Source organism: Chryseobacterium sp. HNCC26DJ240 (assembly GCF_057180485.1).
The window spans coordinates 1-115343 of sequence record NZ_JBXUGK010000008.1 but is presented as its reverse complement, the minus strand read 5'-3'; the positions used below and the strand labels follow the sequence as shown (position 1 = coordinate 115343).

103 protein-coding genes (1 of these 103 running past the window's edge) are annotated in these 115343 nt (G+C 35.1%); 50 read left to right on the top strand and 53 right to left on the bottom strand.

Annotated elements, in window-relative coordinates; translation table 11 throughout:
* The 14 genes from AC2A1G_RS16630 to AC2A1G_RS16565 all read right to left on the bottom strand — a co-directional run.
* Positions 1-59, bottom strand: partial view of a hypothetical protein gene (locus AC2A1G_RS16630; RefSeq protein WP_484048028.1) — the 5' end (the start) only. 616 nt of this gene lie to the left of the window's left edge; the window shows 59 of its 675 coding nt (coding positions 1-59); its start codon is at positions 57-59; the stop codon falls past the left edge of the window.
* A 10-nt stretch (positions 60-69) separates the two neighbouring features.
* A complete protein-coding gene (gene rfbD, locus AC2A1G_RS16625; RefSeq protein ID WP_484048027.1) occupies positions 70-930 on the bottom strand; it encodes a dTDP-4-dehydrorhamnose reductase in 861 nt (286 codons plus the stop codon).
* Between the two features lies 1 nt (position 931).
* Complete coding sequence (locus tag AC2A1G_RS16620) at positions 932-1417, bottom strand: acyl-CoA thioesterase (protein ID WP_484048026.1); 486 nt, start codon at positions 1415-1417, stop codon at positions 932-934.
* A gap of 66 nt (positions 1418-1483) precedes the next feature.
* Positions 1484-1987, bottom strand: a complete 504-nt coding sequence (locus AC2A1G_RS16615; protein ID WP_484048025.1) for an OmpH/Skp family outer membrane protein — start codon at positions 1985-1987, stop codon at positions 1484-1486.
* 74 nt (positions 1988-2061) lie between these two features.
* On the bottom strand, positions 2062-2601 hold the full coding sequence (locus AC2A1G_RS16610) for an OmpH/Skp family outer membrane protein (protein WP_484048024.1): 540 nt from the start codon (positions 2599-2601) through the stop codon (positions 2062-2064).
* Between the two features lie 2 nt (positions 2602-2603).
* Positions 2604-5141, bottom strand: coding sequence for an outer membrane protein assembly factor BamA (bamA, locus tag AC2A1G_RS16605; protein ID WP_484048023.1), 2538 nt, complete (start codon positions 5139-5141; stop codon positions 2604-2606).
* A 29-nt stretch (positions 5142-5170) separates the two neighbouring features.
* Positions 5171-5920: a polyprenyl diphosphate synthase gene (uppS, locus tag AC2A1G_RS16600; protein WP_484048022.1), complete on the bottom strand. Its 750-nt coding sequence runs from the start codon at positions 5918-5920 to the stop codon at positions 5171-5173.
* Positions 5921-5925: 5 nt separating this feature from the next.
* Positions 5926-6819 (bottom strand): DUF6089 family protein, encoded by an 894-nt coding sequence (locus AC2A1G_RS16595; RefSeq protein WP_484048021.1) that lies wholly within the window; start codon positions 6817-6819, stop codon positions 5926-5928.
* Positions 6820-7126: 307 nt separating this feature from the next.
* Positions 7127-9616, bottom strand: coding sequence for an exopolysaccharide transport family protein (locus tag AC2A1G_RS16590; RefSeq protein ID WP_484048020.1), 2490 nt, complete (start codon positions 9614-9616; stop codon positions 7127-7129).
* Between the two features lies 1 nt (position 9617).
* Entirely contained in the window at positions 9618-10451 is an 834-nt protein-coding gene (locus AC2A1G_RS16585) for a polysaccharide biosynthesis/export family protein (RefSeq protein WP_484048019.1), read from the bottom strand.
* A gap of 33 nt (positions 10452-10484) precedes the next feature.
* Positions 10485-11615: a glycosyltransferase family 4 protein gene (locus AC2A1G_RS16580; protein ID WP_484048018.1), complete on the bottom strand. Its 1131-nt coding sequence runs from the start codon at positions 11613-11615 to the stop codon at positions 10485-10487.
* A gap of 37 nt (positions 11616-11652) precedes the next feature.
* Complete coding sequence (locus tag AC2A1G_RS16575; RefSeq protein ID WP_484048017.1) at positions 11653-12660, bottom strand: glycosyltransferase family 2 protein; 1008 nt, start codon at positions 12658-12660, stop codon at positions 11653-11655.
* Between the two features lie 149 nt (positions 12661-12809).
* Complete coding sequence (locus AC2A1G_RS16570) at positions 12810-13880, bottom strand: formimidoylglutamase (protein ID WP_484048016.1); 1071 nt, start codon at positions 13878-13880, stop codon at positions 12810-12812.
* Between the two features lie 387 nt (positions 13881-14267).
* Positions 14268-15353 carry a glycoside hydrolase family protein gene (locus AC2A1G_RS16565; RefSeq protein WP_484048015.1) on the bottom strand — a complete coding sequence of 362 codons (1086 nt, stop codon included), beginning with the start codon at positions 15351-15353 and terminating at the stop codon, positions 14268-14270.
* Here AC2A1G_RS16565 and AC2A1G_RS16560 point away from each other — a divergent pair.
* Together AC2A1G_RS16560 and AC2A1G_RS16555 are read left to right on the top strand one after the other, a co-directional pair.
* Positions 15329-15505, top strand: coding sequence for a hypothetical protein (locus AC2A1G_RS16560; RefSeq protein ID WP_484048014.1), 177 nt, complete (start codon positions 15329-15331; stop codon positions 15503-15505). The genes AC2A1G_RS16565 and AC2A1G_RS16560 overlap by 25 nt on opposite strands.
* A 78-nt stretch (positions 15506-15583) precedes the next feature.
* Positions 15584-16198: a hypothetical protein gene (locus tag AC2A1G_RS16555; RefSeq protein WP_484048013.1), complete on the top strand. Its 615-nt coding sequence runs from the start codon at positions 15584-15586 to the stop codon at positions 16196-16198.
* A gap of 126 nt (positions 16199-16324) precedes the next feature.
* Here the strand turns inward: AC2A1G_RS16555 and topA are convergent, their stop codons facing one another.
* From topA to AC2A1G_RS16525, 6 genes are all read right to left on the bottom strand, one after another.
* A complete protein-coding gene (topA, locus tag AC2A1G_RS16550; RefSeq protein ID WP_484048012.1) occupies positions 16325-18898 on the bottom strand; it encodes a type I DNA topoisomerase in 2574 nt (857 codons plus the stop codon).
* Between the two features lie 45 nt (positions 18899-18943).
* The gene (locus AC2A1G_RS16545) at positions 18944-20089 is read right to left on the bottom strand and encodes a hypothetical protein (RefSeq protein ID WP_484048011.1); all 1146 of its coding nucleotides are present in this window, start codon (positions 20087-20089) and stop codon (positions 18944-18946) included.
* A gap of 252 nt (positions 20090-20341) precedes the next feature.
* A complete protein-coding gene (locus AC2A1G_RS16540; RefSeq protein WP_484048010.1) occupies positions 20342-23782 on the bottom strand; it encodes a T9SS type A sorting domain-containing protein in 3441 nt (1146 codons plus the stop codon).
* A 446-nt stretch (positions 23783-24228) separates the two neighbouring features.
* Positions 24229-25281, bottom strand: a complete 1053-nt coding sequence (locus AC2A1G_RS16535; RefSeq protein WP_484048009.1) for an acyltransferase family protein — start codon at positions 25279-25281, stop codon at positions 24229-24231.
* Positions 25282-25318: 37 nt separating this feature from the next.
* Positions 25319-26464, bottom strand: a complete 1146-nt coding sequence (locus AC2A1G_RS16530; RefSeq protein ID WP_484048008.1) for an EpsG family protein — start codon at positions 26462-26464, stop codon at positions 25319-25321.
* Positions 26465-27463: a hypothetical protein gene (locus AC2A1G_RS16525; protein WP_484048007.1), complete on the bottom strand. Its 999-nt coding sequence runs from the start codon at positions 27461-27463 to the stop codon at positions 26465-26467.
* Positions 27464-27610: 147 nt separating this feature from the next.
* Between AC2A1G_RS16525 and AC2A1G_RS16520 the strand changes: the two genes are divergently transcribed.
* The 24 genes from AC2A1G_RS16520 (at position 27611) to AC2A1G_RS16405 (ending at position 48941) form a co-directional block, all read left to right on the top strand.
* The gene (locus AC2A1G_RS16520) at positions 27611-31264 is read left to right on the top strand and encodes an MMPL family transporter (protein ID WP_484048006.1); all 3654 of its coding nucleotides are present in this window, start codon (positions 27611-27613) and stop codon (positions 31262-31264) included.
* A 42-nt stretch (positions 31265-31306) separates the two neighbouring features.
* Complete coding sequence (locus tag AC2A1G_RS16515) at positions 31307-32221, top strand: dialkylresorcinol condensing enzyme DarA (protein WP_484048005.1); 915 nt, start codon at positions 31307-31309, stop codon at positions 32219-32221.
* A 2-nt stretch (positions 32222-32223) separates the two neighbouring features.
* On the top strand, positions 32224-33363 hold the full coding sequence (gene darB, locus AC2A1G_RS16510) for a dialkylresorcinol biosynthesis protein DarB (protein ID WP_484048004.1): 1140 nt from the start codon (positions 32224-32226) through the stop codon (positions 33361-33363).
* Positions 33363-33794: a hotdog family protein gene (locus AC2A1G_RS16505; protein WP_484048003.1), complete on the top strand. Its 432-nt coding sequence runs from the start codon at positions 33363-33365 to the stop codon at positions 33792-33794. Before darB ends, AC2A1G_RS16505 begins: the two co-directional genes overlap by 1 nt.
* 58 nt (positions 33795-33852) lie before the next feature.
* Positions 33853-34293 (top strand): hotdog family protein, encoded by a 441-nt coding sequence (locus AC2A1G_RS16500; protein ID WP_484048002.1) that lies wholly within the window; start codon positions 33853-33855, stop codon positions 34291-34293.
* Positions 34294-35010: 717 nt separating this feature from the next.
* The gene (gene DarG, locus AC2A1G_RS16495) at positions 35011-35415 is read left to right on the top strand and encodes a flexirubin biosynthesis protein DarG (RefSeq protein WP_484048001.1); all 405 of its coding nucleotides are present in this window, start codon (positions 35011-35013) and stop codon (positions 35413-35415) included.
* A gap of 49 nt (positions 35416-35464) precedes the next feature.
* Positions 35465-36460 carry a BtrH-related acyltransferase DarH gene (gene darH, locus AC2A1G_RS16490; protein WP_484048000.1) on the top strand — a complete coding sequence of 332 codons (996 nt, stop codon included), beginning with the start codon at positions 35465-35467 and terminating at the stop codon, positions 36458-36460.
* Position 36461: 1 nt separating this feature from the next.
* On the top strand, positions 36462-37214 hold the full coding sequence (locus AC2A1G_RS16485) for an ABC transporter ATP-binding protein (RefSeq protein WP_484047999.1): 753 nt from the start codon (positions 36462-36464) through the stop codon (positions 37212-37214).
* The gene (locus AC2A1G_RS16480) at positions 37204-38466 is read left to right on the top strand and encodes an ABC transporter permease (RefSeq protein WP_484047998.1); all 1263 of its coding nucleotides are present in this window, start codon (positions 37204-37206) and stop codon (positions 38464-38466) included. Before AC2A1G_RS16485 ends, AC2A1G_RS16480 begins: the two co-directional genes overlap by 11 nt.
* Positions 38467-38496: 30 nt before the next feature.
* Complete coding sequence (locus tag AC2A1G_RS16475) at positions 38497-39012, top strand: DUF4304 domain-containing protein (protein ID WP_484047997.1); 516 nt, start codon at positions 38497-38499, stop codon at positions 39010-39012.
* Between the two features lie 67 nt (positions 39013-39079).
* Positions 39080-39499 (top strand): acyl-CoA thioesterase, encoded by a 420-nt coding sequence (locus AC2A1G_RS16470; RefSeq protein ID WP_484047996.1) that lies wholly within the window; start codon positions 39080-39082, stop codon positions 39497-39499.
* Between the two features lie 54 nt (positions 39500-39553).
* Entirely contained in the window at positions 39554-40690 is a 1137-nt protein-coding gene (locus tag AC2A1G_RS16465; RefSeq protein WP_484047995.1) for a beta-ketoacyl synthase N-terminal-like domain-containing protein, read from the top strand.
* A gap of 39 nt (positions 40691-40729) precedes the next feature.
* Positions 40730-40972, top strand: a complete 243-nt coding sequence (locus AC2A1G_RS16460) for a hypothetical protein (RefSeq protein ID WP_484047994.1) — start codon at positions 40730-40732, stop codon at positions 40970-40972.
* On the top strand, positions 40969-41508 hold the full coding sequence (locus tag AC2A1G_RS16455) for a 3-oxoacyl-ACP synthase (protein WP_484047993.1): 540 nt from the start codon (positions 40969-40971) through the stop codon (positions 41506-41508). The genes AC2A1G_RS16460 and AC2A1G_RS16455 overlap by 4 nt, the downstream gene beginning before the upstream one ends.
* 88 nt (positions 41509-41596) lie before the next feature.
* Positions 41597-41854: a phosphopantetheine-binding protein gene (locus tag AC2A1G_RS16450; RefSeq protein ID WP_034963026.1), complete on the top strand. Its 258-nt coding sequence runs from the start codon at positions 41597-41599 to the stop codon at positions 41852-41854.
* An 83-nt stretch (positions 41855-41937) separates the two neighbouring features.
* Positions 41938-43134 carry a beta-ketoacyl-[acyl-carrier-protein] synthase family protein gene (locus tag AC2A1G_RS16445; protein WP_484047992.1) on the top strand — a complete coding sequence of 399 codons (1197 nt, stop codon included), beginning with the start codon at positions 41938-41940 and terminating at the stop codon, positions 43132-43134.
* On the top strand, positions 43134-44195 hold the full coding sequence (locus AC2A1G_RS16440; protein ID WP_484047991.1) for a beta-ketoacyl synthase N-terminal-like domain-containing protein: 1062 nt from the start codon (positions 43134-43136) through the stop codon (positions 44193-44195). Before AC2A1G_RS16445 ends, AC2A1G_RS16440 begins: the two co-directional genes overlap by 1 nt.
* A 119-nt stretch (positions 44196-44314) precedes the next feature.
* Positions 44315-45064: a polysaccharide deacetylase family protein gene (locus tag AC2A1G_RS16435; RefSeq protein ID WP_484047990.1), complete on the top strand. Its 750-nt coding sequence runs from the start codon at positions 44315-44317 to the stop codon at positions 45062-45064.
* Positions 45064-45690 (top strand): flexirubin biosynthesis/transport protein LolA2, encoded by a 627-nt coding sequence (lolA2, locus tag AC2A1G_RS16430; protein WP_484047989.1) that lies wholly within the window; start codon positions 45064-45066, stop codon positions 45688-45690. The genes AC2A1G_RS16435 and lolA2 overlap by 1 nt, the downstream gene beginning before the upstream one ends.
* Positions 45656-46291 (top strand): flexirubin biosynthesis protein LolB2, encoded by a 636-nt coding sequence (gene lolB2, locus AC2A1G_RS16425; RefSeq protein WP_484047988.1) that lies wholly within the window; start codon positions 45656-45658, stop codon positions 46289-46291. The genes lolA2 and lolB2 overlap by 35 nt, the downstream gene beginning before the upstream one ends.
* Before the next feature lie 5 nt (positions 46292-46296).
* Positions 46297-46902 (top strand): outer membrane beta-barrel protein, encoded by a 606-nt coding sequence (locus AC2A1G_RS16420; RefSeq protein WP_484047987.1) that lies wholly within the window; start codon positions 46297-46299, stop codon positions 46900-46902.
* A 4-nt stretch (positions 46903-46906) separates the two neighbouring features.
* Entirely contained in the window at positions 46907-47281 is a 375-nt protein-coding gene (locus tag AC2A1G_RS16415; protein ID WP_484047986.1) for an ApeI family dehydratase, read from the top strand.
* Between the two features lies 1 nt (position 47282).
* Positions 47283-47768 carry a hypothetical protein gene (locus AC2A1G_RS16410; protein WP_484047985.1) on the top strand — a complete coding sequence of 162 codons (486 nt, stop codon included), beginning with the start codon at positions 47283-47285 and terminating at the stop codon, positions 47766-47768.
* A complete protein-coding gene (locus AC2A1G_RS16405; RefSeq protein ID WP_484047984.1) occupies positions 47769-48941 on the top strand; it encodes a DUF2062 domain-containing protein in 1173 nt (390 codons plus the stop codon).
* 301 nt (positions 48942-49242) lie between these two features.
* On the opposite strand, the gene AC2A1G_RS16400 is transcribed toward AC2A1G_RS16405, so the two are convergent.
* The 7 genes from AC2A1G_RS16400 to flxA form a co-directional block, all read right to left on the bottom strand.
* Complete coding sequence (locus AC2A1G_RS16400; RefSeq protein WP_484047983.1) at positions 49243-50892, bottom strand: C45 family autoproteolytic acyltransferase/hydrolase; 1650 nt, start codon at positions 50890-50892, stop codon at positions 49243-49245.
* Complete coding sequence (locus AC2A1G_RS16395; protein ID WP_484047982.1) at positions 50882-52417, bottom strand: phytoene desaturase family protein; 1536 nt, start codon at positions 52415-52417, stop codon at positions 50882-50884. The genes AC2A1G_RS16400 and AC2A1G_RS16395 overlap by 11 nt, the downstream gene beginning before the upstream one ends.
* Before the next feature lie 331 nt (positions 52418-52748).
* A complete protein-coding gene (locus AC2A1G_RS16390) occupies positions 52749-53633 on the bottom strand; it encodes an LpxL/LpxP family acyltransferase (RefSeq protein WP_484047981.1) in 885 nt (294 codons plus the stop codon).
* Between the two features lie 77 nt (positions 53634-53710).
* Entirely contained in the window at positions 53711-53962 is a 252-nt protein-coding gene (locus tag AC2A1G_RS16385) for an acyl carrier protein (RefSeq protein WP_484047980.1), read from the bottom strand.
* Between the two features lie 4 nt (positions 53963-53966).
* A complete protein-coding gene (locus tag AC2A1G_RS16380; RefSeq protein WP_484047979.1) occupies positions 53967-55187 on the bottom strand; it encodes a beta-ketoacyl-[acyl-carrier-protein] synthase family protein in 1221 nt (406 codons plus the stop codon).
* Between the two features lie 92 nt (positions 55188-55279).
* Positions 55280-56011 (bottom strand): flexirubin biosynthesis SDR family reductase FlxB, encoded by a 732-nt coding sequence (gene flxB / locus AC2A1G_RS16375; RefSeq protein ID WP_484047978.1) that lies wholly within the window; start codon positions 56009-56011, stop codon positions 55280-55282.
* Positions 56012-56165: 154 nt separating this feature from the next.
* Positions 56166-57680 carry a flexirubin biosynthesis tyrosine ammonia-lyase FlxA gene (gene flxA / locus AC2A1G_RS16370; protein WP_484047977.1) on the bottom strand — a complete coding sequence of 505 codons (1515 nt, stop codon included), beginning with the start codon at positions 57678-57680 and terminating at the stop codon, positions 56166-56168.
* 94 nt (positions 57681-57774) lie between these two features.
* Between flxA and AC2A1G_RS16365 the strand changes: the two genes are divergently transcribed.
* Positions 57775-59016 carry an NAD(P)/FAD-dependent oxidoreductase gene (locus AC2A1G_RS16365; protein WP_484047976.1) on the top strand — a complete coding sequence of 414 codons (1242 nt, stop codon included), beginning with the start codon at positions 57775-57777 and terminating at the stop codon, positions 59014-59016.
* A gap of 36 nt (positions 59017-59052) precedes the next feature.
* Here the strand turns inward: AC2A1G_RS16365 and AC2A1G_RS16360 are convergent, their stop codons facing one another.
* Positions 59053-59646 carry a hypothetical protein gene (locus AC2A1G_RS16360; RefSeq protein WP_484047975.1) on the bottom strand — a complete coding sequence of 198 codons (594 nt, stop codon included), beginning with the start codon at positions 59644-59646 and terminating at the stop codon, positions 59053-59055.
* Between the two features lie 88 nt (positions 59647-59734).
* Positions 59735-61027 carry a flexirubin biosynthesis putative acyl-CoA ligase FlxY gene (flxY, locus tag AC2A1G_RS16355; protein WP_484048221.1) on the bottom strand — a complete coding sequence of 431 codons (1293 nt, stop codon included), beginning with the start codon at positions 61025-61027 and terminating at the stop codon, positions 59735-59737.
* A 377-nt stretch (positions 61028-61404) separates the two neighbouring features.
* Between flxY and ileS the strand changes: the two genes are divergently transcribed.
* The 10 genes from ileS (at position 61405) to trpS (ending at position 71003) form a co-directional block, all read left to right on the top strand.
* Positions 61405-64860, top strand: coding sequence for an isoleucine--tRNA ligase (gene ileS / locus AC2A1G_RS16350; protein ID WP_484047974.1), 3456 nt, complete (start codon positions 61405-61407; stop codon positions 64858-64860).
* A gap of 59 nt (positions 64861-64919) precedes the next feature.
* Positions 64920-65300, top strand: a complete 381-nt coding sequence (locus AC2A1G_RS16345; RefSeq protein ID WP_484047973.1) for a TraR/DksA family transcriptional regulator — start codon at positions 64920-64922, stop codon at positions 65298-65300.
* A gap of 87 nt (positions 65301-65387) precedes the next feature.
* A complete protein-coding gene (locus tag AC2A1G_RS16340; protein ID WP_484047972.1) occupies positions 65388-65633 on the top strand; it encodes a DUF6576 domain-containing protein in 246 nt (81 codons plus the stop codon).
* Positions 65634-65693: 60 nt separating this feature from the next.
* Positions 65694-65891: a DUF2683 family protein gene (locus AC2A1G_RS16335; RefSeq protein ID WP_484047971.1), complete on the top strand. Its 198-nt coding sequence runs from the start codon at positions 65694-65696 to the stop codon at positions 65889-65891.
* Complete coding sequence (locus tag AC2A1G_RS16330) at positions 65891-66529, top strand: lipoprotein signal peptidase (protein ID WP_484047970.1); 639 nt, start codon at positions 65891-65893, stop codon at positions 66527-66529. Before AC2A1G_RS16335 ends, AC2A1G_RS16330 begins: the two co-directional genes overlap by 1 nt.
* A gap of 128 nt (positions 66530-66657) precedes the next feature.
* A complete protein-coding gene (locus AC2A1G_RS16325) occupies positions 66658-67302 on the top strand; it encodes a SanA/YdcF family protein (RefSeq protein ID WP_484047969.1) in 645 nt (214 codons plus the stop codon).
* Complete coding sequence (locus AC2A1G_RS16320; protein ID WP_484047968.1) at positions 67303-68301, top strand: hypothetical protein; 999 nt, start codon at positions 67303-67305, stop codon at positions 68299-68301. It begins immediately after the preceding gene.
* 48 nt (positions 68302-68349) lie between these two features.
* A complete protein-coding gene (locus AC2A1G_RS16315) occupies positions 68350-69060 on the top strand; it encodes a hypothetical protein (protein WP_484047967.1) in 711 nt (236 codons plus the stop codon).
* On the top strand, positions 69061-69921 hold the full coding sequence (locus AC2A1G_RS16310; RefSeq protein ID WP_484047966.1) for a hypothetical protein: 861 nt from the start codon (positions 69061-69063) through the stop codon (positions 69919-69921).
* Between the two features lie 113 nt (positions 69922-70034).
* The gene (gene trpS / locus AC2A1G_RS16305) at positions 70035-71003 is read left to right on the top strand and encodes a tryptophan--tRNA ligase (RefSeq protein ID WP_484047965.1); all 969 of its coding nucleotides are present in this window, start codon (positions 70035-70037) and stop codon (positions 71001-71003) included.
* Between the two features lie 57 nt (positions 71004-71060).
* On the opposite strand, the gene AC2A1G_RS16300 is transcribed toward trpS, so the two are convergent.
* The 5 genes from AC2A1G_RS16300 to AC2A1G_RS16280 form a co-directional block, all read right to left on the bottom strand.
* Entirely contained in the window at positions 71061-71756 is a 696-nt protein-coding gene (locus tag AC2A1G_RS16300; protein WP_484047964.1) for a YjjG family noncanonical pyrimidine nucleotidase, read from the bottom strand.
* A gap of 202 nt (positions 71757-71958) precedes the next feature.
* Positions 71959-72546, bottom strand: a complete 588-nt coding sequence (locus tag AC2A1G_RS16295; protein ID WP_484047963.1) for an RNA polymerase sigma factor — start codon at positions 72544-72546, stop codon at positions 71959-71961.
* Between the two features lie 190 nt (positions 72547-72736).
* A complete protein-coding gene (locus AC2A1G_RS16290) occupies positions 72737-73225 on the bottom strand; it encodes a hypothetical protein (protein WP_484048220.1) in 489 nt (162 codons plus the stop codon).
* Positions 73226-73306: 81 nt separating this feature from the next.
* Positions 73307-74587 carry a methionine adenosyltransferase gene (gene metK, locus AC2A1G_RS16285; RefSeq protein WP_484047962.1) on the bottom strand — a complete coding sequence of 427 codons (1281 nt, stop codon included), beginning with the start codon at positions 74585-74587 and terminating at the stop codon, positions 73307-73309.
* Between the two features lie 232 nt (positions 74588-74819).
* Positions 74820-75770 carry a LysR substrate-binding domain-containing protein gene (locus tag AC2A1G_RS16280; protein WP_484047961.1) on the bottom strand — a complete coding sequence of 317 codons (951 nt, stop codon included), beginning with the start codon at positions 75768-75770 and terminating at the stop codon, positions 74820-74822.
* A 109-nt stretch (positions 75771-75879) separates the two neighbouring features.
* Here AC2A1G_RS16280 and AC2A1G_RS16275 point away from each other — a divergent pair, with 109 nt between their 5' ends.
* The 5 genes from AC2A1G_RS16275 (at position 75880) to AC2A1G_RS16255 (ending at position 80153) form a co-directional block, all read left to right on the top strand.
* Positions 75880-77367: a catalase gene (locus tag AC2A1G_RS16275; RefSeq protein ID WP_484047960.1), complete on the top strand. Its 1488-nt coding sequence runs from the start codon at positions 75880-75882 to the stop codon at positions 77365-77367.
* A gap of 104 nt (positions 77368-77471) precedes the next feature.
* Positions 77472-78239, top strand: coding sequence for an enoyl-CoA hydratase-related protein (locus AC2A1G_RS16270; RefSeq protein WP_484047959.1), 768 nt, complete (start codon positions 77472-77474; stop codon positions 78237-78239).
* A gap of 30 nt (positions 78240-78269) precedes the next feature.
* The gene (locus AC2A1G_RS16265; RefSeq protein ID WP_484048219.1) at positions 78270-78698 is read left to right on the top strand and encodes a deoxycytidylate deaminase; all 429 of its coding nucleotides are present in this window, start codon (positions 78270-78272) and stop codon (positions 78696-78698) included.
* Between the two features lie 25 nt (positions 78699-78723).
* On the top strand, positions 78724-79638 hold the full coding sequence (xerD, locus tag AC2A1G_RS16260) for a site-specific tyrosine recombinase XerD (RefSeq protein ID WP_484047958.1): 915 nt from the start codon (positions 78724-78726) through the stop codon (positions 79636-79638).
* On the top strand, positions 79635-80153 hold the full coding sequence (locus AC2A1G_RS16255; protein WP_484047957.1) for an NUDIX hydrolase: 519 nt from the start codon (positions 79635-79637) through the stop codon (positions 80151-80153). Before xerD ends, AC2A1G_RS16255 begins: the two co-directional genes overlap by 4 nt.
* On the opposite strand, the gene AC2A1G_RS16250 is transcribed toward AC2A1G_RS16255, so the two are convergent.
* The 4 genes from AC2A1G_RS16250 to AC2A1G_RS16235 form a co-directional block, all read right to left on the bottom strand.
* Entirely contained in the window at positions 80150-80608 is a 459-nt protein-coding gene (locus AC2A1G_RS16250; protein ID WP_484047956.1) for a heme-binding domain-containing protein, read from the bottom strand. The two genes, AC2A1G_RS16255 and AC2A1G_RS16250, sit on opposite strands and share 4 nt — an antisense overlap.
* On the bottom strand, positions 80608-82365 hold the full coding sequence (locus AC2A1G_RS16245; RefSeq protein WP_484047955.1) for an Ig-like domain-containing domain: 1758 nt from the start codon (positions 82363-82365) through the stop codon (positions 80608-80610). The genes AC2A1G_RS16250 and AC2A1G_RS16245 overlap by 1 nt, the downstream gene beginning before the upstream one ends.
* Positions 82366-82390: 25 nt before the next feature.
* Positions 82391-83650: a serine hydrolase domain-containing protein gene (locus AC2A1G_RS16240; RefSeq protein WP_484047954.1), complete on the bottom strand. Its 1260-nt coding sequence runs from the start codon at positions 83648-83650 to the stop codon at positions 82391-82393.
* A 205-nt stretch (positions 83651-83855) separates the two neighbouring features.
* Entirely contained in the window at positions 83856-84419 is a 564-nt protein-coding gene (locus tag AC2A1G_RS16235) for a hypothetical protein (RefSeq protein WP_484047953.1), read from the bottom strand.
* Positions 84420-84791: 372 nt separating this feature from the next.
* Here AC2A1G_RS16235 and AC2A1G_RS16230 point away from each other — a divergent pair, with 372 nt between their 5' ends.
* The 4 genes from AC2A1G_RS16230 (at position 84792) to AC2A1G_RS16215 (ending at position 90191) form a co-directional block, all read left to right on the top strand.
* Positions 84792-86657, top strand: a complete 1866-nt coding sequence (locus tag AC2A1G_RS16230; RefSeq protein ID WP_484047952.1) for a T9SS type A sorting domain-containing protein — start codon at positions 84792-84794, stop codon at positions 86655-86657.
* Between the two features lie 34 nt (positions 86658-86691).
* Positions 86692-88557: a T9SS type A sorting domain-containing protein gene (locus AC2A1G_RS16225; RefSeq protein WP_484047951.1), complete on the top strand. Its 1866-nt coding sequence runs from the start codon at positions 86692-86694 to the stop codon at positions 88555-88557.
* A gap of 323 nt (positions 88558-88880) precedes the next feature.
* A complete protein-coding gene (locus tag AC2A1G_RS16220; RefSeq protein ID WP_484047950.1) occupies positions 88881-89294 on the top strand; it encodes a hypothetical protein in 414 nt (137 codons plus the stop codon).
* Between the two features lie 198 nt (positions 89295-89492).
* A complete protein-coding gene (locus AC2A1G_RS16215; RefSeq protein WP_484047949.1) occupies positions 89493-90191 on the top strand; it encodes an IS1 family transposase in 699 nt (232 codons plus the stop codon).
* Between the two features lie 5 nt (positions 90192-90196).
* On the opposite strand, the gene AC2A1G_RS16210 is transcribed toward AC2A1G_RS16215, so the two are convergent.
* The 10 genes from AC2A1G_RS16210 to AC2A1G_RS16165 all read right to left on the bottom strand — a co-directional run bounded on the left by AC2A1G_RS16210 (position 90197) and on the right by AC2A1G_RS16165 (position 100853).
* Positions 90197-91129 carry a 2-hydroxyacid dehydrogenase gene (locus tag AC2A1G_RS16210; protein ID WP_484047948.1) on the bottom strand — a complete coding sequence of 311 codons (933 nt, stop codon included), beginning with the start codon at positions 91127-91129 and terminating at the stop codon, positions 90197-90199.
* Positions 91130-91181: 52 nt separating this feature from the next.
* Complete coding sequence (locus AC2A1G_RS16205; protein WP_484047947.1) at positions 91182-91709, bottom strand: acyl-CoA thioesterase; 528 nt, start codon at positions 91707-91709, stop codon at positions 91182-91184.
* A complete protein-coding gene (locus tag AC2A1G_RS16200) occupies positions 91697-92476 on the bottom strand; it encodes an HU domain-containing protein (protein WP_484047946.1) in 780 nt (259 codons plus the stop codon). The genes AC2A1G_RS16205 and AC2A1G_RS16200 overlap by 13 nt, the downstream gene beginning before the upstream one ends.
* Positions 92477-92638: 162 nt before the next feature.
* Positions 92639-93934: an HlyD family secretion protein gene (locus AC2A1G_RS16195; protein ID WP_484047945.1), complete on the bottom strand. Its 1296-nt coding sequence runs from the start codon at positions 93932-93934 to the stop codon at positions 92639-92641.
* Entirely contained in the window at positions 93935-96127 is a 2193-nt protein-coding gene (locus AC2A1G_RS16190) for a peptidase domain-containing ABC transporter (protein ID WP_484047944.1), read from the bottom strand.
* Between the two features lie 21 nt (positions 96128-96148).
* Positions 96149-97210: an amidohydrolase family protein gene (locus AC2A1G_RS16185; RefSeq protein WP_484047943.1), complete on the bottom strand. Its 1062-nt coding sequence runs from the start codon at positions 97208-97210 to the stop codon at positions 96149-96151.
* 284 nt (positions 97211-97494) lie between these two features.
* Entirely contained in the window at positions 97495-98298 is an 804-nt protein-coding gene (locus AC2A1G_RS16180; protein WP_484047942.1) for a tetratricopeptide repeat protein, read from the bottom strand.
* Positions 98291-99406: a hypothetical protein gene (locus tag AC2A1G_RS16175; protein WP_484047941.1), complete on the bottom strand. Its 1116-nt coding sequence runs from the start codon at positions 99404-99406 to the stop codon at positions 98291-98293. Before AC2A1G_RS16175 ends, AC2A1G_RS16180 begins: the two co-directional genes overlap by 8 nt.
* Complete coding sequence (locus tag AC2A1G_RS16170) at positions 99399-100583, bottom strand: PDZ domain-containing protein (RefSeq protein ID WP_484047940.1); 1185 nt, start codon at positions 100581-100583, stop codon at positions 99399-99401. The genes AC2A1G_RS16175 and AC2A1G_RS16170 overlap by 8 nt, the downstream gene beginning before the upstream one ends.
* 72 nt (positions 100584-100655) lie before the next feature.
* Entirely contained in the window at positions 100656-100853 is a 198-nt protein-coding gene (locus AC2A1G_RS16165; protein ID WP_484047939.1) for a hypothetical protein, read from the bottom strand.
* Between the two features lie 156 nt (positions 100854-101009).
* Here AC2A1G_RS16165 and AC2A1G_RS16160 point away from each other — a divergent pair, with 156 nt between their 5' ends.
* On the top strand, positions 101010-101300 hold the full coding sequence (locus AC2A1G_RS16160) for a helix-turn-helix transcriptional regulator (RefSeq protein WP_484047938.1): 291 nt from the start codon (positions 101010-101012) through the stop codon (positions 101298-101300).
* Positions 101301-101448: 148 nt separating this feature from the next.
* On the opposite strand, the gene AC2A1G_RS16155 is transcribed toward AC2A1G_RS16160, so the two are convergent.
* Together AC2A1G_RS16155 and AC2A1G_RS16150 are read right to left on the bottom strand one after the other, a co-directional pair.
* Positions 101449-103548, bottom strand: coding sequence for a TonB-dependent receptor (locus tag AC2A1G_RS16155; RefSeq protein WP_484047937.1), 2100 nt, complete (start codon positions 103546-103548; stop codon positions 101449-101451).
* 252 nt (positions 103549-103800) lie between these two features.
* Positions 103801-104595, bottom strand: coding sequence for a WG repeat-containing protein (locus tag AC2A1G_RS16150; RefSeq protein ID WP_484047936.1), 795 nt, complete (start codon positions 104593-104595; stop codon positions 103801-103803).
* Between the two features lie 359 nt (positions 104596-104954).
* On the opposite strand from AC2A1G_RS16150, the gene AC2A1G_RS16145 reads away from it, so the two are divergent.
* Positions 104955-107735 carry a bifunctional aconitate hydratase 2/2-methylisocitrate dehydratase gene (locus AC2A1G_RS16145; protein ID WP_484047935.1) on the top strand — a complete coding sequence of 927 codons (2781 nt, stop codon included), beginning with the start codon at positions 104955-104957 and terminating at the stop codon, positions 107733-107735.
* Positions 107736-107890: 155 nt separating this feature from the next.
* On the opposite strand, the gene AC2A1G_RS16140 is transcribed toward AC2A1G_RS16145, so the two are convergent.
* Positions 107891-110041: a rhamnogalacturonan lyase family protein gene (locus AC2A1G_RS16140; RefSeq protein ID WP_484047934.1), complete on the bottom strand. Its 2151-nt coding sequence runs from the start codon at positions 110039-110041 to the stop codon at positions 107891-107893.
* Between the two features lie 593 nt (positions 110042-110634).
* Between AC2A1G_RS16140 and AC2A1G_RS16135 the strand changes: the two genes are divergently transcribed.
* Positions 110635-112902, top strand: a complete 2268-nt coding sequence (locus AC2A1G_RS16135; protein ID WP_484047933.1) for an aconitate hydratase — start codon at positions 110635-110637, stop codon at positions 112900-112902.
* A gap of 49 nt (positions 112903-112951) precedes the next feature.
* Here the strand turns inward: AC2A1G_RS16135 and AC2A1G_RS16130 are convergent, their stop codons facing one another.
* Both AC2A1G_RS16130 and AC2A1G_RS16125 read right to left on the bottom strand, forming a co-directional pair.
* On the bottom strand, positions 112952-113635 hold the full coding sequence (locus AC2A1G_RS16130) for a LytR/AlgR family response regulator transcription factor (protein ID WP_484047932.1): 684 nt from the start codon (positions 113633-113635) through the stop codon (positions 112952-112954).
* A complete protein-coding gene (locus AC2A1G_RS16125; protein ID WP_484047931.1) occupies positions 113622-114635 on the bottom strand; it encodes a sensor histidine kinase in 1014 nt (337 codons plus the stop codon). The genes AC2A1G_RS16130 and AC2A1G_RS16125 overlap by 14 nt, the downstream gene beginning before the upstream one ends.
* A gap of 170 nt (positions 114636-114805) precedes the next feature.
* Between AC2A1G_RS16125 and AC2A1G_RS16120 the strand changes: the two genes are divergently transcribed.
* Positions 114806-115343: DUF5694 domain-containing protein (locus AC2A1G_RS16120; protein ID WP_484047930.1), on the top strand; the 538-nt coding region annotated here is incomplete at its 3' end.

Sequence of the window (115343 nt, the reverse complement as noted above, 5' to 3'; positions counted from 1 at the left end):
TTTTGTGAAAAAACTATTTGTGAAATCAATACGAGAAGTATGATTTGAAATTTATTCATTTACTTAAAATTAATTTTGAAGAATTGCAACTGCTTCCTGCAGGCTGTTTTCCCAATGTTTAGGTTCGATTTGATACACTTTTTCAATCTTATCTAAATTCATAGTACTTCTTTTTGGTCTTTTTGCCGGCGTAGGATATTGCTCGGTCTTTAAAGGGTTCAGCTTAATGAAAGAACCTGAAAATTCAGCGATTTTTTTGGCAAACTCAAACCATGTTGTTTCCGGATAGTTTGAAAAATGGAAAATTCCGTAGGTTTTTGGTTCGGTATCAATGATTTTTAAAATGGCTTCTGCCAAATCGTTTGCATTAGTGGGTTGCCCAAACTGATCCCCCACAATTCCAAGCTCGTCTTTCTGCGAAAACAAGTTGAGCATTGTTTTCACAAAATTCTTATTAAACTCAGAGTAAAGCCATGAAGTTCTAAGGATAACTGTTTTTGGATTATTTTCCAAAGCCAACTCCTCACCTTCTCTTTTAGACGCACCGTAAACTCCAATCGGACTGGTAAAATCGTCTTCGGAATAATCTAAATTGGTTTCCCCATCAAAAACATAATCAGTTGAAACATGGATGAGTGTGGTTTTGTATTCTTTGCAAACTTCTGCTAAATTTCCTACCGCAACAGCATTTACTGCGAAAGCTTTTTCTTCTTCCTTTTCAGCCAAATCTACTGCGGTGTAAGCTGATGCGTTGATACAGAATTCTGGTTTATTGTCGTAGAAAAAATCGTCAATCTGATTTTTATCTGTGATATCTAAAGTTTGAGAATCTGTGAAAATAAACTCATACTTGCTCTCAAAATCGAAAGCGAGTTTCCTGATACAGTTTCCTAATTGCCCATTTCCGCCAATTACTGCGATTTTTTTCATGCTACGAATTTTTTGCGTTTTGTGATCTTAAAAATTTTACTCTCGACTGGAAATCTTTCTGCTCAAGATCAACAAAGAATTTACCGAAAGTCTCAATAATATCCTGAGGATGTGCCTCGGATCTTCTGGTTTTCATATTAAAATAAATAACGGTAACCCACATTACAGCGTGAATGGTATTTTCGTCTGGACTCTTCATTAGAATTTCAACTTTTGCCGTACGCTCGTTAATTTCTATGGTTTTACTGCTGATAACTACCTGCTGATTGTAACGGACTTCTCTCAAATAAGCAATTTCGTTCTGAACCGTAATCCATGTACAACCGGTTTTTTTTGTATATTCTTCATATGTAAAGCCGTAATAGGTTTCTACATGATCTTCTCTGGCATTAAACATATAATCCAGATACTTCACATTGTTTAAATGACCTATCGGATCACAGTCGCTGAATCTGACTTTTACCGTTGTTGAGACTTCTTTTTCCATGGTACAAAAATAAAAAAACCACCTTTAATAAAGAATAAAGGTGGTGATTATTATTTGGAATTAAAATTATTTAATTGCCAATTCTTTTTTTACAGCATCTGTGATGTCTGCACCATTTTTGTAAACCAATGAAGTAGAGTTACCGTCTAATACAAACTCGTAACCTCCTGCTTTAGATACTTTTTCGATAGCAGTGTTTAATTTTGCCTCGATTGGGTTGAAAGCTGCATCCTGCTTAGCCTGAAGATCTTTCTGAGCTTTTTGCTGCATTGCAGTGATTTCGTCCTGAAGTTTTTTCATTTCGTCACCTCTCAATTTGTTTTCAGCTTCAGTTTTAGTTTGAGCTTCTTTCATATAAAGATCATACTTAGTTTGAGCCGCTTCCATTTTTTTCTTGATTTCAGCTTCTTTAGTATCTGCAAAAGCTTTAAGATCTGTATCCGCTTTCTTTTTTTCCGGCATTGCATTAAGCACTCCGAATACATCTAAAGTAGCAACTTTTTGCGCTTTAGCCATTCCGAAAGAGGCCATCATCAATATCGCTGCAAATAATACACTTAATTTTTTCATAATAGGTAAATAGATAATTTTTGTTTTTTCTTTGATTGCAAAAATAGTAAAAAGTTAACAACTGCAATCTGAATTTATTTTTTGCTCTTTTTTTCTTTGTCTGTTCCTTTTAAAAGAATGTCTAAAACCTTATCCGTATAGTCATATCTCTTCTGAAGGAAAATAACATTGTTGTCTGTTTTATCAAGAACCATGCCCAGTCCGTTTTTTTCGGACATTCTCTGAATCGCCGCCCAGATCTGATCCTGAAAAGGCGTCATCAAATTAGCTCTCAGTTTACTGATTTCTCCTGTAGAGCCAAATCTTAAACTTGTTGTAGTCTTGATATTTTTTTCTAAATCTAAAACTTCTTTCTCACGAAGCCTCAATTGATCACCAATTAATAAAACTTTTTCATTTTCAAAAGCTGATCTTTTCTTTTCATATTCAGACTGTAGATTTTGCAAATCGTTTTGCCATGTGTCTATCTGAGAATTTAATCTTGCTTCAGCTTCTTTGTATTGTGGAAGCATTCCCAAGATATATTCTGTATCAACAACGCCTACTTTCTGAGCATTTACAAATGAAAATGCAGAGAAAACGAATAGAAAAATAAAAGCTTTTAAAGTTTGCATAATTATAAAGATTGATTCATTAAGAAGTGTGTCTTCCAACCTGCAGGTTCTGTTCCTAATACTGTTTTGTCGAAACCATATGCGAAGTCAAAACCAATTAAACCAAAGGCTCCCATGTAGACTCTTACCCCTACACCAACTGATCTTTTTAAGGTAAATGGATTATAGTTTGTCCATGAGTTCCAAACATTACCACCTTCAGCAAAAGTCAGTGCATAAATTTTCGCAGTTTGGCTCATTGAGATTGGATATCTTAACTCTAACGTAAATCTGTTGTAAATAGTACCTCCACCTGTTGGCGTAATATCATCTAATGTTCCACCATAAGTAGAAGCATTTTCATAACCTCTCAAAGGAATAAGCTCTCTACCATCAAATCTACCTCCGAAAAGACCGGTTCCACCAACGTAGAATCTCTCAAACGGTGGTGCACCCAATGCTTTGTCGTAGCCATCCATAAAGCCCATTTCCGCTGAAGATCTCAAGACAAGTTTGCCAAGAACTTCGTTGTAAACGTCTGCTTTAAATTTAATTTTATAGAACTCCATCCACTTGTACTTCTCCACAGGCGTCATTGAAGAATAATTCCTGTCTTTGAAAAGTGAATATGGCGGTGTAAATTTACCTGATAATTCAATATTTGAACCCGTTGTAGGGAAAATAGGATCTATACCTGCCGAGTTTCTGCTTAAACCAATATTTACACTTAAGTTATTTGCAGTACCATATAATTCTGTAGAAGTACCAAATTCAAAAGGATAATTGCTGAAATTATACTTTTGGAACTGAAGCCCCGTATATAATGAGAAATAATCATCCGGCCATCTTAAACGTCTGTTTAGACCTACTGATGCAGAGAAAATATTCAATCTCTGATCCGGACCATTGTATTGGCTATAGTTTACTCTTGAATTATTTAAACTTACAGAAAGTGCTGTTGGTCTTGTGCCAAACAACCATGGCTCTGTAAATGAAATCCCGTAGTTTTGGAAATACTGTCCTGCCTGAGCCTGAATAGACAATGTTTGCCCATCACCCTGAGGTACTGGTCTGAAGTCTTTGAATTTAAGGAAATTTCTCAAAGAGAAGTTATTAAATGTAAGACCTAAGGTACCTATAAAACTGTTACCACCGTAACCTGCCTGAAGCTGAACCTGTGAAGATCCCTTCTCAACTAATTTCCAGTTTAGATCAACTGTATTGTCCTGTTGATTTGGATTGATATCCTGACCGATCTGTTGAGGATCGAAGAATGACATTCCTGCCAAATCAAAATAAGTTCTTTTAATCTCAGATTTTTTGAAGAGTTCACCTGGTTTTGTCATTAATGAACGAAGAATTACGTGGTCATGAGTGGTTACATTTCCTTCCCAAGTCACACGGTTCCAGGTAGCCTGCTCACCTTCATTAATACGTATTTCAAGATTTACAGCATCTCCGTTTACCGATTTTTCTACAGGAGTTACGTTTGAGAATAGATAACCATTATTCATGTAGATAGACTTGATGTCAGAATCATCTTCTTTACCACCGTCTTCACCTACTTTTTTGTTGAAACCTACGGCATCGTAAATATCTCCTTTCTTGTATCCCAGCATTCGCTGAAGATATTCTGTAGGATAAACTGTATTTCCGGTAAAAGTAATATCACCGATGTAATATTTTTTACCTTCTGTAAGTTTTACGTTGATTTCGTAATTATTTTTTTTATTTCTCCAAACAGAATCTGAAACTATTTTAGCATCTCTGTATCCCAAAGAATTGTAGTAATTCACAAGACTCTGTTTGTCTTCCTGATACTTTTCTTCGATGAATTTGGATGACTTCAGAATACCTCCGATACCAAATCTTTTTTGTTTGGTTTCTTTGAAGGCTTTCTTTCTAAGTTTAGCATCGGTCACATTTTCGTTTCCTTCAAACTCTATGTGGCTGATCTTTACTCTTCTGCCTTTATCGACATTGATCGTCCAGTCTACCATGTTCGGGTCATTGGCATTCACTTTATCCTGAATACTGATGCTTGCGTCTGCAAAACCTTTCTTCACATAGTCTTTAGGAAGATTTGTTTTAAGACTTGAAACAAGGTTTTGGGTAATCTTCGTTCCTGGCTTCAGATTGTTATCTTTTGCCAGTTTTTCATTTTTGGATTTACCAATTCCTTTTCCTGTAAATTTAACTTCTCCAAGCTCCTTAAGATCCTGAAGATAAAATTTTAAAACTACAGTTTGTCCTTCAACACTCTCTACATACACTTCTACCTCAGAAAAAGACTGTGTGTCCCATAGCTTTTTGATCCCATTACTGATCTTTTGCCCGGGAATATCTACAATCTCTCCTTTTGACAGACCTGTAAATCTCAGAATCTGAGCAGGTGTGTATTTTTTTACCCCATCCACAACAATATCTTTAAGAGTATAAGCTCCCTGTTGATTATCTGCCAGTATGCTCGTGTTTACAGCGGTACTGTCTTGTGGTGTTACTTGTCCATAAAAATGTGCAGAAGCCGCAAACATAATGATGGGTAATAATCTAAACTTCATTTTATCGTAGTCTTTCTTTTCTAAAAAATTTACTGGATTTTGATTTGTTCTCCTGTGAGACCATATCTTCTTTCTTTGTTTTGATAATTTACAATACACTGAAAGAAAACATCTTTTGTAAAATCTGGCCAGAGAATATCGAGGAACTGTAGCTCTGCATATGCGATTTGCCAAAGCAGGAAGTTGCTGATGCGTACTTCACCGCTTGTTCTAATCAACAAATCTACAGGAGGGAAATTTTTTGTATATAAGTAATTTTCGAATAGTTGCTCGTTAATATCTTCAACTTCAATTTTTCCTTCTTTTACGTCGTTACCGATTTTTTTTACGGCATTCAGAATTTCTTCCTGAGAGCCGTAGCTGATTGCTAAAATCAGATTGCCTTTGGTATTATCTTTGGTAAGATCTACCACGTGCATCAATTGATCTCTTACCAAAGAAGAAAGCTTGTCTACATTACCAATTACATGCAGACGAAGACCTTTGGTGAAAATCTCCTCCGCTTCCAAAAGCAGTGTTTCGGTAAGAAGATTCATCAGAGTACTTACCTCCTCTTCGGGACGTTTCCAATTCTCTGAAGAGAACGTGTACAGCGTAAGGTAAGGAATATGAACTTCATTACATGCGTTAATTGCATTTCTTACAGCATCTATGGCATTTTTATGGCCAAAAGTTCTTTCTTCACCCCTGGATTTCGCCCATCTGCCGTTACCATCCATAATGATTGCAACGTGTTGGGGTAGTTTTTCGGGATCTATTTTATCTTTAATCAACGACATAATAATTAATCACAATAACAAGGAGGTCTTCCGAATGAGTAGGTAAGACCAAGGCTGAAAGTATTCAACCAATCTCTTGATTCACCATCACCTACATTTCTGGTTCTGATAAATTCTGCTTCTCTTTCTTTAGACACAATAAAATAGTTCCCTGTTTCAAGCAGTGAACCTCCCGTAGAAGGGCTCAAAATTTCAGCATTGTAGCTTGAGTTCACATCTGTTCTAAGAACTTTGCTGTGATCCAGCTGATCTGTTACTGCAAGTCTGAAAGTTGCTTCTGCAAAAATTGCCCATCCGTGGTTGAATTTATATTTTAAACCCACACCAAATGGTACAATAGGTGCTATTTTTTTTCCTAAAGAATAATCTACGGTAGTAACAAAATCAAGCTCATCAATAGGTGCCTGAGCAACGCCGTTGGCATCTCTTCTGTAATCATGTCTCACAGTAGCTTTTGGGGCATCAAACATAATTCCTCCAAAACCTGCAAAGATATATGGACTCAGCATACTGATTTGCTCGTTATTCACAGGGAAAAGATTGTATTCAAAAAGCAAACTTGCCTCATAAATATCATTCTTTCCAAAAGAATTACGGTTTCTTCTGTATTCTTCTTTTGCTGCTTTATCACTAAACTGCACTTGGTTGTAACCAACATCTAATCTTACAGTCTGATAAGGATTAAAATTAAATCTGTATAATAAACCACCATAAAAAGGAAAACCCCATTCAGAAGCTCTGTCTAAATCCAAAGGTTTTTGCAGGATATAATTTGTTTTGCCAATATCGCCAACAAGATTACTCATCCCCAATCGAATTCCCAATTCGTTTCTTTGAGCTTTCACTGATACCATTACACTAAAAATGGTAAGGAAGCTAAACAATAATTTTTTATTCATAAAAGAATACGGATTTATGGTTATTTTAAAATTTAATTTTTGCAAATATAAAACATTTTTATATTAATGATAATCTTAATGATTAGTTAAAAATAAACAAAAAAACATAATTAATATGTAACTAAACGGCAAAATGTTAAAAATATTCTTTTTATGCTATTTTGCACACGTTTTTTAAAATTTTGCAGGGTACTTAATTTTTTTTTAAAAACATTAAAAAAGACAAATCTGACCGAAACTTTTTTGCTGAAAACTAAGTGACATTATACTACAAAAAGAGAAAACCCTCAAAAAAGAGGGTTTACATTTATTTCTTGTTGAAAAACTCTCGTAATTTATTTCTTACTCTTATTAAGAATGGCTCTTTATAGTTTTTATCCTCATCAAAGTAGCCATAACCATAGCCATAACCGTAGCCATAACCATAGCCGTAGCCTTGCTTGGTATTGTAATCGTTGTACACAATTCCCAAATGCTTGATTTCGTTGTCGTGGTATTTTTCTGTAATCATTTTGAGCATATATTTCTCGGTATACTCATGTCTTACCACATATATATTGGCATCAGAATTCTTCATCAATTCGAATGAGTCTGCAACCAAACCTACCGGTGGTGAATCTATCACAATGAAATCATACATGGTACGGAGCTCATCTATGAACTGCATATTTTTTTCACTCATCAATAATTCAGAAGGATTCGGAGGGATAGGTCCTGATGTAGCTACATCCAAATTCGGAATTCTTGTTTTATTGATAATCTTGTCAATTCCCACTTCACCTGTGAGGTAATTTGAAATACCGTATTTATTATCAATGTTGAAATCATTGAAAATCTTCGGTTTTCTTAAATCCATTCCTAATAAAATGGTTTTCTTATCGCTCAATCCCAACACTGAGGAAAGGTTGATAGATACGTAGGTTTTTCCTTCACCACCCACAGATGACGTCACAAGAATCACTTTACTTTTGTCATTTTCACCGGAAAGGAATCGCATATTGGCTCTGATCCCTCTGAAGGATTCAGATACAGACGACTTTGGTTGCTCCAGAACGGTAAGCATAGTGTCTCCGTTTCCATTGTTTCCAATCACTCCTAATAGTGGGATTTTGGTAACGCTCAAAAGTTCTTTTATATTTCTGATTTTCGTATCTAAAAAGGCCCCGATTCCGATAAAAAACAAAGGTAGTAACAATAGCCCGCCCATAATCATCGATTTGGTTCCCTGCACATTTGGCCCGATAGGTCCCTGCCCAAGATTTTTTGCCGGGTCAATTACTGAAATATCAGATTTATTGGTAGCTAATCTCAGCTGGCTCTCATTCTGTCTTGATAAAATACTGTTGTAAGTAGCTTCAATCATGTTATAACCACGCTCTGCATCCAGATATTTTCTCTGCTTTTCAGGATAAGTATCAAGATCCAGATTTGCATTGCCGATTTGCTGATCTATCTTTGAGATTTCTGTTGTGTAAACTGTATGGTAATTTCTCAATGCACCGTTGGAATTCACTCTGGCCTCACTGATGAGTCTGTTGATTTCTTTCATCGGCTCAGAATTTGGTGTATAAATAGCCGACATTTCTCTCCTTTTGGCGTAGAGTGCTTTCATTTCAGAAACTGAAGCCTGGAAAAGCCCGTCTTCAAAACCTGCAGCCGTAGTGCTGATCATTTTCTCGAAATTCTGTCCGTCAACACTGTTTCTGATAGTATTAAGTGAAGTCAGCTTACTTAAAAGGTCTGCTTTTTTCGTTTCTAATTCCTTAATTTTTTCGAGAGATTTTTCGTCTCTGTTTTTAATATCGTAGAGTTTTTCTGAAGTTTTCAGATGATTCATGACTTGCGCACTGGAATCCAATTTCTTTCTGATGGCTTTCAGATTCTCTTCCAGATACTCTTTGGTGTTTTCATCCAAAATATTTTTATCTGCAAACCTTTTCTTTTGAAGTTCAGCAACAGATTTATTCAGGAAATTAACGGTACTGTTCAGATTATATCCTGTTTTGGTAATAATCATAATGGTATTGATTTCTTTATCGAAATCAACAGCCATGGTACCTACAATGCTGTTTACTGCATCATTTACAGTTGATAATTCAACGATAATATTATCAAGTTTTATCGATAAAGTCTTAGGATTGGGCACCAATCTGAATCTCAGGTTCGGAGTGGTATACCACTCGTTTACTTTTACTGTTTTGTTCCCTGGTCTTGCGTATCCATCAATGTTGTGATAGCCTTCAAATTCATAATTGTAAAGATTCGTAGATTCGCCCTCCTCCGGAAGCTGAACTTCGTATGCACCATTGGCTTTAGGAACTATAGTAATCGGATAATTTACCTGCTGCAGGTGCTTTCTGTCTATTTCTACAAATACAGGTGAATCATCTTTATCCAGATAGGTCGCTTTAATAACGCCTTTGGTTTTATAATTAACGAAAAGCCCCAGCTCTTTCACCAAAAACTCATTGTGAGTACGGGAAAGCAACATTTTCTTTAGATAAATCCCATCCTGATTCCCTCCTTGTCCCCAAATGAAGTTGATGGATTGATTTGGTGTAAAATAGCTTGCTGTATTGTTTGAAACACTTAAAGACAGATTTGATGCAAAAATGCTCTGCGCATAATATTTTCCGTAAACATAAGCAATTCCGTAGCCCATCATCAGCATTAATACAAACCAATACCAATTTCTGATCACTTTTCTTATAAAATGCTCTATATCAAAAACTGCAAAAGAACCCGTTTTTTCTTTAGGCTGAATCTTTTCTCCCTTATTTTCTCTTTCCGGAATCATATTATAGATTTTTGATAAGTAGATAAACTGATAAAGCCGTTGTAAACACCGAAACTCCGCTTATAATAGTCTGTACAGGGTCTTTTCCGAATCCGTTGAGACTTCTGCCTCTTGTGGTAAGATAAATTTCGTCACCATTTTGCACATAAAAGTATGGAGAATTCATCACATCCTGTCTCGTAAGATCCACTTTTGCTATTTTTATCCCTTCAGGAAGCTTTCTGTGTATTTCAATGTTTTTTCTGTCGATTGTTCTATTCAGACCTCCATTGATAGCAATAGCTTCTGTGAGGGTAAGTGTATTTTTCATCACCGTCTTCTCGCCCGTCATTCCTGTAGTTTCTACATCTCCGATAACGTAATAAGTAATTCCTGCAGTACTTAAACGGACTTCAGATTTACCTTCCTGAAAATTTTCGTTTACTTTCTCCTGAATTTCTTTAGAAATATCTTCAATAGTTCTTCCCTCTGCTTTTACGAAGCCAATTCCGAAAATATTGATATCACCATTAGAATCTACCTTCAGACCTCCGAAATAAACCTGTGCATTACCTCCGGTACCGCCACCTCCAGCCACAGTTATATTCACTGTGCTTCCCGGAGCATTTAACGCAGAATAGAATTGAGCCGCATCTCCTTTTGGAGTAGTTACTATATCAAGTTTTAATATATCATTTTTAGTAACTCTATAAACAGGGATATTATAGGGGATAAGTCCTTCTTCATTAATTACCAGACTTTCGCTGGGCTGCATATACTTTACATCTTTCGGTGCTATGCAAGATGAAAGAAAGAATGGTAAAAGTAGAAACAGGTAATAATTCAAATTTTTCATTACTGAATAAAATTAATTTGCAAAAATATAAATTTAAAGGTTAGGTTGTGTTTTTAGTTTTTGAACCTTCGTGACAATATCCGGGAGATAAGCTCCCAAAAAACCTAACGACAAGACAACAAATAACAAGAGATTCACATCAATGTGTCTGAAATAATAGGCAACAGCCACAATCATCAGGTAATAACACATAATATAAAAGCTTGATCTGCGATGGGTAAGATTCATCCTAATCAGTTTATGATGAATATGATTCTTATCTGCCTCAAAAGGAGACTTTTTATTAATAAATCTGATTATAATGACATTAAGAGTATCCACAATTGGTAAAATTAAAATCGCAACAGCAATTGCCGGAGCAGATTTTAAATGGTACCGAGGCATATTTGGAATTTTCTTATCAATAAAAATATCAATAAAACAAACTGCTGTAAATGCGAGCAAAAATCCCAAAAGCATAGAGCCTGTGTCACCCATAAAAATTTTTGTGGATCGGAAATGTGAAAGATTATAATACAAAAATGCCAATACAGATCCTATAATACATACCGACAGTATTACTAAAGGATAATTGAATTCCCCCAAACGGTAATAACTTATCCCGAACAAAGCACTGCACAGAACTGAATATCCTCCTGCTAAACCATCAATACCATCAATAAGATTGAAAGCGTTAATCAGAATAATAAAAGTAACCACTGTAAAAATTACACTGATGAAATAATTCAGTTCGTAAACGCCAAAAATCCCGAAAAGACTTCTTATACGTACATCTGATCCCATTACCAAAACCACAGAAACCAAAACCTGAGCAATCAGTTTTTTGTAAGCTCTCATCACCATAATATCATCCATCACGCCAACGTAGAGCAATATTATTAATGAAGCGAATAGAAATTTATACAAATCAAAAATTTCGTGGGCAAAAATAGAAGCACAGATTCCTATGGAATAGAAAATAGCAATACCTCCCAGATTAGGTATTTTTCTGAGATGAGAGCTTCGTTGCCCAGGCTCATCCATCAGGTTCTTTCTTCGGGAAATTTTAATGATTGTAGGAACTGATAAATAAGTAATGACGAATGAAAACACAAAAGCCAAGCCTACTTTCAGATAAAAAAAGGGAAGTCCTGTTTGCAATAAGAATAATTCAAAATTCTTCATTCCGGTTTGTGTACAGCTTCAAATCAGCATGAAATTTTCACAGTAATTTCTTTAAAACTCCGTAAAAACCGCTAAAGTAAAGCAGATAATAAATTTTTTTTTTCAACGGCAAAGATAACAGATAATTTCTATCAAAACGATTGTAAATCAATATATCTTTAAAATTAATATTCCGTTGTTGCATGAAAAGTCTCAGTTTTTCACTCATTATTTTAAACAAAACATCATCTTTCACAAAAGCCAAGTAGGCCAAAAAAGTATAAACTCCTTCCAGAATCTGAAAGTTTTTGAGTTCTTTTGACTTCGATGAATAAGCAGATTTTTGAAATTCGGCCTCTACAGCTTCCACAGCCTTCAAAATATCCAAACCTTTTTCGGTATGTGTTTTTGAGATAGAATTTGTTCTTTCCAGATATTGATAATGATAATTTTGAGTCTGAGCCAAAGTTTTGCATTCCAATAAAAGCTGAGGAATGAGTTGAATATCTTCAAAATGAGCTCCTTTTTTAAATCTTTTAGTCTGAAAAAGCTCTTTTTTAAACAATTTATTACAGGCAAAATAACTTAAATCTGAAAAAACTGAAAAGTTACTTTCTAAATCAATTCTTTCAGGCATATTCGGAATTTGTGTCAGCTTTTGAGTAATGTCTCCATGCTCATCTACTTTCTGAATGTTACAGACCACCATTTCAGCATCATTCTTTTGAGCCAGAGAAAGCATTTCTTCAAACATGGTTTCGGAAACATAATCATCACTGTCTACAAAACCTAAATAATCTCCGGAAGCATGGTCAATTCCAAAATTTCGAGCATCACTCAAACCATCGTTTTCTTTAGTGAAAGCTTTTATTTTTAAAGGAAATTTAGATGAGAAACTATCAATAATTTCTTGCGAACCATCGGTGCTTCCATCATTTACAACGATTATTTCAACATCCTGTAAAGTTTGATTCACCAAAGACAACAGGCATTTTTCCAGATATAATTCGACATTATAAACCGGAACAATTACCGAAACCGTGTTTGTTTTTGAATGATTTGTCATTATTTTGATTTCTATACCAGCATTTCGCAGCTTAAATCCCGAGGAATTTATTTTCTCTACAAAAATTCCGCAACTTCGCAGCTCAAATTGTTTTAGATTTTTACTTTATGCTACCGATATTACGCGACTTCGTCGCTTCGCATCAAGTTTTAAACTCTTGTAAATCTTGCATTCAGCCAGCCTTTTTTGGCGTCGTCAAAATCTTTTCTTGAACAAGGAATGCAGTTTTCAATATTTTCATCATCACCAAAATACCACAGACTGCTGAAAGTATCACGCTTGAAAGCGTACTGTCTGTCGTTGATCAGCACATAAAAAAGTTCGTACTGCCTTTCTTTCGGATGAGATTTCTGAATATTGATTCCTTCAATCAAATACCAAAGCATTTGTGCTAAGAGCTGATGGTTAAGCTGATTTTCAGTGTAAATATTATAATTAAAAATTCCTACAGATTTTAAATTTTCGCTTAAACCAATTTCTTTCATGTAAGCACAGATTTCTCTTCTGTTTAAACCATTGACCTGCGGATTTACCGAAAAAGCATCACTGAAACTTTCCACCGCATCGCAATTGACAGTTACCAAATCTGCTTTTCTGAAAAAAGGTTCTGTTTTTTCTGTAGAATTCATCATTTCAGCCAAACGTACGATGTCAAATTCTACTTCTTTGATGAGTTTTACAGAATCGCTTTCATTCAAATGTTTCTGATAGCCTAAGTGATGGTAATTTTTAATTGAGAAATTTTTTGAGCCGAAAATCTTGCCTAAAAAAGTGTGTTCGTTGATTTCCTCGCCTTGTTTTAAGGAAATTATATTGCTGATCTGAGTATAGTTGATGTTTTTCTGATGAAAATTCAAACCAGAAAAAAGAGAAAATGCAAAGTCATTTGATCCGCCAACAATCACCGGAATAGCTCTTTTTTGATGGCAAGCCGATAAAACTTCCTGCAAAATATAATGAGAATCTTCAATTGTTTTACCGGAAACAAGATCACCAAGATCTACAATCGGAATATCAAAATCCAGCTGAGAAAGCTGGTAAAATTCTTTTCTGATGGATGTAAAATCCTGTACTTCAGCCTCACCTTCTGTACCACGATAATCTGAAACAAAAAGCAAAACAATACTGTCTTCTTTTATTTCTTTGGTTATTCTGTTTCCTATTTGCCAGTTTTCTGTTCTGAAATTTCTGGGTGAGATAATAAAATCTTCAAAATTCATGCGTTTAGCTCCTTTAATAGCCTCAAAAATATTAAAATAAGATGAGTTCAGTGTAATAAAGTCTGTAAATAATTGGTTAAAACGCTATAGATGCAAAGATTTTTTGAAAAGCACTCTCTATATTTTTCCGGTCGCAAAGGCGCTTTGCTCAGCAAATGAAAGCTGAAAAAAAATTATAATACTGCCAAGTTAAAAAACCAACATTTCTAATGCATGTAGCATTGCGACCTTTGGCTGAGCGAAGCGCCTTTAAAATCCTTGCGTTAAAAAAAACATCAGCAAAGCAACTCGCTGATGGTTTACAGTAATAAATATTAAGTATAAGAATTTTTTGTTCATTCAACGCTGGCAGGGTTTTGAACCCTGCCAGCGTTCTTCCGTAGAAAATCAGGATAAAATCTCAAACACAAAAGTCGTAGAAGTTTCAAAACTTCCGCCTTGTGTGGCTCCAAACAAAAACTGAGGTCTTTTACCTTCTTTATCCATTAAAACCATTGGCCTTTCCAGTCTTCCGAATCTTTTCAGATGTTTTGGTGGTTCAGCTTCAGTAATGTATTTTTTTAGATCTAAATAAGCAACTTCAGGTTTCGTCCATTTGACACCATCTTTTGTGGTTAAATGCAAACCATATTCATGATTATAAAAACCCATATCTCTAGCAATCATATGGAATTTCCCACTCTGTTTCCAGACGAAAGCATCTTCCAGCTGCGCATTATCGGGTAGATTTGAAAAATCAATCACAGGATTTTCTGAAACTTTCACATAAGGACCTTCGGGTTTCAAGGCTTTTGCCAAACCATATTTTCGGTTTCCGCGGACGGTTCCTTTTTGGGTTTCGTATTCTTTGGTATTCCACGATTTGTAAAACAGCCAGTATTTTCCGTCGTTTCCTTTTACAAAAGCCGGATTTGTAGTACAATGGTCATCCCATGATCCTTCTTTTCCTGGAAGCAGCAATGGCTGGTCAGGTCTTTCCCATTCTCCAACGAGACTTTTTGAGGTTGCCAAGCCTATTCTTTTGGTATTGGTTTTTCCGTTGGAAGTCCCCATAAAAAACAAATAATACTGGTCATCAACCTTCTTAATTAAAGGATTATGACAAGTGGTAGCATCCCAAAACCCCTTCCCTCTTGGGCTGAGAACAACTTCTTTATGTTCAAATTTATCAAATGGAGAATCTGCTACTGCACGACATATTTCAGAACCGTTGAGCCAGCCGCCCATTCCTTTTTCTTTTTTCCATCGGGAATAAAAAAGATGCACTTTTCCATCTTCGCCCCAAATCGGAGACGAGCACCAAATGTAATAACCATCGAGTTCCAAAGAGCGACCGATAGGTTTTAAATTAAAATAAGGTTTGTCTTCTGAAGATAATAATTCTGTAAATGACGAACCGAAAAACACCGCCGCCATACCCAATCCTGAGATTTGTATAAATTCTTTACGTGAAAAGTTTCTCGGATCTTTCATATCATAAAATTCTCTACAGCCAAGGTAATGGGATTGACTGTGCAGAGCATCCTGCACTTTCGGGTTCTCGTGAAATGGAAATGGTTTGCGAATTTGCAATCAATAATCTTTTGAAAGTATTGAAATTACCGATAAGTTTAAAAGATGATTAGTTATAACTACCACTAAACTAATATAAAAATTTATAGATTATATTTGAACTATTAAAATATGAAAACCATTAAGTCTTTATGAAAAAAACAATATTATTTTTCTTTATAATTATACAGTGTTTGAATTCTGTTTATGCCCAACAAATTTTTAAGAGCAAGGAATATGGTTTTCAAATTCAAAAACCGCCAAAATGGATTGAAGCCGATAATACAGAACTTCTTAAAAATCTAGAGAAATTTGACTTGACAGAAGAAAATCTAGCAAAAGTCATCTCTGACAACAGAGGTTCTATCTTGTTAACTTCATTTCATAAGTATGACACCAAGACTCATCCAGGATTGATCCCAACCATTCAAGTAAATGTCAGATTAAAAGGAAAAAGCGATTTCAAACAATTTAAAAACTCAATGATAGAAAGTACAAAAAGTTTTAAAACATTATTTGAGGATTTTAAATTTATCAAAGAGGTTAATGAAATTAAAATATCTGGAATAAACAGTCTATATTTTATCAGTCAATTTACAATGAAAACACAAGATGGCCAAGATTTAAAAGTTCGCAGCAGAACCTATGCAATTCCATACAGAAACTATTTTTTTCAGGTAAATTTTACTGACGGACAAGTTGGAGAAGATTCTACAACTGAGTTTGATGAATTGTTAAAAACAATTAAAATAGGAAACTTAGATTAAGAAGCCACTACGCAAAATTCACCTACTTTGTGCCACAAATAAATAAGCTCCGAAGTCAGGAGACTTCGGAGAGCAATAAAAAAGCACAGACCAAAAATCTGTGCTTTCTATTTTATTAAAATCTAATTATTTTTTCGCTGCCGGCTTCTTCACCGCAGGTTTCTTAACAGCAGTCGTTGCCTTTTTCGCAGGAGCTTTCTTGGCTGCAGGCTTTTTCTTTTCTGCGAAAGCTTTTGGATCCTGTGCAGTAATCCATTTTTTAACCTCATCGATGGAGACTTCTTTCAAGTCGTCGGCTTCGTATTTGGTATCGTCTTTTTTCTTTGGAATTTTGTAGATATTTTTTCCGTGTTTTACAATCGGGCCCCATCTCGCGTTTTCGATGGAGATTTTTTCTGCTTCCCATTGCTGGATGTAGCGGTTGGCTTCTTTCTCTAATTTAGCTTCCACCAATTCGTTGATATCACTTTGAGAAAGATTTTCGAAGTTGTATCTCTTAGGAACGTTGATGAAAATACTTTGATATTTAATGAAAGGGCCAAATCTGCCTGTTCCTTTTGTAATCGGCTCGCCTTTATAGTTGGCGATAGGAGCATCTGCCAGTTTCTTTTCTGCGATGATTTCTTCCGCACGTTTTTGATCTACAGAAAGCGGATCTTCACCTTTCGGAATGCTGACGTAAGTCTCACCCCACTTCACGTAAGGCCCGAATCTTCCTACACCAATCGCAACAGACAAACCGTCCACTTCATTTAAATCAAATGGAAGTTTAAACAGCTCTAAAGCATCTTCTAAAGTAATTGTCGCAATGTTCTGTCCGGATAAAAGAGAGGCAAAAACCGGTTTTTCTTCATCATCCTGCTCCCCGATCTGAATCATAGGACCAAATCTTCCGATTCTTGTGGTTACATTCTTTCCTGTTTTTGGATCTACACCTAAAAGGCGTTCTCCGTTGGCACGGTCTGCGTTTTCTTCTACATCTTCAATTCTAGGATGGAATTTTGAGTAGAAATCGGTCATCATTTCTTTCCACTTCTGTCCGCCATTGGCAATCTCATCGAAACTCTCTTCTACTCTTGCAGTAAATCCGAAGTCGAGAATTTCGCTGAAATTATCGGTTAAGAAGTCGTTTACCACTTCTCCGATGTCTGTAGGAACGAATTTATTTTTGTCGCCCCCGAATTTTTCGTCGAGAACTTCTTTTTTAATTTTATCTTTTACTAAAGACATCTTCACCACTTCTCTTGTCTGTGGCTCGATTTCTCTTTTATCAACATATTCACGGTTCTGAATAGTCTGAATGGTAGGAGCATACGTAGATGGTCTACCGATACCCAATTCTTCAAGCTTTCTTACCAATCCTGCTTCCGTGTATCTTGCGCTTGGTCTTGTGAATTTTTCTGTTGCGGTAATTTTTTTATAGTCTAAAACTTCACCTACAGCGACTTTCGGTAATAGTTTTTCGTTGTTTTCTTCGTCATCGTCTTCTGTTTTTACAATACCGTAAGCTTTCAGGAAACCATCGAAAATGATAACTTCACCTTGCGCTTCAAAATGTTGAGGAAGTTTTGAATCACCGATTTCAATGACGGTTTTTTCAATTTTAGCGTTCGCCATTTGGGAAGCAAGTGTTCTCCTGTAAATTAACTGATACAGTTTGCTCAACTGAACATCGCCAATCGTTTTTACAGAGAAATCTGTAGGTCTGATGGCTTCGTGAGCTTCCTGTGCCGATGAAGATTTTGTGGTGTAATTTCTTGGAGAAGAATATTCAGCTCCGTATTCCGAGATGATTTGTTTCTTTGCTCCTTCAATTGCTTCCTGAGAAAGGTTTACCGAGTCGGTTCTCATATAGGTAATGAATCCTTCTTCGTACAGTCTCTGCGCAAGACGCATCGTATTAGTCACGTTATAGCCTAATCTTGAAGAAGCTTCCTGTTGTAATGTAGAGGTTGTAAATGGTGCAGATGCAGAACGGCTTCCCGGTTTTGTTTCTACATTAAGAACTTTAAATTCAACCGTTTTCGCAAGTTCTAAAAATTTCTCAGCCTCTTCCTCTTTATCGAAATCTTTTTTGAGTTTTGCGGCGATTTCCTGAGAGGTTTTGTTTAAAAAGATTCCATCTAATTTAAAACTTGCTTTTGGAGTAAATGCACGGATTTCTTTTTCTCTTTCAACCACCAAACGTACAGCTACCGATTGCACTCTTCCTGCAGACAATCCCGGTTTTACTTTTTTCCAAAGTACCGGAGACATCTCAAAACCTACGATTCTGTCGAGAACTCTTCGTGCCTGTTGAGCGTTTACTAAGTTCTGATCAATATCTCTAGGGTTTTCAATTGCCTTTAAAATAGCGTTTTTGGTAATCTCGTGAAAAACGATTCTTTTTCTGTTATCGGCTTTCAGTTTTAATTCTTCTGCCAAATGCCATGCGATAGCTTCACCTTCGCGGTCTTCATCGGAAGCGAGCCAAACCATTTCGGCTTTCTTTACAGCTGATTTTAATTCTGTAACCAATTTCTTTTTGTCGGCAGAAACTTCGTAATCCGGACTGAATGTGGCCAGATCTATTCCCATTCCTTTTTTAGGCAGATCACGGATGTGCCCGAAGCTGGACTTCACCTCAAAATCGCTACCTAAATATTTCTGAATAGTTTTTGCTTTGGCCGGAGACTCGACGATTACTAAATTTTTCGACATTCCTGAAATTTTTGCAAAAGTAAGCCTTTTTTTATTAAAGCAGATTTACAGCATTTTATTTAACAGTTCCACGGGCGAAATAAAGACTCTGTACAACAAACCTTCCCACGTAAAACCTCTCCCCGACATCTCAACTCTGTACATCAGAGAAAAAAGAATAAATGAAACTATAATTCCGTTTTTTAAATTTAAAACAAAACCTTTTGAAACCTCATCAGAATTGCGTTTTGGAAGAATTAATGCAAAAAGAACAATAAGAAAAATCATGTGAATATAAAGCCATCTACCCCAATCGATTGCCAGATAAAAAAGAGGCAGTGAAAACAGAAATGCAATAATCAATAAAATAGACAGAAACTTATGCCGTTTTTGATATTTTAAATAAAACCCAATGTGAACAAGGCTGATTATAAAACTTAAAAAATACAATCTGTATTCATCGAAGTGATCTGAAATGTATTTTCTTTCATCAAAATTCCAGAAAAATATTCCTTTGGTTAAAACTACACCACGTTCCTTTAATATTTCTATAGAGCTTCCTGCATTGATTTCTTTTCCAAAAAAGAATATTAACAATGCAGGAATCAGAATAGCTAAAATATACTTGATATATTTTTTTGGTTCAAATTTTCCATTTTTTAAATATAATCCGATTAAAAAGTAGGGCAAGAAAAAGAGAGTGATTTCATGGAAAAACATCGCAACAACTAATACTAAACAGATTAGATACTCTTTTAAATGACTGAGTTTATTTTGATCTAAAAGATTAATGAAAATGGCAAAGATGAAAAAAATGATAAATTCTTTCTTCCCAACATAATCGACACAATTAAAGATTCCAACAAAGCCGATGGATGAAAGTAAAAGTGAGAGATAGAGTAAATCCGGTTGTTTTCTCTGAATAATTTTAAAGTAAGTGTAAAAAAATCCACAGATGATAATGACCTGAAAAAAATAGACCGCAAGATTTAGTTTTAAACCTGTAAAATCCTGAATAAGAAAAAAGAAGCTTCCGGAAAGCCCTCTTCTCTTGAAACCGCCATCCTCATAGTTGATAAGCCAATCTCCAAGAATATAGCCATCTGAATTTCGGTTGTGAATAAAAGTAAAAACCAACGCAAAAACTGCGGTTGCCAGGATCAAGAGATTGATGTGCAATCTTACGGTAAAAAATTCTGCAAGTTTTTTCAAATGTGTAGTTTTTCCAAAATAAAAGAACCGAAATTGTAATTGAATCTGCTTTTCTTAAATTTGATTGTCAAAAATAGGAATTAAAGCGTATTCAAAAAACAATTTCGGTTCTGTTTTGTGATGATTTAATGTAAAATTGAGCAAAATTATTGCCCCAACCCTAAAGGGTGTAATTTTGCTCAATTTTCAAGATTTTTTTCTCCCTTCAGGGTTGGGGATAGAAAAATCATTTTAATATATAACCCAAAACTTTTACTTCTTCATAATTTTCACTACAACCTCTGCATCGTTGATTCTTACCAGATAAAAACCCTGTGTTAAATCTGAAATATTGGTTTGATTATTTTCAAATTTACCTTTTCTAACCATCTGTCCGGAAGCATTGTAAATCTGGAAATAATAGTCTTTTCTCACATCAGCTTTGATGTAAAGTATGTCCTGTACAGGATTTGGGAACAATGAGATTTGGTTTTTAACCTCTTTTTCCTCAATCTGCTTTTGCGTAAAGACATTGGTAGCCTGAAATGATCCCGCCTGAGTAACAGGAATCGCAGGAATAGGACCTGACTGCTCGCCAGAAGCGTCTGTTTTTACTTTTACACAACGGCAGTTCATCCCAAAATAAGGATCATTATTATCATGGAAAGCAATCATTCTGTTGGCACTTGAAGCAGCATCAAAAAGAATATTTACAGGTCTTCCGATGTAGTTTGAATTTAAAGCACCCGTCCATACTCCCGGATATTGATAGTTGTTTACATTAAAAGTACCTGAAGCCGTTTGATTTGCCGTCACACTTCTGAAACCTCTCGATCCTGAGTTCGGGAAATTGCCGACGTTGTACACAGGATTGTTGTAGATATATCCGATAGTAGTTGTTGTACTGTTTCTCACTCGTGTTCCCAGATAATCAGTGATTACGCTGTAACTTGTCGCTACTTTTTTATCTTTTTTGTACCATGGTGAAATTCCGAAATCTCTGTTGGTAGTAATGGATACGCCGGTTAAATCCGGAATTCTCCATCCTTCCGGACATGGATCGTACACAGATTTTTCTCCACCTCTTCCCCATCGGTCTGCAGCTAAATTGGGTTCATCAGAAAGCCAGTCTGTACCGTTGGTGTAATTCGGAACTGCAGAATTATACGGTGCAAAAGTGCTTGGAATCATATACACCAAAGGATTTTGTACAGAGTAAGTCAGAATTTTGGCTATTTTTTCAGAAACCGTATCGTTGGTCAGCAAGTTAGCATTGTTTGCATTTGAATAAGTATTGTACGGAATGATATAATTTCCTGAAAGATTATTGTAGTTCACATAGCTCAGAGCTGTGTAAGAAACAGTTCCGTTGGCAGCTACATTTCCTAAATAAATACTGTAAGAAGCTCTGTTATCTGTATGTTGAAACGGCGGGATAGGATCTTTTCTTCCCCACTGATACTGCATTCCCGTGGAAGCTCTGATTTGTGAAAGCTCTGCAACATTCGGTGTTAAAGGATTTGCAACAACAGGGAAGGCATCTGTAGCCCCGAGATTCCTATCCATAAACTCAGTTTTCAAAACATCTCCTTTCTGAACATAGTTTATGTAGTTCGGTGCATTAGAATTTGGTGTTTCTGTAGCGTAAGTGAACGAAGAAATAACACTGTCTGTTACCCAAATATGCCACGACCAGTAAACGGGATTTGTAATACTTCCGTTGTGAAGAGTAATTACAGCGTTTCCACTTTGGTTTGGATTGATATTAACCTGAATTTTGGTATTCGAAAGATCTGCCGTACTTGATGGAGACGGATTTGATAATGCAACGGAACCAATTAACGATGTATTGGTAGACCAAAGCACATTCGCTTTAAGACTGTTAAAACTTGTAGAATTTAAAATTGTTTTATTATTCAAAAGCTGGCTTTGCACAGAAAAGGCTTTAGAAACAGGAATTTCCACCAAGGTAGATGTTGTATTTTTTACAATCTGATACGTATTCGGATTTTTCAGACCATCGGAATAATCTGTCGCCTCATCATAAAATTCCGTGGGATAATTGTAGTTATGAACAATATAACCCGGATCCTGAATACATCTGCAGGCGTTAGCATCAGAGGTCTTCGCAGTAGATGTCGGCATATACCAGTATCGACCTTTCACAGTATTGTCTGCCGGATTTGGCGTATCATTTTGATATTTATCTGGAACCATAAACAATGCTCTAGCCGAAACTGCAGGCGTTGTGTCTGAAAGTCTGGTCATGGTAGAAGTCCATAACCCCACTTGGTGCTGATCAGTGTATTGACCTAACTGTGAATTAATTGCCAATTGACCTGTCCCCGGGAAAGTTCCCATATTGAAACCGCCAACTGAAGTCATATCAAATCCTATATTCGGATACACTTTAAAACCAGTCATAAACGAAGGAACGCCTGCGTCGGATGGCTTGATAATATGATTTCCTGCACTTTCGAATGCAGTTTTCCCAAGATTGGTACGAACTCCGAAAGGAGAAAAATCTATTCTCACATCATCTACGTACGTTGGTGAAGCTAAATTAGCTACGAGCATCGATGGCAATCTCCATCCATTCGGACAAGGATCGAAAGGAGATTTTCTTCTGTAAGGCTGAGCAGCAGTATCTGCATTGTAATCTGTACTGATAAATCCTTCAGCATTGTCTGACCAAAGATTCAGTTTAGGCAAATCCTGTCCCGGAATATCTGAAGACGTGCCGAACCAGTTGTACATTAGGTTGGCATTATTGTTATAATAAGCAGGACCTGAAAGATCGTCTTTGTAAACGTAAATCGGACTTAAAGGATTGTTGATTGAAAGAGCAATATTATCTTCCACTGTTGCTGTAGAAACCGGAGTGAAAAGTCTCAGATTATCAAAATTGATCGCATTGGTAAAGTTCTTTGCCCCTCTGTGACGCACTCTGCCGATACTTCCGGAAACTTCGTAGAAATCATCACCTCTTAAAACCAAAGGAGGAATAGGATCTTTTCTTCCCCACTGATACAACAATCCGCCACTTCTGTTCCATTCTCCTGCTGTGTTGGAAGATGAAATGGCACCTAAGTTTCTGTCCATCCATTTCCATTCTCCGGCAGGGATTACTTCGGTATCACCGGTTGCGGTTTCTCTTTTAACGTTATCAAAACTACGATACGTTGATCCGTCCGTAGGATCATCAGTCACCCAGATATGCCATGACCACGCAATCTTTCCATCTACTTTAAATGCAATAACGGCATTTCCTTTTTTGCCTTTATTTACAGGAACAACAATTTTTCCTTCTTCTTTATTCCCTGATAAACGAAGTCTGGCACCACCGCTTGTTTTTATCAAACCATGATTATCTTCCCAAAGCAGTTCGGCAGTTGTTTTACCATCATAGTTGAAATTGTCTTTATTTAAATATTTATAAAACGTCCATACTGCATACGCTTTTTTTACAGGAATATAAATTCCGTCGTTTGTGGTGGAAGGATCAAAAATATAACTGTTTGGGGCAAAAAGCCAGGGATAAGTGTAAACTCTGGAAGCATTCACGTTAGGATCCATCGGGATTTTTGCTGCATTGACCACGGTATTGTTTGCGCTCTCAGATTTTGCAAGATTCTGCTGTGCATCAGTTTTGCAAAAACTTAATAATACAAAACCTGCCGATAGGAGACTTTGAAAAATAGATTTTTGATTCATAATAATATTTAGATACAAATTTTAGTCAATAGTTATTGGATTCCAATTGATTATATCGAAATACACCATAATAAAGATTTATGCTTGAAAACATAAATACAAATTACGATTATAATTAGCAATAATTCAACGAAGGCAAAAATATGTATTTAAATTCATAATTTACAAAAACGCAAATTAATTTTTCATTATGAATCAAAGAAAAGTTTTGAAAGATTTAAAAATAAGCAACAAAAAGTTGTTGCAAGGCACTATGGTAAAGTTGCTATTAATAATGTTTTTGAAGCTAGAGAAAGCTATATAAATTTAAAATAAATAATTATCTAAAAAATTATGATTATAGATTGCATAATAATAGAAAATCTTAAAAGTCATCATTTATTCCACAATGTGTGTATGTGTGTAATTTAGCAAGTATATATAAATTACAAACAAATGCAAATATTTTATTTAATCATTTTATTAAATTGCCTTTGCAAAATTGGCTCTAAATATTTTGTTACTAAATAAGCTACAGGAATCACAAAGGCAAACGAAACAAGTGGTAAAATTGAATAAGGGATTTCAACGTAGCCATTAAGCTTCAACATGATTGCCACCATCATATTTTCGTGCAGTAAATAAAGCGGGTAACTTATAAAACCAACAAAAGTGAAAATCTTCATAGAAAAAAAATGCTCCATAGGTTTCCAAAAGAGCGATCCAACGAAAACAAGAACTAAAATTACCAGATATATATTTCTAACGAAATCCTGTAGTTTGTACATGTAAAACATTGCGCAAATAGTTGCAACAACAAAAGCAACAAGGTATTTCTTTTCTCTTTCTTTGTAATAAATATAAATCAGCGCACCCGAAACAAACCACCCAAAATACACAAAATTCCCTATGTAAGCTTTAAATTTCAACAAATATACTGGCAACAAATGATGAAATTCTAAAATCTGATAGATAACAGCAACAAGGTATATAACGAATATCCCGAGCAATGCAATATTTCTTTTAAACAGATAATATAAAATACCAAAAATCAGATAAAACTTTACTTCTATGTAAAGCGACCAAAATGAAGATTCTAATACGGGAAAATCTGTCTTGAAAATAATCTCCAACAATCCCTCATCCACAAATATCAATCCCGGAAGCAGAGATTTCAAATGTGGACTCCCTAAAGGTCTTTCAAGAAAAAATCCGGCAGTAATATAAATTATTACAGAACAGATAATCATGCTTGGAAAAAGCCTCACCCATCTTTTTTTAATAAATTTAATAAAACCTGATGTCTTTTCCATAGACATTAGGATCACAAAACCCGAAATCAAAAAAAACAACTGAACACCGAGGTCGCCATATTTTACTAAAACATTCTCTTTATACAAATCCCCAAAAGGGTAATGTCTGCTCCAAATATAATATCCATGAAAAAGGAAAACCAGGAAAATAGCAAGACCCCGCAAGCCATCTAAAACTAAAATTCTATTATTTTTCTGATCAGACATACGAGCTTCTAATGTTAAAATTAATACCGTACTATTCCTAAGGAAGGATGTGATTTTTATACAAATCTATCGTAAATCGTCCCGCAGTAATGTTTTTAAAACTAGAGAATACTACAAAATAAAACATTGCCAAACTGATAATAAATGCGTGTATCAGCTTTCTTGTGCCTTCATTAACCACATACATCGTATTCGGAACCAAAAGATATCCAAATGCAAAAAACGTCCCTGTCAGTCGGGATGAGAAAATAGGGTTGTTTCTGAAAATAAAATAAAAACAAATTCCAATTACAGTATAATTACGGTGATATTCGTAGTACGGGTATCTTTCTTTCATGGCTGTATCGAAAAAAAATAAAAACCCGGTACAAATTGCCATCATTGCTTCCGGCACACCAATTCCCCCGTTAATCCTTTCTCCGCCCATACCTTCATCAACATATCCATTAAAACCAGCAACAAGCGTATTGTCACCGGCCACATCACCTAAAAAACTACCAAAAATCCTGTAAACTTCAAAAGGAGAAGCAAAAATAGAGGCAATAATACATGTAAGCATTATCGTCTTGTTTATAGGAATACGTGCAACCCAATACATTGGAAGCAAGAGAAAACATACATTATGTATCCCTGCAGCAATATAAATCCACAATATATACATCCACACATTCCTCTCTTTAATGTACCGAAGTGCATAATAGCCAACAAAACAACCAAGATTTTGCCTAATCTGACCACTTTCCCCAATAAAAAATCCTGGAATAAAAATAAATAATAGAAAAGTAAAAGGATAATAGGTATTTTCCTCAACAAAACGTGTTTTGAAAAATGTTACCAGAGCTGCAATTACAAATGTCAACATATAAAATGGTGCATTAAATATATTGAGAAGCAGTTTATTAATTAAAACAAAAAGCCACTCCAGCTCCATTGGTTGCGGCCCCTCCAAAGATAGAGCAGCAAAAAAAATGCTTATATACTGCTTTGTATCACTGTAAACATAAATACCTTTGTAACTTCCAAAATCAGGCCCTACATTATCCCTAAAACCCGCTATAATAACGAGATACACAGCTAATCCATAAAGAGCTTTCTTATTACTTTTACCACTATAGACCTCATCAATGCTGAAAATCAACATATAAATTATAGCTATGATATAATAAGGGTGTAATAAACTCATTTATGCTTTCTGAAAATTTATATTTTGAGACGAAATAACCAATACTCCTAGCAAAAGCGGAAGAAAAAGTCTCGTTTCCCAAAACAGCCCCACAAAAGTAATCATTCCAAGGTAAGGAATAGAAAGTATCATAAAACTTTTGAAAACATTGCGTTCTGCAACACCACAAAGTTGGTAAATAAAGTATAAAAAGACCATCCCGAAAGCCAATCCCGCAACGTTAAACGGACTGGTAAAATTTTGAACCAAATAAAAACCTTCTGCAAGCGAAGCCTCCTGTGGAATCACCAAACGTAAACCAATGTAAGGAACAACAAACGCAGCAATGACCATCAGAATTTCTTTATAGAAAGCAAAATTTTTAACTTCAAAACTTCGGTAATCAAAAAATAAAGCTCCAAAAAAAGCGATATTCAGGCAAGCCGTCTCCCGCACAAATGTGGAAATAAAAACAATCCCGCATAAAATCAGCAAATCCGTGTTTTGTCTGAATTTTGCAAATTTTAAACTGAAAAATATTCCCGCAAGAAAAAAGAAAACCGCTATGGAATCACAATTTGTCGGCACATACTGCGCAATGACCATCAAAAAAACACCCAAAAGATGAAACAGCTTTCTCAATCTCGGGTCTGAAGCAAAAAGGTTGGGTTTAAAGTTTAAAATTTTATCTAAAATCAAAGACGACCCAAGAAAAAAGACAGCATTAATCAAAAAAACGCTGTGATAAAATACCGTTCCGCTTTTTAAAATGAAAGGTTTTAACGAAACTAAATTTGAATCGACGAAATAAGTAAGAAAATCAGTGACATGAACAGTCAGAAAATTGGGAATTACCCGATAAGCATATACAGAAGAAAACATAAAATCCGGAGCCTTCTCCATCGTTTTCAGCTTCACATAAGAAGATTCGAAACCGTAATAAGCCATGAAAAACAGCAATAGAGGAAGTAATGCTGTAAAGAGAACCGAACTTATTTTTCCATCGCTGTTTTGAAACATACCCAGTAGAATGTCATGTTTTCGCTATAGCCAATCACTAAAGCGTTGCAAAAGTAAATTATTTTAATGATTATCCGCAAAACTTAGCTTATAAAGTTTTGACCTTAAGCCTAAAAAATTAAATTTGCACTTTGATTCAAGAGGGCAATGCATCGTTTTTTCATTCAATTATATTATCTGATTTCTAAAAACAGAATTCTTTCCATCGCTGTGGCTTTGGGAATCTTGTTCGTTTGCGGATTTTTCGCTTCTAAAATTAATTTTGAGGAAGATATCAATCAGATTATTCCTAAAAACGAAAAATCGGATCTGACAGCGAAAGTTCTGAAACAACTCAACTTTTCAGACAAAATCATCGTCATTATCGAAAAAAAATCAAAGGACGAAAATTTTCAGCTTTCAGAAACTGCGGATGCTTTTTTAAATAAAATTGAGCCTCTTCAAAAATACATCGGTTCGGTTCAGGGGAAAGTAAACGATAATGAAATCTCCGAAACATTTGATTTTGTAAACCAGAATTTACCTTTGTTTTTAGATGAAAATGATTATTCTGAAATTGAAAGAAAACTCAATAAAGACAGCATTGCAAAGCAGGTTGAGAACAATTATATTTCTCTCGTTTCCCCAACAAGTTTGGTGACCAAAGAATTTATTAAAAAAGATCCGCTGGGAATTACTTTTCTTGGAATTAAAAAACTGAATGCGTTAAACATCAGCAAAGATTTTAAACTCGAAGACAATTATATCGTCACCAAAGACGGAAAAAATCTTCTGCTTTTCATCGATCCGAAAAACAAAAGTAACGACACCAAAAACAATGAAGTTTTCGTCAACAGTTTGAATAAAATTAAAGACGACATCAACAAAAATTTTAAAGGAAAAACAGAAATCAGCTATTTTGGCTCGCCTGTAATTGCAGTTGCCAACGCTCAACAAATCAAGAAAGACATTCAGAATACAGTGATTATTTCGATGACGGTTCTGTTGATTTTGCTTATTTATTATTTCCGGAATTTCTTTACACCACTCATTGTTTTTCTGCCGACAGTTTTCGCCGTTTTCATATCACTGATGATTTTATACTTTATTAAAGACAAAATATCGGCAATTTCACTAAGTGTCGGAGCAATTTTGATTGGAATTACAATTGATTACGCCCTTCATATTCTCACACATTATAAGCACAATAATAATATTGAAGAGCTTTACAAAGAAATCACCCAACCGATTATTCTCAGCAGTGCGACGACGGCAGTTTCATTTTTATGCCTTGTTTTTGTACGTTCTGAAGCGTTGAAAGATCTCGGGCTTTTTGCCGCGATTACGGTTTTTCTTTCTTCGTTTGCTGCATTAATTATTGTTCCTCAACTCTATCATCCGAAAGAAAAATCAGATAAAGTAAGCACCAATTTCATCGATAAGATTGGAAATTATCCTTACGAAAAGAACAAACCTTTGATTATTGGTTGTTCGATTATGATTGTTGCCTGTCTTTTCGGGTTCAGACACGTTGGTTTTAATGAAAATATCGGTGATTTAAATTATATACCTAAAGATTTAAAAATCAGTGAAGCCAAGCTGGAAAAACTGTCTGACATTACTTCAAAATCGATTTACACCATATCGTACGGAAATTCTGAGAGTGAAGCCTTGGCGAGAAATTCAAGATTGAGTAACTTTCTGGAAAAAGAAAAGCAGGAAGGTAAAATTTTAAGCTATAATTCGATCGGGAACGTTGTTTTGTCTGAAAAAGACCAGCAGAAAAAAGTTGAAAAATGGAATCAGTTTTGGGATCAGAATAAAAAAAATCAGACGATTTCTGAATTGGTCAAAAATGGAAATGAATTTGGATTTAATGCTTCAGCTTTTGATCAGTTTAATGAAAATTTAAATAAAACCTATTCCAGCTTAAGCTTAAAAGATTACGAAAAAATAAAAGCCCTTCAGATTTCCGAATTTCTGAGCAACGAAAACGGGTTTTTCACGGTTTCGAATGTGGTGAAAGTGGATGAGACGAAAAGAGATTCATTCATAAAAGATGTTGAAAAAAGCCACGAAGCTTTGGCCATCGACCGCCAGCAAATGAACGAGAATTTTTTAGGTTTATTGAAAAGAGATTTTAACACGCTGATTAATTACTCACTTTTGGCAATTATTTTAACAATCATTGTTTTCTTCAGAAACTTCGAATTGTCTTTGCTGACGATGTTTCCGATTGTTTTAACGGGTGTTGTCACTGCAGGAATTCTCTACTTTTTAGGTTTGGAATTAAATATTTTCAGCACCGTGGTCTGCACTTTGGTTTTTGGCGTCGGCGACGATTTCAGCATTTTCCTGACTAAAGCAATGCAGAAGGAACATACAACCGGAAAAAATGAACTTCCAACGTACAGAATTTCCATTATTTTGGCGGTTTTCACCACGATTTTATCCATTGGCTCTTTGATTTTTGCCAAACATCCGGCTTTACATTCTTTAGCTTTGGTTGCATTAATAGGAATGTTTTCAGTAATCGTCATCACGTCGACTTTATATCCGTTCTGGTTTAGATTTTTAATCATCAACAGAGCAAAAAAAGGTTTGTCGCCGATAACTTTAAGACTGTTCTTAAACTCAGTATTTTCCTTTATTTATTATGGTTTAGGTGGTTTGATTTTCTCTGCCATCGGAAGTATTTTCGTGAAAAGATCAAAAGGAAAAACTTTAGATTTCATTAAATTAATTTTAGCAAAATTTTTGACTTCCGTTTTATATTCAAATCCATTTGTAAAGAAAAAAGTCATCAGAAATCCGAAAGAAGATTTCAGCAAACCCGCAGTTATTATTGCGAATCACACTTCTTTTCTCGACACTTTGGCTTTGGGAATGGTGAATCATAAGATCATTTACCTCGTCAATGATTGGGTTTATAATTCTCCGGTTTTTGGTAAACTGGTAAAAGCCTTAGGTTTTTATCCCGTTTCTCAAGGTATCGAAAATGGCATGGATAAACTGAAAGAAAAAATCGAACAGGGATATTCGCTTGTTGTTTTTCCTGAATCTGAACGCTCTTACACAAATGACGTAAAACGTTTTCACAAAGGTGCTTTTTATATAGCCGAACAGTTCAATTTAGACATACTTCCGATTTACATTCACGGAAATTCTGAAGTGCAACCGAAAGGTGATTTCATCATTTATGACGGAAATATCACTGTAAAAGTAGGCGACAGAATTCACAAAGAAGATTTGAGTTTTGGAGAAGATTATTCTGAAAGAACAAAAAAAATCAATGCTTGTTTCCGAGACGAGTTTGCTAAACTGAGAAATGAAATTGAAGATGAAAATTATTTTAAAAAGAAATTGTTTCTCAGCTTTTTATATAAAGAAAACGAAGTTGTAAAGCCGGTAAAAGAAGATTTTAATCAAAACAAATCGGTGTATTTTGAATTGAATAAACACATTCCGAGTGATGCAACGATTTTTCACATCGCCGATGATTTTGGGCAAATAGACATTTTGTTAACCCTTCAGCAGGCCGGACGTAGAATTTTCAGTTTAATTAATGATTCAGAAAAAAGATCTGTGGCAAAAAACAGCTATCTTGTTCAAAAAAGGAAATTGAATTACATTGATAATCAGACACAAATCAATAAAAAGATTGATGTGCTTTTAATTTCTGACGAAAATTTCAATCTTACTGATATCAAAGATTTTCCGGAGACGATTATTCTGCTGAATATTAAAAATCAGACTTTTCAAAACGCAAATTATAAACAATTGTTTAATTCAGAATCAATAAAAATATTTAGGCACGAATAATAAATCTGAAAATCATATTTTTGTAAACCATAAAAAAGATTAATGCAAAAAAATATACTTGTCCTTTACTACACTCAAACCGGTCAGCTGGAAGATATTGTTAAAAATATTGCCCAACCGTTTGAGGATAAAAAAGACGAATATAAAGTGACTTACTACAACATTCAGCTGAAAAAAGATTTTCCTTTTCCTTGGCCGGGTGATGTTTTTTTCAACACCTTTCCGGAATCTTACCTTCAGATTCCGAGTGAAATTCTGCCTCCACCGGAAGCGGTTTTGAATACGAAATTTGACCTCATTCTTTTTGGATATCAGGTTTGGTATTTAACGCCGTCTATTCCGATCATATCATTTTTGAAAAGTGGTTACGCGGAAAATATATTGAAAGGCACGCCAGTTGTTACCATCTCCGGAACGCGAAATATGTGGATGCTTTCTCAGGAAAAACTAAAGGTTTATCTAAAAAATTTAGATGCAAAATTAGTCGGAAATATTGCATTGGTCGACAGAAGAGACAATTACACCAGTGTTTTGACGATTCTTCGCTGGATGACCACCGGACAAAAAGAAAAATCCGGAATTCTTCCTGCAGCGGGAGTTTCAGACGAAGAAATCAACGGAGCCGGAAAATACGGGAAGATTATTGAAAAGCATTTCAGCAATAATGATTTTACCAATTTACAGCCCGAACTCGTGAAAAACGGAGCCGTAGAAATACGTGCTTTCCTCGTGAGAGTGGAGAAAGTTGGCAATAAAATTTTTACGATTTGGTCTAACCTCATCATGAAGAAAAAAGAAAAGCGACCAATTCTTATCAAATTCTTTAAAGTGTATTTGATGGCAGCAATATGGATAATTTCACCTATTGTGTTGATTTTTCATATCTTGCTTGCTCCAATTTTATGGACGAAAAGACAAAAACAGAAAAAATATTTACAAGGAATTAATTTAAAATAGAAATGTACGACGTATTTATAACAAAAGCTTCAACATACCTGCCAAATGAACCGGTTTCTAATGATGAAATGGAAAGCTATTTAGGTCTGGTAAATGATAAGCCTTCTAAGGCAAGAGCTTTAATTCTAAGGAACAATAAGATCAAGACAAGATATTATGCTTTAGATAAAAACGGAAATTCTACCCATACCAACGCACAAATCACAGCGAAAGCCGTAGAAGGTCTTTTTGATGAAAATTTCACAAAAGAAAATATGCAGCTGCTCTCTTGCGGAACTTCTTCTGCAGATCAGGTGCAGCCTTCACATTCATCGATGGTGCATGGCGAGCTAAATATCGGAAAATCTATTGAAATAAATACCGCAACCGGACTATGTAATTCGGGAATGAATGCTTTGAACTACGGTTTCCTCAACGTAAAAGCCGGTATTAAAGACAATGCAGTCTGTGTAGGTTCTGAAAGAATGTCTGCATGGATGACCGCCGACAAATTTAATCACGAAGCCGAAAATCTGAAACTTCTGGAAGAAAGACCAATCATCGCTTTCAAAAGAGAGTTTTTGAGATGGATGCTTTCTGACGGAGCCGGAGCATTTTTACTGGAAAACAAACCGAGAGAAAACGAAACTTCATTAAGAATTGAATGGATTGATTTTTACTCTTACGCTCACGAAATTGAAGCATGTATGTATTCAGGCTGTGAAAAACAGGAAGACGGAAGCCTAAAATCATGGGCAGAATATCCTGCTGAGGAGTGGCTGAATCAATCAATCTTTGCTTTAAAACAGGATACAAAACTTTTAGATAAATATATTTTAGTGAAAGGCGCAGAAAGTTTAAGAGCATCTTTTACTAAACACGATCTTGATCCAGATTCTATTGATCATGTTTTAGCACATATTTCTTCAGGTTACTTTAAAGAAGGTTTAAAAGAAGAATTTGCCAATGTAGGACTTGATTTTCCTTGGGAAAAATGGTTCTATAATCTTTCTGAGATCGGAAATATTGGTGCGGGATCTATCTTCGTGGCAGTGGAGCAATTAATGAATTCCGGTAAACTGAAAAAAGGTGAGAGAATCATGCTCTGTATTCCTGAAAGCGGAAGATTTGCCTATTCTTGTGCTTTATTAACGGTTTGCTAATGGAAATTTCTCTACCAACCAACGATAAGAATTTTGTTGAAAGTTTAATTCCGCAGAAGTTTCCATTTGTAATGGTGAGCGGAATTTCAGAATATTCTGAGGAGCATCTGGTTTCAGGTTTTGAAATTAAAGAAGACAATATTTTCGTTCAAGACGGAATTTTTCAGGCTTCCGGTTTAATTGAACATCAGGCGCAAAGTGTTGCTCTTCATACAGGCTACAAATTTTATCTTTTAGGAAAAGAAGCTCCGACAGGTTATATCGGCGCCATCAAAACTTTTGAAGCTGAAACATTACCGAAATTAGGCGATCATTTGATTTCTGAAGTAAAAATCATCAATGAAATGATGGGCGTAACTTTGGTTGAAATTATCACTAAAATTGAAGGTAAAATCATTGCTAAATCTGAGATGAAAACAGTAGTAAAATAAAGAAAATCAATTTGTTTCCCCAACCCTAAAGGGAGCAAATTGATTTATATATACTCTTATGAATTTAAAAGAAGAAAACCTCATCAACATTCATCATTTTCTGCCTCATCGTGCACCAATGCTGATGACAGATTATATTCTGGAGCTTACTCCGGAAAAGGTGGTGACTTCTTTTGAGATTAAATCCGACAATATTTTTCTTCAAAACAATCATTTTGTGGAAGCGGGATTGATCGAACATTCTGCACAGACTTCTTCCTCAATTCTCGGACAGAGTTTTTTTAAAGGTTCTGATGTAGAAACTAAAGTGATTGGTTTTATTACCAATATCAAAAAAATTGAAATTTTTGATTTGCCAGCTGTTGGTGACACCATTATTTCCAAGGCGACTTTGATTTCTCAATACGAAAACATCTGTCAGATTTTCTGTGAAACTTTTCTGGGTGAAAAACTGCTGATTCGTACAGAGATTTCCCTGTTTATTCAGGAGGTTGAATAGTTTAATTCATGAAAAGCCTACTCATCCTACTAATTACGATAAGTTGTTTTGCTCTATTCTCATTTGCATATTATTCTTTTTTGGTCTACATCAACCCGGAAATAATACATTGGCGACAATTTGAATCTAATGGAACTCTAGTATATTCAAATTCAGGAAGTAGATTGTTTATGGCTAGCGCTCTGAAATCATTGGTTTTCAGCATCCCTTATTCTTTACTATTTATCCTCAAATTGAAGCTAAAGGATAATAAAATCTTCCGTGTCACGGTAATTACAATAATTTTAAATTCTTCAGTCATTTTGATTGCCTCACTTTTTATTTTGATTGCAATTCCGTGTGCAAATATTTATCTTAAACACTTTGATAAGCTTACCACAAACACAATTTCCAATCATTATCCTCATATTCTCACTGATATTATTCATTTCTCGTTAATTACAGGTCTAATCGTTTCTTTTATCATCGTTTTATTCAACTTGATTAAAATTTTAAAAAGATTTCTCAGCACTTAATTAAATATGGTGAAATACTCATATAATTCAGTTTAAGAGTCTTAGAAAATAATAAAAAAGTAATAAAAAAAATTCTAAAACCAAAAGTTCTATCTTTTGCAATTAGTAGATAACACGTTTCAAAAATTTAAACACCTCTCATTCTCTCCCATTTATATTTTCAGTATTTTAGCACCTTGATTACGCTAAACTGGTTTTCGCAATGAAAAAACAAGACATTCCACAGGACGAAAGTAATTTGCAGTCTGCAAATATGACAGAAATGTTATACGTGACTGATGAAAATAATAACTACACCACCGCGCAAAGCATCGGTTGGGAAGCCAAAAAAGCGGCTCTCGATGAATCTATGCAGCTCATCAATGAAAGAATTGAAGAAGCAAAACAAAACGTTGCGAATAATATAGTAAGCCCGATCGTCTATTTTATGGAATTTAATAAAATGGATCTGCACGTTTTGGCAGCTTACGTCGATAAATGGCAATGGACAGTGAAAAGACATTCCAAACCACACGTTTTCAAAAAACTCAGTGATTCTACTTTGAAAAAATATGCCGACGCCTTCGGAATTTCAGTAGATGAATTAAAAAATTTCGACGGTAAATAAACCTTTAAGGTTTCAGAAACTTTAAGGTTTAATAAAATCCAGACTCATCATGAAGATCAACTTTGAACACCATCAGACAGCCCACTGCGAAAACGGTGTTGCCTCCAACTTACTTTTAAATAAAGGATTAAAACTCAGCGAACCTATGATTTTCGGAATCGGTTCGGGATTATTTTTCGTGTATTTGCCATTTTTGAAAGTAAATTTTGCGCCGGGTTTCAGCTACCGTCCGATGCCGGGAGCTATTTTCAGCAAGGCTGCAAAACGATTGGGAATTAAAATCAAAAGAATAAAATTTTCAAATCCTAAAGAGGCTCAGGCTGCTTTAGAGAAAAATTTAGAACAGAATATCCCGACAGGTTTACAGGTAGGCGTTTTCAACCTGACTTATTTTCCTGAAGAATATAAATTCCACTTCAACGCACACAATCTTGTAGTTTACGGAAAAGAAGACGGAAAATTCCTTATCAGCGACCCTGTAATGGATTTCGCAACCACATTGACAGAAGCTGAGCTCGAAAAAGTTCGTTACGCAAAAGGTGCCCTCGCTCCGAAAGGTCACATGTACTTCCCTACACACATTCCGGAAAATGTACATCTGGAAGAAGCCATCAAAAAAGGAATCAAAGATACTTGCAAAAATATGCTGGCTCCAGTTCCATTAATTGGTGTAAAAGCAATGCGTTGGGTTGCAAAAAGTATCCCAAAATGGGCGGATAAAAAAGGAACAAAAGTGACCAACCATTATCTTGGACAACTCATTAGAATGCAGGAAGAAATCGGAACCGGCGGTGGCGGTTTCAGATTTATTTATGGTGCCTTTTTACAGGAAGCCGCTATGATTCTAAAAAATGACGAGTTGAAAGAATTATCTAAAGAAATTACCGCAATCGGCGACCTTTGGAGAGATTTTGCTGTGGACATTGCAAGAGTTTACAAAAACAGAAATTCGAAAAGCGACATATACAATCAGCTTTCAAAATCGATGTTGCATATTGCTGATTTGGAGGAGGCTTTTTATAAGAAACTGAGAAAAGCGATATAGTTTGGAGAATATCATCGAAATAAAAAACCTCTACAAGAAATACAAAAATTCGGAAGACTTTTCGGTTAATGATATTTCTTTGAACATCGATAAAAACGAAATCTACGGAATTCTCGGCCCCAACGGAGCGGGAAAAACCACGTTGATTTCTATGCTTTCAGGTTTGATTAAACCGACCTCAGGAAGTTTTACCATCAACGGATTGTCGCCGAAAAAAGACAATTCAAAAATCAAACAAATCATTGGCGTTGTACCTCAGGAATATGCGCTCTACCCTACTTTGACGGCAAAAGAAAACTTATTGTTCTTCGGAAGTCTGTATGGTTTAAAACATAAAAATCTTCACAAAGAAATCGACGAAGCTTTAGAATTGATGGGTTTAACAAAATTCGCCAATAAAAAAGTCGACCAGTTTTCTGGCGGAATGAAACGCCGTTGCAATCTGATTGCAGGAACACTACACAACCCGAAAGTATTGTTTTTGGACGAACCTACGGTTGGCGTTGATGTTCAATCCAAAAAAGCCATAATCGATTATCTTTTAGATTTAAATAAAAAAGGAACGTGCATTATTTACACCTCGCACCACTTATCTGAAGCAGAAGAATTCTGTACAAAAATCGCCATCATCGACCACGGAAAAATCCACGCGACGGGAACACCACAAGAATTGGTTGAAAAAGTTGCCAATGCCGAAAACCTTGAGGATGTTTTCATTTCATTAACCGGAAAAGAATTGAGAGATGTTGTATAAATTGTGGAGAAGTTTTGTCAAAGAAATTCAGTTACTGAAAAGAGATTCGGGAGGAATTGTCATTATTTTCCTGATGCCTTTGCTTTTGATTATCACGATTACTTTGATTCAGGATTCGACATTCAAAAATCTGGAAGGTTCAAAAATTCCGATTATTTTTATTGATAATGACAAATCTGAAGTTTCCAAAGTCATTAAAAAAGAACTGGAAACCAGCAAGACATTTGAGCTCGTTACCGATTACAACGAAAAATCAGCTGAAAAGGCCGTGTTTACGGGAGACTATCAAATGGCCATCGTCATTCCGGAAAATCTGACGAAAGATTTAAATTCAAATATTGATTCTAAAGTCCAGACCGTTGTAAGTTCGTTTGGTTTAGAAACCGATTCAACAGCGACAAAAATAGTAGCTTCAAAAGCGAAAGACATTCATCTTTATTTCGACCCTGCAACCAACGCAGGTTTCAAAAATTCTGTAATGAATGCCATCAACAAAATGGTTTTCGAAATCGAGAATAAAAAAATCTACAAAGCCTTCCAGGACCAACTCGGAACCACAGAAGACCTTGAAAATAAAAGCTTAATTACCTTCAAAGAAATCACCCCGAACAAAGGCAAGGAAGAACTGATGCCAAATTCAGTGCAGCACAACGTTCCGGCGTGGGCATTGTTTGCAATTTTCTTTATCGTTGTGCCTTTGTCTATAAATTTAGTCAAAGAAAAAAGTCAGGGAACGAGCTTGAGAGTCCGCGTGAGCCCGACGCCGTATTACATTCACATTTTAGGAAAAACATTCACGTATCTCATCATCTGCCTCATCCAGTTTTTGCTGATGGTTGCGGTAGGAATCTGGCTTTTCCCGCTGATGGATTTACCACAATTTGATGTTACAGGAAAAATGTTCCACCTTCTGATTGTCACTCTTTTTGCAGGATTGGCAGCAATTGGGTTTGGCGTTTTAATCGGAACAGTTTCAAAAACTCAGGAACAGTCGGCGCCGTTTGGAGCGACTTCCGTGGTAGTTTTGGCAGCGATTGGCGGAATTTGGGTTCCAGTTTTCCTGATGCCCGAATTTATGCAGAAAATTGCACAGTTTTCCCCGATGAATTGGGGACTGAACGCGTATTACGATATCATTTTAAGAAACAGCGGCATTGGCGAAATTGCCAAAGAACTGATTTTCTTATTTTTATTTTATATTGCGATGGTAACGATTTCTTTATTGTATGAAAGGAAACAGAATAGTGTGTAAAATACATAGAACAAACGCAAACGTAGGATTATGACAGCAAAAGATATTCAAACTAACTTCATAAAAACTTATTTAAAACCTACACTTAAAGTAAATGGCTATAACACTAGCGGAACAACTTGGTGGAAAAGTATGAACGAGTTTTTTATTGTGATTAATCTTCAAAATTCACAATTTAACAGTAAGGAAGAACTTAGTTTTTGCTTGAATATTGGCGTTGCGTTGACAGATAAACTAGCAGACAAAGAAAAAAAGAAAGCGACATATTTTGATGTTGTGACACCGCTTCGTGAAGACGCCTATTTACCTGAAGAAAGAAAACAAACTAAAAAAGCCAAAGTTAGTTGGCTTGGCTATAAAATTACAGACTCAACAAATATCACCGAATTTGTTGATGATTTTAAAATTGATTTAGAAGAAAACATTTTAAAGCAACTTGAAAAACTAAAGTCATTACAAGAATGTGTTTTATTTTATGAAAGATTTGATTTCTGGGGCGATAATTTAAAACGACAAATTGCAGAATGTGGATTGAAAATAAATTAACAAAAATGACATTCAATAAAAAAACATTTTTTAACATCCATATCAAATAATAAAAGCCGGTAGAAAAATGCAGTCTAAAAATTTAACCTGTACCGAAGAAATACGCGTCCGTTTCAATGAGACCGACCCGCTGGGAATCGTCTGGCACGGTCATTACATCGTATATTTTGAGGACGGAAGAGAAGCTTTCGGAAGACAGCACGGTTTGACCTATCTCGACATTCAGAAAGCTGGATTTACCACGCCGATTGTAAAAAATACGTGCGAACATTTTCTTCCTTTAAAATATGGAGAAACCTTTAATATCGTAACGACTTTCGTGAATTCTGTTTCAGCGAAACTGATTTATAAATACGAGATTTTCAATCAAAATAATCAATTGGTTTGCAGTGGAGAAACCATTCAGGTTTTTCTGGATTCTGAAAATAATTTATGCCTCTACAATCCCGATTTTTTTCAGGCTTGGAAAGATAAAAACGGCTTGTAGCTATTTGCATTTGGCTTTTAGCTAAAAATGTTTAATCAAACCAATCAGCAATTAATGAACAAAGAAATTTACATTACAGATTACAACTGCGTCACACCTTTGGGTTTTGACGTAGAATCAAACTGGAAAGCACTTCTGGAAGGAAAATCTGGAGTGGCTTTGCATAAAATTATCGATAATCACGAAACTTTTTTTGTTTCTAAAATTGATTCTGAAAAAAAACTGGATGAAGAATTTAATAAACACTTCGACAGTCAGAATTTCACGAGACTTGAAAAGATGTTTTTGTTAAGTCTGAAACCTTTGGTAGAAAGAAATCCAATTTCAGATGAAACGGCTTTTATCTTATCAACAACAAAAGGAAATATCAGTTTATTAAAAAACGAAAACACTGTACCAAATGGCGTTTATCTTTCAAAATTAGCTCAAAAACTGGCTGATTTTTTCGGATTTAAAACCAAACCGATTGTCGTTTCAAACGCCTGCGTTTCCGGAGTGATGGCAATTTCTGTGGCGAAAAATATGATTCAGGCAGGAAAATACAAAGACGCTTTCGTCGTTGCCGGAGACGAGATTTCTGAATTTGTAATTTCAGGTTTCAATTCTTTTCAGGCGATTGCTAACGAACCTTCCAAACCTTATGACAAAAACCGTAATGGAATTAATCTGGGCGAAGCGACCGCAGCAGCTTACATCACTTCTACTCCATCAGCGAACGAAAAATTTAAGTTTAAAGTTTTAGGCGACTCAGCGATTAATGATGCCAATCACATTTCCGGACCATCGAGAACCGGCGACGGACTGTTTGCCAGCGTTCAAAATGCAATGAAAGAGGCGAAAGTTTCAGCAGAACAAATCGATTTTATTTCCGCTCACGGAACGGCAACGCTTTACAACGACGAGATGGAAGCCATCGCTTTCAACCGAATGAATTTGCAAAATGTTCCCCTCAACAGTATGAAAGGTTATTACGGACATTGTCTGGGAGCGTCAGGACTTTTGGAAAGTATTATTTCTATGGAATCTGCTTTGAACAATACTTTAATTCCATCTAAAAACTTTGAAGAAATGGGTGTTTCCCAAGATTTGAATATTATTAAAGAAAATCAACCTGCAGAAATTAAATATATTTTGAAAACCGCTTCTGGTTTTGGTGGTTGTAATGCCGCGGTAGTTTTGGAAAAATGCTAACAATAATTTTGTATTTTTAAACAATTAAAGTTTTAGAAAATGGAATCTATTTTAGATATAAGAAAAAGAATTCACGAGTATATTGACATCGCTGACGAAAGAATCCTACGTATTTTTTCAGGTATCATTGATGCCAAAGAAAAGGAAAATGTTGATCCATCTATTTTAGATTATGTAGATCAGCAGATTGACGAAGAACGACAAAAACAATTAAATGGTGAATCTGATTCTCAATCTTGGGAGGAGGTTAAAGAAAGATTAATGCAGAAGTTTAATCAATGACGAAAACAGAAATCTGCACCATAGAAAATTCAAAAATATCCGTCAACGAACAAATTATTTTTGAATCCAAAACCGAAAATTTCTCAGACTTCGCAAAGGAAGCATATAAAACTTTAGAACTGAATTATCCTAAATTTCATAAAATGGATAACCTCAGCAAACTCGGTTTTCTCGCATCCGAAATGATTCTGAAAAACGACGACCACAGCAAAACAGCGTTGGTTTTTGCCAACAAATCCTCAAGCCTAGACACCGATTTCAAGTATCAGGAAAGCATTAATTCTCAGGAAAATTATTTCCCGAGTCCTGCTGTTTTTGTATACACTCTACCCAACATTTGCGTGGGCGAAATCAGCATTAGACATAAAATGCAGACCGAAAATGCTTTTTTCGTATTGGATGAATTTGATGAAGAATTTTTAAACGCATACGCGGCACAGATTCTGCAATCAGGAAAAGCTGAAAAAGTCTTGTGCGGCTGGGTCGAACTATATCAGGAAAGTTATAAAGCTTTTGTATATTTGCTAACTACGTAATTTAACAATATAACAGTATAACAATGTAACAATACTTCAGTGCCAATTGGTAAACTGATACATTGATACATTGGTAAATTTTTGAAAAATGGAAGATTTAAAATTAGAATTAAAAAACAAAATCATAGAAGTTCTTAATCTTGAGGACGTTGCAGTTGAAGAAATCAAAGATACAGACCCACTTTTCGGTGGCGGTCTTGGTTTGGATTCTATAGACGCGCTGGAATTAATCGTACTTCTAGACAAAGACTACGGAATCAAATTATCTGACCCGAAAAAAGGAAAAGAAATCTTTCAGTCTATCGAAGTGATGGCAAAATACATCGAAGAAAACAGAACAAAATAAAATTAATTTACCAATATAACAATGTAACAGTCTAGCAATAATTGGTAAACTGTTACATTGCTACATTGTTACATTTATAAAAGATGAGTCAAAAAATTGCCATTACAGGGATGGGCATTATTTCCTCCATTGGTAGCAATGTCGAGGAAAATTTTATTTCGTTGACGACCGGTAAACACGGTATTTCAGACATCGGACTGTTTGAAACACGCCACGCCGGAAGCATTAAAACGGGCGAGATAAAATTGTCTAATGAAGAGCTTGTGCAGAAACTTCAGCTGAATGAAGACAACAACGTCACAAGAACCGCTTTGCTGGGGATGGTGGCCGCAAAAGAAGCTGTAGAAAGCGCCGGAATTTCGCATATTAATGAATATAAAACCGGACTCATTTCCTCCACCAGCGTGGGCGGAATGGATATTACCGAAAAATATTTCTACACCTACGAAGATTTTCCTGAAAAGCAAAAATACATTGACGCTCACGATGCCGGAAATTCATCTTTGGCGATTGCAGAATTGTTGGGTCTTAAAGGAATGGTTTCTACCATTAGCACAGCCTGTTCGTCTGCTGCAAACGCGATTATGATGGGTGCAAAACTCATCAAAAACGGCGTTCTTGACCGTGTGATTGTCGGCGGAACAGATTCTCTTTCGAAGTTTACTTTGAATGGTTTTAATACGCTGATGATTCTGACGGATTCTTACAACACACCTTTTGACAACGACAGAAAAGGTCTCAATCTGGGCGAAGCAGCTGCTTTCCTCGTTTTGGAATCTGACGAAGTCGTTAAAAAAGAAAACAAAAAAGTCCTTGCCTACCTTTCAGGTTACGGAAACGCCAACGATGCGCATCATCAAACCGCTTCTTCGGAAAACGGACAAGGAGCATTTTTAGCAATGGAAAAAGCCCTGAAAGTTTCAGGTTTAGATAAAGAAAACATTGATTACATCAACGTTCACGGCACAGCGACCCCGAATAATGATTTATCTGAAGGTATTGCTATGATTCGGATTTTTGGCGAAAATCAGGTGCCGGAATTCAGTTCAACGAAAGCATTTACTGGTCACACTTTAGCTGCGGCGGCAGGAATTGAAGCGGTTTATTCGATTTTGGCGATGCAGAACAATGTGATTTTTCCGAATTTAAATTTCAAAACCAAAATGGAAGAATTCGATTTAACGCCCGTTACCGAACTGAAAGAAAAAAATATCAACCACGTACTTTCCAATTCATTTGGATTTGGCGGAAACTGTTCAACTTTAATTTTTTCTAAATAATGAGTGCAGTTTACATCAACAGTGCCGCCTGCATCTCGGTTCAGGACACTTTAAACGAAAATTTCTCGGATACTTTAAAACCTGAAAATTCAGTTCAGATTTTAAAAGCCATCGAGCCGAATTACAAAGAATTCATTCCGCCAGCGATGAGCCGAAGAATGTCTAAAACCGTAAAAATGAGTTCCGTAGCTTCCACAAAAGCGTTGAAGGAAGCAGGAATTGAAAAACCTGATGCCATCATCGTCGGAACCGGAATGGGTTGTTCTCAGGATTCGGAAAAGTTTCTGAAAAATGTTTTGGAAAACAATGAAGAGTTCTTGACGCCAACATTTTTTATTCAATCCACTCACAACACGGTTTCCGGACAAATCGCTTTGGGATTACAATGTCACGGCTATAATTTCACTTATGTCAACAGTTCATCTTCTTTAGAATTTTCAATGCTGGATGCGAAACTTCAGATTTTGGACGGAGAAGCAGATAATGTTTTGGTGGGTTCAACAGACGAACAAACCGACAGGACAATGGAATTATACAAATTGAATAATTCCATTAAAAAAGAAGAAAATTTACCAGTTGATTATTTAAATTCAACAACAGAAGGCGTGATTTGGGGTGAGGGTTCAAGCTTTTTTGTTTTGGGAAAAGATAGAACGGAAAATTCTTACGCTGAACTGAAAGATATTCAAATTATTAGTTCATTAGAATTAGACGAAACTCAAAAATTCATTGAGGATTTTTTAGCTAAAAATATTTTGAAAAGCGAAGATATTGATGCTGTTATTTTAGGTTTCAGTGGAGATTCAAAATCGGATAATTATTATCAAAAAGCATCAGCATTATTTCAAAATTCGTCGTTGTTATACTATAAACATTTGAGTGGAGAATTCAATACTGCTAGTGGTTTTTCGACATTCATGGCTTGTCATATTCTTAAAAATCAGAAAATTCCTAAAGTGATGATGATTAATGATGTGAAAAGAGATGAAATTAAAAACATCTTGCTTTACAATCATTTGGGAGGCATTGACCATAGTTTGGTTTTGCTAGAGAAAGCTTAGTAGTTGTAAGTGATATTTAAAAAGTAAGTTTGTCATTCCGTAGGAATCTAAACAAAGCCGTTGAGATTCCTACGGAATGACAAACAGACCATTAAAGTTTAAATTCAAAAACAATAAAGATGAAACATTATCCCTTTATTATATTTTATCTTTTCCTTAATGTATTTATTTACGCATTTCAGGGAACAATTTGGGTTTATATTTTCTGTTTCATCCTATTTTCTGTGGTTATAGTTTGGGGTTCTTTTGATATTCAATTAGGATATTTTGTAAAAAGTTTTACACACAAACGAACAAAAATTAAAGAAATCGCTTTGACTTTTGATGACGGACCGACTGAGTTTACGCCTAAATTTTTAGATTTATTAAAAGAAAACAACATCAAAGCCACATTTTTCTGCATCGGAAAACAGATTGAAAAATACCCTGAAACTTTCCAAAGAATAATTGCGGAAGGTCATTCGGTTGGTAATCATACCTATTCACATTCCAACAACACAGGATTTTTATCGAGTTCAAAAATGATTGAGGAAATTGAAAAATGTGATGAAGTGATGTTGAAAATTGGCAGTTTTAAAACCGATTTCTATCGTCCCCCATTCGGTGTAACCAATCCGAATATTGCCAAGGCAATTAAAAAAACTCATAAAAAAAGCATCGGCTGGAACGTTCGTTCATTGGACACAGTGATTCAAGACGAAAAGAAAATTTTCAGGAAAGTGACGAAAGGTTTGAAAAAAGGTAGCATCATTTTGCTTCACGACACTTCGGAAAAAACGCACCAAGTTTTGGTCGAATTATTGTTATTTTTGGAGCGTGAAAAGTATTCAACTTTTACAATAGATTCAATCTTTAAATCAGAAAAATAATGTTTAAAAATATAGCTCTCGGAGCATTTATAGTGATTTCGAGTTTTGTTTTTGCACAAAATACGGCAATGACGAGCGCAGAATCAAAGGCGTTCGTAACCAAAATTTCATCAGAAACCAAAGAAATCAAAACTTTGCAAAGCGATTTCGTTCAGACCAAAAAGATGGATTTTTTAGATAAAAACATTGTCACACAAGGAAGAATGTCTCTGAAATCACCAAATACACTGAGCTGGAAATACACGAAACCTTATCAATACAGCATTATTTTCAAAGACAATAAAATTTTTATTAACGACCAGGGGAAAAAATCTTCTGTGGATGCGAAAAGTAAAACTTTTGAAAAAATCAATAAACTGATTGTGGGCAGCTCAAACGGACAAATGTTTAGTGACCCTGAATTCGTTGTAAGATATTCTAAAAACAACAGCTCTAATATTGCTACCTTTATCCCAAAATCTGCTCAACTTTTAAAATATATTAAGCAAATCGAGTTGCAATTTCCAAAAAACCAAACGACAGTTTCTCAGGTCAATATGACGGAAGCTTCAGGAGATACTACGAATATTGTTTTCAAAAACACAAAAATCAATGCGCCGATTCCTGCTGCTGAGTTTTCTTTATAGTTCGCTTTTTTTACTGCTGATTTCGTGTAAAACGTATCAGCTTAAAGATGTAAAACCGATTTCAAGCAATGAAAAAACGGTTGAAAATCTTTACTTTTCATCAAAAGAAGATTATGTGTATAAATGTCAGATGGATATTTATAAAAATCACATCAGCGGAATTTTAATCATTAAAAAAATCTCTGAAACCACGCACAGAGTGGTAATGACCTCAGATTTTGGGAATAAAATGATTGATTTTGAAATTTCCGAAAATGATTTTAAACTCAATTATGTACTGGCAGATTTAGACAAAAAAATGGTTATTAATTTTCTGAAAAATGATTTTCAGGAATTGCTGAGACAGAAATACACTCTGACAGAGAGATTTGAAAACGATGAGTCAATTATTAACATTACAAAAACCGGAAAGAAAACCTACTATTTATTTTACGGGAAAGAAACTGAAATACTTACGCAAATCGTCTATACCAAAAACAAAAAAGAAAAAATCGATTTTACATTTGAGGCTAAAAAACCTACTTTTGCAGAAACGATTGAAATTAAACATAAAGATTTTAAAATCAATATTAAACTCTTTCAAATAACAGACACTGAATAACTATTATGAAAAAATTATCCCTCATTTTACTTATGCTGATTTCCACTTTTTCATTGGCGCAGGTAACTTTTAACCCCGGAATAAGAGCTGGAGTCAATTTTGCAAAATTCACAGAAACCGACAGAGGACTTTACAATTGGTTTGATGATGACTATAACATGTACAATGACCCTAATGAGAAAGAAGAAACAGCTTTCAGAACTGATTTCTATTTTGGTATTTTTGGAAACATCAGATTTGCAAAGTTTTATGCGCTTCAACCAGAAGTAAATTACTCAAGACAAGGGAGCAAGATTAAGCATGGGAAAGATAGTTTTGAGCCAAAAGTTTCGTACATGTCGCTTCAGCTTGTAAATAAATTTTACTTTGATAAATTCAATGTTCATGTAGGCCCTTCGCTGGATTTTGTTTTAGAAAACCAAGGTTTTGAGCCAACAAATAATGTAGATTTAGGTTTCCTTTTCGGGGCAGGTTTCGATATCACAAAAAATTTCGGAGTTGAAGCAAGAATCAAGAAAGGAATTATAGAAGTTGCATACAGCAGTGACGAAAACAGAACAAATGTCTTGGTACAGGCGGGAGTTTACTACACTTTTAATATGAAAAAATAACAGAATGCAGACGATTCTCACCAACTTTTACACTTTAGAAACTCACGACAAATCAGAAAACGGAAGTTTTAATGCCAAAATTAAATTAAATCAAGATCACAGTATTTTCAAAGGTCATTTCCCAGGAAACCCAGTCACTCCGGGCGTCTGTATGATGCAGATTGTAAAAGAATTAACGGAAGAATTCACTGGTAAAAAGCTGTTTCTAAAATCGGCTTCCAACGTGAAATTTATGGCTATTATCAACCCATTCGAAACACCCGATTTAGATTTAAATTTAATCATTACGGAGAGTGATACTGAATGTAAAGTAAAAAACACCACTTCATTTGGCGAGACTATTGCATTGAAAATGTCTGTTACTTATACCAAGATTTAATATGAAACTACTTTTTTCATTCATAACAGTATTATTTTTATTCTTTCAGAGCGGCGATCTGGATGCTTTGAGAAATGCTTATTCCAAAGCCAATGCATCGAACGATGGTGCAAAAAACTTCATCGAATTAGCAGACAAAAACTCTTCTTCTGATCCACTTATCAAAGGTTATAAAGCTGCGGCAGAAATCCTGGAGGCGAAAATAACAACAGAGAAAAACAAGAGAAAATCTTTCGTAAAATCTGGAGCTACGGAGCTTGAAAGCGTAATAAAATCTAACCCCAACAACGTAGAATTGCGATTGATCAGAATGAGCGTTCAGGAAAACATTCCGAAAATCGTTGGATATTCTAAGAATTTAAAAGAGGACAAAGCTTATATTTTGACCAATTATGCTAAACAAAATGCTGCCCTGAAAGTGTATATCAGAAAATTTGCGATGCAATCTAAAACAATGACCGCAACAGAAAAAAATTCATTGAAATAAATGACACTTTCTGAAGTACAGAATGCGATTGACGAGAGGAAAATCTGCATTTTAATACCAACTTACAACAACGAAAAGACATTACGAAGAGTCATTGATGGTGTTTTGGAGTACACTCAAAACATCATCGTCGTCAACGATGGATCTACAGATGCTACTTCAGAAATTCTAAAAACCTATCCTCAACTTACCATTATTGACTTGCCCGAAAATAAAGGCAAAGGAAACGGACTGAAAATCGGCTTCAGAAAAGCAAAAGAACTCGGTTATGCTCACGCTATCACCATAGATTCAGACGGACAGCATTATCCAAACGACATTCCTGTTTTTGTGAATGCTTTGCTCGAAGAAAACGACGATGTTTTACTGATTGGAAACCGAAATATGTCACAAGACGGCATCCCCAAAAAAAGCAGTTTTGGAAACCGTTTTTCCAACTTCTGGTTCTGGTTCGAGACCGGAATCAAGCTTGAAGACACCCAATCCGGTTATCGCTTATATCCTTTACATAAAATTCCAAAAAAATATTTCACGCCAAAATTTGAGTTTGAAATTGAAATTATCGTAAGAACTGCCTGGAAACACATTCCAGTAAAAAATGTCACCATAAAAGTACTGTACGACCCTGCAGAAAGGGTTTCGCACTTCAGACCGTTCAAAGATTTTACAAGGATCAGCATTTTGAATACCATATTGGTTTTGATTACTTTGCTCTACATCAAACCACGAAATTTCATCATTGATTTTAGAAAAAAAAGTCTTAAAAAATTCATCAAAGAAGATATTTTAGAGAGTGAAGGTTCAAATAGAATCAAAGCATTTTCCATTGCTCTTGGCGTTTTTATAGGATTTTTACCATTTGGAGGTTACCATACTTTGTTGGTAATTTCGCTCTCGGTGGTCTTTAAACTCAACAAAATTCTGGCATTTGTTGCATCAAATGTAAGTTTGCCACCTTTTATTCCCTTTATCATCGTTGCTTCCCTATATCTCGGTTCACCTTTTGTTGCAGGAAATGGCGATATTTTCAATCAGGAATGGAATTTCGATTTAGTCAAAAATAATGTTTTACAGTATGTGATTGGAAGTTTGATTTTGGCGACTTCAATGTCACTTATTTCGGGAGTTGTAACGTTTTTATTTTTGAATAAAGTGAGTCCCGAAGACAACTAAGATGAGAATTTGGGCAGCTGAACTTCGTTCGTAAACTTCGACAAAGCTGTGCTTTTTCTCATTTATGCTTTCCACTCCCAAACCTAACGAAGTGGTTCGACGAAGTCAATCTTTTTTGCTTCACTTTTTTGCTAATTGAAATATACCACAAGCAAAAAAAGATTTCCGTTCAAGTCGGGCTTCGGATTTCTCATCGTTTCAACATTCTGCGCAGCCACGAAGTGGCTGAATATGAATAGTCGCAGGTGAAACCCATGGAAACAACCAATAAAGCAATCGAACCACGAAGTGGTTCAACAAATCAATGCAATTTTTTAACTGTTTTCTTTAAAAATTCCGCAACATTCTCTCTGTCCGGAACCGTTGTAATCTCCTTCGTCAAAGCTTTTTCAAATTCAGTTTTTGCTTTAGAATATTCTTTCTGTTTAAAATAATATTTTCCAGCCTGATAATATGTCCACCAAAAATCCGGGTTTAAGGATTGGTATTGAGTAATAAACTCATCCGATAATACATTTTTCTCATCATCAAATTGAGCACTTTGCTTTTTAAACTCTTCATAATTTCTAAATTCTTCAGAATCTACAAAAGAATCTTTCTGAATATTAAAGTTTGAACTTGATAATTCCTGATTTTCTAATTTATTATCAGAAAAAATTTCATTCAAATCATAACAGACAAATTCCCCCAGCTGATACGGACTTGAAGAAACCCAAACCAATCTTTTTTCTGGCGAAAATATAACCGCATGATGTGCCAAAAGTTGATTGATTGCTTTTTCATTTCCATAACCGATACTTTTATCTTTTAAACCAGACTTATCTCTGAGAATTGAAGCCATTTTCTCGGGATTCAGTTTTGGATTTTCCTGCAATAATTCCTGCAGCTTTTCAAAACGATATTCTGAATGGCTTTCTACAATATGTTTTTGATTTCTTTCATCATCTTTATAAGCATCTGACTGAAAATGATTGGTACAAAAAACTTTGCTCGAATTAGCAACATCAAAGACACCGAAATTTTTCGGTGACACTTCAATGATCACGGCTTTTTTATCATTAGCACTTCCTACCATAATAGATTCTGAAACAAAAACTTTTCTTTTTTTGGCAATTTCAATCGCTTCGTCGATTGTTTTTGCATATTGCAAAACCTCTCTTGTAACCAAAGAAATTGGGGTTTTTGCCGTTAATGGAATTTTAGATTTCCCAGCGTTAATCGTTACTGCAATTCCTTCTTTATTCATCCCCGATACAACTCCAATCATCCCAGGCCAGCTTACCGACATATATGGAATTCCGCTTTCGGGTTCTACAAATTCAACTAGTTTATTTTTAGCGAAATCTTCTCCGACAGAAAAATCAAAATTTCTACCAATTAACAAATCTCCGTCTTCTGTATTTTCATTCCAGACAGCTAGAGAAGTGCAGCCAACCACCATCAAATCCTGCATGGCGTGACCAATATCGTGAGCACCGTGAAGGTACATCGCTCTTCTGAATTTCGGAGCTATAAAATCATATTTATATGATGAATATTGAGATAAACCATATAATTCTGCCTGAAAATCATTTCTTACATTCAGATACATTTTTCGGTTGTACCATTTCAAAAAACCACGTAAAAGAATTTGCTTAAACTTCGACGGAACGAACGTCTCAACTTTTGAAAAGAAAATTTCTTCCTGCTGTTGCATTAAATTTTGAGTCAAAGCACCATTGTTGTAGCCCAACTGCAAAGGGTTTCCTTTGATGTACAATTCCCAAAGTTGCTGCTTATTTTTGGTTAAATAATTCTGGTTAAATAAAAAAGTAGAATCATTTACTTTCTGAACTTTCGGAATTTCCAAAGCATATTGCTTAATTTCCGGAATGTGTTTTACAGACTTCCTCGTTCCGCATGAAAGAAGACTTAAAATATAAAATATATAAACTAAAATTCTATTTTTCATGAGTTTGATTTAAAACATGAGTCAAACGTTCGTCAATTAATTCCTTCCCCAAAATCTCAGCGCAAGTGTTGAATGCACCAATTGTACAGCCCAAAATCCCATGCATATTGACGGATTGTCCTGTCAAAAACAAATTTTCAATTTTCGTTCTTGGCGAAACCATTGTTTTTAAAGGATTTTCTGAGGTTTTAAGGTAACCGTACATACTTCCTTCAGAACTGCCGATGTAATCGCGGTATGACAGAGGCGAGGACGTGTAAATATTTTCTATACAGTCTCTAAGATTCGGGATTTTCTTTTCTAAAGCCTGAATCATTTTTTCAGCTTTTTCAAGTTTAAATTTTTCGTACAGTTCATCTCTTTTTTGTTGATTTGCAATTGTGTTGAACGTATTTTCCCATGTTTTCACTTCGCTAAAATCCATATAGGAAATTGCGGTTAAACTTTCTGCAAATTCGGGATGATGCTTCGAAGGTGTGGAAGACAACATATACGTTTCCGGCCAGTTTTCTTTTTTATATTGAAAAGCTTTCCAAACTAAATCTTTAGATGAAAAATGATAGACGTTATAATTGAAACTGGAAATCGTATCTGGTTTTAAAACCAAATACACACTAAAACATGATGAAACCGGCTCCCAGCTTAATATTCTGTTGAGAAAAGATTTTTTCAGTCGGTTTTCGCCAATCAGTTTTATGGCAAAACGGATTTCGATATTTGAAATGAACTGTCGGGCAAAATATTCTTTACCATCTTTAGTTTTAGCTGACTTTAGTACATTGTTTTCATCAAAATTAAACTCGGTCACTTCAGAATGTTTAAAGACATCTGCTCCGTATTCCCGCAATTTTTTGATGAGCAGTTTTGAAATCTGACTTCCGCCTTTCATGCATTTGTATGCACTTTGAATGTAAGAGTTAACCGTCAAAGCATGAACATAAAACGGTGTATTTTCAGAATCTCCGGCATACAGAAAGTTAGAACCAAGCAAAACCGACTGAAGTTTTTCGTTGGACGTGATAGATTCGATAAACCTTTTGGTATTGAGATGCAGAATTTCTTCGTTGTAATTGTTTTGTGATACCACACTGTACCTCGGAAAGTGATTGCAAATCCTTTGAATTTCTTCGCAGTAATTTTCCAGATTTTCTTTTTCTTCCGGAAAATATACTGAAAGCTGTTTTACAAAATTGTCGTAACCCTGAGCATGTGGATATTCAGTTTCATCATCTCCGAAAGTGATTTTATCATAACCATTCTCATCCATTTTCTGGAGTTGAAGGTCATCGATAATTTCTAAATAAGAGAAAAAAGAATGAAGATTCTGACCAAGTGAAAGTCCGCCTAGATAATGAACTCCGGTGTCGAAAATAAGTTTATCTCTTGAAAATGTCTGGAGATTTCCGCCATACTGGTTGTTTTTTTCGAGCACACAGACTTTTAAGCCTTCTTTGGCTAAAATAAGCGCTGAAACAAGTCCGCCAAGACCGCTGCCGATAACCAATATGTCGTAATTTTTCTTCAAATGCTTATTGGAGTTTTAAGAGGGAAAAGGTACAAAAGTTTATTAATTTGTTTGGTAGAAAAATGCTTATTTAAACGCAAAGACCGCAAAGATTTTTTTTGAAATCTTATTGCATATTTTCGTTCGCAAAGGCGTTTCACTCAAAAAAAGACAGAATATCAATTAAACCTGGTTCTTTTTACTTTTTCCTTGGCTCTTTAACATTGAATCGCCCGCAGTCCGACTTGAACGGAGCTCTTTTTGTGAGGAGGTACGACGAGCAAAAAAGCGGGAGTGGAAGGCGGAAAAGCTGCCCCAAATAAAAATCATCAGTTCAATATCAAATAATAGATCAATCTACATCGTCCCAAAAATCGAAATAATTGAACCACTGAAGCGGATATTTCTGAATCATGAATTCCAGATTTTGGGTGTAAGAGTTGAGAAGCCCTTGTGCATCACGTTTTTTGACCTGTTGAGCGACTCTGGCATACAAATGATAATGCAGATTTTTCTCTTTCATCACGTAAACGTAGACGACGGGAACGCCTAAACGTGAAGCGATAAGAAATGGACCTGCGGGAAATTTTGCAGATTTCCCGAGTAAATCAGCCTTCAGAAATTTTGAGCCTTCAAAGTAACGGTCTCCGGTAAAGCAAATCAATTCGTTTTTTGATAAGGCATCGTTGATGTCGAAAATGTGCGACATATCGTCTTTTACGTAGATAAATTTGATGTTGCTTTGTTTTACGGAAACGCTTTCGAGATATTCTTTAATGATGGTAACTTCCTGGTCTGTAGTAACTAAATTAATCTGACAATCGAAATCGATGTCGGCGAAAAAATGCTCGGCAATTTCAAAGTTTCCGATGTGGGCGCTGATGAGAACGCCGCCTTTTTTCTCGGCAAGAAGGTTACGGAGGTTTTCGATTCCGTCGAATTCGTAGGTGTATTTCTCCCGTAAACCAGCTGAGATTGCAGTTTTATCGATGAGAACGGTTCCGAAAGTGAAATAGCTTTTGAAAATTGAAATTTTTGACTTCCAATATCCGTAGCTTAACCTTTTTTGAAAGTAGTAAGAAATGTAATGATTGCTCCTTTTTTCGAAAATCGAATAGTAGGAAGCAACAAAATATAAAACAAAATACGAACTGCGAACCCCAAGATTCTTAATACACCAAACAAAGATTCTGTAACCTAAGATTGTGCCTTTAGACTTGCCTTTCCACTTGTTCATGATATTAATTTAACAATGTAGCAGTGTAACAGTGTAACAATTTTTGAGCATTGGTACATTGGTACATTGGTAAATTGTTATATTTTAGAAGAGATTTTGTTTTCGATAGTTGAATAGAAATCGTTGAAAGTAATGATATCTTTGAAATCTGCCTCGCCTAATTTCACACCAAAATTGGATTCGATGACCACCACCAAATCTATATAATCTAAACTGTCTAAGCCCAAAGTCTTCTTGAAATGGGCGTCATTGCTGATGTCATCAGCATCAACTTCAAATTCATTGATTAAAAAATCATTAGCAATGGCAACAATTTTTTCTCTTTCCATGTTTTTATACAAATTTTTTAACGATTAATGCGGAATTGGTTCCCCCGAATCCGAAAGAATTCGACAAAAATACGTCAATTTTTTGAGTTTTAGTTTCGGAGACTAAATTTATCCTTTTTGCGTCTTCATCGGGATTTTGAAGATTGATGTTTGGCGCTACAAAATCATTTTGCATCATCAAAATGGAGTAAATCACTTCACTTGCACCTGCCATCCAGCATTCGTGACCGGTCATTGATTTGGTAGAGCTTACAGGAATTTCGCTTCCGAAAATTTCGTGAATTGCTTTCGCTTCGTTAGCATCTCCAATTGGCGTAGAAGTAGCGTGAGCATTGATATAGTCGATATTTTCAGCTTCTAAACCTGATTGTTTCAAAGCTCTGTTCATTGCCAAAGCCGGACCGTCTACATTTGGGGTTGAAATATGTCCGCCGTTGGATGAAAATCCATATCCCACAATTTCCGCAATGATATTGGCGCCTCTTTTTTGGGCTGATTCTAAACTTTCAACAATCAAAGAAGCTGCTCCACCGCTTGGAATTAAGCCGTCACGGTCAGAATCAAAAGGCCTTGAAGCTTTCTGAGGTTCGTTTTCTCTTGTTGAAAAAACGCCCAGACCATCAAAACTCGCCATTGAATATTTATTGGTTTCCTGAGCACCACCGCAAACGATGATGTCCTGAAAACCGTTTTTTATCATCATATAAGCCAATCCCAAAGAATGAGAGCCGCTTGCACACGCTGCACTGATGGTTAAATTGATTCCTCTTAATTTAAAAATGGTAGAAAGATTCATTGTCACAGTGGAATTCATTGACTTGAAAATCGCTCCTGAACCCATTAATGTGGTATCTTTCTTTTCTCTGGCAATGTCGATAGATTCTACAACCGCCTTAGAAACGCTGTCGTTTCCATATAATATTCCGACCTCATTTTCGTCTAAAAATTCCTGGTCGATATTGGCTTGTTTTAAGGCATCAAGAGTTGCGATATAAGCATACTCGCTTTCTTCACCCATGCTTACACGTTGGCGTCTGTTGAGAAGATTTTTTAAATCTGGCTTGGGAACGACACCTGTAAGACCTGATCTAAAACCAAATTCTTTTCTGTTTTCGTCTAAAACAATCCCCGATTTACCTTGATACAGGGATTCTTTTACCTCTTCCAAAGAAGTGCCGATGCAGGAATAAATTCCCATTCCGGTAATGACTACCCTATTTTCCATTTTAAAATGTAACAAATTACCAATGTAACAGTGTAACAATTATAATTCCAGATTATTGGTACATTGCTAGACTGTTACATTGCTAGACTAATTTATGAATAAATTCCTCCGTTAATATTAATAATTTCTCCTGTGATGTATGAAGATTTTTTTGAAGCTAAAAATGCAACCAAATCTGCCACTTCTTCTGCTTCCCCGAAACGGTTGGCCGGAATCATCGCTTTCAGTTCGTCTTCATTGAAATCTTGCGTCATGTCGGTTTTGATGAAACCTGGTGCTACTGCGTTTACTGTAATATTTCTCTTTGCAACTTCCTGAGCGAGTGCTTTTGTAACGCCGACCAAAGCACCTTTTGCGGCTGAGTAATTGGTTTGCCCGGCTGTTCCTTTCACTCCGGAAACAGAAACCATATTAATGATTCTGCCGTATTTGTTTCTTAATAACTTCTGAATGAAGAAATTGGTCACGTTATAAAAGCCATTTAAACTCGTGTTAATCACAGAGTTCCAATCTTCGCTTGGCATCCACATGAATAATCCGTCTCTTGTAATTCCGGCGTTGTTGACGATGACCTCAACAATAGATTTTGGATTATTTTCCTGCCATTCATTTAAAACTTTTTGAGTTTCTTCGGCATTTCCTACATCGAATTTAAGAATTTCTCCGGTAGAACCCAGTTCTTCCACTTTAGCCAAAGTTTCCTTTGCTGCAGCTTCATTTGAAGTGTAGTTGATGAGAATATGATAATTTTTCTCTTCTGCCAGTTTTATACAGATTGCTCTTCCGATGCCTCGGGAACCACCTGTTATGATTGCACATTTCATGTTTTTGTCTTAGTCTGCTATTTTTTATTAATAGGATTTCATCCTATTCTTTGTTAAATCGTCCCTTTGGGACTTTGGAAATGTTTTAATTTTGTTCCATAGGTTTCACCTACGGTTACTGATATTAAACCCTTCGGGTTTTCTGATTTCCAAATTAGTTTTTCAGATATTCTTTTACTTTCTCTACAAAAGGATACATCACCAAATCTTCTTTGAAAGGCGGAACAATTGCCCGAACCTCATCGTATAATTTTTTCGTATTTGAGGAAATTTCGCTTTGACATTCTAAAAACTCTATCGCCTGAACAACCGTAATCAATTCGATTGCCAAAACCTCGAAAGCGTTATTAATAACCTTACTGCAAATCACCGCAGAATTGGTTCCCATACTTACGATATCCTGATTATCATTGTTATTCGGAATACTGTGAACATACATCGGATTCGACAGCATCTGACTTTCCGCTGTTGTGGAAGTTGCAGTAAACTGAACACCCTGCATTCCGAAATTCAATCCTAATTTTCCAAGATTTACAAATGGTGGGAAAATCTCGTTAATTTTTGCATTCAGAAGATAATTCAACTGTCTTTCTGCAAGCATCGTCAGTTTTGTGATAACGATTTTCAGCTTGTCCATTTCCAGAGAAATATAATCGCCGTGGAAGTTTCCACCGTGGTAAACATGCTGATCTTCAGGAATTATGATAGGATTATCATTGGCAGAATTAATTTCATCTTCCAAGATTTTTTCCGTGAATTCCAAAGTATCTAAAACCGGTCCCAAAATCTGCGGAACACAACGTAATGAATAATACTCCTGAACTTTATCTTTGAAGATTTCCTCTTTATTTTCTTTGTTATAGAGATGATCTTCTCTTTTTCTGATTAATTTACTGTCAGAAAGGCTTTCCCGCATTCTGGACGCGATTTTCTGCTGACCTTCGTGTCTTTTTGTGGAATTTAAAGCTTCAGAAAAATGGTCATCGTAGGCTTTAACAATTTCATTAATCGCACACGAAAGTTTCACTGAAATATCGACTAACTTTCTTGAATAATAGGCGTTGATAATTCCAATTCCTGTCATTGTGGAAGTTCCGTTCATCAATCCTAAACCTTCACGGATGTGAACTTTTATCGGTTCAAGATTTAATTCGGCAAAAACATCTTTGGTTGCGCGTCTTTCATTTTTATAAAAAACTTCGCCTTCTCCAATTAAAACCAAAGCCAAATGTGCCAACTGAACCAAATCTCCACTTGCTCCAACGCCACCGTGTTCGAAAATCAACGGCGTAACATCTTTGTTAATCAATTCTTTAAGCAAAAAAACAACCGAAGGATGAATTCCCGATTTTCCTAAACTCAATGTGTTCAATCTCGCCAACATCACAGCTTTTGCAGATTGAGGCGAAAGTGGATTTCCCACACCCGAAGAGTGGCTTCTTATTAAATTATACTGAAGCTGATTTCTGTTTTCTTCACTGATTCTATACTGCGCCATTGGCCCAAAACCAGTGTTTACGCCATAAATAACTTTATCTTTGGAAAACTCTTCTAAAAAACTGAAACCGTTTTCTACTTTGGAAATCAGTGTTTCACTTAATTCAAGCGTTTCTTTATCAAAAATAATTTTATAAAAATCCTCTAATTGGAGGTTAGCCGTTAATATCATCTATCAATATTTAAAAAAAGAAAAAAAAACTGATTTGGAATCAATTTTTTGTGATTAATTTTGTGACGCAAATATAGATAGAATATCACACAAAATGAAAGAATTTGTAGATGTCCTTGTGATTGGTGCCGGACCTTCCGGTTGTGTCTCTTCCGCATATCTTCATAACAACGGCGTAAAGGTGAAAGTGGTGGAAAAAACCATGTTCCCAAGATTGGTTGTTGGCGAAAGCCTTATTCCTCGGGTGATGGATCATTTTGACGAGGCCGGACTGTTTCCTGCTTTGGATAAAATGGGCTTTGAAAAGAAATTGGGAGCTCGTTTTATGCGAGGAAATGAAGTTTGTATTTTTGATTTCAGCAACAAATTCGGAGAGGGATGGGACTGGACGTGGCAGGTTCCGAGAGCTGATTTCGACAATACTTTGGCTCAGGAAGTGATTAATAAAGGAGTTGATCTTGAATTTGAAACAGAAGTGATTGGAATTGAATTTAATGGAACAGATTCTATCACAACTGTAAAAAATAAAGACGGAAAAACAAAAGAAATCCATGCGAAATTCGTAATCGACTCGAGCGGTTACGGAAGAGTTTTGCCAAGACTTTTAGATTTAGAAAAACCATCGAAACTTTCTCCGCATTCTGCAATTTTTGCTCATGTAGAAGATATTAACAGAGAAGAAGGTGAAGAAGGAACTTTAATTTCTTTTGATATTATTGAAACTGAAGTCTGGCTTTGGGTAATTCCTTTTTCTAATGGAAATACGAGTGTGGGAATTGTTGGTCCGACTGAATATATCGACAAATTATCTGAAAACGGAAACGCTGCAGAAGCTTTGAGAAAGGCAATTTCACTTTCCGATTATTATGTAAAACGTTTCGGAGATGTAGATTTTCTTTTTGAACCAAAACATTTGAAAGATTATTCCTGTTCAGTAAAAAAATTATACGGAGACGGATTTGCTTTGACCGGTAATGCTTCAGAATTTCTTGACCCTGTTTTTTCTTCCGGAATGGCGTTTGCAACCGAAGGCGGAATGACAGCCGCAAAACTGGCAATAAGACAATTAAACGGCGAAAAAGTCGATTGGCAGACAGAATTTGCAGATTACATTCTATACGGCGTCAATGTTTTCACAACTTATGTAAAAGAATGGTACACCGGAAATCTTCAGGAATTATTTTTCCATCAACCGGAAAACCCTGATGTGAAAAGAAAAATATGTGCGGTTTTAGCAGGTTACGTCTGGAACAAAAAGAATACGTTTGTAAGAATACACGATACAGCAATTGTCAATCTGGCAAATTTCATCAAAACAGAAAAACAACAAGCATAAAAAAACGGTCTGAAAATTTTTCAGACCGTTTTTGTTTTATTTTAAAGCTTTTTTGATTTCCTTTCCTACTTCTTTACCTGTTTTTTCGTAAGCTGCGGCAATTCTTCCATATTCCATTCCGTAATCAACTTTACTACCTGTTCCTTCAATTTTATCGCCTTTTATTGTTGCTAAAATATTTGAAGGATTTGCAGTTTCCACGATTGTAATTTCTGCAGACAATTTTCCGGGTTGTGTGACAAAACCTTGCCAACCAGCATACATCCATGTTGGATGAATGATTAAAGTATATTTAGCTTCTACATTTTGTCCAAATTTTATTTTCTTTGATTTATTTAAACCTTCAATAAATTTTTCTGTCCAAATTGTTTCAACGTGTTGTTCCCAAAAATCAATCCACGTTTTCCAGGCAGCTTCGCCTTTTTTAGCTACTGTTTCTTTATGCCTTCTTTCAAGATATTCAGTTTCCGAAAAATTTTCAGCCTGAAAAAGCGGACTTCCATAATTACGTTCAATATTAACTTCCGTTTGACCTTTTAAAAAGCTAAGGTTTCCAGAAGTTACAGTAAGGTTTTGAGCAAAAGCTGTTGTCGCAATTGCCACGAACAAGAGCAAAAATATTTTTTTCATAGTTTAATTATAATTCCGCAAAGATAATATTAGAAAAGAAAATCCAGCTTAATTAAATAATAATATTTCCATCTTTATAGAATAAAAGTTATCTTAAATCTATAAAAGTAATCGGTTTTCTGCTGTTCGGATGAAATACCGTTTTCGACAAAACATCAAAATCTACCAATTCAATTTTCGGACTTACCCTTAATTTTGCTCTGAAATGATCCCGTACTTCATTTACAAAACTTTCGTCTTCTCTTTCTGTGCTGAGTTTAATGATAATTTCATCCAAGCCAATTTCATTCGACTGAATCACAATCTGATAACACAAAATCCCATCAAAATCATTCAGAATATCGCTCATCGCAGGTGGATATAAAGTGGTTCCTTTATATTTAATCATCTGTTGTTTTCTACCCAAAACAGGCCCCAGCCTCATCGTATTTCTCCCACATCGACAAGATTCATAATGCGCTTTAACTAAATCTCCAGTTTTAAATCTCAACAAAGGAACTGCTTCAACGCCTAAAGTTGTTATCGTCAATTCGCCACTTTCACCCTCTTTCACTGGATTTCCTTCGTCATCAAGAATTTCTGTGATAATCAATTCCGGATGTTGATGTCCACCTATCTGAAATTCACATTCTGTAAATGCTGTGCTCATTTCGGTGGAAGCGTAAGTAGAATATAATTCAATATTCCACTTTTCTTTTATTTTCTGTGAAAGGATATTATCCGTAAAATCCTGATTTTTGATACTTTCACCAATGCAAACCGCTCCAATTACACTTGAATTTTTATAATCTAAATTATTTTTCTCAGCGTAATCAATCATTTTCAACAAAAACGACGGAACGGTGATTAAAAATTTTGGTTGATATCTAAAAATAGAATCCCACTGCAATTCCGGAATTCCAGGTCCCATTCTTACAACTCCGGCTCCAATTTTTCTTAAACCTAAAAGATAAGCCAAACCAGCAATGAAACGTTTATCAATTGTTGTAATCATTTGAATAACATCACCTTTTGAAATTCCGGCACACGAAAGTGAAATTGCTTCGTTGTAGGCAATTCTTTCCATATCTTTTTCTGAAAGTCCGAAAGTTACAGGATCACCCAAAGTTCCGGAAGTTGTGCTGAAATCAACAATTTCGGTCATTGGAACACAAAAGAAATCATCGTTATTCTGTTGAATGTCGTTCTTTGCAGTCGTTGGAATTTTCTGCAAATCTTCCAAAGTCTGAATATCAGAAATAACAACATTGTTTTCTTTAAATAATTTCTGATAGAAAGGTGAGTGATTTTCTAGGTATTTCAAAAGTTCTTTCAGTTTTTCTTCCTGAAAAGTTTTGATATCCTGAACGCTTGATTTTTCGATGGATGGGAAAAGTTCCAATAGTTTAAATTTAGAAGACAAATTTATTTAAATTAAAATAAAAGTTGAGTAGAAAGTTTTGTTACCACAGATTGCCCGGATTTTCACAGATAATTTTTTTAAAATTATCTGTGAAAATCTGCTTGAGAAAATAGGTTTTGGCTAAAGCCAATATAATATAGCCACATTGAAAGTGGGCTAAAGCCCGCTCCTATTGATAAAATTCCATTTATTGATTCTATAAAGATTTACAGTTCACGTTTGACAATTCACTTCAAAAAACTTTTCAATTTTCGCAAACTTTTCAATAAACTGAATCAAAATAAAACATATATTATAAACCGACAAAAATCACTAAATTTGCCAACTTAATTAATCAACGATATTGATATATTACAATGAGCCAATTTAAAGAATACAAAAACCTCAACCTTATTGACGTGGCAGAGAATGTAGCGGAATTCTGGAAACAGAATAAAACCTTCAATAAAAGTGTTGAGATTCGTGAGGGGCAGCCTGAGTTTGTTTTTTATGAAGGTCCGCCTTCAGCAAACGGTATGCCCGGAATTCACCACGTAATGGCCAGAGCGTTGAAGGATATTTTCTGTCGTTTTCAAACCCAGAACGGAAAGCAGGTTTTCCGTAAAGCGGGTTGGGATACACACGGACTTCCTGTAGAGCTTGGTGTGGAAAAAGAATTAGGAATCACTAAAGAAGATATTGGCAAAAAAATTTCAATTGAAGATTATAACAAAGCATGTCGTGAAGCGGTAATGCGTTATACAGACGTTTGGAACAACCTTACTGAGAAAATCGGTTACTGGGTTGATCTTGAAGATCCGTATATCACGTACAAATCAAAATACATGGAGACGGTTTGGTGGTTGTTGAAGCAGTTGTATGATAAAGGATTATTATACAAAGGTTACACCATCCAGCCTTATTCTCCGAAAGCGGGAACCGGACTTTCTTCTCACGAAGTCAACCAACCGGGAGCTTACCGTGATGTTTCGGATACAACAGTGGTTGCTCAGTTCAAAACATTACCGGAAACATTACCTTCATTTTTACAAGGCTTTGGAGACGTACATTTCTTAGCCTGGACGACAACTCCTTGGACGTTGCCTTCTAACACAGCCTTGACAGTAGGTCCGAAAATCGATTATGTTTTAGTAAAAACTTTTAATCAATATACTTTTGAGCCAATAAATGTTGTTTTAGCTAAAGCTTTGGTCGGAAAACAGTTTGCTAAAAAATATGCTGAAGGAACAGACGAGGATTTTGTAAATTATACATCTGAAACTAAAGTTATCCCTTACGAGATTTTAGCAGAATTCAAAGGAGCTGATTTGGTTGGAATTAAATATGAGCAATTATTACAATACGCTCTTCCATACCAAAATCCTGAAAATGCGTTCAGAGTAATCTCAGGAGATTTCGTAACGACAGAAGATGGAACTGGTATCGTGCACACGGCTCCTACTTTTGGTGCTGATGATGCGAAAGTAGCTAAAGAAGCTCAACCTGAAGTTCCGCCGATGTTGGTTTTAGATGAAAACCAGAATCCAATTCCTTTAGTTGACTTACAGGGAAGATTTTTATCTGTTGTAAATGATGAAATCTATGGTTTTGCTAATGAATATGTGAAAGGAGAATACCTTAGCGAAGAAGAAAAAAACATTGAATTAAACATTCAGAAAGAAAATTTAAAGTCTATCATTGCAGACTTGAAAGCTTATCTCTCTGTAGATGAAAGAATTGCTTTAAAATTAAGAAAAGAAAATAAGGCTTTCAAAGTTGAAAAATATGTTCACAGTTATCCACACAGCTGGAGAACAGATGAGCCATTATTATATTACCCGTTAGATTCTTGGTTTGTGAAAATGACTTCATTGAGAAGCCGTTTAGTAGAACTGAATGACACGATTAACTGGAAACCGAAATCAACTGGTGAAGGACGTTTTGCGAACTGGTTAGAAAACGTAAACGACTGGAATCTTTCCCGCTCAAGATATTGGGGAATCCCTTTACCAATCTGGAGAACAGAAGATTTGAAGGAAGAAAAAATCATCGGTTCTGTAGAAGAATTATACAACGAAATCGAAAAATCTATTGCAGCAGGATTTATGACAGAAAACCCTTTCAAAGATTTTGTGATTGGTGATATGTCTGAGCAGAATTATGCTTTGGTTGATTTACATAAAAATATCGTTGACAAAGTAATTTTAGTTTCAGATTCAGGAAGAGCAATGAAACGTGAGAGCGACTTGATCGATGTTTGGTTTGATTCGGGTTCAATGCCTTATGCACAGTTGCACTATCCTTTCGAAAATAAAGAATTAATCGACAATAATAAAGCCTTCCCCGCAGATTTCATTGCGGAAGGTGTTGACCAGACCCGTGGTTGGTTCTATACACTTCACGCGATTGGAACAGCGGTTTTTGACTCAGTTGCTTATAAAAATGTAATGAGTAACGGACTTGTTTTGGATAAAAACGGCGTGAAAATGTCAAAATCCAAAGGAAATGGAATTGATCCTTTTGATACTTTAGCGGTTTACGGACCAGATGCTACACGTTGGTACATGGTTTCTAATGCCAATCCTTGGGAAAACTTAAAATTTGACATCGAAGGAATTGATGAAACGAGAAGAAAATTCTTCGGAACATTGTACAACACCTATTCATTCTTTGCGCTGTATGCGAATGTCGACGGATTCAATTATTCTGAAAAAGAAGTTGAAAACAGACCTGAAATCGACCGATGGATTTTGTCTGAATTGAACTTATTAATTAAAGAAGTAAAGGCATTCTACGAAGATTACGAGCCGACAAGAGTGGCAAGAGCGATCAACACTTTTGTAAATGACAATTTATCAAACTGGTACGTAAGATTATGCAGAAGACGTTTCTGGAAAGGAGATTATTCAGAAGATAAAATCTCTGCTTACCAGACTTTGTATACTTGTCTGGAAACTGTTGCGAAATTATCAGCGCCAATTGCTCCGTTCTTTATGGATCAGTTGTATCAGGATTTAAATAAAGTTACAGGAAAAGAAGCAGCGGAATCTATTCACCTGACAGATTTCCCTGTTGCTGATGAAAGTTTGATTGATCAGGATTTGGTTGAAAAAACGCATTTAGCACAGAACATTACGAGTATGGTTTTCTCTTTGAGAAAGAAAGAAAACGTAAAAGTTCGTCAGCCTTTACAGAAAGTATTAATTCCTGTTTTAGATTCAAAAACTGAAGAACAAATTTCTGCAGTTGCAGAATTAATTAAACAAGAAGTTAATGTTAAAGAATTGCAGTTAATCAATGCGGAAGAAGCATCACATTTAATTGTAAAACAGATAAAACCCAACTTTAAAACTTTAGGTTCACGACTTGGAAAAGACATGAAAGTGGTTGGTAATGAAATCAATAATTTTTCTGCAGAGCAAATTTCATCTTTGGAAAAAGACGGAAAAGCAGAAGTACAGGGATATGAAATTACAACAGCCGACGTAGAAATCTCAACCAAAGACATCCCGGGCTGGACGGTAACTTCAGACGGGAAAACAACTGTGGCATTAGATTTGACATTGACAGAAGAATTAAAATCCGAGGGAGTTGCAAGAGAACTCATCAACAGGATTCAAAACATCCGTAAGGAAAAAGACTTTGAATTGACCGACAGAATTAGAATTTCTATCGAAGAAACCTCTCAATTTATCAATGATATTCGTAAAAACGAAGCCTATATTTCAGAGGAAGTATTGTCGGATAAATTAGAATTTGTATCTTCACTATCAGATTTTAACGAAATCGAAATAGATGAGGTTAAATTTAAGATAAATGTTGAAAAAATTTAACGTATAGTTATTGTTTTTCAAATTCCATTTCATAATTTTATTAAAAAAGAAAAAGAACCATGTCAGACGAAAGAGTACGTTACAGCGATGCTGATTTACAGGAATTTAAAGTAATCATCAAAGATAAAATAGAAAAAGCTGAGAATGATTTAAAACTGATCAGAGAAAGTTTCATCAACGACCAGAATAATGGAACTGATGACACTTCTCCAACTTTCAAAGCTTTTGAAGAAGGAGCAGAAACTTTAAGCAAGGAGCAAAATTCTATTTTAGCAGGAAGACAGGAGAAATTTGTCCGCGACCTGAAAAACGCCTTGATAAGAATTGAAAACAAAACTTACGGTGTTTGCAGAGTGACAGGAAAATTAATTCCCAAGCCAAGACTTCTGGCTGTTCCTCATGCTACATTGAGCATCGAAGCTAAAAATATGCAGAAATAATTTTTTTATCTTATTTTTGTAAATAATTAATTGGGTTTATATGATGTTTTTTAAAACATTATGTAAACCTATTTTTTAATTATATCTATGAGTGAATATTTGATTTTAGGAATCATCCTTTTTGCAGCTTTATGGTATTTTAACCGAGACAGAATTAAAAATAAATTCTATCCCGATAAACCTAAAAACCTGACCATTGATCAGCAATTCAATTCAGACAAACGGGACAGAGAAAAGGAAATCGACAGACTTCTCGGTAAAATGGGCAAGAATGGAATAAACGACCTCTCTGCCAAAGACCGAAAAAGACTCGACGAACTTTCTAAACATTAGCATTAAACAAAAAGCGTTTCTAAAGCCTTTGGCTTCATCTACGTTTCAAAATAAATTACAATGGAAGCATTAATAGTACACCCAAAAAATCAAATGGAGCTGAATGCACTGAAAAGTGTAATGAAAGACATGGGAATCCGATTCGAAAAATTTCACACCAGAGGTGCCAAAACTCAGAATTTTGAACCAAGAATCACTGCACCAAAAAAGGAAAAGCCTGCAAGAAATTTTAAAGACAAACCAAAGACTGACCAATAATGAAGAAGATAGCACTTATCACTTTTCTTATATTGTTGATTGATCAGGCATCAAAAATTTACATTAAAACCAACTTTAATCTGAATGACAGTGTAGCTGTTTTTCCGGGATTTAAATTAACTTTCGTTGAAAATCCCGGGATGGCTTATGGCTTTCATTTTGGCGGAATGCTCGGGAAATATTTTCTGGTCATCGTCCGCGTTTTCCTGATCGGCGGAATGATTTATCTGTTTAGCAAATGGCTTAAAAGAGGTGAATCAAACTATCTGATCATCCCAATGTCTATGATTTTTGCCGGTGCCATCGGAAATTTAATTGACGGAATGTTCTACGGATTGATTTTCGACAGCGGAATGGTTTACGACGAAAACATCAAACAATGGATTGGCTACGGCGGAGTTTCGAAACTCGTTCCATTTGGTCAGGGTTATTCTACTTTTATGAAAGGTTGCGTGGTCGACATGCTACACTTCCCTTTAGTCGATTGGAATGTTCCTGAAAGCTGTCCTTTAATTGGCGGAAGACATCTTGAATTCTTCAAATACATTTTTAATATTGCAGATTCTGCCATTACTGTTGGCGGTGCACTTTTAATAATTTTCAGAAAAAAAGCTTTCCCGAACGGACTTGAGTTTTAAAATATTTAATATGCAGATCTTTATTGTCTTTTAGAGGACATATTTAATCCCATATTTTTTACCAGTTTTTGTGTTTCAAACTCATGGGAATTTCATACTTTTATGAAACCTTCAAAGGCTCAAACTGTATGAAAAAATTTATAAAAAATACAATCAAAATATTCCTGCTGCTTTTTGTGGCGGGAATTATTTTTGTGATCTGGTCCAACTTTACCATCAAAGATCAGACAGAAAACTTCGTCACTTCAGATCCTTCAAAACTTCCATCCGAGAAAACAGGACTTCTCCTTGGCACGAGTAAAACCTTATCCAACGGAAATCCAAACGCTTACTTTTTTAACAGAATAAGAGCTGCTGCAGAGTTATTTAAATCAGGAAAGATTCAAAACATTATCGTAAGCGGGGACAATTCTCAAAAAGACTACAACGAACCTGAAGAAATGAAAAACGAGCTCATCAAAGCCGGAGTTCCCGCAGATAAAATTTTTGAGGATTTCGCAGGCTTCCGAACTTTGGATTCTGTACTAAGAGCGAAAGAAATTTTTGGGCAAAATTCCTACATCATTATTTCACAGAAATTCCACAATGAAAGAGCAGTTTATTTAGCAAGAAAAAACGCTATTAAAGCCTTTGGCTACAATGCTGAAGATGTGAATAAATATGCAGGTTTTAAAACCAACGCAAGAGAAAAACTGGCAAGGGCTAAAGTTTTTTGGGATTTTATGTTTGGTGTGGAACCAAAGTTTGGCGGGGAGAAGATTTTGATTCCTTAAATGAAACTTCTACAATTTTTCACAATTTGTATTATTCTTTTTTCGTGTAAAAAGGAAAACATTTACTATTATGCTGATAATAAGCCCATAAAAGATAGCACAGTAATTCGTTTCATTGATAATGAATTGACAAAACTGAAAATCAATACACAGGAAAAGAATTTGAAAATTTACACCACTTTAGATTCAACTTCTTACAAAACCAATTTGGATTCTGTACGAAATAAAATTTTTGAAAATGCTTTAACTTACAATTTTAAACCTGAAGATAAACAAGCTTTTGATGAATGGTTCCGGGAAAAAATCATTGTAGTAGATAACAAAACAAGAAGAGTAGTAAATTTCTATAGTTCATTCAAAACCAAAAAAAATGACCGAAATGATGTTTCAATTGGTGGCTTAAGAAAATTAATCAGAATAGGAAGTGCACTTAACGAAAATCCAGATTCAGAAATCCCAGAGAATTATTTGTATAACCATTCCTATACATCAGGAAAAGAATTGGAAATAAGCAAACAAGAAGTTCAATTTTTATCAAATTTTAATATAAATAATCTGAAAACAGAAGGATATTTTTATAACTACATTTCCTTCTTAGATGCTCTCAAATTATTTCAAACTTATAAAGATGGTATATTAATAGATCCGTTCATCATTAAAAAGGTTTTAAATAAAGACGAAGTCGTTTATTCTCACATTAGTAGATCGAAAGAAATTTTCAGTCAAAATGCTGTAGATAAAATTCAACAATATCTACGAAATTATAAAGGAAATTCTTTTGCAGCTTTTACAAACCAAATTGAAAATACAGAAAATTTAATCTTTTTTGGAACAATTTCAGATACAAATCTAATTATTAATGATGGTAAATACACTTATTTAATCTATAATTTTTTTGCTGTTATTACCGATCTTAAAAAAAAGAAATCAAAACAAATTCCTTATTTCTGGATGAAAAAAGAAGGAATCAATTATTATAACGCAATAAGGAAAAAGTAAAATTAATATTATAATTTCATCTGCAAAAACTTCCAATAACTTGAAAAAATGAGCATCTTCACCTATCATTTAGTAAAAACAAATTACTTTTCTGCACTTAAAATCCTTTTGTTTCCACCAAAACCAAAGCAAATTTCGGGGTTGATCCATGCAGAAATAATGACAGCGATGACGCTCGGCTCTCCTATTTTTTCGCCATCCCGAATGCTGATCAGACAAATCGCAGTGTTTGCCCAATGGGAAAATGAAAGTGATGTCGATCTTTTTTTAACTGAAAATAATTTAGGAAAAATACTTTCGAAAGGCTGGCACACGAGACTGACTTTTCTGCGAAAATGGGGTAAATTCAACAAATTTAATATTCCTGATGAAACAATAGAACCTGATAATCCGGATTCTCCTGTTGTCGCAGTGACAATTGCCAGAATGAAGTTTCCGGAAATTCCAAGATTTATCCGTTGGGGAAGACCTGTTGAGAAGTTGGTACGCGACCATCCCGCCACGACTTTGGCTTTGGCTTCCATTAAATTTCCAAACACCGTTTCTACATTTTCAATCTGGAAAACTCAGAAAGAAATGACCGCTATGGTGCATGGCCACAGCAAAGTTCCGAAACCTGAACGACATAAAAATGCAATGAAAGAAAGAGACCGGAAAGATTTTCATTTTGAATTTACAACGTTGCGTTTCAAACCGATTTCGGAATCTGGAGAATGGAACGGACGACAAAACTTTATTCCCAATCTAAAAAACAATTAAATGAGATTCGCTTATCCGATGCAGAAATTTCAGGATTGGGTGACTCAGCAATGGGTGATTCTGCGGGGAAGAAAAATCAAGCCGGAAGATTACCCTTGGCTGATGGGACCGTTTGGAAATCTGGATGCGATTGGTGAGGAATTTATTCACCAGTTTGCAGAAAAGGAAAATTTAATTGTTGAAAAAGATTCAGAATCAAAAGGAATCATCCCATCAATGTCTAAGTTGAATTTATCCGAAGCAGATTTCACCAATTTATCTAAAAACGTTATCGGATTTTATGAAAACACAGCCAATCACTATTTGGATTTTTCTGTAAAATGGAATCCTTTTTTTAAATTTTTTGGAATTTTAATCAACAAACTATTCAGCAACAGAATTAATCAGCTGAATATTCCAACCAAAAATATTGACAATTCCGAATCGTTAAAAAGCGAAATTATCAACCTTATCTATGCAAAAACCAATGAAATCAAATATACATTTTGGTTTCGCTCGATTGAATCGACCGGACAAGTGATCTATTCCGGTGTTTATGGAATCTGTCAGTTGCCATCTGGAAAAACATGTGTGAAAGCCGTCTTCCCTTTACCCAATGGGAATGCAACGGTTTTGATGAATCCAAATGTTGGAGAAAATGGTGAATTGATTTTAGATTCCTCAGGCAAAAAATTTGGTGACGCCGGATTTTATTTTTTGCTCAAAGATTCGAAGGGAGATTATTGGTCGCAGTTTATCAGTTCATTTCGGGATACATTAATTATTGGTTCTGAAAACAATTTGATTCTTGCAGAACAGACGCTGACGCTTTGGAATTTACAGGTGTTGACGTTTAATTACGTAATTCGTCTGAAAAAATAATTAACAGAATTTTGATTGAACAAAAATTTTAATACAAGTAAATATCTGTTCAAACCGTTTTCGGAAGGATAAATTCTAAATTTTCCCTATTTTTGTGGAAATATTTTTATTAAATGTCAAGAATTCTTACCGGCATACAAGCCACCGGAACACCGCACCTTGGTAATCTTTTGGGTGCTATTATTCCTGCAATTGAGCTTTCAAAGCAAGCAGGAAACGAGTCATTTTTATTTATTGCGAATCTTCATTCGCTGACACAGATTAAAGATGCAAAAGAATTAAAAAACAACACCTACGAAATTGCTGCAGCGTGGCTTGCCTGCGGACTGGATACCGAAAAAACATTCTTTTACAGACAGAGCGACATCCCTGAAACCTGTGAACTTTCCTGGCATTTATCCTGTTTTTTTCCTTATCAGAGATTAACGTTAGCACATTCATTTAAAGATAAAGCAGACCGTTTGCAGGATGTAAATGCCGGATTATTTACCTATCCTATTTTGATGGCTGCAGATATTTTACTTTACAATGCGGAAATTGTTCCTGTAGGAAAAGATCAGCTTCAGCATTTGGAGATTGCCCGTGATGTAGCTTCAAGATTTAATAATCAGATGGGTGAAGTTTTGGTTTTGCCTCAGGCTGAACTGCAGGAAGACACCAAATACGTTCCTGGCGTGGATGGACACAAAATGTCTAAATCCAGAGGAAATATCATCAATATTTTCTTACCTGAAAAGGAACTGAAAAAACAGGTGATGAGCATCGAAAGTGATTCCAAAACACTGGAAGAACCAAAAGATCCGTGTACAGATAAGACTTTTGCGATTTACGAATTGATTGCAACCGCTGAACAGACTGAAGAATTAAGAGTAAAGTATTTAGCCGGAAACTTCGGTTATGGTCATGCTAAAAAAGAGCTTTTGGATTTAATTTTAACAAGATTTGAAAAAGAAAGAGAGTTGTTTTCTTATTACATGAACAATCTTGATGAACTGGAAGCCAAACTTCAGGAAGGAGCGGCAAAAACGAGAATGATTGCTACTGAAACGATTAAAAGAGTGAGAGAAAGTTTGGGAATATAATTCCAGAACATTTCTATTGAATATAATTTCGGCGACACCTTGATGTCGCCGAATTTTTTATAAATAATCCTTTATCTGTAAAAGATGTTCAATAACTTTCAAATTTTCCTGCTGTGGATTTTCCTTTAAAACATCAAAGAAAATTACATCAATTCCAAAATTTTGTGCTCCGATTACATCGGCAATCCAGTCGTCGCCAATCAGAATACTTTCTTCGGTTTTAGCATTGGCAAGTCCGAGAGAATATTTAAAAATAGCAGGATTTGGTTTTCTCACGCCCACAGAATCTGCACTTGTAATGGTTTGAAAGTAATGATCAATTCCCGAAAGAATACATTTCCTCTCAGTCACTTCCTGAAAGCCATTTGAAATGATGTGAAGCGTGTAATTTTTAGATTTTAAATATTCTAAAATTACATCAGCACTTTCTACAAGATGATTAAAATTTAAAATTTTATCTAAAAAGTGTTCTTCAAAATACATCGACAATTGCAGATCATCAATCCCGAAATGATTGAATGTGTCATAAAACCTGTGCTTTCTGAGATACTCCTTGTCAATTTCACCATCTCTGATCTGCTCCCAAAGTCTTTCGTTGATTTCGTGATAGACAGAATGAAATGTTTCAAAATCAATGTCGTATTTCAAATTGATTTCTTCTTTTTCGAAAAGGCTTTCAATTGTTAAATAAGCGTTTCTGCGGTGATCCCAAAGGGTATTGTCGAGGTCAAAAAAAATGTGCTGAATTTTCATACAGCACAAATTTACTAATTTTTAATTTTTCGAAAGGTGGATGTGAGAATCCTTCACTTTAATTACTTCAAGACTTTTTGAGAAATTGAGCAAAAAATCAATAGTTTGCTTTTTTGGTTTCAAACTTTTGGATTTTAAAGAATCGTTATTTTTCATAGGCGAAAATTGTTATTTCTTTAAAAACGAAAATTGTTCCAAAATATTATCTCGTAAGAATAATATTGTTTTCTTCCATTATTTTTCTGAGATTAATCAACGCATACCGCACTCTTCCTAAAGTTGTATTAATGCTCATATCGGTATGTTCTGCAATTTCTTTAAAACTTAAGCCATCAAAAAATCTAAGTTTAATCACTTCCTGCTGATTTTCCGGCAAAAACTGTAACATTTTAAGCAAATCTTCCTGAATCTGAAGACTTACCAACTGATCTTCAATGTTTTCCGAAGGTTCTCTGATGAGATCAAATATTGAATATTCATCATTATCGAAAGTCGTTTCAGAAACTTTTACGTTTTTTGCTTTAGCACGAAAATGGTCAATAATTAAGTTCTGTGCGATTCTTTTTGCCCAAAGAATAAATTTACCTTCTTCATTATATCTGCCTTCTTTCAGCATAACAATGATTTTCATAAAGGTATCCTGAAAAATATCGTTTGCAAGATCTTCATCATTAATCTTGTAAAGAATAAACGTGAAAAGATCCCGCTGATAACGGTGGATAAGGATGGATAAGGCTTCTTCGTTTCCGCTCTGATAAAGGGTGATCAGGTTGCTATCTGTAGGTTTCATAACTTTTCTCTTCTCTATAATTGTTATTTTGCAGACACCTTTCACCAGAGTAGAACTGGTATTTTTTGGGGATGTAAGCAAATTTCAGAGTAAAGTTTTTCTATAGCATTGAATTATGCTGTAAATATAAATAAATTTTTAATAAATGTTAAACTTTTAACAATTAACATTAAAAAAAAATTAAATAAACCTACTTAAACATGTCATAAATAGCCACTGTAGGAATATTTAATGTGAAATTAATATTTAAACCTTTCAATTCTTTGCCGTTTAATCTTGCATCTGCGACCGGAAAAGCATAACCTCCCGTCAAATCAACAATTCCAAATAAACTGAAGCCAACTTTCGGAGCAACATATTTATTTGTTCCTTCTGCTCCTAAAATAAAATAATAAGAATGATAAAAATCTACATCTTTCTGGAAATTTAAAAGAACATCTGCCTGCAGTTTCGGCATAATGGCAAACTGAGAATTGGCCGATCCCATCAATGCAGAAGCGCCCAATCTGTAAATCACATCATCATTTTTAAGAAACATCAGCTTCCCCCCTACTTCCCCAAAACTTTGATTCTGATAGACATACCCCACACTGACAACTTTATGAACAGTATACTGTGCATGAGCAAAAATTCCGGCAAAAAAAACAAAAAGGATAGTGATTGCAAATCGCATGTTCATCATAAAATATTTAAGTGTAAAAATAAAAAAAACTGCTTTAGCATTTTCATGTTAAAGCAGTTTCTATACCGAAAAGAAGAATTATAATCCGAAAGCCGATTTAATCTCTTCTACTTTGTCTAATTTTTCCCAAGTAAAGAATTCCAGACCTTCAAGAGTCAACTCATTTTTGTGACCTTTATTGAACGTTTTATCAGCAACAAAATGCTCTCTTCCCATGTGACCGTAAGAAGCTGTTTCCTGATAAATAGGATTTCTCAACTTCAGATTCTGCTCGATTGCATAAGGTCTAAGGTCGAAAACTGTAGATACTTTTTTAGCAATTTCACCGTCTGTCAAATTTACTTTTGATGTACCATAAGTTGTGATAAAAAGACCACAAGGCTCAGCAACACCAATCGCGTAAGAAACCTGTACCAAAACCTCATCTGCAACACCAGCTGCAACTAAGTTTTTAGCAATGTGTCTTGTAGCATATGCAGCACTTCTGTCTACTTTTGAAGGATCTTTTCCAGAGAATGCCCCCCCACCGTGAGCACCTTTCCCACCGTACGTATCAACAATGATTTTTCTTCCTGTCAAACCTGTATCTCCGTGAGGACCACCGATTACAAATTTTCCTGTTGGGTTGATGTGATATTTAATCTGCTCGTTGAATAAAGCTTTGATTTCCTCAGTCTGCAAAGCAACCACTCTAGGGATCAAAATATTTTTGATGTCTTCTCTGATTTTAGTCAGCATTTCTTCTTCAGCCCCGAAATCGTCGTGCTGAGTAGAAACTACGATAGAATCTATTCTTACCGGCTTGTGATCGTCAGAATATTCAATAGTAACCTGAGATTTTGCATCAGGACGAAGATATTTAATTTCAGAATCTTCTCTCCTTAAAGCAGAAAGTTCTTTCAGAATTGTATGAGCTAAGTCCAAAGCCAAAGGCATGTAGTTCGCAGTTTCGTTGGTTGCATAGCCAAACATCATCCCCTGATCACCCGCTCCCTGCGCGTTTGCTTTTGCTTCAAAAGACTCGTCATTTACCGCTCTGTCAACACCTTGGTTGATATCCGGAGACTGCTCGTGAATTGCAGAAATAACTCCACAAGAATCACCGTTGAACATGTACTCACCTTTAGTATAACCAATTCCGTTGATCACCTCTCTTGCGATAGTCTGTACATCAAGATAAGCATCAGATTTTACTTCTCCAGCCAAAACAACCTGTCCTGTTGTAACCAAAGTCTCACAAGCAACCTTAGAGGTTTTGTCGTAAGCTAAAAAGTTATCGATTAACGCGTCGGAAATCTGATCTGCGATTTTATCCGGATGGCCTTCTGAAACTGATTCAGATGTAAATAAATAAGACATATTCTTCTTTTGTTTTTTTAATTTAAAACTAAGAGGATAAAAAATGAATAATAATTGCCGGAAATAGCTGAAATAGAATACTGTTTTAGCATATTTTTAGAGAGGTTGCAATCAGGTCAAATTTTTCCTCGTTATCAAACGTCTGCAAATGTAAGCACTATTTTTCTAATACTCAAAACTTTTGACTTTGAAAATAAATGAAAAAAATCAGACTTTCATCTGATTTCTAATTCTATTGCGGCTTAATACTCACATAATCTTTCGGATTTTCGTAGTAATTAAGTTTGTCTTTCAGTGATTTTTTGATTGAATTCCCCAACTCATCAATGATTTTTTGTTTGAAGGTCGGCTTATAATAAATAATACTGATTTCACGATAAGGGAAAGGCTTTTTAAATTTAAAAACCTTCGTTTTCTGCTCATCTGAAAGTTGGTTTAAGGCAAGTTCAGGCAAAATACTGATTCCTCCCACTTTATCCACCATGTGCACCAAAGTCTGAATATTTGAAGCAAGGAAATCCAAATTTTTAGGCTTTAAAGTATTTTCCTTTAAATGACAGATGTTTTCAAACTGATTTCTCAGACAGTTACCTTCTTCTAAAAGCCAAACTTTTTCAGTATTCATTTCTTCTGGTACAATGAAGGTGTTTTTCTTGTTTGCTTCTGTATCTGAGCTGTAAATCATCAGCTCTTCATTGAAAAGAAAATCTTTGTAAAACTCGTTGGCATTATCGTAAGGGGTAGAAATAATTCCCGCATCAAGCTCACCTGATTTTAATGCCTTGATGATATTTTCGGTCGTCATTTCCTTCACATTCATCTGAATCTTAGGATTTTCCTGTAAAAACTGGAAGATTTCTGTCGGCAAAATAAAAGATGAAACCGTGGGAATAATCCCAAGATTTATGGTACCTCCTAAAATATTATTTAATAAATTCGCTTTGTTTTTAAGCTCGTTTACACCTTCAATAACTGTTTTAGCTTGGTCTATAATTTGCAATCCAACGTCGGTAGTTCGGATTGGATGAGTGGTTCTGTCAAAAACTTTCACATCCAGCTCATCCTCAAACTTCTGAATCATAGCGCTTAAGGTCGGTTGGGTAATAAAGCAGGCCTGTGCAGCTTTACCAAAATGTTTGTACTTATCTACAGCGATAAGATATTCCAATTGCTGAATGTTCATTCGATTAATATTATCTATTACAAAGATATGACGTTTTTGGTTTAGGCAATTAAAAATTCATCTAAATTTGAATCTGAAAAATTAAATATTTTATACAAATCATAAATAAATGGATACTAAAAAGTTAACCACAGGAAGTGGAGCTCCTTATTTCGAGCATCAGGATTCACAAACTGTAGGAGCAAGAGGTCCTGTTTTGCTTCAGGATTTTATTTTGCAGGAAAACCTTGCTCATTTCGTAAGAGAAAGAATTCCTGAAAGAATTGTGCACGCCAAAGGAAGTGGTGCTTACGGAAAATTTACCGTTACCCACGACATTTCAAAATATACCAAAGCAAAACTATTTTCTCAGGTTGGAAACTCATGCAAAATGTTTGCGAGATTCTCCACAGTAGGTGGTGAAAAAGGAAGTGCCGATACTGCAAGAGACCCGCGAGGTTTTGCTTTAAAATTTTACACTGAAGATGGCAACTGGGATTTGGTTGGAAACAACACACCCGTTTTCTTTATTAAAGATGCCAAAAAATTCCCTGACTTTATCCACACCCAAAAAAGAGTTCCTAAAACCAATCTGAAAAGCGCCACAATGATGTGGGACTTCTGGAGTTTGAATCCTGAATCTCTGCATCAGGTTTTAATTTTAATGTCAGACCGCGGTACACCGTACGGTTTCAGACACATGCACGGTTTTGGATCGCATACTTTCTCAATGATTAATGCCGGCAACGAAAGAACATGGGTTAAATTCCACCTTCTTACAAAACAGGGAATTAAAAACTTCTCTAATGAGGAAGCTGTAAAAATGGCAGGCGAAAATCCTGATTTTGCTCAGGAAGACCTTTGTAATGCGATTGACAGCGGCGATTTCCCGAAATGGACAATGTATATTCAAACGATGACCGAAGCTCAGGCCAACGAATTCAGATGGAATCCTTTTGACATCACAAAAGTTTGGTCACATGACGACTTCCCATTAATTGAAGTGGGAGAAATGGAACTGAATGAAATTCCTGTCAATTACTTTGCTCATGTTGAGCAATCTACTTTCTCACCGAGTAATCTAGTGAACGGAATTAGTTTTTCACCTGACAAAATGCTTCAGGGAAGACTTTTCTCTTATCCCGATGCTCACCGTTACAGAGTTGGGGTAAATGCACATCATCTTGAAGTCAACCGTTGTCCGTTTGCTGTTAACAATTACCAGCGCGACGGTTTTATGGCAGATTCAAGCCATTATCAGGACAAACCCAACTATCATCCGAACAGTTTTGATGATATAAAACCAGATTCAGCCTACAAAAATTTTGAGTATGAACTGGACAGCAATCACGTTGCGAATTATAACCGAAATGAAAATGATGATGACCACTACACTCAGCCCGGCTTACTTTACACAAAAGCAATGAAGCAGGAAGACCGTGAAAAACTCATCCACAACATAATAGACAGCATGAAAGGGATTGACGGACCGAAGAAAGACGAGATCATCAACAGACAGTTATGTCACTTTTTCAGAGCCAATATTGAGCTCGGAATGAAGGTTGCAGCCGGCTTACAAATAAGCATCGACGGAAACATGATGAATCACAATAAATAGTTTACGTTTCAAAATAAACTGTTAAAAGTGGAAAAAAATTACATTTTTCCACTTTTTTATTAAAAAAATTTATAATTTGCGTATTCATAAATGATTAAGCCAAAATGGAGTTTGAAAACATCCTTATAAGTAAAGAAGATAAAATATCTGTAATCACAATCAACAGACCAGCGAGCCTTAACGCACTGAATGCCAAAACAATTCACGAATTAAGCGAAGCATTTGAAAGCCTTAATAAAGATGCCGATGTGCGTGTTATTATTATTACAGGAAGTGGCGAAAAGTCTTTCGTTGCAGGTGCTGACATTAAAGAATTCACAGATTTTAGACAAAAAGAAGCAGAAGAATTAGCGAGAAACGGTCACAATTTGCTTTTTAATAAAATAGAAAACCTTTCAAAACCTGTCATTGCTGCAGTAAATGGTTTTGCACTTGGAGGTGGCTTGGAACTTGCGATGGCCTGCCACATCAGATATGCATCAGAAAATGCAAAACTTGGGCTTCCGGAGGTGACTTTAGGTTTAATTCCAGGTTATGGAGGAACACAGAGACTTCCAAAATTAGTAGGAAAAGGATTGGCAAACGAAATGATTTTTTCTGCAAAAATGATTACAGCACAGAGAGCCAAAGAAATTGGCCTTGTGAATGAGGTTTATACCATTGAAGAATTATTAAATAAAGCGAAAGAACTTGCAGCAACTATTGCCAACAACTCGCCAATGGCGATTGCAAAGGCGATAAGCGCGGTAAATCTTTCAGATACAGACAGAGGATTTGATACCGAAATTCAATATTTCGGAGAAGTTTTTGAGTTGGAAGACAAAAAAGAAGGCGTAACCGCTTTTCTTGAAAAAAGAAAACCCAACTTTTAAGCTTAGCGTTACTAATTATTTCAAAAAATGATGCAGATGTACAGTAAGTTTGATAAAGCTTATCTAAAAATGGCTCAGGAATGGGCAAAACTTTCTTACTGTAAAAGAAAACAGGTAGGAGCAATCATTGTGAAAGACAGAATGATTATCTCTGATGGCTACAACGGGACGCCATCCGGATTTGAAAACTGCTGCGAAGACGGGAACGGGCAAACCCATTGGTACGTATTACATGCGGAAGCCAATGCCATCCTGAAACTCGCAGGGTCTACACAATCTGCAAAGGGCTCTACACTTTACCTCACACTCTCGCCTTGTAAAGAATGCAGCAAGCTGATTTTACAGGCCGGAATTGAGAAACTGGTGTACATCAACGCATACTCAGATGATGAGGGAATTGCGTTTTTAAAAAATCATAATATTGAAATAATACAGGTAAATGAAGATGATTTAAATTAAAAAAAAACAATTAAAAAACACACAAATGACTTGGGAAGAAAAAATTAAGGATTTTGAAATATTTCTTCGTTTTGAAAGAAATTTTTCAGAAAACACACTCGATGCTTACGTTCGCGACATCAAAAAATTAAAAGATTATTCTGAAGAATCTTTGGAAAATACAGGACCTGACAGAATCAGCTACGAAAATCTGCAGGAATACATTTTCAGACTCAGCAAGCAAAAATTCAGTGAGAGATCACAGGCGAGATGGATATCATCAATCAAAGCATTTTTCAGGTATTTACTTGAAGACGAAGTGAGAGACGACAACCCTTCAGCTCTTTTGGAAGGTCCAAAACTTGGACTTTATCTACCCGACACTTTGAGCCTTACAGACATCAACAAAATCATCGGGGCAATTGAAATTTCGTCCAAAACAGGAAAAAGAAATCATTGCATCATTGAAGTTTTGTACGGATGCGGACTTCGTGTCTCCGAACTGATTGATATTAAAATCTCGAATATCAATTTTAAAGAAAATTATATTAAAATAAACGGTAAAGGAGACAAAACGAGATTCGTTCCTCTGGCTCATTATACCGCAGATCTCATCAAAGATTATATCTACGATGTAAGATCTGGATACAAAGTGGCTAAAAAACATGAAGACACTCTGTTTCTGAACAGCCGTGGCACTTCAATGTCGAGAGTGATTGTATTTTTGATTATTAAAGAATTGACAGATAAAGCGGGAGTGAGTAAGAAAATTTCACCTCACACATTCAGACATTCTTTTGCTACACACTTGCTTCAGAATGGGGCCGATCTTAGGTTTATACAGGAAATGCTGGGACATTCGAGCATCACGACAACTGAAGTGTATACGCATTTGAAAAATGAAGAATTAAGGGATGTGATTTTGAATTATCATCCTAGAAATGCTAATATTGCACAATGAAAAACTTAAATTTCTGCCCGAGTTGTGGCAAAGAAACATTCACTTGGAATCAGGAAAAAAAATGGAGCTGCACACAATGCAGCTTCGTTCTTTACCATAATGTTGCAGGTGCTGTTGCTGTAGTTATCCGTTGCGGAGATGAAATATTTCTTACAAAGAGAAATCAGGATCCGAAAAAGGGAAAACTGGATATGGCCGGTGGATTTATCGACCCTAAAGAATCTGCCGAAAACACCTGTAAAAGAGAATTGTATGAAGAATTGAAACTTACTATTGAAGTTTCAAACCTAAAGTATTTGGCAAGCCTCCCGAACGTTTATCAATACAAAGAAATTGATTACAACACAATTGATCTTTTCTTTGAATACACAGTAAAAGAAAAGTTTGAAGTCGATCTGGAAATCTCTGAAATTTCTGACACAGTCTGGATTACTTTAAATGAAATCAAGCTTGATGATATCGCTTTTGATTCTCAGAAAAAATTTCTTGAGACATACATCAAAACTTTTAATTAAAACTTACCGGATTTCAGAACGGATTCAAAATAATTGGTAAGTACAGTCTGCTGTGCTGTCGTAAATTTTGCCTCTTCATGGTATACAGTATATCCGGGAAGAGGCATTGTTTTGTTTTGAATGGTCTGAACGGATTTCTCAAGCATACTCTTTTTCAAATCTGCATTGTAGGATTTCCAGACTGAGAAATTGAGGTGTCTTCTGCCGTCATTGATGTGCGATTTTATTGACCATGAAATCGGTGCAATCTGAGCATATTTAGGATAAACCGTTTCGTCTGAATGACAGTCGTAACAGGCATTTTTAATCAGTACGGCAATTTCGGAAGGTGTATTTTGAGCCGTCACAAAATTAAGTTTTTGATCAACCGGCTTATTGATTTTATTCACCGGAATAAATTGAATCAATACAAAACCTACCAAAGCCCAAAAGAAAACTTTTTTTGCAGTCTTCATTATCTTCTGTTTTGAAGATTCATATTGTTGTTATCCTGCAAAAGTCCATTTTGATTTAGAGGATTTGTTGTATTTTTCTGTTGCTCGCTCGGCTCAGGTGTCTTCGGTTTTATAGCTTCCAAATCCAGAGTTTTGGTATCTTTCAGATCCCAGTTTTCTATAGAATCCCAGAGAGGTCGGGACAGAGCCAGTTTGTAATAAACAAAAGCATCTTCTGCAAAAGTTTCGTTTTTGAAATCGGCAGGATCCCAGAATCCGTTTTCATTATTGTCAACCAAAATTCTTACGATATATTCTGCGGATTTTACGATATCAAACTTCACCTCAGAGCCCGAGGTATATTTCTGATAAATCACCTTTTCGCCTGAATCCAAAAGCTGGATCCAGTATTTTGTAGTAGGAGCATTGGTCAGTTTAAATGTGAGACTTCCGTAATTCTCTACTTTATCTGCTTCAAAGTCAAATCTTTTAGAATCTGCATTCTTTTCATAATAAGATAAAACGGTCGTCTTAGGAACGGTAAGTGAATATTTTTTACCTTCTTTAAAATCAGACTTAATCAGAATTTCGTAAGGATTGGTTTCAGAAATTCTTGCCGTGAAGTTTTGCGAAATACTGTCCGTTTTCAATATCCATTTTTCAGGTTGAATTTTATCAACGATATAATTTGAAGTAATTTTAAAATCAGTCTTCGGTGGCAGAAGATTACCACCGATACCGTTTTCTAAGGACATTTTATTCTTCGTATTGTACTTGTAAAACAGCGAAGCATTAAAAAGTGAATCTTTAATAACGCCTGCATCATAAGTAAATTTCAGGTTTTCATTCGTCGTTTGCCCAATATCACTTTTTACCGCATCAAACCAGATTTTTACGGTATCAGATTTTGGTTTATGAATAACTTTAAAATCTGTAAGTTTTTCATTTAAAGGATTTACTTTTACAGACTCAGGATTTCCTTCAAAAGTCATCAGAACTCCGCCGGGCATTTCTTTCATCTCAATATATTTGACCGGTTTTTTGGAAGGATATAATCTTAAATTTAAACCGGAAATAGATTTTTCTACATTTACATCTTCTTTCTGGAAAGCAATTTTCTCTTTTCCGGGATCGTAGACAGAATTGGTATTTTCATCTTCGAAAGCAATAATCTTATACTTGCCTGGTGAGATATAATTCAGTTCATAATAACCGTCGTCATCCACTCTTGTGATGTAGTATGGCTTTTCGCGGTAGTTGATGGTATCTGAAACTTTATACAGCCCTACCACTTTTTTGTTTTCGGAAGTTGCTACTTTCCTGATGGCCATTCCGTCTTTTACCTCACCGGAAATGTAGAAATCATCTAGCTTATCGCCTGTAGAGAACGCAAAATTGTAGTATCGCAGAATATTAGATTCATTATTATCTGCAATAGAATTCCCAAAATTGAAATTGTAGGTGGTATTGGCCTGCAAAGTATCTGTCCATTGAATCAACAGCGATGTATTGGCAATATTGCCAGGAAGAATTCTCTTGATACTTTTGATGGGCGGAGAAATAATCAGATTTTTATTGATGTCTTTCAGCGTGATGTATTCGTCAAAATCTATTCTTAATTCTTTAATATTTCTTGAAACATTAATTCTTGTAGAGTCAATATTAGAACCGATAATATTCGGCGCAATGGTATCTTTAGAGCCACCGATTGGCGAGCCGACTCTTGCACAGGAATGCAAAAGAAGCAGCACCGTTAAAACTAAAAAAATTCTTTTCATGAAGATATTTGCGCAAAAATACTCATTATTCTCCGAAAACTTCAGTTCCTGTTTTCAGAGAGTCCTGATTTTCATTCATTATGTGATGCAGCTTGTCTTTCTGAGGTGGAAAATCTTCGAAAAGACCGGCTAAAGCGAGCGCCGAATACACTCTTCCCGAATACTTATTTCCGATAGCAACAATGGTTACTTTAGACTTGAGAAGATGGGCAAAGACTGAGTTTGTACCGTGCCACCAGCCGTTGTGGTAGGTCAGTTTTTCACCGTTATCAAAAATTTTCATTCTGAAACCTAAACCGTAATTGTTTTGGCCGGCCTTTTCGTTGCTGTACGGTTCGAAAATCATGTTTTTCAATTCAGGCTTTAGGAAATCTTTTGAAAATAAGGCTTTTGAAAAATTATAAAGATCTCTTGGTGTGGTGTAGACATTTTTATCACCATAAATTAAATCCAAACGGTCTAAAGGATACAGCCTGTTTCCGCCAAAATAGAACGATTGCGAAGCGGTAGGAATATCTTTCTCCTCAAAAATATAAGAATGCTGCATTTTTAAAGGTGCGAAAACCATTTCTTTCATCGCTTTCGGGAAAGAAGTTTTGGTCACCTTTTCAATCAGCAAAGCCAGAAGTGCGTAGTTGGTATTGCAATACATAAATCCGGTGTCGGTATCTCTTGCCAGCTCGGGTTTGTATTTGATGAGCATATTCAGCACATCCTGATTGGTTATGTAATTTTTGGAAAGTTCCGCCGGTGCAGGTTTTATTTTATCGATGAAATATTCGTATTTCGGGAGACCGCTTCTTTGATCCAATAAAGTCTGTATGGTCACATTGGGGTAAGGGAAACCGGGGAAATGATCTGTTAAATGATCCGTCAGCTTTAGTTTTCCGGCTTCAATTAATTTTAAAACCGCCATCGCTGTCATTGTTTTTGAAACGGAAGCTACATGAAGCGGAGTATCTTTATTGATGGGATTTTGATTTCCTTCTCTTGCAAAACCTCTGTAGCCTTCGAAGAGAATTTCGTCTCCTTTGGCGACCAGAATTCCGCCACTCAGATTGCCTCTGTCCCAAACCTTGTCGTAATATCCTTTGATGTATTGAATCGTAGCATCTTTACCGGAAAGGTAAGAATCTTCTTTGCTGAAAACCTCATCTAAATTGACATTTCCATAATTGGGAAGTTCGGAAGAGTATGCCTGCGCCTCCTTCTTTTCGGATTTATTTTTACATGAAATATTCAACAAAAAGACGGTTGCCGCCAGTAGCAATTTAAACTTCCTCATACCCAAATTAAAAAATGAACGGCAATTTAATAAAACTGAAAAGAATGACTGAATGAGGTTTGTAAATTATGAATTATTTAACATAATTGAAAAGGAAATCCGCTTCGGTTGGGAAGCGGATTTGTCATTTTGGCATAAACATTTTGCTGGGTATCGCTCCGTCATCTCTCCGTCGTTCCTCCGTCCAAAATATATTTTGTACCCGTTATAGTGTTTCTGATTTTTCTGACATGTTGGCAGGGTTATCTGAAGCAATAACCGTGATTTTATCTCCTGAGAGGTCGGGATTAGATACTGTAGAAATGTACACCCATTCTACACCATTATCTGTGGCATTTCCTTCTTCAACCAACGAACCATCTGCATTTTCGATTTTTACTGAAACTGAAATTACTTCAAAATCGTCTGTTACAGTGATTTTAATCTGATCCCCAGTATTTCCTGTGTAAGACGAAAGATCGATTTTTTCAATTTTAGGTGCATTGAGCAAATCTGCAACTGCAACATTGTAAGTACTTACCCCTTCTGACTGATCAGACATTGCTTCATACATCTGCTTTTTATCCGGGTCATTCAGAACGGATTTCGCATACAATACCGCCTTTTGAAATTTCTGCTTTTGGGCTTGCTGCTTTTCGCTCAGTTCACCTGTTCTTTCTTTCGGAGCTTTAGAAACAATTGTTTTTCCGTTTCTTTGGCTGAATACCAAAAGATCTCCCACTTTCCCACTCAATCCGTGGGTTACGATGTTGTTTTTACTTTGTGCCATTGTGTGTTTTTTTAATTGTTAATGGTAATTCAAATCTAAAAATAATTTTCATTATAAATCACTATTTGTAGTAAAATATTTTCAAATCTGATTTTCCGTGTTTAATAATCACTAACGCAACAGTACAGCAAATTAAAACTGTTTTCAGCTGTTAAAATGAAATTACCGAAAATATAGCCTACAATGCTCTATCTATCGTGTGGTGGCGTAGTGCACGTATTTTGTCTTCATCACATTTATTTTCCATGCATAATTTAAACATTCTATATCTTTTTTCAATATTTGATGAAAAATTTTAAAATTTCCTTAAACATCTGTTTTAATTTAATAAGAAAAAACTTATTTTTACGGGACTAACCAAATCAAACCAGCATGAAAAAATTTACTTTACTTTTTATTCTTTCATTTTCTACGCAATTATTAATATCACAAACCTACACCTACCAATGGGCGAAAACAGGTGGTGCTACCAATGGAAGTAGCGGAGCAGGATTTACACAGTCCACGGATGAACATATTTTGGACATTGCGATTGATAACCAGAATAATAGCTATTACATAACATCTATGTTTGACAGCGCCCCTCTATTGGATGGTCAGCCTGTTACTAATTACGGATCCAAAGATATTGTACTATTCTCAACCGACTGTCAAGGAAATGTTCGATGGTCTAGAACGATTGGCGGAGGTGGTAATATGAGTGAAAATACTCAAAAAATTGTACTGGATAACAATGGCGGTCTATATCTGACTTTTGGTGTTGGTAATGGTTCCAGTGTTAGTAGTAGTCAGTATCTACCCCCTCGTTTTGGAGATAATAATGTTCTGCCTTTAGTAAGCAATAATTTTATGGATCCTCAGGAAGCTTTGAGATCTGGTTTTTTACTAAAATATAATACAGCTGATGGAAATTTAGTTTGGAGAAAAGATTTTCAGGGAGATGTATCCGCACTTAATTCTGGTATGGATTTTAGTCCACCAATTATGGACTCACAAAATAATATTCACGTAATATGTGGTTTTCAATTTGGAACTCATCTTAATGGAATGGTGACTGTGCCAAGTTCTTATAATTCAAGTCAAAATTTTCAATACTATCTGGTGAAATATGATACAAATGGAAATATTGTTGGAACACCTTTAATGATTCCCCTAACAGGCTCAACCACTTTTAAAGGCGGTTACTTAAATTTTATTTTAGATGAGACAAGTAATATTTACTATTTAGCAGGATCTAGAAATTTTGCTGGGAGCAGCGGATTGAACTTTTCATACAACAGTACAGCAATCACCCAAAATGCTTTTGTTTTAGCTATTAACTCTACCAACTTGACGGAATTGTGGAGAAAAGAAATTAATAATGGTACTGCAGGTTCACCCAGTGATTATATTTTTGGTTTAAAAAAAGACCCTACTTCCAGTGATATCTATATTTCAGGGAGATTTTTTAAAGGAGGTTACAACCCAACATTATCAAGTTTCGGCACTTACAGCTTTAATACACCACTCATTGGGCAGATTAGTTTTGCAATGAAACTTAGCAGTTCAGGAAATGTACTTTGGTGTAATAATTTAACTGCTTTATCAGACGGAGGTTTGGATGCTTTTATTGTTAACGCCCGAATGCCTATAGCAATTAATGGTAATGAAATACTTTTTGCCAAAGGAAGTATAAGAGAAGTTTGGGGGAATTATGCAATGACAAGACCTGCCAATGATAGAACTGACCCCTTGCTTGTAAGATTCAACAAAGATACGGGTGCAGTCAATGGGACTTATGAAGTTCAGGGAAGCTATGGTCAGGAGGATCATTTTACAGCTGTGGCTGTAGATATTGACAACAATATTATGTTGGGTGGATTTATAAATTCACAGCTGTTTACTGCAACAAATGATAATGTAGCAACCATAAGCAATGCATCGGGAAGCAGTAAAACAGATTTCTTTTTTGCAAAACTGGCAACTTCTGCTACTTGTTCAGCACTATCTGTAGAAGAAACCGCTGTTGAGGCAGGACTACAGTTTTATCCAAATCCCGTTCAGGATTTTCTGACGATTAAAAGCAAAAATAAACTTGAAAGCTACGAAGTGTATTCTTCTGTTGGACAAACAGTTTTAAGAGGAAATTTAGGGAATACAAATGCTCAGATTAATATGAGTGCTTTGACAGCAGGTGTTTATTATGTCAAAGTAAAAACAGAGAAGGCTGTGGTGACGGAGAAGGTTATCAAAAAATAAGTCTGTCATAGGAAGACACAACTGAAATATTATTATGAAAAATAACATTTACTTAGTTACAGCTATGCTGTTTTCTTTGCTTTATCAAAGCCAGACTTACACCTATCAATGGGCAAAAACAGGAGGTGCATCCAATGGATTGAACCAAATTGGATTTAATCACGGAGATGATGAGCATATTTTAGATATAGCGGTTGATAACCAAAATAATAGCTACTTCATTACTGCTATTTACAGCGTCAACCCACTTTTAGATGGACAGCCTGTAACCAACTATGGATCTAAGGATATAGTAGTATTCTCAACAGACTGCATGGGGAATATTCGCTGGAAAAGAACAATTGGCGGAGGTGGTCAATCTGAGAATACTCAAAAAATTCTTTTAGACAACAATGGAGGTCTTTACTTGACTTTTAGTGTTGGCAATACCTCTAGTGTCAGTAGCAACCAATATTTACCTCCTCGTTTTGGTGACAATAACGTTCTTCCTCTTGTAAGCAATAATTTTATGGATCCCCAGGAAGCTTTGAGAACTGGTTTTTTACTAAAATATAATACAGCTGATGGAAATTTAGTATGGAGAAAAGATTTTCAGGGAGACGTCTTAGCATTGAATAGCCCAATGGATTTCAGCCCTCCAATTATGGACTCACAAAATAATATTCATGTAATCTGTGGCTTTAATTACGGAACTCACTTAAACGGAATGGTAACCGTACCAAGTTCTTATAATTCAAGTCAAAATTTTCAATATTATTTGGTAAAATACAATACAAATGGAGATATTTTGGGAACACCATCTCTACTTCCTATTACTGGAAGAACAAATTTTCGAAATGGTTATCTGAGTTGGATGTACGATGAAGCAAACAGTCGATACTATCTTGCAGGCTCTAGAAACACAGAGGGCAGTGGGTCAAACGGTAGCGCTCTCTCTTATAATAATGTTCCTATCGATGGTTCCGGTTTTTTGCTCGCTTTCAGTAGCACAACTTTCGCAGAGTTATGGAGACGTGAGCAGACTGTTAATAATCCGATTGGCGCTATGTTTCTTACAGGATTGAAAAAAGATCCAATTACAAGTGATATTTACATTTCAGGAAAATTTGGTACAGTAAATAATACCATATCTTTTGGTAGCGACTTTACTTTTTCAACACCTCTAAATGGAATTATAAGTTTTGTAATGAAATTAGGAACAAGCAATACTTCAAGCAATGTCATTTGGTGTTCATATCCTACTTCTCTATCTGATGGTTCTACTCAGGTCGCTATTGAAAATGCCCGTATGCCTATTGTAATTAAAGGAAATGAAGTTCTTTTTGCCAAAGGAAGCATAAGAGAAACCTGGGGGAATTTTCCAATGATACGACCTACAAATGTGCGTACAGATCCTTTGGTTGTAAAATTTGATAAAACTACAGGTCTTGTTACTGGAACTCACGAAGTCTTGGGAAGCGGAGGATCGGAAGAACATTTCACCGCAATAGCTGCTGATAATGATGGCAATATTATGTTGGGTGGTTTTATCAATGGGCAATTGTTTACAGATCCCAATGATGGTGTCCCCACAATCAGCAATGCAGCTGGGTCTCAAAAAACAGATTTTTTCTTCGCTAAACTTGCCAACGTAGCGTGCTCTACAATGTCTGTGGAAGAAACTTCTGCAGAAGCTGGTTTACAGTTTTATCCAAATCCAGTTCAGGATTTCCTAACCATTAAAAGCAAAAATAAACTTGAAAGCTACGAAGTGTATTCTTCTGTTGGGCAAAGTGTTTTAAGAGGAAACTTAGGGAATACGAATGCACACATTAATATGGGTGCTTTGACTGCTGGAGTTTATTATGTGAAAGTGAAGACTGAAAAAGCTGTGGTGACGGAGAAGATGTTGAAGAAGTAGTTACGAGCGTGACGCTCTTACCAGCAGTGGAATTGATAACATTTTAGTTTTTAGAATGTTTGGCTTTTAAAGACTGACCACACGAATGGATTCGTGCGGCAGCGGAGGGAGAAGCTATATCAGAATATCGCGGTTATGATTTCGAACTAAATTATGTTCCATACAACATTAATCCAGAAGCAATAAAAGAATTAAATACACGTATCAAAATAATAACTTTTGTAACAAAAGCTGATCCAAATCAATTTAAAGTGAAATAGCATGAAGTCAATTACAGTTTTATTTTTTATTTTTTTTATAACAATTTTTTTTCACAAGAAATATTGAAAGACGAGTATATGATATATGCTCAAATAGCAATGAAATTTAATTATCCAGTAGAAAAATTAAATATTAACCTTTCGAAAAATGAAAGAGAATTTCTTCTTAAAAGTAGAAATTCTGTTGAAAAAGAAATAGGACGGATTAAATTATATCAAGAATTCAATACTTCTAAACTTGATGAAATTATTAAACAATACAAGAAAGATAAATCCATTGCTACCGAAATTGATCCTTTCGAAAAAAATAAACAAGTTCTTACTTGTAGTCCAATTTACTTCAAGAATCATAGTGAAGCTTACATTTATGTTGAAGCAAAACTAGATTATACTGAGAAGCCTATTACTCGCGTTTTTAAAGCAAAGAAGCAACAGGATAATTATTGGTTATTAGAAGATCATATTAGTTATTATTGATGAATAGGGTAATGTGGGTAATGTATCAGATGTGTTGGTTTCCCTTATTGATCAATGTGGTAGTGTATCAGAGTTAGTGATACAACATTTCCAAAATGTAAATCATTGATTTTTAAAACTAATTTAAAATTTAATAATCAAAACAAGAGTAGGCATTTCCCTACTCTTGTTTATTTTAGCAGAAAAAAACATATCTAAATGACTGAAGATCATTCCTCGTGTTTCAGAGTTAGTGATGAGATAAAATGTAAAAATTGCTTTTCGAAAAACATTATCAAAAACGGAACTACCAAAACTAAAAAACAGCAGTTTATTTGTAAGAATTGTGGCAAGAGATTTCTGCTGTTTTACACCTATCAAGCCTATAGAAAAAATATTGATTCAAAAATAATTCAATTTACAAAAGAAAGTATAGGCATCCGAAGTACCGCAAGAATTCTAAAAATTTCTACAACTACACTCCTAAAAAGAATTTTATTGATCGCTCAAAATATTCAGCAACCCATCGTTTCAACAAATAAAGAATATGAAGCTGATGAATTGAGACTTTTTATTAAAAGTAAAAATAATCTTCAGTGGCTTGTTTATGCAATAGAAAAAGTGAGTAAGAAAGTTGTAAGTTTTTATATAGGAAAACGCACGAATAAAACATTGAAGACTGTTGTTAAAACACTTCTAAACTCAAATCCACAAAAAATCTATACAGACAAGCTCCGAAATTATCAATATTTAATCCCAAAAGAAATTCATTCTACCAAAAGATTCTGTACAAATTCAATCGAAAGAAAAAATCTTTCGATAAGAACACATTTGAAAAGATTGAACAGAAGGACAATTTGTTTTAGTAAAAGTCTTTTAGTTTTAAACTCTATTTTGAAAATTTACTTTTGGCTATAAAGGACTCACTTATAAAACCCTGCCACAATCTTATCCACAATCACCTGCGCCAGTTTTTCTTTGCTTTGGTGCGTCCAGCCGGCGATGTGTGGAGTGACAATAGCTTTTTCAGAGTTTAAAAGATAATCTAAATCTTCATTATCAGATTCTAATTTTTCAAAAGAAGCCTTTTCGTATTCCAAAACATCGAGGCAGGCGCCTTTTACCTTTCCTGATTTCAAAGCTTCAACTAAATATTTCGTTTCAACGTTTTTACCTCTGGCTGTGTTGACGAAATAGAAATCATTTTTCATTTGTGAAATAAATTTCTCATCAATCAGATAATGCGTTTCGTCGGTCAATGGAATGTGCAGACTTAAAACCTCAGCTCTTTTTTTCAGTTCGTCAAGACTGACCTGCGTGGCAAATTCATCTGAAAGGTTGGGAAGAATATCATGAAAGATTACCTTACAGCCAAACCCTGAAAGTCTTTTGGCTGTCGCTTTTCCCATATTTCCGTAGCCGATTAATCCGACTGTTTTGCCTAAAAGTTCGTCTCCACGGTTTTCTTCACGAAGCCAGATTCCGTTTTTTACCTCATTGGAAGCAATGAAAAGTCGGTTCATTAAAACCAACAGCATTCCAACAACATGCTCGGCGACAGAATCACGGTTTCCTTCGGGTGAATTGATGAGTTGAATGCCGAGTTTTTCAGCTATAGGAATGTCGATGTTTTCCATCCCCGCTCCTACTCTGGCGATGAATTTGAGATTTTTGCCGTGATCAAGAAAGTTTTTATCCAAAGGAATTCTACTGCGAATGATGACACCATCATAGTTTTCAATTTTCGCACAAACCTCATCGTAGGAAGACGTAAAATCCTCTTCAAGAATAAAGTTTTTGGCTAAAAGCTGTTCGGTAATTAAAGGGTGGTTTTTGTCTAAAAGTAAGATTCTCATGATCTCAGATTGCATTTAAAAATAAACGGAAGAAAAATTCTTCCGTTGTTATTTATGATTCGATTTCTCCAGAAAATAATTTCTTCAGTTCCACAGAATCTGTGGGTTTCATTCTTCCTGAAAGAATCAGCGAAAGCTCTTTTCTTCGCAAAGCGGCAGCGTGTCTTTCTATTTCAATTTCGGTTTCAGGTTCCATATCCGGAATTGGGATGGGTCTGTTGAATTCATCCACGGCCACAAAAGTGTAAATCCCTTTGTTGGTTTGAATTTTCTTGTGATTGATAGGATCATCCAACCAAACATCCACATAAATCTCCATAGAAGTTCCGAAAGCGCGGGAAACTTTCGATTCCATCACCACAATTCCGCCTTCAGGGATTGGATGATCGAAAGATACGTGGTTTACAGATGCCGTTACCACTCTCCTTTCGCAGTGTCTTGTTGCGGAGATAGATGCACATCTGTCCATTCTTGCCAGTAACTCGCCACCGAAAAGGTTTCTCAGTTGGTTGGTGTCGTTAGGAAGAACGATATTCGTCATTACCGTAAGAGATTCTGACGCTTTTTTTATTTTTGCCATTTAGATTTTCTTTTTTTAGGATACCATTTTCTTGGTGTATGTTTGCGGATAGAGTCCTTTCTGATAGAATCTATTTTCAGAGAATCTGCTTTGAAAGCGGCTCTTTTAATAGAATCCGAAATTTTTAGTTGAGCAGAATCCAGTTTTGTGGGAACTGTTTTTTCTATTCGTCTCGTTTTGGTCTGTGCAGAAAGACTGTCGAAAGATTTATTACCGAAAATCAGTTCCTTTTGTGTAATTCCCAGATAAATCAAGCCTGCAACAGGAATTGCGATAAGGAAAATCCACAAAATAGATTTGCTGAATTTATAATCTTTTTCTTTTGTGCTGGCTTCAATTAATTTTTCACCATCGCTGATATCTGAAAAACGGATTTCTTCCAAACCATAAAAATCCGGATGATCTGAGGCTAATCTTTTACCGAAAAACGCAATCCCATTGTCGCCCTGCTCGATTTGTCCGAGGTTTTGGATTTCAAGAGAATGGTCTGCCTGAAGCTTTTTCTTCCAAAAATCGGTCTGAATTTGCAGTTCGTTTTTTGAAGCCTCAAAACTGGTTTGCTTTTTTGAAGCAATATAATTGATGAGGTCATCAGATTCTGCCAGATAATCTACTTTAAAACCAATCTGACTGGATGGCGGAAGGATGCTGCCATTTTCAGGATCTAGTTTTGCTTTCGAATTTTCGAGGTAAAAAACACCAAATCCGGCAACGGTAACGCTTCCGTGCTTCTTCAGATATTCTAAAATGTATGCTGAAATATTCATTTGGCGACAAATTTATGACTTTTTCGTGACTTTTTGAGAGATTTGTTTGTAACGAATCTTATTGATTAACGCTCCAATAAACACATTAATCTAAATATTTTTTTCTAAAAACAATCTCAAAAATGGGTTGTAAACAAGTTATTTGTCAAAAAAAGTTGCGATTTATGAATTACTTCCCAGTAATTTCCTGATTTGATAGAACAACCTTTCAATCAACCGCAGATCCTCTGTTACAATCTCGCCATTCCCGCGTAACTCCTTATCAAATTTAAGAGTTTTGTTATACGAAGTTTTCAGACCTTTAGGAAGAATAACATCGACATAATAATTTCCTTTATCGTCAGGAATCAGTGAGATATTCTTTACTTTTCCTTCTACAATTCCAAACTCCTGAAAACGATAGTTATCCAACTTAATAAGAACTTTTTCGCCAGGAATAATTTTTCCTGTATTTGCTGCAGGAACAGACATCCGACCTACCAATTGCTCTGTGTGATCCGGTAAAATTGAAACAATAGGATCTCCCGCTTTTACAAACTGATTTTCTCCAAAAAACTGCTGAAAACTTGCTACGCCATTTGTAGAGGAAGTAATGAGATAGCTTTGTTCCCATTGCTTCAAAGATTTTCTTAACTGCTCAAACAACTGCAGTGTTTGGGAAGAATAATTAATTTTGTCCTTTTCTGAATTGATGGTTGTTCCGCTTTTTGTTTTATTTAAATTTGAGACACTTTCCTGCGTCTGAGAAATGGAAATATTGATATTTTCTAAATTCTGCTGAGCCTGAAGATATTTTATTTTCTCATTCTCCATTTCCATGGCAGAAATTACACCCTGATTGTATAGTTCCTGTGAGCGCTGGTAATTCTTGTTTGTAAGCTCATATTTTGTGAGCTCCAGCTTTTTTTGAAGTTGCAGGTTAGCTATTCTGCCTTTCGATTCAGATAAACTTTGGTTGGCTGCTAAATTTTCAGGAGCATAAGGCTGCAATCTTGAAAATAAACTTTCATCCTGAAATGCTTTTGAAAAGTTATTGTAATCACCCTGTAGTTCACCTAATTTAAAATGTGATGTTTTTCTAAGTGGAAATGAAAGTAAATCGTTTGGAGAAAGAGAATCAACCAATTTTTTAAGCTCCAAAACATCCGAATAATTAGCCGTGGACTGCAGAACAAACAGAATATCTCCTTTTTTTACTTTCTGATGGTCTTTTATAAAAATTTTCTCAATCTTTGAGCTGCTTCTTGCTTCAATTTTCTCCGGCGGGTTTTGAGAAGTTACCAAAATTGGTGCAGGAATAAATTCGGGATATTTGATAATACAGGAAAATATTGTTAGTACAATAAAAAATCCAAATAAAATAGTATTTCCCCAGAGAAAAATAGATTTTGGAGGGTGTGAAAGAACATCACTAACCTCTTCACTATAAATTTTTAAGTCGTCTTGTTGTTCATTCATTTAGTTGCCTAGTTCTAATTGATTTTTTACCAATTCGTAATATTTTCCTCTTTGAGCTGCTAGTTTTTCGTGGTTTCCTTGTTCAACTATATTTCCATTTTCAAGAACAATAATATTATCTGCATTTTTAACTGTGCTTAAACGATGTGCGACAATTATAGATGTTTTTCCCTGAATAAAACTATTTAGTTTTTCCATTATATTTTTTTCGTTGTTTGCATCTAAAGAACTGGTGGCTTCGTCAAAAAACACATAAGATGGATTTTTGTAAACAGCACGGGCGATCATTAATCGTTGCTCTTGTCCTCCACTAAGTCGAATACCAGAAGTTCCTAATTCTGTATTAAATCTATTTGGTAATCTTTCTACAAATTCATCAATATTAGAAACATAAGAAGCCATTTTTAATTTTTCTCTGTCAATAATCTCACTTTGTTCAGATTCTGAGATATTTCCTGCAATAGTATCGTTAAATATAAAAGTCTCTTGAAGAACTGCGCCACAATTTAATCTCCAAAAATCATTATTTATATTTTTCAAATCCGTAGTTCCAATATGTATACTTCCTTCCGTTGGCTCGTAAAATTTGAGTAGAAGTTTAATTAACGTTGTTTTTCCACTTCCACTTGCGCCCACTATTGCGGTAGTTTTTCCTTCAGGAATTTCCAGAGACAAGTTCTTTAAAACCAAAGGAGAAGATTTACTTCCGTATCTGAAATTAAGATTTTTAATAACAATAGTTTTCTGATTCGGAAGTTCTTTCATTTTTTCCAATTTTTGATTATCCTCATCTTCAATGGAATGAACTTGGGATAATCTTTCCAGACTTATTTTTGCATCCTGCCATAATTGAATGAAACTTATAAAACTAGCCAAAGGGGCATTCAACTGTCCTACAATATATTGAATGGAAAGCATCATACCCAAAGTAATATCTCCCTTTACAACAGCAGTTGCGGATAAAAACGTGATGATTATATTCTTTAGTTCATTGATAAAATTAGAACCAATACTTTGATATTGTGTTAGTTTTAGTCCACTCATTGAAATTTTAAAAAGGCTTATTTGAATCTGTTCCCATTTCCAACGATTTTTCCTTTGAGAATTATTTACCTTTATTTCTTTTACACCATTTATAATTTGGACTAAAGAGGTTTGACTTTGAGACATTTGATCAAAATTTTTAAAATCAATTTCTGCTCTCTTCTTCAAAAAGAAAAATGTCCAACCTATGTAAAAGATTGCACCAATAATAAAAACCAAAAATATTTTTAGATTATAAAAACCTAATACAACACCAAATACCACAAACAAAACAATAGAATACAGCATACCAAAAGAGGATGAAGATATAAAATTTTGTATTCTGGTATGATCCGTAATTCTCTGCAAATGTTCTCCCGTATTTCTTGTATCAAAAAAATTAACAGGGAGTTTAAGCATCTTAAATAAAAAATCGGATACCATTTTTATGTGGAAACGTCCATTAATATGCAACATTAGCCATTCTCTAAAAATGCTGACTAAAGTTTGGGTAACAAACAACACAAGTTGTGCAATAAGCACAAGATAAATGAACGAAATATCATGATTGTTTACTCCAATATCTACAACGGATTGCACAAAAAAAGGAAGCGAAAACTGTATAACAATTCCCACAATTAAACCTAACAAAAGTTGATGTATTATTCTTTTGTAAGGAAGTAAATAGGGAATCAAAAATGAAAATCCTTTGTTTTTTGATTTGTCTTCTTCCTGTAAATGAAAATTTGTATTAGGCTCGAGCAACAAAACAAATCCTGTATTATCGGAGGTGTTTGTCCAAGCTTCTAAAAATTCTTGATGAGAATATTCTAACAACCCTTGTGCCGGGTCAGCTAGATGAATTTTATTTATGGATGTTTTGTAAACAACCACAAAATGCTTTTGTCTCCAAGGAACAATAAACGGAGTAGGTGCTTCATTAACCAAACTTTCCAAAGAAATACGCATTCCAAGAGTCCGCATTTCTATAGACTCGGCTGCATCGGCTATCCCAGCCATATTTACTCCTGTTCGGGTAATTCCTGCTTTATCACGTAAAAATTCTCTTGAAAACGTTTTACCGTAAAATTTGGCAATCATCCGTAAACAAGTCGGACCACAATCACGATAATCCAACTGCCTAAAAAAAGGAAATTTCTGTTTCTTCATTCTTTCTTCTATCTAGCAGCCCTATTTCGGAAAAACGGATTTTGCGATTTCGTTTAATTGTTTTTTGCCTAAATAGAATTTGTTATAAAATACAGCTTCAATATTTTCAAGTGCATTTAAATCTTGTAAGGGATTTTGTGATAACAAGATAAAATCTGCGTCTCTTCCTGTATCGATTGTTCCATAATTTTCATTGAAAAGCAAAGAAAAATTGGTAGTAGCACTTTTTAAAATATCAAAATTTGAAAGATTCGCTTTTTTATATAAATTCATTTCTTCTAACATTCCGAAACCAGGAACAATAAATTTAGAACTGCTATCCGGGCTTAAAAGCAGGTTTACTCCTACATCATTTAATTGCTTAAGCACGCTTAAACGCTCTTGCATTTCGACTGCATATTCATTTTTTTCTTTTTCAAATCCTTCTTTTCCAAGTTTTTCTCTGTAATTTTTTGATTTTTCTGCCCAGTCGGTTTTTATTGCTGTTGGTATATATTCCATTCCTCTCTGCTTGAGCATTTCATCAATTCCATACTGACCATAACCGATTGCATACCATTGCAATGTAGGACAAACAAAAATATTGTTCTGTTTGATTTTTTTGACTCTGTTTTCGTAGCTTTCAGGGTTACCAATAAGCCCTCCAAGATGTTCAAAAGAATTGTAATTTGAATTGTAAACTAGCTCATCAGAAAAGCCAAACCCATCTGAATTTTCAGGATAATGTCCTGCAATTTTCACATCATATTTTTTGCAAAGGCTATCTAACTGCTTTAATAAAGATTGGTCTTTAATGCTTAATATTTTGATAAAATCAAACCCATAATCCTTTGAGGCCTTTACATAATTTTCCAAATCTGACAAGGAAAATTCATGACTTCGGTGAATAGGCGAAGGTGATAAATATAACCGTGGATAATAATCTTTCTCATAAGTATATTTAATTCTGCGATTAACATCATTCCAATTACCTCTCATTGAGCGTATTTTGGTAACTCCATTTATTAGATTCAGCTTCATTACTTTCTCCAATTCTTGATCATTTTCTGGTAAATGTACATGAGCATCTGCCAATGAAGGCATTAAATATTTTCCTTTTGCATTGATTGTGTTCCTGGATTTATAATTGGTTTTATCCGATATTTCAATTATTTTCCCATTTTTTATGACGATGGTTTTGTTCTGTAAAACTCTGTCTTCTTTCATGGTGATGATATTCACATTTTTGAAGATGTAATCGGCTTCTGTAATTTGAGCTAAAAATACTTTTACTATGAAAAATGTGAGAAAAATAAATAATTTTTGCATAGGTGTTTATATTAAATTTATAAAATCCTTATTTATACTTTGTATGGAAAAAACTATTATTACCATTTTACTTGATATGGATAAGGCTCATAAACAACATTATCTTCGTTAATCGTATATCCTTTTTTCGCAAATTCTTTTGCTTGGCTTATAAAATTTTGAACTTCATCTGACGGTTTATTTTGTCTTAACAAGCATATTGCTTTGTAATAAATTGCATCTGAAAATTCAGGATATTTTGTGATAGTTTCATCAAATATTTTGACAGCTTCATCATATTTCCCTAATTCATATTTTGAGATAGCATAATAAAACAAGTCTAAATGGTGAACATCATTAATTTTTCTCCTTTGCTCTGTAATCGTTTGCTGCAAATATTGCTCTGCTTTTTCAAATTCATTTAATTGCAAATAAGACAACCCTATATAAAATGAGTAAGTATGATCCATTTCGTAATTATTACCCCACTTTGTAACACATTCTTCAAAATCCTTTATTGCATCTTTATACGTTTTATAAAAAATACATTTTATAAAAGCTCTATACGCTTGCCATCTTTGCGCATCATAGTCAACAGCTTTATCAATATACTCCATACCTATTTCATATTTTTTCATTTTGAAATAAGGCATTGCTTTTTGTTGCCACAGATAGGCAATTGTTGAATCTTTTTTTAATCCTTGATCTAAACAAAATTGCCATTCCTTCATTTGAAAGTTATAATTGTAATTCTTAGCACAATTATTAACGTATTCTTGGATAATTTCCTTTTGCTGCTGTTTTTTATCTTTTGCTGTTTTTGTTTGTGACTGACTTTGAATGGAAAATAGTATCGTTGTAAATAAAGTGATTCTTTTAAGCATTATCTAAAGGGTTTATCTCTAGGAAATTGGAGTACGTGAAATTGTAAGGCTGATTGTTATAGTTATATTTTGAAACTTCTTTTCCGTATTTATTTAAAATTTCAAAATATTTATATTCTATATTTTTAAATATATCTATTCCTTTTTGCGACAAAACGCTCTGAATAGAATGATAATAATTAATTACTTTTTCAAAATTTGTTAAATCTGATTTATATTTGATTAGATAAAATCCGATTCTGCCTTTTGTTTCATGAACCTTTTTTATATCAAGACTTTCATTTTTTAAACAATCATCCAAACACAATAGAGTCGTATAATATGTATAAAGTGCATGAAACAAAATGTAAAAACTTCTATACTCAGATTCGTCTTTTGTTATTTCACCAATATTCTCATTCTCATCAATCAAAAAATATTTTTTCCGCTCAAACAATGTTGCAGTCATTATAACATGTCCTGTTTGATGAGCAATATCGTCTATAAAGAATATTTCATTATAATCCTCTTGGTAAACATTAATAAACACCATTCCTTGGGCATTTATTGTTGCAAATGAATTTGTGATATTAGGATTTGTTTTGAACAACACAACTCTCCTACAATGTTCTTCAATTAGTTTAAAGTGTAATGAGCTGCTTTTTTTAATTAGACTAAATGCTTCTTCTATTTTCGGCATAAATCTTTCTAATAAAGAAGAGTTCATTTCTATTTCTTCAGTATTTTTATCGGAGGAAGCTAATTCAAATACCGCATCAAGCAATTCAAATGGCCTACAAAGCACTTCTATCTGCGTGTCTTTAATAAAACAGCATTCTTGAATTTGTTCACCTAATTTATTGTAGTACCCTAATTCGGGTATGTAAGCGATATCATTTTTGTCAAACGAATGTTCGATTCTTAAAGGCAATTGTTCTGCAAAATACCCCTGCATTATTTCTTCTAAAACTTCTTTTGGAAAAGCGCAATGTTTATTAGTATTAAAATAAGTTAACAACAAAGGCTCTGAAAAAGTTCTATCATCCTCAAAGTTTAGTTTTTCAAATAAAGACGGATTTTCTTTGTAGAGTAGAATCTGAATATTCTCTATTATTTTTGTTTTACTCATTTTTCTTCAAAAAGATATTTAAAAACGTATCAATCTCAAAATAGTTATTTCCTCGTTTTACTTTGAGTTTCAATTTTTGGTTGGGTTTAAGTTTTTGGTCAAATTTTTCAATATTTAACTTTTTGACGGAAATATTGTTGATTTCTATAATCTCATCTTTATGCCGTAATCCTTTTATATAAGCATCACTTTCTTCGTATATACTACCAACAGACCAACCTATGTTTTTATCTTGTGATTCAATTAAAATAAAAGATTTGTATAAATAATCAGAAGGTTTGTTGAAGTTTTTGTTGGGCCTCATCCAAATTTTATTCTGGGTAGGGTGATAGATAATATCAAAATTATCTAACATATCGTTGCCAAGAATACCGATGTAATTTTTATTTTTTGAAAGTGCTCCGATGCTGTCATTACTTACATCTATTTGGTGGTCAATTAATTTAAATTTATCAATTTTTACTTCGGAAGCAAACAATGAATATCCCATATGTAATCCGCTTACTCCCCCATTATTTTTATAAATTACTTTCTTACTATTTAAAATCTCTTTATTTTTGGAAAATTGACTTGTCAAAATTGTTTTGTAAGACCCAGTATCGATTAAGAAATCTCCTTTTATAACTGTTCCTTTATTCAACATTAATTCCATTGGAAGATACATATAATAGCCATCATATTTTATCCGAATTTCTTGATAACTATTATCTACTTCAGCATCGAGTATAATTTTTTGTGCGATATATTCCACTTCAAATGGTATGTTACCAAAGTTCCCAAACCCAACAACCCCATCTATATTCTTGCCGAAAGATTTTTTCAGATTATGAATCATATTATACTTTGAAAAAAATGTATTATTACTCACAGAAAATTTAATCGTATCTAGAATTCTAATCATTTTCTCAGGACTATTTCCAGTTCCTATATTTTCAGATTTAGAATAATGATTAAAAGACATTCTCTGATTTTTGTAAAAAGTACTATCTATTATAAACCACCCAGATGCTGTATCAAAATAGAAATTTCCTATACTACTTTTATTAACTTTCAGATTAATACTAATATGTCTCCCATGATTTTTGAATTTAATATATTGTTTTTTTTGTTGATATATATTTTGAGTACAAGAAAATAGTAATAAAGAAAGAATTGATAAAATAAATAGTTTATTCATATTTAGATATATTAAGTAATTAACCCACAAAAAATTATGGGTTAATTGTAAAATTTACTTATTCTATTAAAATTAAAAAGTAAGTACTGTACTAGTCGGGGGGGGTGGAGGTGTAGGCATTGGACCAACATCAATTTTTGGAGGTAGTGATGTAGGTTCTAATTTGTAATGACAAGAATTTTCCAATCCGCCAGAAATAGTAGCTAATAATTCTTCAGAAGCAACTGCTTCAGCTCTTTGCTTAAGAGCATCTAAACTTAATTTGTTCATTTTAATTAAATTTTTAAAATTTTGTGTCACTATTGACATCTCAAAACTAAATAAGATAATTCACTCAACAAAGTAAAAATTATAGCTTTTTATAGGCTATAATTTTGAAATACGAAAAATTATATTAATTTCGTCCCACCAAACATATTTCACAAAATGAAGAACGAAAAATTAATTTCTACAAGGAAGATAAAAAAGATGACGCAAGCTGATATAGCAACCTATCTTAAGATCAGTCAGGCTCAATACAACAGAAGAGAAAAGGGTAAAATAAAAATTGCTGATAACGAATGGCTGCTCATCGCAAAATTACTCAGCGTGTCTGTAGAAGAAATTTATGAAGACTACAAAGTAGAAACAACTCAAAATCCATTAAATTTAATACAGGAAATAGATTTTTTAAAAGAGAAAATTAAATTTTTAGAAAGTAAGCAGTTTTTACTTTAACCGGTACGTTTTCAAAGACAAACAATAATACTTACATTATTGTTTAACAATGTAAACTCATCTATTTTTACATAAAAAAAAGACTGCCGAAACAGTCTTTAAAATTAATTCTAAATTATTAGAAAGGTATAAAAAATGATTTGGTGTTTTATTGAATTTTCCAGCTGATGCCAAACATAAAGTTGGTACCTGCCTGAGAAAAATAAATTGGTCCGTTATAGACGTAGCCGTTGTTTACATACTTCTGATCTAAAATATTGTTTACCAAAAGCTTTAAAGCAATTTCATGTTTTTTGATTTTAAAATCATATTGTGCGTTGAAGTCTGTCAGCAAATAATCTTTAAGCTGCAAATCCTGAGTTTGGGTATTGTCTAAATATTGCTTTCCGACATATTGATTGGTCAGGATAAACTGAAAATTCTTTACCGGACTGTATTTCAGAGTTAAATTGGCAATTAAGTTCGGAGAAAAAGAAATTTTCGTATCTCCCAGATTCTGAATTCCCGAAGTATTTTCAATCTTGAAATCTAAATTTTGATTTTGGCTCGCACTTACGTTTGCTGAAATTTCAAACTGTTTTGTGATCTTTGCCAAAGCACCAACTTCAATTCCACGTCTGTAACTTTTACCGGAATTGGTTCTGATAAATTCTCCGATATTGCTGATCTGCCCGTTTAAAACCAACTGATTCAGATAATACATATAATAAAGATTGGCTGTAAAGGCAACTTTACCAAACTGCTTTTCAAATCCTGCTTCGAAGTCATGAAGTTTTTCAGATTTCACATCGTTGTCTGAAATCAAATCATCACGATTCGGTTCGCGCTGTGCGTGGGCGTAAGAAACAAATACTTTTCCGCCACCGATTTTGTAATTTACACCGGCTTTCGGATTGAAAAACAGCCAGTTTTTATTTAAGTCAGCACCTTCAAAATCTCCTGCCTGAAGAATTTTGGTATCATAATCAATATTTCTTATTTGAAGATCTCCGAAGAATTCAAAATTATTGACAGTGACTAAAGCTTTTGCAAAACCTGCGACTTCATTCTTCACCGAACGGTTTCGGTAATATTCAGATTCTACAATCTGAGGATTGAAAACATCAGTTACATTTCCGTAATGTCTTCCATAGTACTGATTTCCTACAACGCCAAAATTTAAATCTAAATTGTCAAATTTCCCGTACAATGTAGAAACAACGCCGTAGAAATCATTATTCAGCCATTTTTTTCTGATAAAATCTGAATACTCTCCGCCATTAATATCCGGAAGATTGTATCTCGCAAAAGGATCGCCCTGCTTGTAATTTTCATAATAACCACGGCCTTTTGTGTAATGAAGTGTAGTTTCAAGACTCCAGTTTTCATTTAAACCCTGTTCCCACAGTAACTGATAGTGATTTTGTCGGTAATTATCGGTTTCGTTATCGTAAAATCCAACAATATTCTCCCAATTGGCATCATAAATAGCTCCGGAAGCATTGAATTTAGGATTCGTTTCCCAGGTTTTTCTGTCTACCCCATTCCACGCCTGATAGGTTTTTTCTTTTCCGCCAAAAGTCATCAACCTAAGTTTAGTTTTACCCTCTTCAAACAAAGCAGTAAAATTATACGAATGTAAATCAGACGAAGCGCGGTCAATAAAGCCATCGGAATGAATCTGAGAATATCTTCCCATCACAGAAAGACGGTCTTTCCAGAATTTCCCGGAACCTATTTCAGCTGAATATTTATAGGTATTAAATGAACCATAACTGTCATCTGTCTTAAAATAAAACTTCTCTTCAGGCTCTTTTGAAATGATATTAATACTCGCTCCAAACGCCGAAACTCCATTGTTTGAAGTTCCTACACCACGCTGAATCACAACCTGCGAAGCTGAACTCGTGAGATCCGGAACATTCACAAAAAAAGTTCCCTGACTTTCAGAATCATTAAACGGTACACCGTTCATCATCACATTAATACCTCTTCCCGCAACCCCACGAATTCTGAAACCCGTGTATCCAACGCCGTTTCCGGCATCCGAAGTGGAAATAATAGACGTTTGATTTTTCAGTAACATCGGAAGATCCTGTCCGAGATTCTTGCTGTCTAGATCTCTTTGTACATTAATGATTTCTTTGGCGACTGGAAGTCTTTTGGTGAAGCTCACAGCTTCAATCTCTCTTACAGAAACAGTGTCTGCGGTTTGAGCATTCAGAAAATTGGCGGCTACGGTAAGCCCTAAAAAAACAAATCCTTTCATTCTTATAAATTTTTAAAATTTAACTGAATAAAAGGGGCGATTAAAAAAATGTAACAATTTGAAAATCTAACAATGGAACAATGTCGAAACATTGGTAAACTGGTACATTGATATATTGATACACTTACAAAATTCCCTAAACAGCATTACCTGTTCCAGGTTCATTGGGTATAATCTCAGCTCCGGTTGGGGCACCCCTTTAATTTCATCGGCAAAAGTAGTACTTTTTTAGATACAGTGGAGAATTATTTTTTACCTGTAAGATTTGTTGTGAATATCGATGTAATAATAGTTGATATCGTCTTTTGTTACTTCAAACATTCCGCCTAATTTCCAGCTGTAATTTCTTTTGATGTCACGGTACTCGAAAGGGATGATTGTTTCATTTTTTACATTCACGATACCAAATTTATCATTAGTCGTTGCGATAATCATAGGATTGGCAACATCATTACTTTCCATCACAAAAAGAAAATCGTAGGTAGGATAAATGGTGTATTGTTTTTTATCTGCAGGATTTACAAATCGTCCATCTTCTATTAAACCATATTTTCCATTCAAACGATAAGCGTGGAAGCGCGCTTTTTTATATTCGGTTTTACAAACTCCCAAATCTGCCGGTTTATAGGTGTAAACAATTTTTCCGGACATGTTGATTCGGTAAGAAATCCCACCTTTATCAACTGTTGCATAGTTTTTTGAACCAAACCTTTTCACTTTTTCATTGGGTGAGTAAAGAAGATTGCAGTCTTCACCAAAAAACAGTGCAATATGATAATCTGGCTGAATAATGAACTTACCACTCTGGTTCACATAACCAAATTTTCCGTTTTTCTTTTGGGGTATAAGCAAAGGAACCTCTTCATCCAGCATCACAACATCTTTGGGTAAAACATCATCTGAAACAGATACCTGAACAGCTGTTTTTTTAACCGGAGACTTTTGTATTTGTTTGTTTTTTACAGATTTAGACTGAGAATCAAAGAGTAAACTCAATAGAGTAAATGCCAATAAGGTCATCTTGGTAGGAACTTTGGGAATCATCATGTTTAGTTTTTATGCTTCAAATTTAGTAAAATAGAATTTATAAAACATATATTTATAAACAATCTAAATAACGATACTTAAAAAAAATACAGAAATTTCGTAATTTTGGGAACAATTTTAATCAGCAGATTATTTTGCAATCGTTTTACAGATAAGACTTTGAGGTTTTATCATTTATAAAAGTTGGGATTAAAAACTTTCAGATTAATTTTTATTGATTTTTCTGAGCGAACACAAAATCGCAGTATAAAACACTGAATATCAAAATATTTCAGTACATTTAAGCTAAACAACAAAGGTTCGTCACAACGTTATTGTGACCTATTTCTAATAAAAAGTTTGAAAAGACGTCTAGAATTATGAATATTTATCAGGATTACATCCAAGAAATCGAGGAAAGAAAAACACAGGGGCTTCACCCAAAACCAATTGACGGTGCTGATTTAACAAGCGCAATTATTGAGCAAATCAAAGATACAGCCAACGAACACAGAGCTGATTCATTAAAATTTTTCATTTACAATACTTTACCGGGTACAACAAGTGCAGCTGGTGTAAAAGCTAAGTTTTTAAAGGAAATTATCCTTGGTGAATCTGTAGTTGCTGAAATCACTCCTACGTTTGCATTTGAGCTATTGTCTCACATGAAAGGTGGACCATCAATCGAAGTTCTTCTTGATTTGGCTTTAGGAAATGATGAAGCTACAGCAAAACAAGCTGCTGAAGTTCTTAAAACTCAGGTTTATTTGTATGATGCTGATACAGCCCGTTTGAAAGAAGCTTACGAACTGGGGAGTGTAATTGCTAAAGATATTTTGGAAAGCTATGCAAAAGCAGAATTTTTCACTAAACTTCCACAAGTTGCGGAAGAAATTAAAATCGTTACTTACATTGCTGCAGAAGGTGATATTTCTACCGATTTATTATCTCCGGGAAATCAGGCACACTCTCGTTCTGACCGTGAATTGCACGGACAATGCATGATGTCTCCTGCCCAACAGGAAGAAATAAAAGCTTTACAGGCTCAACATCCTGATGCAAGTGTAATGCTTATCGCTGAAAAAGGAACAATGGGAGTTGGTTCTTCCCGTATGTCTGGTGTAAATAACGTTGCACTTTGGACGGGAAAACAGGCAAGTCCATACGTACCTTTCGTAAACATCGCTCCAATTGTAGCTGGAACAAACGGTATTTCTCCAATTTTCTTAACAACTGTTGACGTAACCGGAGGTATCGGAATAGACCTTCAAAACTGGGTAAAGAAAACTGACGAAAACGGAACGCCTGTTCGTAACGAAAATGGCGACATCGTTTTAGAAGAAAAATATTCAGTTGCTACAGGAACTGTTCTTACAATCAATACGAAAGAAAAGAAATTATACAACGGAGAAACTGAACTGAAAGATATTTCAAAATCATTTACTCCTCAAAAATTAGAATTTATCAAAGCTGGTGGTTCTTACGCTATCGTTTTCGGTAAAAAAATTCAGACGTTCGCTGCTAAAACTTTAGGAATTACAGCTCCTCTAGTTTTCGCTCCTTCTAAAGAAATTTCTATCGAAGGGCAAGGTTTGACTGCCGTTGAAAAAATCTTCAACAGAAATGCAGTTGGAGTTACTGATGGTAAATTGTTACACGCAGGTTCAGACGTTCGTGTAGAAGTAAACATTGTTGGTTCTCAGGATACAACAGGTTTGATGACTTCTCAGGAATTGGAGTCTATGGCTGCAACCGTGATTTCTCCAATCGTAGACGGAGCTTATCAGTCTGGATGTCACACCGCTTCAGTTTGGGATAAAAAAGCGCAGGCGAATATTCCTAAATTAATGAAATTTATGAACGATTTCGGTGTAATCACAGCCCGTGACCCGAAAGGTGAATACCACGCAATGACAGACGTTATTCACAAAGTTCTTAACGATATTACGGTTGACGAATGGGCAATCATCATCGGAGGTGACTCTCACACAAGAATGTCTAAAGGAGTTGCTTTCGGAGCTGACTCTGGAACGGTAGCTTTGGCTTTAGCAACAGGTGAAGCTTCAATGCCGATTCCTGAATCTGTGAAAGTGACTTTCAAAGGAAATATGAAAGAGCATATGGATTTCCGTGATGTCGTTCACGCAACTCAGGCTCAGATGTTGAAGCAATTTGACGGTGAGAATGTTTTCCAGGGTAGAATTATCGAAGTTCACATTGGAACTCTTCCAGCTGACCAGGCGTTTACATTTACAGACTGGACTGCAGAAATGAAAGCTAAAGCTTCTATCTGTATCTCTGAAGACGATACTTTGATTGAATCATTGGAAATTGCGAAAAGCAGAATCCAGATTATGATTGACAAAGGAATGGATAATCACAATCACGTTCTTCAAGGTCTAATTAATAAAGCAAACAAGAGAATCGAGGAAATCAGAACTGGTGATAAACCTGCTTTGACCCCGGATGCTAATGCAAAATATTACGCTGAAGTTGTTGTTGACCTAGACATTATTGTTGAACCAATGATTGCTGACCCAGACGTAAACAACGACGATGTTTCTAAAAGATACACACACGACACCATCAGAGACCTTACTTTCTACGGAGGTGAGAAAAAAGTTGATCTTGGTTTCGTAGGATCTTGTATGGTTCACAAAGGTGACCTTAAAATTGTTTCTCAAATGTTGAAAAACATTGAAAAACAAAATGGTAAAGTAGAGTTCAAAGCTCCATTAGTGGTTGCAGCTCCTACTTATAACATCATTGATGAGTTAAAAGCTGAAGGCGACTGGGAATTACTGGAAAAATATTCAGGTTTTGAATTCAACGACAACGCCCCTAAAGGTGAAGCCCGTACTCAGTATGAAAATATGATGTATCTTGAGCGTCCAGGTTGTAACCTTTGTATGGGTAACCAGGAAAAAGCTGAGAAAGGAGATACCGTTCTGGCAACCTCTACGCGTCTTTTCCAAGGAAGAGTTGTGGAAGATTCTGAACGTAAAAAAGGAGAATCTTTATTGGCATCAACTCCGGTTGTTGTTTTATCTGCTATTATTGGTAGAATCCCAAGTATTGAAGAATACAAAACAGCTGTTGAAGGAATTGATTTGACGACTTTTGTACCATCTATCAAAGAATTGGTAACTGTTGGTCATTAATTTTTAGGCTAAACTTTAAATATAAAAGGAAGATTTCTTGCGAAGTCTTCCTTTTTTTATGGAATCAATTTTAATAAAAATTATGGCAAAGATTTACTTAAAAACCTTTACCATAAAATCAATCATATTACCAAAATCCGGCAATTAATTATTTCCTATTCTTTTATCAATTTGATATTTGATGTTCCTTTTTCAGACTGAACCGTAACAATGAATACGCCTGTACCCGAAGAGCTCACTTCAACTTGGTCTTTTCCTTTTCCAGAGCCCACTCTTACACCTAACATATTATGAATGGCATAAGTAAACACTCCTTCAGCCTTAATTGTAAAATTTTGACCAGCAGGATTCGGATAAATCACAGCATTAGCTGATTGCACATTCTGAAATGAATTTGCTCCCGCAGTAACTACATTTGGCTTTGTTTGTGCTGCCATATCTACTCCTAAATAAAAACTTGGATGAGGAGGCTGGTTGTAAGCCGAATTTTGCCACGCAATAGCCGTTCTATATTGAGTATCGTGCATCAAAGTATACAATTTATGGGTTGTGGCCATATTTGTTGTATAAATCCTGATGGAAGTATTATCATTTTTACGAAATACCACCTCTTCTCTCCAATCTCCAAAAAGATCAGCACTTAAACTTGGGGTAGCTTTTGTGGTGTTGTTTGATGAATATCCTGTAGCAGTAAGTATATTAACGGTTTTCCCATTAATATAATCCCATTTATCTATTTTATTCGAATCTAATAATTCACGGTTCAAATCTCCATCCCACCAGATAGAAAAATTTTGTGTCGGTTTTTTATTGCTGATTAGATTTCCTTTACAATCCATCAAATAGTTTACGCCATTTGCGCTTCCAAAACATTCATAACCTTTGTAACGTGGGTCAATATCTGCAGCATTACAACGTCCTATGTCTCCAGTTGAAGGTATTCCCCATAATGTAGCCCCTGTTTTTGCGTCTAAAAAAACCAAACCATTCGTTTTATATTTAGCAGGTTCTTCTAAACACTGCCATATTTCCATTCCAGGACGATCCGGATCCATATCAGTCATATGTAAAGCATCCCCATGACCTAAAGTATTAGCAAATAACAAAGTACCATCATCATCAATAGCACTGGAACCGTTAATTATTTCGTCTTTGCCATCACCATCAACATCGCCTACAGTCATTTGATGATTCCCCATGCCTGCTGCTGCAGAATTTCCAGAAGTACTACTATCAAAAATCCATCGTTGCGAAAGCTTACCGTTTCTCCAGTCCCAAGCCACACGTACGAGTCTTGTGTAATAACCTCGTCCCATTATTAGACTGGGTTTAGATCCGTCAAGATAAGCAACAGCAGCAAGAAAACGCTCAGAACGGCCTCCATAACTATCTCCCCAAGAAGATACGCTTCCGCGTACAGGCAAATAATTGGTTGTATCCATTGCTTTTCCTGTTTCACCATTAAAAATAGTTAGAAACTCAGGACCTGATATAACTGCACCATAAGTACTTGTTGATGTTGTACTTCCGTTTGGATTTCTGTAATCTGCTGTTGCATCTCCAATAACAACTCCAGCTCCATCTATGGTTCCGTCAGATGTTCTGCAAGCCAATTCTGCTTTTCCATCCGAATCCAAATCATACACCATAAACTGGGTATAATGAGCACCAGCACGGATGTTTTTTCCTAAATCGATTCTCCATAAACGTGTTCCGTCTAAGCGATAGCAGTCAATATAAACGTTGCCCGTAAAACCGGGCTGTGAATTGTCTTTTGAATTGGTTGGATCCCATTTAACGAAAATTTCGTACTGTCCGTCTCCGTCTACGTCACCCACGCTGCAGTCATTTATTTCATAGGTATAAGACCCGCTTACAGTAGTTCCTCCGGGAGGAATCTGCATTGCAATGTCTAAATATGGATTTGTCCATACAGTAGCAGGCTCTGAAGCTGGCTGTTCTACACCATTAATAATGGCACGAACGGTGTAAGTTCCGTTGGTCGTAATATCGTGATTAAAATTTGTAGTGGTTGTAAAAGGACTTCCCGCTACTTTTACATTATTAAAATACAGGTTATAGCTTGTATTTGTTTCTTCGGTTCCCAACATTCTCCAACCTACATAAACCTGATTAGCATTTAAACGCATTGCAACTAAACCTCGATTGAGTTTTTCAACTGTTCGTTGTGCGTTAATTTGTGAGGAAACTCCGAAGAGCAATAAAAATAAGATACCCGATTTCCTAATTATATCAGTAATAGTACTTCTAAGATTCACATACAGTTTTAGTTTTTCTTTGTTCATGATTTTAATATTTGTTGGTTGATTTTTTAGTGAAAATAAATTAGATCAAATACAATTCATCAATAAGTGATTACAATCGTATGTAAAGCTACTTCAAAAAAAACATTTTTAATTACAAATAAAAAGCAAAATATTAACAAAAAATACAATTATATTACAATGATTAACACCTTATCATTGAATTATCATCAATAAAAAGAAGAAAATAAAAATCTTACCATATAGTAAAAACAGCCACAATAAAAGACTTTTATAGTTTAAAAATACCTACCTAAAATATTTTTCATGTCATTTTTTTAGGTAAAAAATGACATGAAAAATATACCTCAATTACAAGGAAAGTTTTCTTTTTTAGAACAGTTCTATTTAAGCTTATCAAGAATTATTTTGATATAAATCAACGAGTAAGGTTTAATTTTTTCTTAACTTGATAGGTATAAATTATGGTAGTTATTCATCATATAAATCCTGTCACTTCGGGCGTCGGAATGGTATTTGATGAATCTTTACCGAAATAATTTTCCTGTTTTACTCTTTACGCTGATAAAGAAAGCGGGAAAATCTCCTTTTGAAAATAGAAAATTAAAATAGATATGACATTCGACATTGACATGATCAAAAAAGTGTACGAACGCTATCCTGAACGCATTGCAGCAGCAAGAGAAATTACAGGAAAGCCGTTGACACTTTCAGAAAAAATCCTTTACACTCACTTATGGGAAGGAAACGCAACAAAAGAACATGAAAGAGGAAATTCTTATGTAGATTTTGCTCCAGACAGAGTTGCAATGCAGGATGCTACTGCACAGATGGCACTTTTACAGTTTATGCAGGCAGGAAAAGCCAAAGTTGCTGTACCTTCAACAGCTCACGCCGATCACCTGATTCAGGCAAGAGTAGGTGCAGAAGCAGATTTACAGGAAGGAATTAACAAAAACTCCGAAGTTTTCAATTTTTTAAGTTCCGTTTGCGACAAATACGGAATCGGTTTCTGGAAACCGGGAGCTGGAATCATCCACCAGGTTGTTCTTGAAAACTATGCATTTCCGGGGGGAATGATGATTGGAACTGACTCTCATACGGTAAACGCCGGAGGTTTAGGAATGGTTGCCATCGGAGTTGGTGGTGCAGATGCCGTTGACGTAATGGCTGGAATGGCCTGGGAATTGAAAATGCCAAAATTAATCGGTGTAAAATTAACAGGGAAAATGTCGGGCTGGACTTCAGCTAAAGATGTTATCTTAAAAGTTGCAGGAATTCTTACCGTAAAAGGAGGAACTGGATGTATTGTTGAATACTTCGGAGACGGCGCCATTTCTTTATCAGCGACAGGAAAAGGAACAATCTGCAACATGGGTGCAGAAATTGGTGCAACCACCTCTACTTTCGGATATGATGACTCGATGAGAAGATATCTTGCTTCAACAGGAAGACAGGATGTTGTAGATGCAGCCGATCAAGTTGCTGAACACTTAACAGGTGATGCTGAAGTTTATGCAAATCCTGAACAATATTTCGATCAGGTTATTGAGATTAACCTTTCAGAATTAGCTCCTCATCTAAACGGACCTTTTACACCCGATTTAGCAACTCCGGTTTCAGAATTTAAAGCTAAAGCAGAAGCCAACGGATGGCCAATTGAAGTGGAATGGGCATTAATCGGTTCTTGTACCAACTCATCTTACGAGGATTTATCAAGAGCAGCTTCTATTGTTGAAGATGCAGTTGCAAAAGGCGTAAAACCTAAAGCCATTTTGGGAATTAACCCAGGTTCTGAACAGGTAAAATTCACTGCAGAAAGAGACGGATTCTTAGATTCTTTCAGAAAATTTGAAAATGCAAGAATTTTCACTAACGCTTGCGGACCTTGCATCGGGCAATGGGATAGAGAAGGTGCTGAAAAAGGTGAGAAAAACTCAATCATTCACTCTTTCAACAGAAACTTTGCAAAAAGAGCAGACGGAAACCCGAATACCCATGCATTTGTAGCTTCACCGGAAATGGTTGCGGCGATTGCGATTTCAGGAAGATTAGATTTTAATCCAATTACAGATACTTTAACTGCTGAAAACGGGGAACAGATCAAACTAAACGAACCAAGCGGTTCTGAATTACCTTCAAAGGGTTTTGCCGTTGATGACAATGGTTATCAGGCACCTTCAGAAGACGGTTCTTCGGTTGAAGTAAAAGTGAGTCCGACTTCTGACAGATTGCAGTTATTGGAAGAATTTCCGGCTTGGGACGGTAAAAATATTACAGGAGCGAGAGTTTTGATTAAAGCTTTCGGAAAATGTACAACCGACCACATTTCTATGGCTGGCCCTTGGTTGAAATACAGAGGTCACCTTGACAATATTTCAAACAATATGTTGATTGGAGCGGTAAACGCTTACAACATGGAAACCAACAAGGTGAAAAACGAACTGACCGGAGAATACGGAGAAGTTCCAGCTGTACAAAGAGAATATAAAGCTGCAGGAATTCCTTCGATTGTTGTAGGGGATCAGAATTACGGTGAAGGTTCTTCAAGAGAGCACGCTGCAATGGAACCGAGACATTTGGGTGTAAAAGCGGTTTTGGTAAAATCATTTGCCAGAATTCACGAGACCAACCTTAAAAAACAAGGGATGCTGGGATTAACTTTTGCTGACGAATCTGATTATGATAAAATCCTGGAAGACGACGTTGTGAATTTCCTTGATCTGGACCAGTTTGCTCCGGGAAAACAATTGACTTTAGAATTTATTCATACGAATGGAACGAAAGACATTGTTGTGGCAAACCATACTTACAATGATCAGCAAATTGATTGGTTTAAAGCAGGTTCTGCTCTGAATTTGATTAAGCAACAGGAGAATTAAAATTCTGCTATATATAATGAAAGCAACTTCAAAATTGGAGTTGCTTTTTTTATTTTAACTTATCTAAAAGATTCATTTTATAGCTTTCTCCAATCGGAATTTCATGACTTGAATTTAGGCTTATCTTTTTTAAGCTTAAACTTTTAACCTTATCTAAATTCAGAATAAAAGATTTATGCACTCTTATAAAATTTTCAGGAAGTTGATTTTCTAAAGATTTTAAAGTATCTAAAACAATATATTCCTGATTTTCGGTTTTGATGTTGACATAATCTTTAATGCTTTCAACGTAAAGAATTTCATCAAAATTAATTCTATGTTTTTGTCCTGAAGATTTTACGAAAAAATACTGTTCTTCCTGATTTTCTACAAACGAAAAACGCTCCTTCACTTTATCTGCACTTTTAGAAAATCTTTCAAAAGAAATTGGCTTCAAAAGGTAATCTATAATATTGTGTTCATAACCTTCCAACGCATATTCCGAATAAGCAGTAGTCAAAATATATTTTAATTTTTCACCGACAATTTTCATAAAATTAATTCCCGAAATTTCCGGCATTTGAATATCCAGAAATACAAGTTCAGCTTCATTTTTCTGAATAAATTCTAAAGCGTCAACAGGATTTTCTGAAGAGAAAACAAGTTCGAGAAAGGGAATTTTATCTACATAACTTCCGAGAAGCGAAATAGCAAGTGGCTCATCATCAATGATGATGCATTTAATTTCCCTCATTCAAATCAATTTTTAAATTCACTGTAAAATCTGTTTCTGTCTCTGTAATTTTCAGTTCATATTTTTTAGGATATAAAATTTCGAGACGCTTTTTCACATTTTCAGTTCCGATTCCTGAAACCGAATCTTTTGTTTTTCCCTTTTTAAAATTAGTAATAAAAAATTCCAGAAGATTTTTTACCTCATTAATTTTCATTGTGAAACCTTTATCACGAAAATCTCCATGTTTAAAAGCATTTTCAACAAAAGGAACAAGGATCATCGGCGAAATCTGCAGTTGCGAATTGTTGATATTTTTTTCTATAACTAATAATTCAGGATTTTTAAGTCTCAGTTTTTCAAGAGCGGTCAAACTCTCGATATATTCAATTTCTTTATCTAAAGTAATGAAATCTTTTTCAAGGTCTTTCGTTGTGTACCGAAGCAGTCTGCTCAATTTTTCAATTGCCGGCAAGGCCTTTTCAGAGTTTGAATAAACAAGCGAATAAATATTGTTAAGCGAGTTAAAAATAAAATGTGGGTTAATCTGTGTTTTCAAAGCCTGAAGCTCGGCGTTTTTCCTCGCTTCAATCAATTCTGTTTTTTCTTTTTCGGCATTGATAAAATATTTAAAAAACCAAAAAGCAGTGCTGATAAAAATCGTGGTACTGCTATAGAAAACGTTGTCAAAAAAATAGTAAAAGAAATTGGTGTCTTTCGGATAATTTCTAATGTTGAAAACAGCAGGAAAAAGCCACTGTTCAATACTAAATCTCAGTCCTACAAAGCAGCTTACACTGATAAAAAAGGCAAAAACAGAATGGTAAATTTTATCCGCATCAAAAAATTTAGGAACAACAAAAAAATAGTTGATGTAAAAGCACGCAAAACTTGCTACAAAAAAAGTAGCATCCAAAATCACCGACTGCATTCCATAAGCGATTCCCGGAAGAATGACGGAACCCATGAGATAGATGATCCAAAAGAATAAGTGCAAATAGGTAAACTGTTTGGTATTCATAAAACAAATTTAAAGTTTCGTTTAAAACTTTTGATCCACATTCGACAAACACATCGATATTTCAGATGAAATTTATTTTAGCTGAAGTAAAACACGCTTCGTCTAAAGGCTATTTCAAAGAAATTTTATGCTAACTACTTTTGAGGCATTAATCATTAAAAATAAAAGAAATGAATTTCAACAAACTCCTGATTCCAATTCTACTTTTTTTAGCTGTTAAGATTTATGCTCAAAATCAAACTTACGATAAGCTTTCTATTTATAAAACGAAATTTGATTACGCTGTTCCCGTTTTAAACGTGGCGACATTTCACATGGGAAAAACCAGCGATGCAAACAGTACAGAATTTGACGAGCACGATTTGAAAAACCAACGTGAAGTTAAAAACATCGCTAAACTTTTTTCTGAATTTAAACCTACCATTATTGTTATTGAAGATTTACCTCAAAATGACAGCTTAAGGAATGTGTGTTATCAGCAATATGTAAAAAATCCACAATTAAAATTTGAAAATCCTGATGAAAGAGAGCTTTTGGCTTATGAAGTCGGACGATTAAGCGGTGCAAAAAAAATCTATGGCATCGATTTTAAAGAAAATTACAACTACAGAATTGAATATTTTGTTCCTGACAAAATTGATAAAAACACCAGTTCAGACTATTGGAAATTACTCGATGAAAACGAAAAAAGAAATCCGGAAGAGGGAA

Bases quoted from the DNA above. Each gene is read 5' to 3' on its own strand.
- AC2A1G_RS16175 (WP_484047941.1), bottom strand. From the start codon at position 99,406: ATGAGTAAAACAAAAATAATAGAGAATATTCAGATTCTACTCTACAAA.
- AC2A1G_RS16230 (WP_484047952.1), top strand. From the start codon at position 84,792: ATGAAAAAATTTACTTTACTTTTTATTCTTTCATTTTCTACGCAATTA.
- AC2A1G_RS16590 (WP_484048020.1), bottom strand. From the start codon at position 9,616: ATGATTCCGGAAAGAGAAAATAAGGGAGAAAAGATTCAGCCTAAAGAA.
- AC2A1G_RS16505 (WP_484048003.1), top strand. From the start codon at position 33,363: ATGGAAATTTCTCTACCAACCAACGATAAGAATTTTGTTGAAAGTTTA.
- AC2A1G_RS16470 (WP_484047996.1), top strand. From the start codon at position 39,080: ATGCAGTCTAAAAATTTAACCTGTACCGAAGAAATACGCGTCCGTTTC.
- AC2A1G_RS16385 (WP_484047980.1), bottom strand. From the start codon at position 53,962: ATGGAAAGAGAAAAAATTGTTGCCATTGCTAATGATTTTTTAATCAAT.
- AC2A1G_RS16530 (WP_484048008.1), bottom strand. From the start codon at position 26,464: ATGAGTTTATTACACCCTTATTATATCATAGCTATAATTTATATGTTG.
- AC2A1G_RS16300 (WP_484047964.1), bottom strand. From the start codon at position 71,756: ATGAAAATTCAGCACATTTTTTTTGACCTCGACAATACCCTTTGGGAT.
- AC2A1G_RS16330 (WP_484047970.1), top strand. From the start codon at position 65,891: ATGAAGAAGATAGCACTTATCACTTTTCTTATATTGTTGATTGATCAG.
- AC2A1G_RS16475 (WP_484047997.1), top strand. From the start codon at position 38,497: ATGACAGCAAAAGATATTCAAACTAACTTCATAAAAACTTATTTAAAA.
- AC2A1G_RS16380 (WP_484047979.1), bottom strand. From the start codon at position 55,187: ATGGAAAATAGGGTAGTCATTACCGGAATGGGAATTTATTCCTGCATC.
- darH (WP_484048000.1), top strand. From the start codon at position 35,465: ATGAAGATCAACTTTGAACACCATCAGACAGCCCACTGCGAAAACGGT.
- AC2A1G_RS16575 (WP_484048017.1), bottom strand. From the start codon at position 12,660: ATGACAAATCATTCAAAAACAAACACGGTTTCGGTAATTGTTCCGGTT.
- AC2A1G_RS16275 (WP_484047960.1), top strand. From the start codon at position 75,880: ATGGATACTAAAAAGTTAACCACAGGAAGTGGAGCTCCTTATTTCGAG.
- AC2A1G_RS16435 (WP_484047990.1), top strand. From the start codon at position 44,315: ATGAAACATTATCCCTTTATTATATTTTATCTTTTCCTTAATGTATTT.
- flxB (WP_484047978.1), bottom strand. From the start codon at position 56,011: ATGAAATGTGCAATCATAACAGGTGGTTCCCGAGGCATCGGAAGAGCA.
- AC2A1G_RS16265 (WP_484048219.1), top strand. From the start codon at position 78,270: ATGCAGATGTACAGTAAGTTTGATAAAGCTTATCTAAAAATGGCTCAG.
- AC2A1G_RS16390 (WP_484047981.1), bottom strand. From the start codon at position 53,633: ATGAACAAGTGGAAAGGCAAGTCTAAAGGCACAATCTTAGGTTACAGA.
- AC2A1G_RS16345 (WP_484047973.1), top strand. From the start codon at position 64,920: ATGTCAGACGAAAGAGTACGTTACAGCGATGCTGATTTACAGGAATTT.
- AC2A1G_RS16200 (WP_484047946.1), bottom strand. From the start codon at position 92,476: ATGAATATTTCAGCATACATTTTAGAATATCTGAAGAAGCACGGAAGC.
- AC2A1G_RS16360 (WP_484047975.1), bottom strand. From the start codon at position 59,646: ATGAAAAAAATATTTTTGCTCTTGTTCGTGGCAATTGCGACAACAGCT.
- AC2A1G_RS16185 (WP_484047943.1), bottom strand. From the start codon at position 97,210: ATGCCTTCATTGGCAGATGCTCATGTACATTTACCAGAAAATGATCAA.
- AC2A1G_RS16240 (WP_484047954.1), bottom strand. From the start codon at position 83,650: ATGAGGAAGTTTAAATTGCTACTGGCGGCAACCGTCTTTTTGTTGAAT.
- AC2A1G_RS16325 (WP_484047969.1), top strand. From the start codon at position 66,658: ATGAAAAAATTTATAAAAAATACAATCAAAATATTCCTGCTGCTTTTT.
- AC2A1G_RS16445 (WP_484047992.1), top strand. From the start codon at position 41,938: ATGAGTCAAAAAATTGCCATTACAGGGATGGGCATTATTTCCTCCATT.
- trpS (WP_484047965.1), top strand. From the start codon at position 70,035: ATGTCAAGAATTCTTACCGGCATACAAGCCACCGGAACACCGCACCTT.
- AC2A1G_RS16420 (WP_484047987.1), top strand. From the start codon at position 46,297: ATGAAAAAATTATCCCTCATTTTACTTATGCTGATTTCCACTTTTTCA.
- AC2A1G_RS16180 (WP_484047942.1), bottom strand. From the start codon at position 98,298: ATGCTTAAAAGAATCACTTTATTTACAACGATACTATTTTCCATTCAA.
- AC2A1G_RS16140 (WP_484047934.1), bottom strand. From the start codon at position 110,041: ATGAACAAAGAAAAACTAAAACTGTATGTGAATCTTAGAAGTACTATT.
- AC2A1G_RS16195 (WP_484047945.1), bottom strand. From the start codon at position 93,934: ATGAATGAACAACAAGACGACTTAAAAATTTATAGTGAAGAGGTTAGT.
- AC2A1G_RS16125 (WP_484047931.1), bottom strand. From the start codon at position 114,635: ATGAATACCAAACAGTTTACCTATTTGCACTTATTCTTTTGGATCATC.
- AC2A1G_RS16215 (WP_484047949.1), top strand. From the start codon at position 89,493: ATGACTGAAGATCATTCCTCGTGTTTCAGAGTTAGTGATGAGATAAAA.
- AC2A1G_RS16585 (WP_484048019.1), bottom strand. From the start codon at position 10,451: ATGAAAAATTTGAATTATTACCTGTTTCTACTTTTACCATTCTTTCTT.
- AC2A1G_RS16170 (WP_484047940.1), bottom strand. From the start codon at position 100,583: ATGAATAAACTATTTATTTTATCAATTCTTTCTTTATTACTATTTTCT.
- AC2A1G_RS16455 (WP_484047993.1), top strand. From the start codon at position 40,969: ATGACGAAAACAGAAATCTGCACCATAGAAAATTCAAAAATATCCGTC.
- AC2A1G_RS16540 (WP_484048010.1), bottom strand. From the start codon at position 23,782: ATGAATCAAAAATCTATTTTTCAAAGTCTCCTATCGGCAGGTTTTGTA.
- AC2A1G_RS16460 (WP_484047994.1), top strand. From the start codon at position 40,730: ATGGAATCTATTTTAGATATAAGAAAAAGAATTCACGAGTATATTGAC.
- AC2A1G_RS16280 (WP_484047961.1), bottom strand. From the start codon at position 75,770: ATGAACATTCAGCAATTGGAATATCTTATCGCTGTAGATAAGTACAAA.
- AC2A1G_RS16310 (WP_484047966.1), top strand. From the start codon at position 69,061: ATGAGATTCGCTTATCCGATGCAGAAATTTCAGGATTGGGTGACTCAG.
- AC2A1G_RS16155 (WP_484047937.1), bottom strand. From the start codon at position 103,548: ATGAAAGGATTTGTTTTTTTAGGGCTTACCGTAGCCGCCAATTTTCTG.
- AC2A1G_RS16160 (WP_484047938.1), top strand. From the start codon at position 101,010: ATGAAGAACGAAAAATTAATTTCTACAAGGAAGATAAAAAAGATGACG.
- AC2A1G_RS16290 (WP_484048220.1), bottom strand. From the start codon at position 73,225: ATGAACATGCGATTTGCAATCACTATCCTTTTTGTTTTTTTTGCCGGA.
- AC2A1G_RS16255 (WP_484047957.1), top strand. From the start codon at position 79,635: ATGAAAAACTTAAATTTCTGCCCGAGTTGTGGCAAAGAAACATTCACT.
- AC2A1G_RS16525 (WP_484048007.1), bottom strand. From the start codon at position 27,463: ATGTTTCAAAACAGCGATGGAAAAATAAGTTCGGTTCTCTTTACAGCA.
- bamA (WP_484048023.1), bottom strand. From the start codon at position 5,141: ATGAAGTTTAGATTATTACCCATCATTATGTTTGCGGCTTCTGCACAT.
- AC2A1G_RS16335 (WP_484047971.1), top strand. From the start codon at position 65,694: ATGGAAGCATTAATAGTACACCCAAAAAATCAAATGGAGCTGAATGCA.
- ileS (WP_484047974.1), top strand. From the start codon at position 61,405: ATGAGCCAATTTAAAGAATACAAAAACCTCAACCTTATTGACGTGGCA.
- metK (WP_484047962.1), bottom strand. From the start codon at position 74,587: ATGTCTTATTTATTTACATCTGAATCAGTTTCAGAAGGCCATCCGGAT.
- AC2A1G_RS16440 (WP_484047991.1), top strand. From the start codon at position 43,134: ATGAGTGCAGTTTACATCAACAGTGCCGCCTGCATCTCGGTTCAGGAC.
- AC2A1G_RS16500 (WP_484048002.1), top strand. From the start codon at position 33,853: ATGAATTTAAAAGAAGAAAACCTCATCAACATTCATCATTTTCTGCCT.
- AC2A1G_RS16555 (WP_484048013.1), top strand. From the start codon at position 15,584: ATGAAAAAAACAATATTATTTTTCTTTATAATTATACAGTGTTTGAAT.
- AC2A1G_RS16595 (WP_484048021.1), bottom strand. From the start codon at position 6,819: ATGAATAAAAAATTATTGTTTAGCTTCCTTACCATTTTTAGTGTAATG.
- AC2A1G_RS16205 (WP_484047947.1), bottom strand. From the start codon at position 91,709: ATGGCAAAAATAAAAAAAGCGTCAGAATCTCTTACGGTAATGACGAAT.
- rfbD (WP_484048027.1), bottom strand. From the start codon at position 930: ATGAAAAAAATCGCAGTAATTGGCGGAAATGGGCAATTAGGAAACTGT.
- AC2A1G_RS16165 (WP_484047939.1), bottom strand. From the start codon at position 100,853: ATGAACAAATTAAGTTTAGATGCTCTTAAGCAAAGAGCTGAAGCAGTT.
- AC2A1G_RS16340 (WP_484047972.1), top strand. From the start codon at position 65,388: ATGAGTGAATATTTGATTTTAGGAATCATCCTTTTTGCAGCTTTATGG.
- AC2A1G_RS16465 (WP_484047995.1), top strand. From the start codon at position 39,554: ATGAACAAAGAAATTTACATTACAGATTACAACTGCGTCACACCTTTG.
- flxA (WP_484047977.1), bottom strand. From the start codon at position 57,680: ATGATATTAACGGCTAACCTCCAATTAGAGGATTTTTATAAAATTATT.
- AC2A1G_RS16400 (WP_484047983.1), bottom strand. From the start codon at position 50,892: ATGAAAAATAGAATTTTAGTTTATATATTTTATATTTTAAGTCTTCTT.
- uppS (WP_484048022.1), bottom strand. From the start codon at position 5,920: ATGTCGTTGATTAAAGATAAAATAGATCCCGAAAAACTACCCCAACAC.
- AC2A1G_RS16570 (WP_484048016.1), bottom strand. From the start codon at position 13,880: ATGAATTTTGAAGATTTTATTATCTCACCCAGAAATTTCAGAACAGAA.
- AC2A1G_RS16620 (WP_484048026.1), bottom strand. From the start codon at position 1,417: ATGGAAAAAGAAGTCTCAACAACGGTAAAAGTCAGATTCAGCGACTGT.
- AC2A1G_RS16410 (WP_484047985.1), top strand. From the start codon at position 47,283: ATGAAACTACTTTTTTCATTCATAACAGTATTATTTTTATTCTTTCAG.
- topA (WP_484048012.1), bottom strand. From the start codon at position 18,898: ATGTCGAAAAATTTAGTAATCGTCGAGTCTCCGGCCAAAGCAAAAACT.
- AC2A1G_RS16295 (WP_484047963.1), bottom strand. From the start codon at position 72,546: ATGAAACCTACAGATAGCAACCTGATCACCCTTTATCAGAGCGGAAAC.
- AC2A1G_RS16415 (WP_484047986.1), top strand. From the start codon at position 46,907: ATGCAGACGATTCTCACCAACTTTTACACTTTAGAAACTCACGACAAA.
- AC2A1G_RS16480 (WP_484047998.1), top strand. From the start codon at position 37,204: ATGTTGTATAAATTGTGGAGAAGTTTTGTCAAAGAAATTCAGTTACTG.
- AC2A1G_RS16320 (WP_484047968.1), top strand. From the start codon at position 67,303: ATGAAACTTCTACAATTTTTCACAATTTGTATTATTCTTTTTTCGTGT.
- AC2A1G_RS16270 (WP_484047959.1), top strand. From the start codon at position 77,472: ATGGAGTTTGAAAACATCCTTATAAGTAAAGAAGATAAAATATCTGTA.
- AC2A1G_RS16225 (WP_484047951.1), top strand. From the start codon at position 86,692: ATGAAAAATAACATTTACTTAGTTACAGCTATGCTGTTTTCTTTGCTT.
- AC2A1G_RS16150 (WP_484047936.1), bottom strand. From the start codon at position 104,595: ATGATGATTCCCAAAGTTCCTACCAAGATGACCTTATTGGCATTTACT.
- AC2A1G_RS16520 (WP_484048006.1), top strand. From the start codon at position 27,611: ATGCATCGTTTTTTCATTCAATTATATTATCTGATTTCTAAAAACAGA.
- lolA2 (WP_484047989.1), top strand. From the start codon at position 45,064: ATGTTTAAAAATATAGCTCTCGGAGCATTTATAGTGATTTCGAGTTTT.
- darB (WP_484048004.1), top strand. From the start codon at position 32,224: ATGTACGACGTATTTATAACAAAAGCTTCAACATACCTGCCAAATGAA.
- AC2A1G_RS16615 (WP_484048025.1), bottom strand. From the start codon at position 1,987: ATGAAAAAATTAAGTGTATTATTTGCAGCGATATTGATGATGGCCTCT.
- AC2A1G_RS16610 (WP_484048024.1), bottom strand. From the start codon at position 2,601: ATGCAAACTTTAAAAGCTTTTATTTTTCTATTCGTTTTCTCTGCATTT.
- lolB2 (WP_484047988.1), top strand. From the start codon at position 45,656: ATGCGCCGATTCCTGCTGCTGAGTTTTCTTTATAGTTCGCTTTTTTTA.
- AC2A1G_RS16135 (WP_484047933.1), top strand. From the start codon at position 110,635: ATGACATTCGACATTGACATGATCAAAAAAGTGTACGAACGCTATCCT.
- AC2A1G_RS16565 (WP_484048015.1), bottom strand. From the start codon at position 15,353: ATGAAAGATCCGAGAAACTTTTCACGTAAAGAATTTATACAAATCTCA.
- AC2A1G_RS16190 (WP_484047944.1), bottom strand. From the start codon at position 96,127: ATGAAGAAACAGAAATTTCCTTTTTTTAGGCAGTTGGATTATCGTGAT.
- xerD (WP_484047958.1), top strand. From the start codon at position 78,724: ATGACTTGGGAAGAAAAAATTAAGGATTTTGAAATATTTCTTCGTTTT.
- AC2A1G_RS16210 (WP_484047948.1), bottom strand. From the start codon at position 91,129: ATGAGAATCTTACTTTTAGACAAAAACCACCCTTTAATTACCGAACAG.
- AC2A1G_RS16535 (WP_484048009.1), bottom strand. From the start codon at position 25,281: ATGTCTGATCAGAAAAATAATAGAATTTTAGTTTTAGATGGCTTGCGG.
- AC2A1G_RS16235 (WP_484047953.1), bottom strand. From the start codon at position 84,419: ATGGCACAAAGTAAAAACAACATCGTAACCCACGGATTGAGTGGGAAA.
- AC2A1G_RS16515 (WP_484048005.1), top strand. From the start codon at position 31,307: ATGCAAAAAAATATACTTGTCCTTTACTACACTCAAACCGGTCAGCTG.
- AC2A1G_RS16315 (WP_484047967.1), top strand. From the start codon at position 68,350: ATGAGCATCTTCACCTATCATTTAGTAAAAACAAATTACTTTTCTGCA.
- AC2A1G_RS16145 (WP_484047935.1), top strand. From the start codon at position 104,955: ATGAATATTTATCAGGATTACATCCAAGAAATCGAGGAAAGAAAAACA.
- AC2A1G_RS16450 (WP_034963026.1), top strand. From the start codon at position 41,597: ATGGAAGATTTAAAATTAGAATTAAAAAACAAAATCATAGAAGTTCTT.
- AC2A1G_RS16130 (WP_484047932.1), bottom strand. From the start codon at position 113,635: ATGAGGGAAATTAAATGCATCATCATTGATGATGAGCCACTTGCTATT.
- AC2A1G_RS16250 (WP_484047956.1), bottom strand. From the start codon at position 80,608: ATGAAGACTGCAAAAAAAGTTTTCTTTTGGGCTTTGGTAGGTTTTGTA.
- AC2A1G_RS16405 (WP_484047984.1), top strand. From the start codon at position 47,769: ATGACACTTTCTGAAGTACAGAATGCGATTGACGAGAGGAAAATCTGC.
- DarG (WP_484048001.1), top strand. From the start codon at position 35,011: ATGAAAAAACAAGACATTCCACAGGACGAAAGTAATTTGCAGTCTGCA.
- AC2A1G_RS16580 (WP_484048018.1), bottom strand. From the start codon at position 11,615: ATGAAGAATTTTGAATTATTCTTATTGCAAACAGGACTTCCCTTTTTT.
- AC2A1G_RS16245 (WP_484047955.1), bottom strand. From the start codon at position 82,365: ATGAAAAGAATTTTTTTAGTTTTAACGGTGCTGCTTCTTTTGCATTCC.
- AC2A1G_RS16365 (WP_484047976.1), top strand. From the start codon at position 57,775: ATGAAAGAATTTGTAGATGTCCTTGTGATTGGTGCCGGACCTTCCGGT.